The organism is Sulfitobacter aestuarii (assembly GCF_042685005.1).
GTDB lineage: Bacteria > Pseudomonadota > Alphaproteobacteria > Rhodobacterales > Rhodobacteraceae > Sulfitobacter > Sulfitobacter aestuarii.
Window position 1 is genome coordinate 55,667 of sequence record NZ_JBHUMP010000003.1, and the last position, 110,026, is coordinate 165,692.

The 110,026-nt window shown below is 63.7% G+C and carries 106 protein-coding genes, 4 tRNA genes, 2 pseudogenes and 1 riboswitch (2 of these 113 cut by a window edge); of the genes and pseudogenes, 53 read left to right on the top strand and 59 right to left on the bottom strand.

Annotation, left to right across the window (positions count from 1 at the left end; genetic code table 11):
• The 9 genes from rarD to ACFSUD_RS04760 form a co-directional block, all read right to left on the bottom strand.
• A protein-coding gene (rarD, locus tag ACFSUD_RS04720; RefSeq protein ID WP_386371980.1) for an EamA family transporter RarD crosses the window boundary here: on the bottom strand, positions 1-143 show its 5' end (the start). The gene continues 778 nt to the left of window position 1, outside the view; only the first 143 of its 921 coding nucleotides appear in the window; the start codon lies at positions 141-143; its stop codon lies beyond the left edge, outside the window.
• A gap of 62 nt (positions 144-205) precedes the next feature.
• Positions 206-661 (bottom strand): host attachment family protein, encoded by a 456-nt coding sequence (locus ACFSUD_RS04725; RefSeq protein ID WP_386371982.1) that lies wholly within the window; start codon positions 659-661, stop codon positions 206-208.
• Positions 658-867: a hypothetical protein gene (locus ACFSUD_RS04730; RefSeq protein WP_386371984.1), complete on the bottom strand. Its 210-nt coding sequence runs from the start codon at positions 865-867 to the stop codon at positions 658-660. Before ACFSUD_RS04730 ends, ACFSUD_RS04725 begins: the two co-directional genes overlap by 4 nt.
• 147 nt (positions 868-1,014) lie before the next feature.
• Positions 1,015-1,614, bottom strand: coding sequence for a superoxide dismutase (locus tag ACFSUD_RS04735; protein ID WP_386371986.1), 600 nt, complete (start codon positions 1,612-1,614; stop codon positions 1,015-1,017).
• A 222-nt stretch (positions 1,615-1,836) separates the two neighbouring features.
• Positions 1,837-2,412, bottom strand: coding sequence for a sarcosine oxidase subunit gamma (locus tag ACFSUD_RS04740; protein ID WP_386371988.1), 576 nt, complete (start codon positions 2,410-2,412; stop codon positions 1,837-1,839).
• The gene (locus ACFSUD_RS04745; RefSeq protein WP_386371989.1) at positions 2,405-5,422 is read right to left on the bottom strand and encodes a sarcosine oxidase subunit alpha family protein; all 3,018 of its coding nucleotides are present in this window, start codon (positions 5,420-5,422) and stop codon (positions 2,405-2,407) included. The genes ACFSUD_RS04740 and ACFSUD_RS04745 overlap by 8 nt, the downstream gene beginning before the upstream one ends.
• Positions 5,423-5,483: 61 nt before the next feature.
• Entirely contained in the window at positions 5,484-5,807 is a 324-nt protein-coding gene (locus ACFSUD_RS04750; protein WP_386371991.1) for a sarcosine oxidase subunit delta, read from the bottom strand.
• Positions 5,808-5,918: 111 nt separating this feature from the next.
• On the bottom strand, positions 5,919-6,245 hold the full coding sequence (locus ACFSUD_RS04755) for a hypothetical protein (protein ID WP_386371992.1): 327 nt from the start codon (positions 6,243-6,245) through the stop codon (positions 5,919-5,921).
• A 115-nt stretch (positions 6,246-6,360) separates the two neighbouring features.
• On the bottom strand, positions 6,361-7,605 hold the full coding sequence (locus ACFSUD_RS04760; protein WP_386371994.1) for a sarcosine oxidase subunit beta family protein: 1,245 nt from the start codon (positions 7,603-7,605) through the stop codon (positions 6,361-6,363).
• Positions 7,606-7,831: 226 nt separating this feature from the next.
• On the opposite strand from ACFSUD_RS04760, the gene ccmI reads away from it, so the two are divergent.
• The 3 genes from ccmI to ACFSUD_RS04775 are packed head-to-tail and all read left to right on the top strand — an operon-like array spanning position 7,832 to position 9,779.
• Complete coding sequence (gene ccmI / locus ACFSUD_RS04765; protein ID WP_386371995.1) at positions 7,832-9,064, top strand: c-type cytochrome biogenesis protein CcmI; 1,233 nt, start codon at positions 7,832-7,834, stop codon at positions 9,062-9,064.
• Positions 9,061-9,546 (top strand): Holliday junction resolvase RuvX, encoded by a 486-nt coding sequence (gene ruvX / locus ACFSUD_RS04770; protein WP_386371997.1) that lies wholly within the window; start codon positions 9,061-9,063, stop codon positions 9,544-9,546. The genes ccmI and ruvX overlap by 4 nt, the downstream gene beginning before the upstream one ends.
• A complete protein-coding gene (locus ACFSUD_RS04775; protein WP_386371999.1) occupies positions 9,543-9,779 on the top strand; it encodes a DUF1289 domain-containing protein in 237 nt (78 codons plus the stop codon). Before ruvX ends, ACFSUD_RS04775 begins: the two co-directional genes overlap by 4 nt.
• A gap of 75 nt (positions 9,780-9,854) precedes the next feature.
• Here ACFSUD_RS04775 and ACFSUD_RS04780 read toward each other — a convergent pair whose 3' ends face one another.
• The 9 genes from ACFSUD_RS04780 to ACFSUD_RS04820 all read right to left on the bottom strand — a co-directional run bounded on the left by ACFSUD_RS04780 (position 9,855) and on the right by ACFSUD_RS04820 (position 18,287).
• Positions 9,855-10,094: a hypothetical protein gene (locus tag ACFSUD_RS04780; RefSeq protein WP_386372001.1), complete on the bottom strand. Its 240-nt coding sequence runs from the start codon at positions 10,092-10,094 to the stop codon at positions 9,855-9,857.
• A 129-nt stretch (positions 10,095-10,223) separates the two neighbouring features.
• A complete protein-coding gene (locus ACFSUD_RS04785) occupies positions 10,224-10,823 on the bottom strand; it encodes a metallophosphoesterase family protein (protein ID WP_386372002.1) in 600 nt (199 codons plus the stop codon).
• Entirely contained in the window at positions 10,823-11,668 is an 846-nt protein-coding gene (locus tag ACFSUD_RS04790; protein ID WP_386372004.1) for an EamA family transporter, read from the bottom strand. Before ACFSUD_RS04790 ends, ACFSUD_RS04785 begins: the two co-directional genes overlap by 1 nt.
• A 65-nt stretch (positions 11,669-11,733) precedes the next feature.
• Positions 11,734-12,480 carry a hypothetical protein gene (locus ACFSUD_RS04795; protein WP_386372006.1) on the bottom strand — a complete coding sequence of 249 codons (747 nt, stop codon included), beginning with the start codon at positions 12,478-12,480 and terminating at the stop codon, positions 11,734-11,736.
• Positions 12,477-13,298, bottom strand: a complete 822-nt coding sequence (locus ACFSUD_RS04800; protein ID WP_386372007.1) for a sulfite exporter TauE/SafE family protein — start codon at positions 13,296-13,298, stop codon at positions 12,477-12,479. The genes ACFSUD_RS04795 and ACFSUD_RS04800 overlap by 4 nt, the downstream gene beginning before the upstream one ends.
• Positions 13,299-13,331: 33 nt before the next feature.
• On the bottom strand, positions 13,332-14,348 hold the full coding sequence (dusA, locus tag ACFSUD_RS04805; protein ID WP_386372008.1) for a tRNA dihydrouridine(20/20a) synthase DusA: 1,017 nt from the start codon (positions 14,346-14,348) through the stop codon (positions 13,332-13,334).
• A gap of 209 nt (positions 14,349-14,557) precedes the next feature.
• Positions 14,558-16,369: a glycoside hydrolase family 15 protein gene (locus tag ACFSUD_RS04810; RefSeq protein ID WP_386372010.1), complete on the bottom strand. Its 1,812-nt coding sequence runs from the start codon at positions 16,367-16,369 to the stop codon at positions 14,558-14,560.
• Positions 16,369-17,175, bottom strand: a complete 807-nt coding sequence (locus ACFSUD_RS04815) for a glucose 1-dehydrogenase (RefSeq protein ID WP_386372011.1) — start codon at positions 17,173-17,175, stop codon at positions 16,369-16,371. Before ACFSUD_RS04815 ends, ACFSUD_RS04810 begins: the two co-directional genes overlap by 1 nt.
• A 302-nt stretch (positions 17,176-17,477) precedes the next feature.
• The gene (locus ACFSUD_RS04820; protein WP_386372013.1) at positions 17,478-18,287 is read right to left on the bottom strand and encodes an IclR family transcriptional regulator; all 810 of its coding nucleotides are present in this window, start codon (positions 18,285-18,287) and stop codon (positions 17,478-17,480) included.
• Positions 18,288-18,413: 126 nt separating this feature from the next.
• Between ACFSUD_RS04820 and ACFSUD_RS04825 the strand changes: the two genes are divergently transcribed.
• The 9 genes from ACFSUD_RS04825 (at position 18,414) to ACFSUD_RS04865 (ending at position 29,711) form a co-directional block, all read left to right on the top strand.
• Positions 18,414-19,991: a M81 family metallopeptidase gene (locus ACFSUD_RS04825; protein WP_386372015.1), complete on the top strand. Its 1,578-nt coding sequence runs from the start codon at positions 18,414-18,416 to the stop codon at positions 19,989-19,991.
• Between the two features lie 25 nt (positions 19,992-20,016).
• Positions 20,017-21,627, top strand: a complete 1,611-nt coding sequence (locus tag ACFSUD_RS04830) for an ABC transporter substrate-binding protein (RefSeq protein WP_386372017.1) — start codon at positions 20,017-20,019, stop codon at positions 21,625-21,627.
• Between the two features lie 126 nt (positions 21,628-21,753).
• Positions 21,754-22,695, top strand: coding sequence for an ABC transporter permease (locus tag ACFSUD_RS04835; protein WP_386372019.1), 942 nt, complete (start codon positions 21,754-21,756; stop codon positions 22,693-22,695).
• A gap of 1 nt (position 22,696) precedes the next feature.
• Positions 22,697-23,584 carry an ABC transporter permease gene (locus ACFSUD_RS04840; RefSeq protein WP_386372021.1) on the top strand — a complete coding sequence of 296 codons (888 nt, stop codon included), beginning with the start codon at positions 22,697-22,699 and terminating at the stop codon, positions 23,582-23,584.
• A 3-nt stretch (positions 23,585-23,587) separates the two neighbouring features.
• The gene (locus ACFSUD_RS04845; protein WP_386372023.1) at positions 23,588-25,273 is read left to right on the top strand and encodes an ABC transporter ATP-binding protein; all 1,686 of its coding nucleotides are present in this window, start codon (positions 23,588-23,590) and stop codon (positions 25,271-25,273) included.
• Positions 25,270-26,445: a M20 aminoacylase family protein gene (locus ACFSUD_RS04850; protein WP_386372025.1), complete on the top strand. Its 1,176-nt coding sequence runs from the start codon at positions 25,270-25,272 to the stop codon at positions 26,443-26,445. The genes ACFSUD_RS04845 and ACFSUD_RS04850 overlap by 4 nt, the downstream gene beginning before the upstream one ends.
• Before the next feature lie 83 nt (positions 26,446-26,528).
• Complete coding sequence (locus ACFSUD_RS04855) at positions 26,529-27,668, top strand: M20/M25/M40 family metallo-hydrolase (protein WP_386372026.1); 1,140 nt, start codon at positions 26,529-26,531, stop codon at positions 27,666-27,668.
• Positions 27,668-29,233, top strand: coding sequence for a gamma-glutamyltransferase (locus tag ACFSUD_RS04860; protein WP_386372027.1), 1,566 nt, complete (start codon positions 27,668-27,670; stop codon positions 29,231-29,233). Before ACFSUD_RS04855 ends, ACFSUD_RS04860 begins: the two co-directional genes overlap by 1 nt.
• Before the next feature lie 91 nt (positions 29,234-29,324).
• Positions 29,325-29,711, top strand: coding sequence for a PRC-barrel domain-containing protein (locus tag ACFSUD_RS04865; RefSeq protein WP_386372029.1), 387 nt, complete (start codon positions 29,325-29,327; stop codon positions 29,709-29,711).
• Positions 29,712-30,019: 308 nt separating this feature from the next.
• Here the strand turns inward: ACFSUD_RS04865 and ACFSUD_RS04870 are convergent, their stop codons facing one another.
• Both ACFSUD_RS04870 and ACFSUD_RS04875 read right to left on the bottom strand, forming a co-directional pair.
• Positions 30,020-30,607, bottom strand: coding sequence for a L,D-transpeptidase (locus tag ACFSUD_RS04870; protein WP_386372031.1), 588 nt, complete (start codon positions 30,605-30,607; stop codon positions 30,020-30,022).
• A 135-nt stretch (positions 30,608-30,742) separates the two neighbouring features.
• Positions 30,743-31,138 carry a c-type cytochrome gene (locus ACFSUD_RS04875; RefSeq protein ID WP_386372575.1) on the bottom strand — a complete coding sequence of 132 codons (396 nt, stop codon included), beginning with the start codon at positions 31,136-31,138 and terminating at the stop codon, positions 30,743-30,745.
• A gap of 259 nt (positions 31,139-31,397) precedes the next feature.
• Here ACFSUD_RS04875 and ACFSUD_RS04880 point away from each other — a divergent pair, with 259 nt between their 5' ends.
• A complete protein-coding gene (locus ACFSUD_RS04880; protein WP_386372033.1) occupies positions 31,398-31,931 on the top strand; it encodes a cytochrome P460 family protein in 534 nt (177 codons plus the stop codon).
• A gap of 94 nt (positions 31,932-32,025) precedes the next feature.
• On the opposite strand, the gene ACFSUD_RS04885 is transcribed toward ACFSUD_RS04880, so the two are convergent.
• Positions 32,026-32,895 (bottom strand): MurR/RpiR family transcriptional regulator, encoded by an 870-nt coding sequence (locus ACFSUD_RS04885; RefSeq protein WP_386372035.1) that lies wholly within the window; start codon positions 32,893-32,895, stop codon positions 32,026-32,028.
• Positions 32,896-33,007: 112 nt separating this feature from the next.
• On the opposite strand from ACFSUD_RS04885, the gene ACFSUD_RS04890 reads away from it, so the two are divergent.
• On the top strand, positions 33,008-34,327 hold the full coding sequence (locus tag ACFSUD_RS04890; RefSeq protein ID WP_386372037.1) for an aspartate aminotransferase family protein: 1,320 nt from the start codon (positions 33,008-33,010) through the stop codon (positions 34,325-34,327).
• Complete coding sequence (locus ACFSUD_RS04895; protein ID WP_386372038.1) at positions 34,318-35,103, top strand: BKACE family enzyme; 786 nt, start codon at positions 34,318-34,320, stop codon at positions 35,101-35,103. The genes ACFSUD_RS04890 and ACFSUD_RS04895 overlap by 10 nt, the downstream gene beginning before the upstream one ends.
• On the opposite strand, the gene ACFSUD_RS04900 is transcribed toward ACFSUD_RS04895, so the two are convergent.
• The 3 genes from ACFSUD_RS04900 to ACFSUD_RS04910 are packed head-to-tail and all read right to left on the bottom strand — an operon-like array spanning position 35,096 to position 37,940.
• Entirely contained in the window at positions 35,096-35,863 is a 768-nt protein-coding gene (locus ACFSUD_RS04900) for an ABC transporter ATP-binding protein (protein ID WP_386372039.1), read from the bottom strand. The genes ACFSUD_RS04895 and ACFSUD_RS04900 overlap by 8 nt on opposite strands.
• Positions 35,860-36,924, bottom strand: coding sequence for a FecCD family ABC transporter permease (locus ACFSUD_RS04905; RefSeq protein WP_386372041.1), 1,065 nt, complete (start codon positions 36,922-36,924; stop codon positions 35,860-35,862). The genes ACFSUD_RS04900 and ACFSUD_RS04905 overlap by 4 nt, the downstream gene beginning before the upstream one ends.
• Complete coding sequence (locus tag ACFSUD_RS04910; protein WP_386372043.1) at positions 36,921-37,940, bottom strand: ABC transporter substrate-binding protein; 1,020 nt, start codon at positions 37,938-37,940, stop codon at positions 36,921-36,923. The genes ACFSUD_RS04905 and ACFSUD_RS04910 overlap by 4 nt, the downstream gene beginning before the upstream one ends.
• A gap of 149 nt (positions 37,941-38,089) precedes the next feature.
• A riboswitch (cobalamin riboswitch) is annotated at positions 38,090-38,283 on the bottom strand.
• A 226-nt stretch (positions 38,284-38,509) separates the two neighbouring features.
• Between ACFSUD_RS04910 and ACFSUD_RS04915 the strand changes: the two genes are divergently transcribed.
• The 5 genes and pseudogenes from ACFSUD_RS04915 (at position 38,510) to ACFSUD_RS04935 (ending at position 42,701) form a co-directional block, all read left to right on the top strand.
• Entirely contained in the window at positions 38,510-39,466 is a 957-nt protein-coding gene (locus ACFSUD_RS04915; protein ID WP_386372045.1) for an ABC transporter permease, read from the top strand.
• 4 nt (positions 39,467-39,470) lie between these two features.
• A complete protein-coding gene (locus tag ACFSUD_RS04920; protein ID WP_386372047.1) occupies positions 39,471-40,328 on the top strand; it encodes an ABC transporter permease in 858 nt (285 codons plus the stop codon).
• Positions 40,329-40,330: 2 nt separating this feature from the next.
• Positions 40,331-41,971, top strand: a complete 1,641-nt coding sequence (locus tag ACFSUD_RS04925; RefSeq protein ID WP_386372048.1) for an ABC transporter ATP-binding protein — start codon at positions 40,331-40,333, stop codon at positions 41,969-41,971.
• A 126-nt stretch (positions 41,972-42,097) separates the two neighbouring features.
• Positions 42,098-42,322: an AbrB/MazE/SpoVT family DNA-binding domain-containing protein gene (locus ACFSUD_RS04930; RefSeq protein ID WP_386372050.1), complete on the top strand. Its 225-nt coding sequence runs from the start codon at positions 42,098-42,100 to the stop codon at positions 42,320-42,322.
• Positions 42,319-42,701, top strand: a pseudogene (locus ACFSUD_RS04935) (type II toxin-antitoxin system death-on-curing family toxin). The gene ACFSUD_RS04930 and the pseudogene ACFSUD_RS04935 overlap by 4 nt, the downstream one beginning before the upstream one ends.
• Before the next feature lie 253 nt (positions 42,702-42,954).
• Here ACFSUD_RS04935 and ACFSUD_RS04940 read toward each other — a convergent pair.
• The 3 genes from ACFSUD_RS04940 to ACFSUD_RS04950 all read right to left on the bottom strand — a co-directional run bounded on the left by ACFSUD_RS04940 (position 42,955) and on the right by ACFSUD_RS04950 (position 46,194).
• Positions 42,955-44,139 carry a 2Fe-2S iron-sulfur cluster-binding protein gene (locus ACFSUD_RS04940; RefSeq protein ID WP_386372052.1) on the bottom strand — a complete coding sequence of 395 codons (1,185 nt, stop codon included), beginning with the start codon at positions 44,137-44,139 and terminating at the stop codon, positions 42,955-42,957.
• A gap of 1 nt (position 44,140) precedes the next feature.
• Positions 44,141-45,181, bottom strand: a complete 1,041-nt coding sequence (locus ACFSUD_RS04945) for an aromatic ring-hydroxylating dioxygenase subunit alpha (protein WP_386372054.1) — start codon at positions 45,179-45,181, stop codon at positions 44,141-44,143.
• A 101-nt stretch (positions 45,182-45,282) separates the two neighbouring features.
• The gene (locus tag ACFSUD_RS04950) at positions 45,283-46,194 is read right to left on the bottom strand and encodes a LysR substrate-binding domain-containing protein (RefSeq protein WP_386372056.1); all 912 of its coding nucleotides are present in this window, start codon (positions 46,192-46,194) and stop codon (positions 45,283-45,285) included.
• A gap of 241 nt (positions 46,195-46,435) precedes the next feature.
• Between ACFSUD_RS04950 and ACFSUD_RS04955 the strand changes: the two genes are divergently transcribed.
• Positions 46,436-47,995, top strand: coding sequence for an ABC transporter substrate-binding protein (locus ACFSUD_RS04955; protein ID WP_386372058.1), 1,560 nt, complete (start codon positions 46,436-46,438; stop codon positions 47,993-47,995).
• 97 nt (positions 47,996-48,092) lie between these two features.
• A complete protein-coding gene (gene hisC, locus ACFSUD_RS04960) occupies positions 48,093-49,205 on the top strand; it encodes a histidinol-phosphate transaminase (protein WP_386372060.1) in 1,113 nt (370 codons plus the stop codon).
• 26 nt (positions 49,206-49,231) lie between these two features.
• On the opposite strand, the gene ACFSUD_RS04965 is transcribed toward hisC, so the two are convergent.
• Positions 49,232-50,134, bottom strand: coding sequence for a LysR family transcriptional regulator (locus tag ACFSUD_RS04965; protein WP_386372062.1), 903 nt, complete (start codon positions 50,132-50,134; stop codon positions 49,232-49,234).
• Between the two features lie 107 nt (positions 50,135-50,241).
• On the opposite strand from ACFSUD_RS04965, the gene ACFSUD_RS04970 reads away from it, so the two are divergent.
• Positions 50,242-51,423 (top strand): CaiB/BaiF CoA transferase family protein, encoded by a 1,182-nt coding sequence (locus ACFSUD_RS04970; RefSeq protein WP_386372064.1) that lies wholly within the window; start codon positions 50,242-50,244, stop codon positions 51,421-51,423.
• 23 nt (positions 51,424-51,446) lie between these two features.
• Positions 51,447-52,580: an acyl-CoA dehydrogenase family protein gene (locus tag ACFSUD_RS04975; protein WP_386372065.1), complete on the top strand. Its 1,134-nt coding sequence runs from the start codon at positions 51,447-51,449 to the stop codon at positions 52,578-52,580.
• Between the two features lie 38 nt (positions 52,581-52,618).
• On the opposite strand, the gene ACFSUD_RS04980 is transcribed toward ACFSUD_RS04975, so the two are convergent.
• From ACFSUD_RS04980 to ACFSUD_RS04990, 3 genes are all read right to left on the bottom strand, one after another.
• Entirely contained in the window at positions 52,619-52,846 is a 228-nt protein-coding gene (locus ACFSUD_RS04980) for a hypothetical protein (protein WP_386372067.1), read from the bottom strand.
• Positions 52,847-53,075: 229 nt separating this feature from the next.
• Positions 53,076-53,537 (bottom strand): hypothetical protein, encoded by a 462-nt coding sequence (locus ACFSUD_RS04985; RefSeq protein ID WP_386372069.1) that lies wholly within the window; start codon positions 53,535-53,537, stop codon positions 53,076-53,078.
• A gap of 256 nt (positions 53,538-53,793) precedes the next feature.
• Positions 53,794-54,543 (bottom strand): sulfite exporter TauE/SafE family protein, encoded by a 750-nt coding sequence (locus tag ACFSUD_RS04990; protein ID WP_386372577.1) that lies wholly within the window; start codon positions 54,541-54,543, stop codon positions 53,794-53,796.
• Positions 54,544-54,634: 91 nt separating this feature from the next.
• Here ACFSUD_RS04990 and ACFSUD_RS04995 point away from each other — a divergent pair, with 91 nt between their 5' ends.
• Both ACFSUD_RS04995 and ACFSUD_RS05000 read left to right on the top strand, forming a co-directional pair.
• Positions 54,635-55,333 carry a FadR/GntR family transcriptional regulator gene (locus ACFSUD_RS04995; protein ID WP_386372071.1) on the top strand — a complete coding sequence of 233 codons (699 nt, stop codon included), beginning with the start codon at positions 54,635-54,637 and terminating at the stop codon, positions 55,331-55,333.
• Positions 55,334-55,383: 50 nt separating this feature from the next.
• Positions 55,384-55,968: a HutD/Ves family protein gene (locus tag ACFSUD_RS05000; protein WP_386372072.1), complete on the top strand. Its 585-nt coding sequence runs from the start codon at positions 55,384-55,386 to the stop codon at positions 55,966-55,968.
• Here the strand turns inward: ACFSUD_RS05000 and ACFSUD_RS05005 are convergent.
• Positions 55,929-57,293, bottom strand: coding sequence for a formimidoylglutamate deiminase (locus ACFSUD_RS05005; RefSeq protein WP_386372074.1), 1,365 nt, complete (start codon positions 57,291-57,293; stop codon positions 55,929-55,931). The two genes, ACFSUD_RS05000 and ACFSUD_RS05005, sit on opposite strands and share 40 nt — an antisense overlap.
• A gap of 86 nt (positions 57,294-57,379) precedes the next feature.
• On the opposite strand from ACFSUD_RS05005, the gene hutI reads away from it, so the two are divergent.
• The 6 genes from hutI (at position 57,380) to ACFSUD_RS05035 (ending at position 64,371) form a co-directional block, all read left to right on the top strand.
• The gene (gene hutI, locus ACFSUD_RS05010; protein WP_386372076.1) at positions 57,380-58,591 is read left to right on the top strand and encodes an imidazolonepropionase; all 1,212 of its coding nucleotides are present in this window, start codon (positions 57,380-57,382) and stop codon (positions 58,589-58,591) included.
• Positions 58,588-60,126 (top strand): histidine ammonia-lyase, encoded by a 1,539-nt coding sequence (gene hutH, locus ACFSUD_RS05015; RefSeq protein ID WP_386372078.1) that lies wholly within the window; start codon positions 58,588-58,590, stop codon positions 60,124-60,126. The genes hutI and hutH overlap by 4 nt, the downstream gene beginning before the upstream one ends.
• Positions 60,123-60,923, top strand: coding sequence for an N-formylglutamate deformylase (gene hutG, locus ACFSUD_RS05020; RefSeq protein ID WP_386372080.1), 801 nt, complete (start codon positions 60,123-60,125; stop codon positions 60,921-60,923). The genes hutH and hutG overlap by 4 nt, the downstream gene beginning before the upstream one ends.
• The gene (gene hutU / locus ACFSUD_RS05025) at positions 60,920-62,602 is read left to right on the top strand and encodes a urocanate hydratase (protein ID WP_386372082.1); all 1,683 of its coding nucleotides are present in this window, start codon (positions 60,920-60,922) and stop codon (positions 62,600-62,602) included. The genes hutG and hutU overlap by 4 nt, the downstream gene beginning before the upstream one ends.
• A gap of 250 nt (positions 62,603-62,852) precedes the next feature.
• Positions 62,853-63,848: a BMP family protein gene (locus ACFSUD_RS05030; protein ID WP_386372083.1), complete on the top strand. Its 996-nt coding sequence runs from the start codon at positions 62,853-62,855 to the stop codon at positions 63,846-63,848.
• A gap of 205 nt (positions 63,849-64,053) precedes the next feature.
• Complete coding sequence (locus tag ACFSUD_RS05035; protein ID WP_386372085.1) at positions 64,054-64,371, top strand: hypothetical protein; 318 nt, start codon at positions 64,054-64,056, stop codon at positions 64,369-64,371.
• A 33-nt stretch (positions 64,372-64,404) separates the two neighbouring features.
• On the opposite strand, the gene ACFSUD_RS05040 is transcribed toward ACFSUD_RS05035, so the two are convergent.
• The gene (locus ACFSUD_RS05040; RefSeq protein WP_386372087.1) at positions 64,405-65,094 is read right to left on the bottom strand and encodes a UTRA domain-containing protein; all 690 of its coding nucleotides are present in this window, start codon (positions 65,092-65,094) and stop codon (positions 64,405-64,407) included.
• Positions 65,095-65,381: 287 nt separating this feature from the next.
• On the opposite strand from ACFSUD_RS05040, the gene ACFSUD_RS05045 reads away from it, so the two are divergent.
• The gene (locus ACFSUD_RS05045) at positions 65,382-66,530 is read left to right on the top strand and encodes an AI-2E family transporter (protein WP_386372089.1); all 1,149 of its coding nucleotides are present in this window, start codon (positions 65,382-65,384) and stop codon (positions 66,528-66,530) included.
• Here ACFSUD_RS05045 and ACFSUD_RS05050 read toward each other — a convergent pair whose 3' ends face one another.
• The 3 genes from ACFSUD_RS05050 to ACFSUD_RS05060 form a co-directional block, all read right to left on the bottom strand.
• Positions 66,531-67,931, bottom strand: a complete 1,401-nt coding sequence (locus ACFSUD_RS05050) for a TRAP transporter large permease (RefSeq protein WP_386372579.1) — start codon at positions 67,929-67,931, stop codon at positions 66,531-66,533.
• Positions 67,931-68,560 carry a TRAP transporter small permease subunit gene (locus tag ACFSUD_RS05055; RefSeq protein WP_386372091.1) on the bottom strand — a complete coding sequence of 210 codons (630 nt, stop codon included), beginning with the start codon at positions 68,558-68,560 and terminating at the stop codon, positions 67,931-67,933. Before ACFSUD_RS05055 ends, ACFSUD_RS05050 begins: the two co-directional genes overlap by 1 nt.
• 72 nt (positions 68,561-68,632) lie before the next feature.
• Entirely contained in the window at positions 68,633-69,649 is a 1,017-nt protein-coding gene (locus ACFSUD_RS05060; protein WP_386372093.1) for a C4-dicarboxylate TRAP transporter substrate-binding protein, read from the bottom strand.
• 341 nt (positions 69,650-69,990) lie between these two features.
• On the opposite strand from ACFSUD_RS05060, the gene acs reads away from it, so the two are divergent.
• Entirely contained in the window at positions 69,991-71,946 is a 1,956-nt protein-coding gene (gene acs, locus ACFSUD_RS05065; protein ID WP_386372095.1) for an acetate--CoA ligase, read from the top strand.
• Between the two features lie 71 nt (positions 71,947-72,017).
• On the opposite strand, the gene ACFSUD_RS05070 is transcribed toward acs, so the two are convergent.
• Positions 72,018-72,533, bottom strand: coding sequence for a DUF992 domain-containing protein (locus ACFSUD_RS05070; protein WP_386372097.1), 516 nt, complete (start codon positions 72,531-72,533; stop codon positions 72,018-72,020).
• 209 nt (positions 72,534-72,742) lie between these two features.
• Here ACFSUD_RS05070 and ACFSUD_RS05075 point away from each other — a divergent pair, with 209 nt between their 5' ends.
• Positions 72,743-73,255: a flavin reductase family protein gene (locus ACFSUD_RS05075; RefSeq protein ID WP_386372099.1), complete on the top strand. Its 513-nt coding sequence runs from the start codon at positions 72,743-72,745 to the stop codon at positions 73,253-73,255.
• 55 nt (positions 73,256-73,310) lie between these two features.
• On the opposite strand, the gene ACFSUD_RS05080 is transcribed toward ACFSUD_RS05075, so the two are convergent.
• The 4 genes from ACFSUD_RS05080 to ACFSUD_RS05095 form a co-directional block, all read right to left on the bottom strand.
• Positions 73,311-77,291 (bottom strand): translocation/assembly module TamB domain-containing protein, encoded by a 3,981-nt coding sequence (locus ACFSUD_RS05080; protein WP_386372101.1) that lies wholly within the window; start codon positions 77,289-77,291, stop codon positions 73,311-73,313.
• Complete coding sequence (locus ACFSUD_RS05085; RefSeq protein ID WP_386372581.1) at positions 77,291-79,126, bottom strand: autotransporter assembly complex protein TamA; 1,836 nt, start codon at positions 79,124-79,126, stop codon at positions 77,291-77,293. The genes ACFSUD_RS05080 and ACFSUD_RS05085 overlap by 1 nt, the downstream gene beginning before the upstream one ends.
• 349 nt (positions 79,127-79,475) lie before the next feature.
• Positions 79,476-79,561 (bottom strand) — tRNA-Leu (locus ACFSUD_RS05090).
• A 112-nt stretch (positions 79,562-79,673) separates the two neighbouring features.
• Positions 79,674-81,062, bottom strand: coding sequence for a peptidoglycan-binding domain-containing protein (locus ACFSUD_RS05095; protein WP_386372103.1), 1,389 nt, complete (start codon positions 81,060-81,062; stop codon positions 79,674-79,676).
• A gap of 156 nt (positions 81,063-81,218) precedes the next feature.
• Here ACFSUD_RS05095 and ACFSUD_RS05100 point away from each other — a divergent pair, with 156 nt between their 5' ends.
• From ACFSUD_RS05100 to ACFSUD_RS05135, 8 genes are all read left to right on the top strand, one after another.
• A complete protein-coding gene (locus ACFSUD_RS05100; RefSeq protein ID WP_386372105.1) occupies positions 81,219-81,893 on the top strand; it encodes a DsbA family oxidoreductase in 675 nt (224 codons plus the stop codon).
• Positions 81,894-81,933: 40 nt separating this feature from the next.
• Complete coding sequence (gene lipB, locus ACFSUD_RS05105; protein WP_386372107.1) at positions 81,934-82,620, top strand: lipoyl(octanoyl) transferase LipB; 687 nt, start codon at positions 81,934-81,936, stop codon at positions 82,618-82,620.
• A gap of 230 nt (positions 82,621-82,850) precedes the next feature.
• Positions 82,851-84,524 (top strand): cytochrome c oxidase subunit I, encoded by a 1,674-nt coding sequence (gene ctaD, locus ACFSUD_RS05110; RefSeq protein ID WP_386372109.1) that lies wholly within the window; start codon positions 82,851-82,853, stop codon positions 84,522-84,524.
• Positions 84,525-84,732: 208 nt separating this feature from the next.
• Positions 84,733-84,807 (top strand) — tRNA-Gly (locus ACFSUD_RS05115).
• 27 nt (positions 84,808-84,834) lie between these two features.
• A tRNA-Gly gene (locus ACFSUD_RS05120) sits at positions 84,835-84,909 on the top strand.
• A gap of 220 nt (positions 84,910-85,129) precedes the next feature.
• Positions 85,130-86,089 carry a DNA cytosine methyltransferase gene (locus ACFSUD_RS05125; protein ID WP_386372111.1) on the top strand — a complete coding sequence of 320 codons (960 nt, stop codon included), beginning with the start codon at positions 85,130-85,132 and terminating at the stop codon, positions 86,087-86,089.
• A 7-nt stretch (positions 86,090-86,096) separates the two neighbouring features.
• Positions 86,097-87,026 (top strand): NaeI family type II restriction endonuclease, encoded by a 930-nt coding sequence (locus ACFSUD_RS05130; protein ID WP_386372112.1) that lies wholly within the window; start codon positions 86,097-86,099, stop codon positions 87,024-87,026.
• A gap of 165 nt (positions 87,027-87,191) precedes the next feature.
• The gene (locus tag ACFSUD_RS05135; RefSeq protein ID WP_386372114.1) at positions 87,192-88,169 is read left to right on the top strand and encodes a response regulator; all 978 of its coding nucleotides are present in this window, start codon (positions 87,192-87,194) and stop codon (positions 88,167-88,169) included.
• A 15-nt stretch (positions 88,170-88,184) separates the two neighbouring features.
• On the opposite strand, the gene ACFSUD_RS05140 is transcribed toward ACFSUD_RS05135, so the two are convergent.
• Positions 88,185-88,529 (bottom strand): hypothetical protein, encoded by a 345-nt coding sequence (locus ACFSUD_RS05140; RefSeq protein ID WP_386372116.1) that lies wholly within the window; start codon positions 88,527-88,529, stop codon positions 88,185-88,187.
• A 2-nt stretch (positions 88,530-88,531) separates the two neighbouring features.
• Positions 88,532-88,771: an Lrp/AsnC ligand binding domain-containing protein gene (locus tag ACFSUD_RS05145; RefSeq protein WP_386372118.1), complete on the bottom strand. Its 240-nt coding sequence runs from the start codon at positions 88,769-88,771 to the stop codon at positions 88,532-88,534.
• 139 nt (positions 88,772-88,910) lie between these two features.
• On the opposite strand from ACFSUD_RS05145, the gene hisB reads away from it, so the two are divergent.
• Together hisB and hisH are read left to right on the top strand one after the other, a co-directional pair.
• The gene (gene hisB / locus ACFSUD_RS05150; RefSeq protein ID WP_386372119.1) at positions 88,911-89,498 is read left to right on the top strand and encodes an imidazoleglycerol-phosphate dehydratase HisB; all 588 of its coding nucleotides are present in this window, start codon (positions 88,911-88,913) and stop codon (positions 89,496-89,498) included.
• Between the two features lie 3 nt (positions 89,499-89,501).
• Complete coding sequence (gene hisH / locus ACFSUD_RS05155; protein WP_386372121.1) at positions 89,502-90,140, top strand: imidazole glycerol phosphate synthase subunit HisH; 639 nt, start codon at positions 89,502-89,504, stop codon at positions 90,138-90,140.
• A gap of 37 nt (positions 90,141-90,177) precedes the next feature.
• Here the strand turns inward: hisH and ACFSUD_RS05160 are convergent, their stop codons facing one another.
• A complete protein-coding gene (locus ACFSUD_RS05160) occupies positions 90,178-90,576 on the bottom strand; it encodes a DUF2147 domain-containing protein (RefSeq protein ID WP_386372123.1) in 399 nt (132 codons plus the stop codon).
• Positions 90,577-90,707: 131 nt separating this feature from the next.
• On the bottom strand, positions 90,708-91,097 hold the full coding sequence (locus ACFSUD_RS05165) for a DUF2147 domain-containing protein (RefSeq protein WP_386372124.1): 390 nt from the start codon (positions 91,095-91,097) through the stop codon (positions 90,708-90,710).
• 164 nt (positions 91,098-91,261) lie between these two features.
• Here ACFSUD_RS05165 and hisA point away from each other — a divergent pair, with 164 nt between their 5' ends.
• Genes hisA through ACFSUD_RS05180 form a run of 3 tightly spaced genes read left to right on the top strand, consistent with a single transcriptional unit; the run spans position 91,262 to position 93,092 of the window.
• On the top strand, positions 91,262-91,981 hold the full coding sequence (gene hisA, locus ACFSUD_RS05170; protein ID WP_386372126.1) for a 1-(5-phosphoribosyl)-5-[(5-phosphoribosylamino)methylideneamino]imidazole-4-carboxamide isomerase: 720 nt from the start codon (positions 91,262-91,264) through the stop codon (positions 91,979-91,981).
• Positions 91,982-92,025: 44 nt separating this feature from the next.
• Complete coding sequence (gene hisF / locus ACFSUD_RS05175; protein ID WP_386372128.1) at positions 92,026-92,787, top strand: imidazole glycerol phosphate synthase subunit HisF; 762 nt, start codon at positions 92,026-92,028, stop codon at positions 92,785-92,787.
• Positions 92,784-93,092, top strand: coding sequence for a phosphoribosyl-ATP diphosphatase (locus ACFSUD_RS05180; RefSeq protein WP_386372130.1), 309 nt, complete (start codon positions 92,784-92,786; stop codon positions 93,090-93,092). Before hisF ends, ACFSUD_RS05180 begins: the two co-directional genes overlap by 4 nt.
• 73 nt (positions 93,093-93,165) lie before the next feature.
• Here the strand turns inward: ACFSUD_RS05180 and ACFSUD_RS05185 are convergent, their stop codons facing one another.
• From ACFSUD_RS05185 to rlmB, 3 genes are all read right to left on the bottom strand, one after another.
• Positions 93,166-93,633 carry a CoA-binding protein gene (locus ACFSUD_RS05185; protein ID WP_386372132.1) on the bottom strand — a complete coding sequence of 156 codons (468 nt, stop codon included), beginning with the start codon at positions 93,631-93,633 and terminating at the stop codon, positions 93,166-93,168.
• Positions 93,634-93,868: 235 nt separating this feature from the next.
• On the bottom strand, positions 93,869-94,180 hold the full coding sequence (locus ACFSUD_RS05190) for a hypothetical protein (RefSeq protein WP_386372134.1): 312 nt from the start codon (positions 94,178-94,180) through the stop codon (positions 93,869-93,871).
• Between the two features lie 10 nt (positions 94,181-94,190).
• Entirely contained in the window at positions 94,191-94,967 is a 777-nt protein-coding gene (gene rlmB / locus ACFSUD_RS05195) for a 23S rRNA (guanosine(2251)-2'-O)-methyltransferase RlmB (protein WP_386372136.1), read from the bottom strand.
• A gap of 113 nt (positions 94,968-95,080) precedes the next feature.
• Here rlmB and ACFSUD_RS05200 point away from each other — a divergent pair.
• Positions 95,081-95,164, top strand: a tRNA-Tyr gene (locus ACFSUD_RS05200).
• A 243-nt stretch (positions 95,165-95,407) separates the two neighbouring features.
• Positions 95,408-96,910, top strand: a complete 1,503-nt coding sequence (locus ACFSUD_RS05205) for a tyrosine-type recombinase/integrase (RefSeq protein ID WP_386372138.1) — start codon at positions 95,408-95,410, stop codon at positions 96,908-96,910.
• Positions 96,911-97,036: 126 nt separating this feature from the next.
• On the opposite strand, the gene ACFSUD_RS05210 is transcribed toward ACFSUD_RS05205, so the two are convergent.
• From ACFSUD_RS05210 to ACFSUD_RS05220, 3 genes are read right to left on the bottom strand one after another with little or no spacing between them, the layout of a single operon-like run.
• Entirely contained in the window at positions 97,037-97,519 is a 483-nt protein-coding gene (locus ACFSUD_RS05210) for a hypothetical protein (RefSeq protein WP_386372140.1), read from the bottom strand.
• A complete protein-coding gene (locus tag ACFSUD_RS05215) occupies positions 97,509-98,210 on the bottom strand; it encodes a hypothetical protein (protein WP_386372142.1) in 702 nt (233 codons plus the stop codon). Before ACFSUD_RS05215 ends, ACFSUD_RS05210 begins: the two co-directional genes overlap by 11 nt.
• 35 nt (positions 98,211-98,245) lie before the next feature.
• Entirely contained in the window at positions 98,246-99,940 is a 1,695-nt protein-coding gene (locus ACFSUD_RS05220; protein ID WP_386372144.1) for an NACHT domain-containing protein, read from the bottom strand.
• 590 nt (positions 99,941-100,530) lie between these two features.
• Here ACFSUD_RS05220 and ACFSUD_RS05225 point away from each other — a divergent pair.
• Positions 100,531-101,169, top strand: a complete 639-nt coding sequence (locus ACFSUD_RS05225; protein ID WP_386372145.1) for a recombinase family protein — start codon at positions 100,531-100,533, stop codon at positions 101,167-101,169.
• A gap of 100 nt (positions 101,170-101,269) precedes the next feature.
• On the top strand, positions 101,270-103,930 hold the full coding sequence (locus ACFSUD_RS05230) for an AlbA family DNA-binding domain-containing protein (RefSeq protein WP_386372147.1): 2,661 nt from the start codon (positions 101,270-101,272) through the stop codon (positions 103,928-103,930).
• A gap of 144 nt (positions 103,931-104,074) precedes the next feature.
• Here ACFSUD_RS05230 and ACFSUD_RS05235 read toward each other — a convergent pair whose 3' ends face one another.
• From ACFSUD_RS05235 to ACFSUD_RS05245, 3 genes are all read right to left on the bottom strand, one after another.
• Positions 104,075-104,383 (bottom strand): hypothetical protein, encoded by a 309-nt coding sequence (locus ACFSUD_RS05235; protein ID WP_386372149.1) that lies wholly within the window; start codon positions 104,381-104,383, stop codon positions 104,075-104,077.
• Positions 104,384-106,461: 2,078 nt separating this feature from the next.
• Positions 106,462-107,058 carry a hypothetical protein gene (locus ACFSUD_RS05240; RefSeq protein ID WP_386372607.1) on the bottom strand — a complete coding sequence of 199 codons (597 nt, stop codon included), beginning with the start codon at positions 107,056-107,058 and terminating at the stop codon, positions 106,462-106,464.
• A gap of 12 nt (positions 107,059-107,070) precedes the next feature.
• Positions 107,071-107,301 carry a hypothetical protein gene (locus ACFSUD_RS05245; protein ID WP_386372609.1) on the bottom strand — a complete coding sequence of 77 codons (231 nt, stop codon included), beginning with the start codon at positions 107,299-107,301 and terminating at the stop codon, positions 107,071-107,073.
• A 39-nt stretch (positions 107,302-107,340) separates the two neighbouring features.
• Between ACFSUD_RS05245 and ACFSUD_RS05250 the strand changes: the two are divergent.
• Positions 107,341-107,613 (top strand): annotated as a pseudogene (locus ACFSUD_RS05250) (glycosyltransferase); the annotation flags it as partial.
• Here the strand turns inward: ACFSUD_RS05250 and ACFSUD_RS05255 are convergent.
• From ACFSUD_RS05255 to ACFSUD_RS05275, 5 genes are all read right to left on the bottom strand, one after another.
• Positions 107,610-108,446: a glycosyltransferase family 2 protein gene (locus ACFSUD_RS05255; protein ID WP_386372151.1), complete on the bottom strand. Its 837-nt coding sequence runs from the start codon at positions 108,444-108,446 to the stop codon at positions 107,610-107,612. The pseudogene ACFSUD_RS05250 and the gene ACFSUD_RS05255 sit on opposite strands and share 4 nt — an antisense overlap.
• Positions 108,443-109,114 (bottom strand): 4'-phosphopantetheinyl transferase family protein, encoded by a 672-nt coding sequence (locus ACFSUD_RS05260; RefSeq protein ID WP_386372153.1) that lies wholly within the window; start codon positions 109,112-109,114, stop codon positions 108,443-108,445. The genes ACFSUD_RS05255 and ACFSUD_RS05260 overlap by 4 nt, the downstream gene beginning before the upstream one ends.
• Complete coding sequence (locus tag ACFSUD_RS05265) at positions 109,111-109,251, bottom strand: hypothetical protein (RefSeq protein ID WP_386372155.1); 141 nt, start codon at positions 109,249-109,251, stop codon at positions 109,111-109,113. Before ACFSUD_RS05265 ends, ACFSUD_RS05260 begins: the two co-directional genes overlap by 4 nt.
• 68 nt (positions 109,252-109,319) lie before the next feature.
• Positions 109,320-109,550: a glycosyltransferase family 2 protein gene (locus ACFSUD_RS05270; RefSeq protein WP_386372157.1), complete on the bottom strand. Its 231-nt coding sequence runs from the start codon at positions 109,548-109,550 to the stop codon at positions 109,320-109,322.
• 144 nt (positions 109,551-109,694) lie between these two features.
• On the bottom strand, positions 109,695-110,026 hold the 3' end of the coding sequence (locus tag ACFSUD_RS05275) for a GGDEF domain-containing protein (RefSeq protein ID WP_386372159.1). 700 nt of this gene lie beyond the right edge of the window; 332 of the gene's 1,032 nt are visible here — the last part of the coding sequence; its start codon lies off the right edge, out of view; it ends in the stop codon at positions 109,695-109,697.

Genomic DNA, 110,026 nt, shown 5'->3' on the forward strand with positions numbered 1-110,026 from the left:
AAGAAGACCAGCGACCAGATGGTGCGATGGGCCAACACCTCCAGCGGCGGGACATGGGAGAGGGATTTGTAGAAGATCGAGGACAGGCCCCAGATCGTGCAGGTCGCGATCATCGCGATCAGACCCTTGAAACTTTCCGACATTCTGCGCCCCTTGAACCTGCCGCGCCTCCCTTGTGACGGGAAGCGCGACCGGGGCCAAGGGGTCAGCCCTTGTTGAGTTCGTTCACGACGATCTTTTCGATATCGTCGATCGGGTGATTGGTCAGGGTCTTGGGCACTTCGCCAAGGATCTTGTCGCTGACCTCCTGGTGCAGCTCCTGGCGCAACTCGCCGAGCGTGCCGGGGTCCGCGACTAGGACGATCGAATCGAAATTGCCCTTATGCGCCTGTTTATAGAGGATATCGGCGAGTTCATGGGCGAAGCGATCCTTGGCGAGCTGGTGCCAGTCCGTGTCCTCGACCGCCGAGCGGTGCACCGAGGGGCCGTCGTTGAACCGCCCGCGCCGGTTGGCGGCCTGTTCGCGGTTCGGCGGGTTCTCCTGCTCTTCCTTGCGCACGACGTTGAGGAAAGGGTCCTCACCGTCGGTCTGGTTTTCCAGGAACAGCGCCTTCTCGCCATCGGCGATCAGCACCCAGGTGCCGTTTTTTAGTTTGCTCATTCGGATTCTCCATGGTTGCGCTTGTCGGCACCGGTGACACGGGTGCTGCCCGCCGGGCGTTCGGTGCTGCGCTTTTCCTCGTCCCTTGTCGCGACATCGCGCTGCAGATTGCCGCCTTCGCGGCCCTGTTGCTGGGTCTCGGTCTTGTCACCCAAGACTTTCTCGCTGTCCTTGCTGCCGTCCTTGGATCTGTGACGATCGGCCATCGGAACCTCCTTCGCTGCGTGTGACTTCACCGGATCAACGCCGGTGCTTCGGGTCTGTTCCAAGGCAAACGCCCCGCAGTGGGGCTGCGGGGCGTTCGGCCCTGTCGGGCGATGGGGAATGCGAGGGCGTAAGCCCCGGCGCGGGAGTTACATGCGCGAGGCGACGTTTTCCCAGTTCACCAGCTTGTCGAGGAAGTTGGTGAGGTAATCCGGACGGGCATTGCGGAAGTCGATGTAATAGGAATGTTCCCAGACATCGCAGCCGAGCAGCGCGGTCTGGCCGAAGCAGACCGGGTTGACGCCGTTTTCGGTCTTGGTGACCTTCAGGCCGCCATCGGTATCCTTGACCAGCCAGGCCCAGCCGGAGCCGAACTGACCGGCACCCGCCGCCTTGAACTCGTCCTTGAAATTGTCGACCGAGCCGAAGCTGTCGCTGATCGCCTTTTCCAGTTCGCCGGGCATCTTGCTGTCTTCGGGGCTCATCATCTCCCAGAACTGGTTGTGGTTCCAGAGCTGGCTGATGTTGTTGAAGATACCGTTCTGGGCCACGGCCTTGGGATCATAGGTGCCCTTGATGATCTCCTCGAGCGACTTGCCCTCCCATTCGGTGCCCTCGATGGCCTTGTTGCCATTGGTCACATAGGCGTTGTGGTGCTTGTCGTGGTGGTATTCCAGCGTTTCCTTCGACATGCCCTTGGATGCCAGCGCATCGTGAGCGTAAGGGAGATCGGGAAGTTGAAAAGCCATTGTTCGGCCTCCTCTTTTGGAATTGCGTCAGGGGCACATGACGGGGTCGGTGCCGCTTCGTCAAGTCCAACGCGAAGGTTTCGGCCTGTGTTCCAGACTTGCGACGGCTTGGCGCAGGGCGCGGTCGGGAGTGAGGGGCCGGCCCCTCACGCTCCCCGGAGTATTTTCGGCATAAAGAAGCCGGGCGCCGGCAGGGCGGCAGACGGGGCCGCCCCGGCCGGTTCATTTGGCGTAGAGGCCGACATCCGAGCCGGGCTGGGCGGCGATCTTCAGGAGGTCGAACATATATTGCGCCACCGAGCGGAAGCAGACGATCCGGAAGGTCTCGGGCTCCTGCAGCCAGAAGGCGGCCGGGACCTGGGCCATGCGGCTGCGGCGGAACATGCCCGGGGTGAAGGCGTAGGGGGAGAAATCCACCGGGGCGAGCTTGCCCATCACCTCGCGGGCATGGGGGCCGCCGAGCTCGAACACCGCGCGGGCGTCCGAGACATTTACCGCCAGGGCATGCAGCTGGGCGATGGCGCTGCGCAATGCGTCGAGCCTTTCGGCAACCTCGCCATAGGGGCAGAGGATCAGCAGCTCGTCGGGCGACATCCAGGCGATGCCGCCTTTCGCGTCGAAGCTGCATTGCCGCTGGCCGGGCAGATCGACGCCGCCCGCCTTGGCGGCGGCGCTGCGGATCGGGCTGGCGGCGAGATCGCCGCGCAGGGTGATCATGCCGAGCGGGCCGATCTCGTTGACCTCGGCGATGCCGGCGGCGTAGCCGGCGTTTCTCAGGGCGGTGACGGGCTCAGACATTCTGCTTTTCCCCTTCCTTGTCATAGAATACCGGGTCGACGATCCGGGCCTCGTAGGTCTTGCCATCGGTGCCCGGGAAGCGAAGCAGCTCGCCCATGCGGTCGGGACCGCGATGCACCAGCCCCATGGCGATGCCCTTGCCGAGGGTCGGCGAGTGATAGGTGGAGGTCACCCTGCCCTGGATGTTGCGCTGGCCGTTGGCGTTCTTGCCCTCGGCCACCGCATAGGCACCATCGGGCAGCGTGCTGCCGTCGGTGGTTTCGAGCCCGACCAGCTTCCAGCGCTCGGGATCGGCCATGTGGCTGCGGGCCTGGGCGCGTTTGCCCAAGTAATCTTCCTTCTTCTTGGAGATCGCCCAGTTCAGGCCGAGATCCTGCGGGATCACCGTGCCGTCGGTCTCGTCGCCGATCATGATGAAGCCCTTCTCGGCGCGCAGGATATGCAGGCATTCGGTGCCATAGGGCATCACACCGAGGTCGTGACCCGCCACCATCAGCGCGTCCCAGAAGGCCTGGCCATGGCTGGCATCGACGGCGATCTCGTAGGACAGCTCGCCCGAGAAGGAAATCCGGTAGACCCGGACCCTGAAGCCGCCGAGTTCCCCGTCGGCCCATTCCATGAAGCCGAGCGCGTCCCTGGAGACATCCATGCCGCCGAGCTTTTCGAGGCATTTGCGGGCGTTGGGGCCGACCACGGCGATCTGGGCATATTGCTCGGTGACATTGGCGACATAGACGTCCCAGTCCCACCATTCGGTCTGCAGCCATTCTTCCATATGACCGTGGATGCTTTCGGCGCCGCCGGTGGTGGTGTGGCAGAGGAAGGTGTCCTCGTCGATCCGCGCCACCACGCCGTCGTCGATCAGGAAGCCGTTTTCCGAGCACATCAGCCCGTAGCGGCATTTGCCCGGTTTCAGGGTGGACATCATGTTGGTGTAGAGCATGTCGAGGAACTTGCCCGCATCCGGGCCCTTGACGATGATCTTGCCCAGCGTCGAGGCATCGAGCATGCCCATTTTCTGGCGGGTGTTGACGACTTCGCGCATCACCGCGTCATGGGTGCTTTCCTCGCCGCGCAGATAGGCATAGGGGCGACGCCATTGGCCGACCGGCTCGAAGATCGCGCCATTGCGTTCGTGCCAAGGGTGCATCGGGGTGCGGCGGATCGGCTGGAACACCGGGCCGCGGGCCTCGCCCGCGATGGAGGCCATCGAGATCGGGTGATAGGGCGGGCGGAAGGTGGTGGTGCCGACGCTGGGGATCTCGGCGTTGAGCGCCCCGGCGAGGGTCGCCAACCCGTTGATGTTGCTGAGCTTGCCCTGATCGGTGGCCATGCCGAGCGTGGTGTAGCGCTTGGCATGTTCGACCGAGACGAAGCCTTCCTGGGCGGCGAGGCGCACGTCGGAGACCTTGACGTCGTTCTGATAATCGAGCCAGGCCTTCTCGCGCAGCTTGGCGCCCGCCCCCTGCGGCATCAGCCAGACCGGGGCCATCGGGGTTTCCTCGCGCCGTTCGGCGACCGGTGCGGTGCTGTCCTTGGGCAGTTTGAAGCCGAGGGTGGTGGCGACGCCTTCGGCGGCACCGTGGGCGTCGTGCAGCACGTCATCGAGGGCGAAGACCCCGGCGGCGGCCCCGGCGGCGGTGACGAAGCCGAGACCATCGGCGCCGATCGGCGGGTGGTTGGTGTCGGGGCTGAAACAGGCATGACCCGCGTCCCAGCGCAGCTTGCCGCCGCAATGGGACCACAGATGCACCACCGGCGACCAGCCGCCGGACATGGCGACGGCATCGCAGGCGATCTCTTCGAGCACCGCGCCCTCTCCGGCCTGCGAGCAGATCGCCACGCCGGTGACGCGTTTGCCGCCTTTGACCGAGGCGATGCCGTGGCCCATCAGCACCCGGATGCCGAGCGCCTTGGCTTCGCTCATCAGCGCGCTGTCCTGGGGCAGCACCCGCGCGTCGATCACCGCGGGCACGTCGAGACCGGCCTTTTTCAGCGCGATGGCCGTGAGATAGGCATTGTCGTTGTTGGTGACGACCACGGTGCGGTCGCCCGCGGAGACGCCGTAATTGACCAGGTAGTCGCGCAGCGAGGCGGCGAGCATGACGCCGGGGATGTCGTTGCCCGCAAAGCTGAGCGGCCGTTCCAGCGCGCCGGTGGCGGTGATCACGTGACCGGCGCGAATGCGCCAGAGCCGGTGGCGCGGGCCCGGTGCCTGCGGCGCGTGGTCAGTGAGGCGTTCATAGCCGAGCACGTAGCCGTGGTCATAGACCCCTGCCCCCATGGTGCGGCTTCGCAGCTCGACATTCTCCATGCCCTGCAGCTCGGCGAGGATCTCCTTGACGAAGGCCTCGGTGGATCTGCCGTCGATGCTGCCGCCATCGACCGGGGCGCGGCCGCCCCAATGGGCGCTCTGTTCGATCAACAACACCTTGGCGCCGCTGCGTCCGGCGGTGCGGGCGGCTTCGAGCCCGGCGACGCCGCCGCCGATCACCAGCACGTCGCAAAAGGCGTGGAAATGCTCGTAGGTATCGGCATCCGCGGTTTTCGGCGCCTTGCCGAGGCCCGCCGAATGGCGGATGATCGGCTCGTAGACATGTTTCCAGGCGGCGCGCGGATACATGAACATCTTGTAATAGAAGCCCGCGGGCAGAAAGCGGCTCAGGTGTTTGTTGATCGCGCCGACGTCGAATTCCAGGCTTGGCCAGTGGTTCTGGCTGCTGGCTTCGAGCCCGTCGAAAAGCTCGGTCGTGGTGCTGCGCTGGTTGGGCTCGAAACGGCCCTCGCGGCCGAGGTTGACCAGCGCGTTGGGCTCTTCGGGACCGGCGGCGACGATGCCGCGGGGGCGGTGATACTTGAACGAGCGGCCGACCAGCATCTGGTCGTTGGCCAGCAGCGCCGAGGCCAGCGTATCGCCTTCAAAGCCCTGCAGCTGCTTGCCGTTGAAGGAAAAGCTGACCGCTCTGGATTTGTTCAACAGGCGGCCACCTGTAGCAAGACGGGTGCTCATGAGAGGGGCTCCTTGGCTGGGCGAAGGTCGGGATATTGAGTATTTGCGGCAAGAAGAAACATCAGTCGGCCTGCGACCAGTCGGGGCGGCGTTCCTTGATGGCGCTGAGGATCTCGGCGGTCGGCTCGTAGGTCTGGGCCGCATAGCTGCCGAAGACTTCGAGGGTCACCGTGTCGCGGGCGACGTGGAACCACTTGCCGCAGCCGTTGTTGTGGCGCCAGCGCTCGAAATGCACGCCCTTGGGGTTGGCGCGCATGAACAGGTATTGTTCGAATTCATCGTCCGAGGACCCCGGGCCGTGGCGTTTCAGATGGGCCTCGCCACCGGCGTGGAATTCGGTCTCTTCGGCGGTCACACCGCAGGCGGGACAGGTCAGGATCAGCATGGGACACTCCTGTGATTGGGTCGGGTGTGAAGGGGGCGGGGAAACGCGAAGAGGCCAGCCCCCGGGCGGGAGCCAGCCTCTGTCGCGATCACGGGGATCGGATGGGTGGTGTCAGTCGACGACGGGTTCGTCGACAGCGTCGGCCGTGCCTTCGGCAGCGCCTTCGATGGCGTCGCCGGTGTCTTCGGCAGCTCCTTCGATCGCAGTGCCGGTATCTTCGGCAGTGCCTTCGATGGTGACATCGACGTCATCGGCGGTATCGACCGGTGCATCGGCGTCGCCGCCGACGAAGAGGAAATAGGCGATGATGGCGACAATGACCACGAGCGCACCGATGATGAAGCCCATGCTCGAGCCGCCGGTCGTGGTGGTTGTGGTCGTTGTGGTGTGGTCCGACGTGGTGTGGTCGGTGCGGTTGTCGCGGTCGGGTTGTACCATGATTGAGCTCCAGTATTCCAAGGTTCTGGATGCTCAACGCCGCTGCGCGCGGCAATGTTCCCCGCCCCTGCCCTTGTAATCGGCTGGAAATTGCTCATGAGGATCCGCGACATGATCAATGCGCCACGCCGGCGGCGACGCTTTCGTCGATGAAGCGGCCTTCCTGGAAGCGGTTGAGGCCGAAGGACTCGGTCAGCGGCGAATGGCCCTTGGCCATCAGCTCGGCGAAGCCCCAGCCCGAGCCGGGGATCGCCTTGAAACCGCCGGTGCCCCAGCCGCCGTTGATGAAAATCCCCTCGACCGGGGTTTTGGACAGGATCGGCGAGCGGTCGCCGGTGACATCGACGATGCCGCCCCATTGGCGCAGCATCTTGAGGCGCGAGACCATCGGGAAGGTTTCCACGAGGGCGCGCACGGTTTCCTCGATATGGTGGAAGGCGCCGCGCTGGGTGTAGTTGTTGTAACCGTCGGTGCCGCCGCCGATCACCATCTCGCCCTTGTCGGACTGGCTCATGTAGCCATGCACGGTATTGGCCATCACCACCACGTCCATACAGGGCTTGATCGGTTCGGAGACCAGCGCCTGCAGCGCCACGGATTCGATCGGCAGGCGGAAACCGGCCATGTCGGCGAGATGGCCGGAATGGCCCGCCACCACCATGCCGAGCTTGTCGCAATCGATGTCGCCGCGGTTGGTCGAGACGCCGACCACCTTGCCGCCCGCCTGGCGGATGCCGGTGACCTCGCATTTCTGGATGATGTCCATGCCCATGTCCGAACAGGCCCGCGCATAGCCCCAGGCCACCGCGTCATGGCGCGCGGTGCCGCCGCGCGATTGCCAGAGCCCGCCGAGCACCGGGTAGCGCGGGCCATCGAGATTGATGATCGGCACCAGTTTCTTGACCTTCTCGGGGCTGATGAACTCGGTCGGCACGCCTTGCAGCGCATTGGCATGGGCGGTGCGCTTGTAGCCGCGCACCTCGTGTTCGGTCTGGGCCAGCATGATCACGCCGCGCGGAGAGAACATGACGTTGTAGTTCAGATCCTGGCTCATCGTCTCGTAGAGGCTGCGCGATTTTTCGTAGATCGCCGCCGAGGGGTCCTGCAGGTAGTTGGAGCGGATGATCGTGGTATTGCGCCCGGTGTTGCCGCCGCCGAGCCAGCCCTTCTCCAGCACCGCGACATTGGTGATGCCGAAATTCTTGCCGAGGTAATAGGCGGTGGCCAGGCCATGACCACCGGCGCCGACGATGATCACGTCATAGCGTTTCTTGGGCTGGGCATCGCGCCAGGCGCGGTTCCAGCCGGTATGGTGGCGCATTGCCTCGCGGGCCACGGCAAAGACGGAATATTTCTTCATTGGGCGTTCCCCGGCGTCAGAAGCGATGGATTCGCACGGGAGTGTGCGTTGCTCTTGTTCTGGGTCGCGGGGGGAAATTGCAGGATACCCTTCGCGACGAGTTCGCGGCTTTTTGCGACAGGGCGCGAAATTGCGGCGCGTGCCGCTCGGCTGCATCAATTTGGCCTCTTTTGTCACCAGCGGCCAGCGGATAGACAGGCGCCATGACAGCTGACAGGCAGAGTACATGATCTTCTGGGCGATCACCCTTGCAATGGCGGTGCTGGTGGCGCTGCTGCTGGCCCGCGCGCTGCGCCGCGATACCGGAGCGCAGCCGGTCGAGGCCGCGGAATATGACCTGAAGGTCTATCGCGACCAGCTGGCGGAGGTCGAACGCGATCTGGCCCGCGGATTGCTTTCCCAGGAGGACGCGCAGCGCGCGCGGACCGAGATCTCGCGGCGGATCCTGGCGGCGGATGCGGCCGGGCAAGCGCGGATGACGGCGGGGGGCGGTCCGAACCGAATGTTGCTGGCGCTGCTGGTGCTGGTGCTGGTGGGCGGGTCGCTCGCGCTTTATTGGCAGCTCGGCCAGCCGGGCTACGGCGATCTGGCGCTGGCCGATCGCATCGAACGGGCCGAGCAAGCGCGGCGCAACCGGCCGGATCAGGCCACGGCCGAGGCCGGAATGCCCGCAACACCCGGCGTGTCCGAGGCCGAGGCGAGCGCGCAATATCTCGAACTGCTGGAGAAGCTGCGCAACACGGTTGCCGGGCGGCCCGATGATCTGGAAGGCCACCGCCTGCTGGCGCAGAGCGAGGCGGGGCTCGGCAATTTCGCCGCCGCGGCGCGCGCCCAGGCTTCGGTGCTCCGCATCCGCGGCGAGGAGGCCGGGGTGGCCGAGCTGGTGGATTATGCGGAGCTGCTGATCCAGGCGGCGGGAGGCTATGTCTCGCCCGAGGCCGAGGCGGTGCTGCAGGAGATCCTGACCCGTGAGCGGGACAATGGCGTGGCGCTCTATTACGCGGGGTTGATGATGTTGCAGACCGGGCGGCCCGACGTGACCCTGCGCTATTGGGACGGGCTGCTGCGCCGGGGGCCCGAGGAGGCGCCCTGGATCGCGCCGATCAAGGCGCAGATCGGCGGCGTCGCGGAGCTGGCCGGGGTGCGCTATGACCTGCCGAGCATCGGCAGCGGCGCGGCGCGCGGACCCTCCGCCGAGGATATCGCCAATGCCGCCGGGATGGATGCGACCGAGCGGATGGAGATGATCGGCGGCATGGTTGCCGGGCTTTCGGACCGGCTGGCCAGCGAGGGGGGGCCGCCGCAGGACTGGGCGCGGCTTATCACCTCGCTGGCGGTGATCGGCGACAGCGATCAGGCGCTGGCGGTCTATCAGAATGCGATGCAGGTCTTTGCCGGGGAGCCGGACGCGCTCGACGTGATCCGCGCCGCCGGGGACCGGGCGGGAGTGGCGGAATGATCCATGAGGATATCGGGGATTTCGCCGCGGCGCTGCCGCCGATGCAGGCGCTGATCGGGCTGGATCTCGGCGAGAAGACCATCGGCGTGGCGGTGAGCGACAATTTCCTCAGCGTGGCGACGCCGCTGGAGACGGTGCGGCGGCGCAAGTTCACGCTGGATGCGGCGCGGCTGCTGGAGATCATCGCGGCCCGGCGGATCGGCGGGCTGATCCTCGGGTTGCCGCGCAACATGGACGGCAGCGAGGGACCGCGCTGTCAATCGACCCGGGCCTTCGCGCGCAATCTGGAACGGCTGCACGAGCTGCCGATCTCCTTCTGGGACGAACGGCTCAGTACCGTGGCCGCCGAACGCGCCTTGCTGGAGGCGGATACCACCCGGAAACGTCGCGCCGAGGTGATCGATCATGTGGCGGCGGGGTATATCCTGCAGGGGGTGCTGGACCGGCTGGCGGTGCTGCGCCGCGAGGAGGAGAGCCGATGAGCGACGACATCTGGAAGCGCGACGAGATCGAGAGCCCCTGCGTCAACATCTGCGTGGTGCATCCCGAGGCGCGGCTCTGCACCGGCTGCCTGCGCAGCATCGACGAGATCACCGGCTGGTCGCGGATGAGCAGCGAGGAGCGGCGCGTGGTGATGGCGGAATTGCCGCAGCGCGCGGAGCAGCTGCGCAAACGCCGCGGCGGGCGCGCGGCGCGGCTGAAACGCGGATCGTGAGGCGGCGGTCTTTGGCTGACCCCGTGATCTATCGCTGCTGACCGCGGATCGGCCTGTGAACGGGCCGGATGCCCCTCACCCGCGCCGGGCAACGCGGTAGAGGAAATCGAGTGCCAGGTCACAGGTTGCAGCGCCTTCCTGGCCGGTCGGGGCGTGGTTGGCATTGTCGGGAAAGCCGGGGAAACGGGCGAAGCCGATCTGCGCGTCTCCGGGGAAACTTCCGGTCAGGCGGAAAGCCTGCTCGCTGCTGTGGCGGGCGCTGCGGGCGTTGCAATAGGCCAGTGTCCCTTCCGCGCCGGTCACGATGGTCGCCATCCTTCATTCTCCCCCTTTGTTTCTCTCCTCGCGTCAATGATGCTTATTATCGCCGGGGAAGGCAACAATGCGGCCAGGCTGCGGCGATTGTTCGGATGTTGCATCCCCGCAACGCCCGGGCGGCGCGGTTCAGAGGTCGAACCAATTGGCCGCCGGGCCGAGGTTGCGCAGCCGCGTTTTGCCGTGTTTTGCCTCCTGCCCGAAGGCGTCATGGACATGGCCGAAGAGATGCAGCCGCGGCTTTTGCCGCGTCAACGCCCTGCGCAATGCCTGCGCGCCGTAATGGCGGCCGTCCTTCTTGGTATCGCAAAAGCCATGCGGCGGGGAATGGCTGATCAGCGCCGCCCCGACCGGGCAGGCGGCGAGCATGGCATCGGCCTGTTGTTCGGTCACCGCGAAATTCCAGGGGGCTGCATGGACGGGCGGCGTCTCGCCGCCGAGACCGAAGAAATCCCGGCCCTGCAGGCGCAGCGTCTCGCCGTGCAGCAGATGCACCTTCGGGTTTCGGGCGCAGAAACCCTGCAGCGCCATGGGCGAATCGTGATTGCCCGCCACCAGCACGATGGGCCGCCCGGCCCTGCCGAGCAGCGTCAGGATCGAGGATGCACCCCTGCCCTCATCGCCAATGTCGCCCGCGAGCACGATCACATCGGCGGCCTCTGCCACGTCCAGCAGCGCGCGGGCGGCAGCGAGGTCGCCGTACAGGTCGGAGGCGGCGAGGAGGCGCATCAGCGGGCCATGCGCAGCAGCGCCGCCCCGGCCAGCGTGGCGAAGGTGGCGATCAGCTTGGCGAGGTTCATCCGCTCGCCGAAGAAGCACACGCCGATCAGCAGCGCGAAGACGATCGAGGTCTCGCGCAGCGCCGTGACCAAGGCGATGGGTGCCAGCGTGAAGGCCCAGACCACCATGGCATAGGCCCCGTAGGAGGCCGCCCCGCCGAAGATCATCACCGGGCGCGCGCGGGTGAAGGCGGCGCGCAGCGTGCCGGGCGCGCGCAGCCCCATGTAGAGCGCGAAGACCAGCGCGTTGAGCAGCGCCAGCCAGCCGAAGAAACCCCAGGGGCTGCCGGAAGCCCGCGCCCCGAGCCCGTCGATCAGGGAATAGCCGGCGATAAAACAGCCGGTGATCACGGCGAGCTGCGCGGCGGGCAGGTTGCGGCTACCGTCGGATTGGCGCACCAGCGCCATGCTGATCAGCCCGAGACCGATCACCGCGACGGCCAGCAATTCCAGCCGGGTCAGTTCCTCGCCCAGCACCAGCAGCGTCACCGCGGCGACAATCAGCGGCGCGGTGCCGCGCGCGATTGGGTAAACCTGGCTGAGATCGCCCTTGTCATAGGCGCTGAGCAGAAAGATCTGGTAGCCGAAATGGCAGATCATCCCGGCGCCGAGATAGGGCCAGCTCGCAGGGTCGGGGAGCGGCGCGAGCCAGATCACCAGGAGCGCCAACGGGGCGTGGCCGATGACCACGGCGGTCATGTTGACACGTTTGTCGGCGCCGCCCTTGACCAGCGCGTTCCAGCTCGCATGGAGCAGCGCGGCGAGAAGGACGGCGAGGAAGACGGGCATGCTCATGAAACGGCCTCAGCTTTGGCGCGATCATGGGGCAAGCGGTTGGGCTTGACCAGAGGGCGCGCGCTTCAGGGCAGATCGAGCCAGCCCTGCGGTCCCGCGTCGAGATGCGGGCGGAAATAGGCGACGATGCGCGGCGCGCTGTCGGCGGCCTCGATCTCTCCCCAGGGCGCGACGCCGTGCAGCAGGTGGCGGTGCAGCAGCATCGCCTGCCCCGGCAGCGCGCGCAGCGGCAGCGGCGCGATCGTCTCAAAGACCTCGCGCCGCGCCAAATGATAGGTCTCGGTCAGGTCAAGCTGGCTGACGTCCCTGCCCTGGGCCGCCGCGCGAAAGGCGCGTTGCAGGATCAGGTGACTGCCCGGCCAGACCATCAGCGGCGCCTTTTGCACACTGTTGAGCGGCAGGCCGAGGATGAACCCATGCGGCTCGCGCAGGAAGCGCCGCCGCTCCGGCCCGGTGGGCAGCAGCCCGTCGACATGCGCCGCGGCGCGTCTGATACGGTAACGATGGGCGCCGTCGCTTTCATCGACGTCCTGACGCGGATAGCCGGGATAGACCATGGAAAGCTGCGCGCGGTGCCAGTGGTCCGGCAGATCGACATCATCGCGCCACCCGCCGCCGAGCGGCACCCCCGAGACGCTGCCATCGGGCGCGTTGTGTAGCGCATCGACACCGGGATACCATGTCTCGCCATGGCGCAGCAGGGCGCGATCGACCGTAGTTTCCTCTGCAACGCGCAGGGCGGCGGCGGCCCAGTCCGAAAGGGCAGGATCGGCGGGATAGACCCGGTATCCCCCTGCGTCGAGCCCGCTCATCCGACCAGCGCCTTGCGCAGCATGTTGAGCGCCACCAGCACCAGAAACACCGCAAACACCCGTTTCAGCGGCTTGGGGTCCATCGCATGGGCAAGCTTCACCCCGAGCGGGGCGGTCAGCAGGGTCATGGCGATGGTGATGGTGAAAGCCACCAGATTGACCGCTCCGAGGGTCAGCGGCGGTCTTGCGCTCTCGATCTCGACGAACAGGAAGCCGATGACCGAGGGCACCGCGATCAGCATCCCGAAGCCCGCCGCCGTGGCCACGGCCCGGTGGATCGCGACGTTATGCAGCGACATCAGCGGCACCCCGAAAGAACCGCCGCCGATGCCCATCAGCACCGACAGGAAGCCGACCGCAGGTGACAGCACCGCGCGTTTGAGCCCGCCCGGCATCTGCGGCCCGAGCCGCCAATGGCTGCGCCCGAACCCCATGTAGAGCCCGACGATCAGCGCCAGAGAGCCGAAGATCGCCTGTAGCGTGGCGGTGCGCAACTGCGCCACCAGCAACATGCCGAGCACCGCCCCAATGACGATGCCGGGCGCCCAGCCGCGCAGGATTTGCCATTCCACCGCGCCCTTGCGGTTGTGGCTCAGCACCGATCGCAGCGAAGTGACGATGATCGTCGCCAGCGAGGTCGCCAGACAGATCTGCATCAGCTGCGGCCCGCCATAGCCGAGCGTCTGGAAGGCATAGAAGAAAGCCGGCACGAGGATGATCCCGCCGCCGACACCGAGCAGCCCGGCCAGCACCCCGGCGAAGGCGCCGATCGCCATCAGCAGCAGCGCCATCTGCAAAAGCAGCATTGTTTCCGGCATCTTGCTCTCCCCCGCGCCTGTTTTGCGAGACTGCTACACCGCTTCCTGCGCGGCTGCCAGCGCTTCGAGCTGTTCAAGCGCGGCTTGCACCAGTTCCGGCCCGGCACCCGGCTTTGCCGCGCCTTCGGAAAGCATCCGCCGCCACTGCCGCGCACCGGGACGCCCGGCAAAGAGCCCGAGCATGTGCCGCGTGACCTGGTTGAGCCGCCCGCCCGCCGCCAGATGCGTCTCGATATAGGGGAGCATCGCGTGCACCGCCGCTTCGGGGCTGCTGTCATGGCCCTTGCCATAGATGACCCGGTCGGCGGCGCACAGCAGGTCGGCAGGCGTATGATAGGCGGCGCGCCCGATCATCACCCCGTCAAGCCCGGCATCGAGAAAGGCCTGCGCCTGATCCAGCGAGGTGACGCCGCCGTTGACCGAAATATGAAGATTGGGAAACAGCCCCTTCAGGCGCTGCACGATGTCATAATCGAGCGGCGGAATGTCGCGGTTTTCCTTCGGGGACAGCCCCTGCAGCCAGGCCTTGCGGGCATGGATCGTCACCCGCTCGCACCCGGCGGCAACCATATGCGCGAGAAACTCCGGCAGCACTTCCTCGGGGTCCTGATCATCGACGCCGATGCGGCATTTGACCGTCACCTCGACATCCACTGCCGCGCGCATCGCCGCCACGCAGCGCGCCACCAGCGCGGGCCGTTCCATCAGCACCGCTCCGAAACATCCCGATTGCACCCGATCCGAAGGGCAGCCGACATTGAGGTTGATCTCGTCATACCCCGCCTGCGCCCCGAGCCGCGCCGCCTGGGCCAGCTCCGCCGGATCGGAACCGCCGAGCTGCAGGGCGACGGGATGTTCGGACATGTCATGCTGGAGCAGATGCAGAGCCCCGCCCCGCACCAGCGCGGGGGCGGTGACCATTTCGGTATAAAGCAGGGTTTCGCGACTGAGCAGCCGGTGGAGGTAACGGCAGTGGCGGTCGGTCCAGTCCATCATAGGCGCGACCGATAAGCGCGCGGCGCGTTTCACTCCAGAAAGGTCTGTTTTCATCTGACTATCCCTTTCCATCCCAACAGGTACCAGCGCATTTTCTGCAGATGCGCCGCGCTTTTGCGGCAGAGCCCTGCAGGATGCGGCTCCGGTGGCGGCGTTTAGCATTTTTTTGCCCGCAGATGCCAGCGCTGCCGTTCCGTGTCGGGACCGGTGTCTTTCTTTCCCCTCCCGGGCCATGGCGTCATGAAAGCGGCGGTGCCGACGAGTTAGCTCTGCGCGTCCGAAATGGCTCTTTCGATGCGGTCGGCATGGGTGCCGCGCAATGCCTGCGGTCCGTGCCGGGCGTGGAGGTCGAGGTTGATGGCGCTGTTGATCACCGCGAGATGGGTGAAAGCCTGCGGGAAATTGCCCAGGAATGACCGGTCATCGGGATTGATCTCCTCGGCGTAGAGGCCGACGTCGTTGGCGTGACCGAGCAGGCGTTCGAAGAGCGCGCGCGCCTCCTCTGCCCGTTCCATGCAAAGAAGCGCGTCCACCAGCCAGAAGGAGCAGATCAGGAAGGCGCCTTCCTGTCCCTGCAACCCGTCATCCGTGTCCTCGAGACGATATCGCATCACGTAATCGCCCTCCCGCAACCCGCGTTCGACGCCGCAGACCGTCCGGTCGAGAACGTCGTCCGGGACCGGCAGGTCGATCATCGGCAGCAGCAGCAGGGCCGCGTCCATGCCCCCGTCAGACAGGGTCTGGCGAAACCCGCCCTGCTGGCCGTCATCGCCGTGGGCGCGCAGGGTCTGGAGCACATCCTCGCGCGCGCGACACCAGCTTTCCCGTTCGCCAAGCAGCTGGATGGCGCGGTCGAGCGCGACCCAGGCCATGGCCTTGCCATGCACGTAATGGCGCGGCGCGCCGCGCATCTCCCAGATGCCCTGATCCGGGTCGTCCCAGACCTCGGCAACGTGATCGGCGATGTTTTCGAGCAACCCGGTCAGCGCCTCGTCGATCGGGCCGCCAAGCGCGCGATAGGCCAGCGCCCAATCGGCGACCTCGCCGTAGATATCGAGCTGCGCCTGTCCGATCGCGGCATTGCCGACACGCACGGGCCGGGACCCGGCATAGCCGTCAAGATGATCGAGCTCGCGTTCCTCGGTGATGCTTTCCTGCGCGATGCCATAGAGGATTTTCGGCCCCCTCACGCAGGAGCTGCCGAGAAATTCGCAGAAGCGCCCGGCCTCCGCATCATAGCCGAGCCCGCCGAGCGCCTGCAGGATGAAGGAGGAATCGCGCAGCCAGCTGTAGCGGTAATCCCAGTTGCGCTCGCCGCCGAGATCCTCGGGCAGCGAGGTCGTCGGCGCCGCGACGATGGCACCGGTCGGGGCATAGGTCAGCGCCTTGAGCGCCAGGGCGCTGCGGGAGACGGCCCTGCCATAGGGACCGCGATAGCACGAGGCATCCGACCAGCCGCGCCAGTATTCGGTCGTCTCCTCCAGCAGCGTTTCCGCCTGTTCCGCCGATCTGCGCGCCTCGGGTCCTGCGGGCGCGAGGACGAAGGCGCGCCGTTCGCCGTCGGTCAGGGAGATCGTGGATTTGAGCCGCGCCGCTTCGGGCGCGTCCTTCTGAAACAATCGCATGTCGGGGGCGGCACCGGCCTCGGGGTCAAAGGCGGTCTCGCCGGGGTCGAACAGAAGATCGAGATCGCAGGGCCCGTCGTGCGCTTCCACGATACGCACCAGCCAGCCCGGCGCTTCGAGATCGACGGAGGGCTCGGGCGCGTTCGGCGCGCTGCGCACCGGCAGGAAATCGGTGATCGTGATGCGCGCCTTGTCGGTGGTGAAGGTGGTGCTGAGGATATTGGTGCCGTCCAGATAGCGCCTTTCGCTCTCGAAGGGTTCTGACGGGGCAATCCGGAACACCGCCCCCTTGGCCGCGTCCAGCAGTGCCCAGCAGGCCGGTTGCGCATCGAAACGGCGCGGGCAGAACCAGTCCACGGCCCCGTCCCGGCCGACCAGCGCCGCGCCATGGCAATCGCCGAGAAGCGCATAATCCCGGATCGGCAGATATCCGTCCTTGCGCATAGACATCAGCCGTCCCCGCGGAAAGACGGGTAGAGCATCATGCCCCCGTCCACGAAGAGCGTCGTCCCGACCACGTAATCCGAGGCGTCCGAGGCGAGCCAGACCGCCGCCCCGGCGATATCTGCGGTCTCTCCGATCCGGCCATAGGGGATCAGTTTCAGCAATTGCTCGCGTGCCTCCTCATCGTCCCAGGCCTCGCGGTTGATGTCGGTCTTGATCGCGCCGGGCGCGACGGCGTTGACGCGGACCTTTTCGCAGGAGAGCTCCTGCGCCATGGATTGCATCAGCAGTTTCACCCCGCCCTTGGCGGTGGCGTAATTCGCATGGCCCGCCCAGGGAATGGCCTGGTGCACGGAGCTGGTGAAGATGATCCTGCCGAGCGCGGGAGAGCGGTCGGGATCGGGTCCCTGTCGGCGGAAGCGGCGCACGGCCTCCTGCGCGCAGAGGAACTGGCCTGTCAGGTTGACGTCGATGACCTGCTGCCAGTCTTTCAGACTGAGCTCGGTGAACGCGGCGTCGCGCTGGATGCCGGCATTGGCAACGAGGATATCGACGCCGCCGAAATGCGACTGCGCCGCGTCGAAAAGCGTGCCGACATCTTCGGGTTGCGAGACATCGGCGCCGATTGCTTCGGCCGTGCCGCCGCTGCCACGGATCTCCTCGACGATGCGCCGGGCCGCCTCCTCGTCGGAGTGAAAATTGACGATGACGGAGGCCCCTGCGGCGGCAAAGGCCTGCGCGATGCCCGCGCCGATGCCGGAACTCGCGCCGGTCACCACCGCCCGGGCATTTTCGAGTTGCATGTGCTGCATTGTGCTCCCCTTCGGATATTCAGGTGCGGCGCGCGCCGGTCTATTATGCTCGCGTCACCTCTGCGGCGATGCAGAGGCTCCCCGACAAGCTAAAGCCACGCCTGCAGTATTCAACGACCTGTCGTCACGGTTATCGGGATGGGAAGTGACGCGACGCGGAGAACCCATTCCCTTTCCGATCCGTTTCGGAGGCTGTTCTGGCCTGAGCTGACCGAAGCGGCACGAATAAGCTGACGCTGCTGACGTCTGAGGGAAGGGAGCAGGTTTTCGTCAAGTGACCCCCGCTGCCCCTTCCGGTCCGTTCAGAGACTGCCGTTGATCGCCCCGGCAGCCTCGATCGCCACGGGGGAGGCCTGGCGCGCGAATTCTTCCGGTGTCCATTCCGAGAGCGAGCCCGCTACGTGGATCGCGCCGAGCGGCCGACCGTCATGGCCGGTGACAGCGACGCCGATGGCGACCTCGCCCTGCACGAATTCATCCACGATAACCGCGAAACCGTCGCGGCGCGCCTGCCCGATCAGATCGAGCAGCGCCTCGGGGTCGGTTTCGGTCTGCGAAGTATAGGCGATCAGCGAGGAACGGGTCAGAAGCGCGCGGACCTCCGCTTCGGGCAGCGTGGCAAGCACGGCGCGGCCTCCGGCGGTGCAATAGCTCGGCACGCTGTGACCCACGAGGCTGGCATAGAAGGTCTCGCGCTTGCTCTGCATCCGCAACGCATAGACCAGCCGGGTCTCGTCATAGAGGCTGAAATCGACGCGCTCGCGGATGGTCTTGCGCAGTTCCAGCAGCACCGGCGTGGCCTTCTGCACCACCGGGTCGAGGCGCAGCAGATCGAGCGTGTGATCGAGCATGCGGAGCCCCGGCAGGTAGCCGCGGTCATCAGGACTGCGGCGCATGTAGCCCAGCGTCATCAGCGTATGCACCAGCCGCTGCGCCGCGGATCGGTCGACCTGCGCCAGCCGGGCGATCTCGGACAGGCTCAGCGGGCCGCTGGCCTTGTGAAAGGCGCTCAGTACCTGCATGGCGCGCCCGACCGCCCGCACGAAAAGCCGGTCGCCTTCTGCCAGAAAATCAGGCGATGCCGGCGGGTCGGCCCGGAGGATATTGGCCATCGAAACTCTCTTGTTGACGAATCTTGTAACGGATCACTACGCTCGCGGTGCAATATAGCCGTATCGCTGAACGATACACAACGGTGGATATCGGCGGCGCATGACGAATTGGGGGGAGGAATTGGTGTGACTGGTGGAACCGGGTTCAGGGTGGCCCTGGCGGGCTTTCTGCATGAGACCAATACCTTCGCCCCGACCCCGGCGACATACGAGGCGTTCTGTCAGGGTGGTGGCTATGTCCCGATGACCCGCGGTGCCGGAATGTTCGAGGCGTTCCGCAACGTTAATCTCGGCATGTCCGGGGCGCTGCGCATCGCCGCCGAATGCGGTTGGCAGGCGGTGCCGGTGCTCTGGGCCGGGGCGATCCCCTCGGCCCATGTCAGCCGCGATGCCTTCGAGCGGATCGCGTCGGAAATCATCGCCGGTATCCGCGACGCCGGTCCGCTTGACGGGGTTTTCCTCGACCTGCACGGCGCGATGGTGGCCGAGCATTTCGACGATGGCGAGGGCGAGCTGCTGCGTCGGGTGCGTACCGTTGTCGGGCCGGAGGTGCCGATTGCGGCGGCGCTCGATCTGCATGGCAATATCTCGGAAGAAAGCGTTGCGCTCTGCGACGTGATGGTCGGCTTTCGCACCTATCCGCATGTAGACATGGCGGCGACGGGGGCACGGGCGGCGCGGTTGCTGGACAGGATGATGCGCGCCCGCAAGCGTCCGGCGAAAGCGTTCCGCCGCCTGCCCTATCTGGTGCCGATCCCGTTTCAGTCAACCGATACGGCACCGGGCGACCGACTCTACCGGCAGCTTGACGATATCGAGACCACGGGCGTGGTTTCGGCCTCGCTCTTCATGGGGTTCCCCGCGGCGGATATTCCCGATTGCGGCCCCTGCGCCATCGCCTATGCCGACACGCAGGCCGAGGCCGATCAGGCGGTCGAACGGATCGCCGCCGCCTATGATGACGCCGAAGCGGCGTTCGACAATGTGAGCTACGCGGCCGATGAGGCCGTGGCGGAGGCGGCGCGGATCGCAAATCATGCAGGGACGGGGCCGGTGATCATCGCCGATACCCAGGACAATCCCGGCGCCGGCGGGGTCTCTGCCACGACCGGGATGCTGAGCGCCCTCGTCGCGGCACAGGTGCCGGGCTCGGCGCTCGGGCTGATCGTCGACCCGGCGGCAGCGGCGCGCGCCCATTCGCTCGGGGAAGGCGCGACGGCGGATTTCCGTCTTGGCGGCCATCCCGGACTGCCTGACGACGCGCCGCTGGAGATTGAGGCGCAGGTCGAGAAACTGGCCGAGGGCAAGGTCCATGCGACCGGCCCCTATTTCGGCGGCACGCGGCTCGATCTCGGGCCCTCGGCCTGCCTGCGCATCGGCGCGGTGCGCGTCGTCGTGACCAGCAATATCGCCCATATGGCGGATCGCGAGATGTTCCGTTTCGCCGGGATCGACCCTGAGGATCAGCGCCTGCTGGTCGTCAAGAGCTCCACCCATTTCCGGGCCGATTTCGCTCCGATCGCGCGTGCCATCCTGGTGGCCCGCGCCCCCGGCCCGATGCCTCTGAACCCGGCCGATCTGCCGTTCACGCGGCTGCGGCCCGGTCTGCGGCTTTCGCCGAACGGTCCCGCCTTCGGGGCCTCGCGTGCCGATCCGGCACGTCCCGACCCCGGCAGCGCGGCTGCCGCGGTCCAATATCGTTGACACAACAACCAACAAGGGAACGCAAATGCTGACTATGAGATCTGCCCTGACACAGACCCGCGGCCTGGCTGCCGCGCTCTTGACCGGTACCGCGCTCATGGCGCCCGGCGCGCTGGCCGCGCAGGAGAACGAGACCACCATCACCGCGGTCATGCATTCCGGCCTGCGGGTTCTGGACCCGGTGATCACCACCGCGCATATCACCCGCAACCACGGCTACATGATCTATGACGTGCTCACCGCCGTGGATGCCGACTTCAAGCCGCAGCCGCAGATGGCCGACTGGACCGCATCGGATGATGGGCTGACCTATACGTTCACCCTGCGTGACGGGCTGAAGTTCCATGACGATGCCCCGGTGACCGGCACGGATGCGGTTGCCTCGCTCAAGCGCTGGGGCGAGCGGGATTCAGGCGGCCAGATGATCTTCGATGTCACCGAGAGCCTTGAGGCACCGGATGACAAGACCATTGTCTGGACGCTCAGGGAGCCCTTCGCGCCGCTGCTCGACGTGATTTCCAAGCAATCCGCCGTGCCGCCCTTCATCATGCCCGCCCGCGTCGCCGAGACCTCGCCGGACGAGACCATCACCGAATATGTCGGCTCCGGTCCCTTCGTCTTCAACAGCGACGAATACGAACCCGGTGTCAGCGTCACCTACGAGAAGTTCGACGATTACGTGCCGCGCGAAGAGCCGGTTTCCTGGATGGCCGGAGGCAAGGTCGTGAACGTCGATCGGGTGGTCTGGACGACGATGCCGGATGCGCTGACCGCGATCAACGCGCTGTCGGCGGGGGAGATCGACTATATCGAACAGGTGCAGATCGACCTGCTGCCGATCCTGCAGAACAATCCCGATGTGGTCGTCGAGCGGCGCGACGAGCTTGGCTATGTCACCATCGGCCGCCCCAACCATCTGCATCCGCCCTTTGACAACAAGCTGGTGCGCCAGGCGGCGATGGCCGCGCTCGATCAGGAATCCATGCTCGCCACGATGCAGGGCGATCCCGAATATTACAAGGTCTGCGGCGCGATCTTCGGCTGTTCGACCCCGCTCGGTGACGAGGCCGGGTCCGAGATCCTGACCGGCGGTGCCGATCCGGAAAAGGCCAAGGCGCTGCTCGAAGAGGCGGGCTATGACGGGACGCCGGTCGTGCTGATGGCGCCGACCGATGTGATCAGCCTGACCAACCAGCCGGTGGTCGCGGCGCAGGCACTGCGCGAGGCGGGTTTCGAGGTCGACATGCAGTCGATGGACTGGCAATCCGTGGTCCAGCGACGCGCCCAGCAGAGCCCGGTTGCCGAGGGCGGCTGGAACATGTTCTTCACCAACTGGATGGTGCCGGAGATCTCCGATCCGCTGATCAACGTGATGGTCAACGGTCGCGGTGACGATGCCTGGTTCGGCTGGCCCACCGATCCCGAAATCGAGAAGCTGCGTGCCGATTTCGTCGCCGCCGAGGATGACGGTGCCCGCAAGGAGATCGCCCAGCGGATCCAGGGCCATGTGATGGACAACGTCAATTACATCATGATGGGCGAATACCTGATTCCGCAGGCGCGCCGGGACAATATCAAGGACATGATCCCCTCGCCGGTCCCGGTGTTCTGGAACATGACCAAAGACGCGGAATGATCCGCCCGAGGGAGGGCGCGCCGCGCGCCCTCCCGACCCACGCCCCTTCCTGACCCACGGGGCACCGCCCGGCTGACGCCCTACCCCGTCTTCCGCCCCCGTTTCGCGAAAAGGATTGTCCGGAACATGTTGCTCTACATCACGAAACGCGTGCTGGCCACGATCCCGGTCATGCTGATCGTCGCGATCTTCGTCTTCCTGCTGCTGCGCCTCACCCCCGGCGATCCCGCCGCCATTCTCGCGGGCGATGCCGCCACCCCGGCGCAGCTCGAACGGATCCGCGACCGGCTCGGGCTCAACGATCCGCTGCTGACGCAGTTCTTCACCTGGATGGGCCAGCTGCTGCGCGGTGATCTCGGCGTCTCGCTGCTTTCCAACACGTCCGTCGCGGGCATGGTCGCCGACCGGCTCGGCCCGACCATCAACATCGCGCTGATGACCATCGTGATCTCCGTCTCGCTGGCGGTACCGATGGGGGTGATCGCCGCCTGGCGTCACCGTACCTGGGTCGATTTCCTGGTCATGTCCTTCTCGGTGCTCGGTTTCTCGGTCCCGGTCTTCGTCATCGGCTATATCCTGATCCAGATCTTCGCAATCGAGCTGCGTTGGGTGCCGGTGCAGGGCTACAAGGACCCCTCCGAAGGGCTCGGCGCCTTCTTCAGCCGGGCGATCCTGCCCTCGCTGACGCTGGCCACGATCTATGTCGCGCTGATCGCGCGGATGACCCGCGCCTCGATGCTCGAAGTGCTGGGCGAGGATTACATCCGCACCGCGCGGGCCAAGGGCGTGCGCGAGAATGTGGTGCTGTTCCGTCACGCGCTGCGCAATGCCGCGGTGCCGATCCTGACCATCATCGGCACCGGTTTCGCGCTGCTGATCTCCGGCGTGGTGGTGACCGAGAGCGTCTTCAACATCCCCGGGATCGGGCGGCTCACCGTCGATGCGATCCTGGCGCGCGACTATCCGGTGATCCAGGCGATGATCCTGCTGACCGCGGGTATCTATGTCTTCGTCAACCTGCTCGTTGACGTCTCCTATTCCTTCTTCGACCCAAGGATCCGCTACTGACATGACAGAGTTTCCACAATCGCGACGCAGCGCATTCCAGGTATTGACCGGAATGTTCTCCCTGCCCGCCGGGGCGCGTGTCGGCATCGGTCCGATCATCGCGGCGGTGATCCTGGTGGCCATCGTGCTCGCCTCGGTTCTGGCGCCGTTCTACGTGCCATATGACCCGCTTTCGATGAACGCCATGGCGCGGCTGAAACCGCCTTCCGAGGAATTCCTGCTGGGCACCGATCCTTACGGCCGTGACACGTTCTCGCGGGTGATGACCGGCGGTCGCGTGTCGCTGCTGATCGGCGTCGGCGCCGCAGTGGTGAGCGTCGTTGTCGGGCTGATCATCGGGCTGGTCGCCGGTTTCTTCCGCACGGCGGACAGCATCATCATGCGCATCATGGACAGTCTCATGGCGATCCCCGCGATCCTGCTGGCCATCGCGCTGGTGGCGCTCAACGGTCCCAGCCTCGGCTCGGTGATCATCGCGATCACGGTGCCGGAGGTGCCGCGGGTCGTGCGGCTGGTGCGCTCCGTGGTGCTGTCGGCGCGCGAGGAACCCTATGTCGAGGCCGCCATCGCGCTCGGCTCATCGATGCCGAAGATCCTGGTCCAGCATCTGATGCCCAATACTTTCGCGCCGCTGATCGTGCAGGGCACCTATATCTGCGCCTCGGCGATCCTGATCGAGGCGATCCTCAGCTTCCTCGGCGCGGGGGTTTCGACCGAGATCCCCACCTGGGGCAACATCATGGCCGAGGGGCGGACCTATTTCCAGATCAAGCCGGGGCTGATCTTCTGGCCGGGGCTGCTGCTGTCCCTGTGCATCCTGGCGATCAACCTGCTCGGCGACACGGCCCGCGACCTGCTCGATCCGCGCATGAAGAAACGGGAGGGCTGAGCGGTGGAATTCAAGTCACAGGATTTTTCGTCCGCCACCCAGGTTCTCACGATCCGCGGTCTCAGGGTCGGCCTGAGCGGGCGGCCCAACGCGACGCCGGTGCTCGACGGGATCGACCTCGACATCCGCGCGGGAGAGACCCATTGCCTCGTCGGGGAATCCGGTTCGGGCAAATCGGTCACCTCGCTCGCGGTAATGGGGCTGCTGCCCCCCGATGCGCTGGAGCTGCAGGGCGGCTCGATCGACCTTGAGGGGTTCGAGATCAGCAAGGCGACGCCCACGCAGCTGCGCGAATTGCGCGCCCGGCGGATCGCGATGATCTTCCAGGAGCCGATGACCGCGCTCAACCCGGTGCTGCGGGTCGGCGAGCAGATCATGGAAGTGCTGAGCATGCACAGCGATCTGAGCCAGTCCGAGGCGAAGAAACGCACGCTCGACATGATGGAGCAGGTGCATCTGCCGGATGTGGCGCGCATATTCTCCGCCTTCCCGCATCAATTGTCGGGCGGGCAACGCCAGAGGATCATGATCGCCATGGCGCTGATCCTCGATCCCGATCTGCTGATCGCCGACGAGCCGACGACGGCGCTCGATGTCACCACGCAGCTGCAGATCCTAAAGCTGATCGCGGAGATGCAGGAGCGCCATGGCACGGCGGTGCTGTTCATCACCCATGACATGGGCGTCGTTGCCGAGATCGCCGATACCGTCAGCGTCATGCAGAAGGGCCGTATCGTCGAGCGTGCGCCGATCCGCGAGCTGCTGACCGCGCCGCAGGAACCCTATACGCGCAAATTGCTGACCGCGGTCCCCAACCTCGCCCCGCGCCCGGCGCGCGACGCGGCCGACCGGCAGGATCTGGTCAATGTGCGGGGGCTCGACATGACCTATGGCGGCGGCGGATTTTTTCGCAAGACCGAAGGGGTCAAGGCCGCGCGCGATGTAAATTTCACCATCGCGCCGGGCCGCACGCTGGGGATCGTGGGCGAATCCGGCTCCGGCAAATCGACCGTCGCGCGCTGCATCATGCGGCTGATCGACCCGACGGCGGGCGAGGTCACCATTGCGGGTACCGAAATTGCCCAGCTCTCGCGCCGCCAGTTGCAGCCGCACCGCAAGCATTTCCAGATCGTCTTTCAGGACCCCTACCGCTCGCTCAATCCCCGCTGGACCGTGGCGCGCAGCCTCTGCGAAGGGCCGATCAACTTCGGCACGCCGCGCGCGGAGGCGATGGCCAAGGCCGCCGAGCTGATGGAGCTTGTCGATCTGCCCCGCGACGCGCTCGACCGCTATCCGCACCAGTTTTCCGGCGGCCAGCGCCAGCGCATCGCCATTGCCCGCGCGGTGGCGATGAAACCGGATCTGCTGGTCGCCGACGAGGCGGTCTCGGCGCTCGATGTCAGCGTGCAGGCGCAGGTGCTCGACCTTCTTGATGACATCCAGGAGAAATTCGGTGTCGCCATGTTGTTCATCACCCATGACCTGCGCGTCGCGGCGCAGATCTGCGATGACGTGCTGGTGATGCAGAAGGGCGTCGTGGTCGAACATGGTCCCGCGCAGGCGGTCCTGTCCAACCCGACCGATACCTATACCCGCAACCTGATCGAGGCCGCACCGGGCCGCCATTGGGATTTCGCCAATTACCGCGCGCTCGACAGCGCGTCCGCATTCAAAGGAGCCACAGCATGAGCATCATTCCCCAGATCGAAGCCTTCGCCGAAGACCTGACCGCGATCCGCCAGGACATCCACGCCCATCCGGAGCTGGGTTTCGAGGAGACCCGCACTGCCGCCATCGTCGCGGAGAAACTGCGTGACTATGGCGTTGACGAGGTGGTCGAGGGGATCGGCGGCACCGGGGTTGTCGGGGTGATCAAGGGTCAGGGCGGCGGCAACCGCCGCGTCGGCCTGCGCGCCGACATGGACGCCCTGCCGATCGAGGAAGCCTCCGGCGTGGCCTATGCCTCGACCAACCCGGGACGGATGCATGCCTGCGGTCACGACGGGCATACGACGATGCTGCTCGGCGCGGCGCGCTATCTGGCGCAGACCCGGGATTTCGACGGCACGGTGGTGCTGATCTTCCAGCCTGCCGAGGAAGGTCTCGGCGGGGCGCGACGGATGATCGCGGAAGGGCTGTTCGAGAAATTCCCCTGCGACGAGATCTACGGGATGCACAACGACCCCAATTCGGAGCCCGGCGTGGTCAGCGTGACCCCCGGCCCGGCAATGGCGGGGGCGACGTTCTTTGACATCACCGTCAAGGGCACCGGCAGCCATGCCGCCATGCCGCACCAGTCGAAGGACCCGATCGTCATCGGCACCAGCCTCGTGCAGCAATTGCAGAGCGTCGTCAGCCGCAACGCCCCGCCGACCAAGCCGGTGGTGCTGTCGGTCACCCGGTTCAACGCCGGTTCGGCCTATAACGTTGTGCCCGAGAGCGCGACGATCGCCGGGACGATCCGCTATTTTCACGACGACGTCATCGAGATGGCCAACCGGCGTATCCGCGAGCTCTGCGCCGGGATGGCGCAGGCCTACGGGATCGAGATCAGCGTCGATCTGCGCAATGTCTTTGACGTGCTGATGAACGACCCCGAGCTGAGTGAGGCTTACGTCGCCGCGGCGGGCGATGTCGTGGGCAGCGGGAACGCGGTGATCTCAAGCGAACAGGCGACCGGCTCGGAGGATTTCGCCGACATGCTGAAAGTGGTGCCCGGCGCCTATTGCCGGGTCGGCCACGCGGGCAGCATCCCGCTGCACAACCCCGCTTTCGTGCTCGACGATGCGATCCTGCCGGTCGGTGCGTCGGTCTATGCCCGTCTGGTCGAACAGCGCCTGCCGAGGAACGCCGCCGGTTGAGCGTCCACGCGCCCTGACCGTGATCCTGAACAAATCCAGTAACCGGCGGGGCGCCCCGACCGGCCCGAAAGAGGAACAAGCCGATGACCAACCCGCTCGACCTGCCCTTTGACACCGATGAGATGCTCGCCGGGCTGAAGCCCTGGATCGAGACCGAGAGCCCCACGTTCGACAGGGCCGCGGTCAACCGGATGATGGACGTGGTGCAGCATGATCTCGCCGCGCTCGGCGCCCGGGTCGAGCGCATCCCGGGGCGCATGGGGCTCGGCGACAGCGTCCGCGCGAGCCTGCCCCACGCCCGCGCCGGTGAGGGCGGGATCCTGCTGCTCGGTCATCTCGATACCGTGCATCCGGTCGGCACGCTCGCGAAACTGCCCTACCGGCGCGAGGGGGATATCTGCTACGGGCCGGGGCTGATGGACATGAAGGGCGGCAATTACGTCTATCTCGACGCGCTGCGCAAGCTGCTCTCCGCCGGGGTCGAGACACCGCTGCCGGTGACCGTGCTGTTCACCCCCGACGAGGAGATCGGCACGCCCTCGACCCGCGAGCTGATCGAGACGGAGGCCAAGCGGCACAAGTACATCCTCGTGCCGGAACCGGCGCGCCCCGACGGCGGAGCGGTGATCGGGCGCTACGCGATCGCGCGTTTCAACCTGCAGACCCGCGGCAAGCCGAGCCATGCGGGCTGGGCGCTGTCGGAAGGACGCTCCGCGATTGCCGACATGGCCAGGGCGGTGGGCCGGATCGAGGCCATGACCAGCGAGGATTGCACCTTTTCGCTCGGCGTGTTCCACGCCGGACAATGGGTCAATTGCGTTTCCTCCGTCTGTGATGCCGAGGTCCTGTCGATGGCGAAGACCCAGGCGGATCTCGACGCGGGGATCGAGCGGATGATGGCGCTGAATTCCGAGGAGGGAGACGTGATCATGGAAGTGCGCCGCGGCGTCACCCGCCCGGTCTGGGAACCCGGCCAGCCCGGCACCATGGCGATGCTGTCACTGGCCCAGGAAATCGCCGGGGAGATCGGCTTCGAGCTGACCGGCAGTTCCGCCGGCGGCGGTTCGGATGGCAATTTCACCGGCTTTCTCGGCCTGCCGACGCTCGATTCCATCGGCGTGCGCGGCAAGGGGCTGCATACGCTCAACGAGCATATCCAGGTCGACAGCCTCGTCGAGCGGGCGAAACTGGCCGCGGCGCTCTTCTGCCGACTGGAGGCGTGATGTCCGACGCCCTGTCCCGCTCCATGGAGATCCGCAAACATGTGGTCGAGACCGATCGCGGCATCGTCGCCGCCCAGCACCGGCAGGCCGCCAAGGCCGGGGCCGAGGTGCTGCGCGCGGGCGGGGATGCCGTCGATGCGGCCGTGGCCTGCGGCTTTGTCTGTTCCGTGCTCGAACCCTGGATGTCCGGCCCGGCCGGGGGCGGCGCGGCGATGCATTGGCGCGCCGACAGCGGCGAGGCGCAGGCGCTGAACTTCGGGATGCGCGCCCCGGCAGGGCTGCGGCTCGAGGATTTCCCGCTCTCGGGCGATGGTCAGGCCGGTGACCTGTTTCCCTGGCAAAGGGTCGTCGAGGACCGCAATGCAAGCGGCGCGCGGGCTGTCGCGGTGCCCGCCATGGTCGATGGTCTGGAGGCCGCGCACCGGCGCTGGGGGCGGCTGCCCTGGGCCGAGCTGCTGGCCCCGGCCGTCGCACATGCCCGGCGCGGCATGGAGATCGACTGGTATGCGGCGCTGATCATCGCCAGCGCGACCCGTGAGCTTGCGCGCGATGCGGATGCCGCAGCGCTGTTCCTGAGCGAAGGGCATTATCCGCGTCCCTTCGCCTGGACCGCGCTGGCCGAGGACAGGCTCGATCAGTCGGCCATGGCCGACAGTCTCGACATCCTCGCGCGGGAGGGGGCCGCGGCGCTGCATGGTGGCGATCTCGGCGCGGCGCTCGCGCGGGACGTCCGGGACAAGGGCGGCTACCTGAGCCGCGAGGATCTGGCCGCCAACCGCGCGCGATTTCATGCGCCGCTGCCGGTGCCCTATCGCGACGCGCTGTTCCATGTCATGCCCGGGCTGACCGGCGGCCCGACCTTCGCTCGCGCCATGGGGCATCTGGCAGAGGGGTCGGTGCCGCGGCTCGATGACGCCTATCCGGCCTTCGCAAAAGCCCTCTTCGCCGCCTATGGCGAGCGGCTCTGCGGCATGGGACATGATGGCGAGAACCCCGCCACGCCCGGCTGCACCACGCATTTCTCGGTCGTGGACCGCAAGGGCAACATGGTGTCGCATACCCAGACGCTGCTGTCGCTCTTCGGGGCGAAGGTCGTTTCTCCAACAACCGGCTTTCTGCTCAACAACGGCATCATGTGGTTCGACCCGGAACAGGGCCGCGCCAATTCGCTCGCGCCGGGCAAGCCCTGCCTGATGAATGTCTGCCCGATCCTCGGCGAGACTCGGGGGCGGCGCTTCGCGCTCGGCGCGTCGGGCGGGCGCAAGATCGTCGGCGCAGTGACGCAGATCGCGGCCTTTCTCGCCGATCACGGGATGGATCTCGAAGCGGCGTTCCACCAGCCGCGGATCGACGTTTCGGGCGGCACGACGATCACCGCGGATGCGGCCCTGCCCGCGTCGGTGCACAAGGCGCTGGCGGCACTCGCGCCCACCCATGTGGCCCGCCGCTCGCTGCTGCCCTATCCCTTCGCCTGCCCCGCTGCCGTGCTCGACACGGGCAAGCGGCGCTATGGCGCTAGCGAGATCATGTCCGCCTGGGGCGATGCGGTGGCCGAGCCGGAATGAGGCGCCGCCTGCGCCGGTATCTGCACGTCAAGCGGGAACCGCGCGCGGGCTGCGGCGTTGATCGGGTGGAACGAACAAAGGAGATAACCTGATGAAGACCCGCAACGCCATCGCCGCCCTGACCGCCCTGCCGCTGCTGGCCCTGCCCGCCAGCCTGATGGCCCAGACCAGCACCGAAACGCTGGAAACCGACGATGCCGTCGTCGACACACAGCCGGTCACCGGTGCACAGGATTACATCCAGCTCGACGATGCCGCCGTTATCGGCTCCACCGGCGAGAAGATCGGCGAGATCGAGGACCTACTGGCCGATGCAACCGGCAAGCCGGTGGCCGTGGTCGTGGAAACCGAAGGCTTCATCGGGATCGGCGACAAGGACGTGATCGTCACATTCGACCAGCTGGAAATGCTCGACGGCCAATTCCACGTCAACATGACGGAAGACGAGCTGGAGGCCCTGCCGAAGTGGGACGACTGAGTTCCGCGCTTGCCGGAAGGTGAAGGATGGAATTTGGACGGGGGCCGGGAGGCTCCCGTTTTTTTGTTGGGGGGGGCGCGCAGTTAGGTCGGGTAGTGCAGTGAAGTGTCCACTTTAGTACTTCTACGATGCTGCGGCAGTTTGCCTCGCGGAATTGCAACCTGTGCCAAAAATGCTCGCCTCGCAAGCTTTTCAGCGAAGTGCTTCCCTTTCATATAGAGACGCCCGGCTTTAAGCCGGGCGTGACGCATATATGGCACGAGGCATCGGGGCATAGGGCTATGCGCGCTCGATTGCCCTTTACCCTCTCAAAGAACCGGTTCGTAGAGCACCACGCGGGTGTCCATCGGGACGCGGTCATAGAGATCGACCATCTGGTCGTTGAGCAGCCGGGCGCAGCCGTTCGATACCCGGCTCGCCAGGGTCTTGGGCTTGTTGGTGCCGTGGATGCGCAGGAACGTGTCGCCGCGGCCGGGCTGGAACAGGTAGAGCGCGCGCGAGCCGAGCGGGTTGTGCAGACCGCCTTCCATGCCGTCCTTGTGCTTGGCATAGATCTCCGGCTCGCGTTCGATCATCCCCGGTGTCGGCGTCCAGCTCGGCCATTCCTTCTTCGCCCCGACATAGAATTCCCCGGCTTCGTAAAGACCCGGACGTCCGACGCCGACGGTATAGCGCAGCGCCATGTCGTCGGGCAGCGTCCAGTAGAGGGCGAACATGTCGGGATCGACATGGACCTCATAGGGCGCGGCTCCGCCCTCGAGCGGCACGAGCTGCGGCATCATGAACTCGGGCAGCTCGTAATTCGGGATGGTCTTCGGGCCATGCGCCATGGCGCCGGTGGCGGCGAAAGCCGCGCCGGTGGCGGCGAGTCCGGTGAAGAATGTTCTGCGTTTCATATCATGTCCCCTTGCATTGGCGGTTCTTTGCTTAATGAACCTCGGCAAGGTGGCGCCGGTTCCGCATGGGCCTTCACGAGAGCGACAGCTGTTGCAGCGATGCCTGCCCGGAGCGGCAGGCGCGCCCTGCCCGGCCTATTGCTGCGCCTCGTCGGCCTGGCTGATCGCCGCCTGGCGTTCCCGGACATGATCGGGCCAGGTGCTCTTGATATAATCGAGAATGGCGGCGATCTCGGTATCGCTCAGCACCTCGGCATAGCCGGGCATGTCGCTTTCATAGCCATTTCCGACAATCGCGGCCGTGCCATGTTTCACTATGTCGGTCAGTATCCGGTCCGAATGGTGCCAGGTGTGGCCGGTCTCGTCATGCGGCGGCGCCGGGAGCCTGCCGTTGGGCAGCCGTACACGCCAGTCGGCCTGCCCTTCGAGATCGCTGCCGTGACAGGCGGCGCAATTCTCTTCGTAGAGCATCTTCCCCCGCTCCCCCGGCTCCTCTGCCATCACGGGCAGGGTCGCGAGGACGGCCGCCATCACCGCGGCGATTCGTGTCACATTTATCGGCATCGTCTCAACTCCAATCACTTTTTTGGCGCGGCGCATAGCTGCCCGGTTCGGAACAGCCCCGCGCGGCGATGCCCTTTCTGCAACCTTCCACCTGATGGAGGTCAAGCAGGATCGGAAGGTCGGTACTTAACCGTTCTCCTATCGCAGACGTGAAGAGAAATGATCCGTGCGGGTGCCGGAGTCAGCTACCCTAGGGGCAGGCGATAGATCAAAAGGGAGGACGAAAATGCTACGCTATTTTGCCGCAGGATGTACCGCGTTGATGCTTGGAGCCGGGGTGGTGGCTGCACAGGACGAGCCTTTTGGCACCCAGGCGGACGCGGATTATGCCCAGCAGCTCTGGGAGGCGATGAAAGCGTCGAACCTTGCCGGGGAAAACGCCATCCGCACCATTCCCTATGAGGGGACGGAGCCGCACGGGATGCTGCTCGAGACGTTCTTCGCTGACGCGGAGATCGAGGGGCATATCGGCGCGCTGGTGATCAAGCGCAACTACGGGCCCGAAGGGGTCACCCCCGAGGAGGTGCAGGCCGATCCCGACAAGCATCTGGCCGCGGTCACGATCATGTACCGGCGCGAGGAAGGCTATGACGCGGATAACGGCAACTGGTTCTGGGTCAAGTATCTGCCCGACGGCTCGCTCGACAAGAACCCGGCCGGGATGCAGCTCGCGGGCCGTGTCGCCAAGGGGGCGGATGCCGGGTGTATCGCCTGTCACGCAGGGGCGCCGGGCGAGGATTATCTCTTCACCACCGATTGATGCCGCCGGTTCCGGCACCCGGCGCGACCCGGGCGCCGGGAGACGTGTCGCTTGATACGGGCAGCGCAGCGGGTTAGCGCGAGGAGCCGCGTGTTCAGCCCGATTGAGACCAGACCTCGCCCAGCTGCCGATTGCGCGTTTCCACCGCCGCGATCCGCTCCAATGCGCCACTGCCCGCGCGTTTCGCGAGCATCCCGGTCAGCACCTCGGCCAGCGCCAGCGTGGCGGCGTAGGAGGAAAAGAAATGCGGGCTTTCCGAGGGCAGGATGAAACTCTCGCTGGCGTATTTCAGCGCCGGGCAGGAATGGCTGTCGGTCAGTACGATGACACAGGCACCTGCGGCCTGCGCCGCTTCGGCCGCGAGGATCGAGCTGGTGGCGAAGGGCGGGTTGGTGATCACCAGCAGCACGTCGTCGGCCCCGAGTCCTTCCAGCCCGCTGCCGAGCGAGGCGCCCATGCGCAAGCCCATCGACCAATTGTCCGCGACGAAACCGGCCATATAGGCGATATATTCGGCGATCCCGGTGGAGCCGAGCCCGCCGAGCACCAGCACCTTGCGCGCCTGGTGCAGATGTTCGACGCAGCGCTCGAGCGTGGTGACGTCGAGCGCGGCGGCAAGCTGGTGCAGATTCCGCGTCATCGCCTGCAGATGTTGCGCGTGAAAGCCGTGATCCCCGGTGCCATGCTGCTCCTGCAGCGCCGCAGCGCGGGTCGAGAAGCTGTTGGCGCGTTCTGCCATGGATTGGCGCAGCACCTCGCGCAAAGCTTCGTAATTCTCATACCCGAGGGCCGTTGCCATGCGTGAGAAGGTCGCCGGGGTGAGCCGCGCCTCCTGCGCCACGCTGCGCAGGGTGCGGGTGGCGACGTCGATGGGATGGGCCAGGACGAAATCTGCCGCCTCGCGCAGGCGCGGGCTGAGGCCGGGATATTTTCCGGCCAGTTTCTGCTCGAATGTCGCGGCCATGGGCACCTCCTGCAATGTAACTGATGAAACAAATGTTTCATATATTGCGCGAATAGGAAACACCTGTATCTACTTCCGGCGCAGGTAGCCGCGCCGCAGAAGGAATCGCGTCATGTCCCATATCTTCCCCCGCCACTGCAAAGCCAACCCGCCGGTGATCGCCCGTGGTGAGGGCGTCTATCTCTACGACCAATCGGGCAAGCAATATCTCGACGGCTCCGGGGGGGCGGCGGTTTCCTGTCTCGGGCATGGCGATGCGCAGGTCACCGCCGCGATCAAGGCGCAGCTCGACAGGGTGGCCTTTGCCCATACCGGCTTCTTCACCTCCGAACCGGCGGAGCAGCTCGCCGATGCGTTGATCGCGCGGGCGCCCGAGGGGATCGAGCGGGTCTATCTGGTCTCCGGCGGCTCCGAGGCGATGGAGGCGGCGCTGAAACTGGCGCGGCAGTATTTCGTCGAGCGCGGCGAGGGTCAGCGCCGCCATGTGATTGCACGGCGGCAGAGCTATCACGGCAATACGCTCGGCGCGTTGGCCACCGGCGGCAATGAGTGGCGCCGCGCGCCCTTCGCGCCGCTGATGGTGGAGACCAGCCATATCGCCCCGTGTTACGCCTATCGCGGCCAGCAGGACGGCGAGAGCCCTGAGACCTATGGGCTGCGCGTCGCCGATGAGCTGGAGACAGAGATCAAGCGACTTGGCGAGGACAGTGTCTTTGCCTTCGTGGCCGAACCGGTGGTCGGCGCGACATTGGGCGCGGTGGCGCCGGTGCCGGGCTATTTCAAGCGCATCCGCGAGATCTGCGACCGTTATGGCGTGTTGCTGATCCTCGACGAGGTGATGTGCGGCATGGGGCGGACCGGTACGCTGTTCGCCTGTGAGCAGGACGGCGTGCGCCCCGATATCATCGCCGTGGCCAAGGGGCTCGGTGCCGGGTATCAGCCGATCGGGGCGATGCTCTGTTCCGGGGCGATCTATGACACGATCGCCAGTGGCTCGGGGTTCTTTCAGCACGGGCATACCTATGTCGGGCATCCGACCACCGCAGCTGCCGCGCTGGCAGTGCTCCAGCGGCTTACTGACGATGGGTTGGTGAACCGTGCCGCCGAGATGGGCGACCGGCTGAAAACCGCGCTCATCGAGGCCTTTGGCGATCATCCGCATGTCGGTGACATTCGCGGGCGCGGGTTGTTCCTCGGGCTTGAGATCGTCCAGGACCCCGACAGCAAAGCCCCCTTCGCGCCCGAGCTGGCCAAGAACAAGGCGCTGAAGAAAGCGGCCTTTGAGGCCGGGTTGATCTGCTATCCGATGGGCGGCACGATCGACGGGCGGCGCGGCGATCACATCCTGCTCGCACCGCCGTTTATTCTGGAGGATCAGCATATCGACGAGATCGTCGGCAAGCTGCAGATCGCGTTCGACCAATGTCTCTGACCCCGCTGCCGCGGCTGATGGTGGCGCCAAACGGGGCGCGCAAGGGCAAGGCGGATCACCCGGCCCTGCCGATCACCCTGCCCGAGATCATCGAGACCGCCCACGCCTGTCACAGGGCCAGGGCCGACGGGCTGCACCTGCATCTGCGCGACGCGGGCGGTGTTCATATCCTTGATTCCGGGCTCTACCGCGAGGCGCTGGCGGCGCTGGGTGAGGCGGTGCCGGATCTGGCGGTGCAGGTCACGACCGAGGCGGTGGGGCTCTATACTCCCGCCGAACAGCGGCAATTGGTGCGTGACCTGCGCCCGGCGCTGGTCTCGGTCTCGCTGGCGGAGATGCTGGCGGAGGGCGAGTTCGACGCCGGCGAAGAGTTCTACAAAGAATGTGCCGAAGCCGGGACAGCCGTGCAGCATATCCTTTACGGGGTGGACGATCTGGCGTTGTTTGACCGGATGGAGACCGAAGGCCGCCTGCCCGCAGGTCCGTCGCAGATGCTGTTCGTGCTCGGCCGCCGTGCCAAAGACCAGCAGAGCGACCCTGCCGATCTGGCGCCCTTCATCCGCTGGCTGGCGCAGCGCGGGGATCAGCCCGATTGGGCGATCTGCGCCTTCGGGCGGGGCGAGACTCGCTGTCTGCAGGAAGCCGCGGAGGCGGGGGGCAAGCTGCGGGTCGGGTTCGAGAATTCGTTCCGGAATGGGGACGGGACGCTTGCAAAGGACAACGCCGAACGCGTTGCCGAGGTCTTCGCGACCTGCCGCCCGGCGTCGGTCAGATGAACTCGGTGTGAAAGCGGATCACCCGGTGCCGGTCGCTGGGATCGGTGAGGAAATGGCCGCAGACCCCGAAAACCTCGCGCAGCAGCGCATCGCTCAGCACCGCTCCGGGCGCGCCGCAGGCGACCATGCGGCCCTGTTGCAGCACGCAGATCCTGTCGCAAAGCAGCGCCTGATTGAGGTCATGCAGCGCGATCACCGAGGTCACCGGCAGTGCCCGCACGAGGTGCAGGATCGACAGCTGGTGGCGAATGTCGAGATGGTTGGTCGGTTCATCGAGCAACAGCACCTGCGGGCGCTGCGCCAGCGCGCGGGCGATATGCACGCGCTGGCGCTCGCCGCCTGACAGCGTGTGCAGGGGTTCGGCCTCGAACCCGATCAGATCGGCATCAGTCAGCGCGCGCCGGACCGCCGCTTCATCCGCAGTGCTCCAGCGGCGCAGCGCCGAGAGCCAGGGCGTGCGCCCCAGTTCGACCGCCTCGCGCACGCTGATCCGCTCGCGCGCCTCTGCATGTTGTTCCACCAGCGCGAGGTTCTGCGCGATCTCGCGGCGGCGCAGCTTTGCCATCGGCTGGCCATTGAGCAGCACCGCGCCCGCGCTTGGCGCGCGGATCCCGGCCAGCATCCGCAGCAGCGTCGATTTGCCCGATCCGTTCGGCCCGATCAGCCCCAGGGTTTCACCGGGGCGCAAGGTCAAGTCGATGCCCTGCACGATTTGCTTGCGGCGGGCCTGCCAGCCAAGGTTTTCGCAGGACAGGATCATCGCCCGGTCCGCCCGCCGATCAGGATCAGCGCGAATACCGGCGCGCCGATCAATGCGGTGACCACCCCGATCGGCAGCACCTGCCCCGGCACCAGCGTGCGCGAAATCACATCCGCCGCGATTAGGAACACCGCCCCCCCCAGCGCCGAGGCGGGCACCAGCCGCCCGTGCCTCGTGCCGACAAGGATGCGCATCGCATGGGGGATCACCAATCCGACAAAGCCGATCGAGCCGACGATCGAAACGATGACCGCAGTCATCAGCGCGGCGATGCCGATGAGGCCGAACTGCACCCGCCGCACCGCGATGCCGAGCGCAGCGGCGCTGTCGCTGCCGAAGGTGAAGGCGTCAAGCGCGCGGGTGTTGAACAGGCAGGCGAGCGTGCCGAGCAGCGCGGCGGGCACCACCAGCGCCACGTCGGGCCAGCGCACCCCCGAGAGGTTACCCATGATCCAGAACATGATGCCGCGTGCCTGATCGGCATTGGCGCTCTTGGCGATCATGAAAGCGGTGAGCGCGTTGAAGAGCTGCGACCCGGCGATCCCGGCGAGGATGATCACCCCGGCGATCTGCGTCCCGCTGCCGATGTTGCCGTCGCCGCCCGCCGCATGGGCCAGCAAGGCGACGAAGACGAAAGCCAGCAGCGCCCCGCCAAAGGCGCCGAGCGAGAGCGATATTGCCCCCCCGCCGAGGCCCAGCACCGTGACCGCGACCGCGCCCGAGGAGGCCCCTGCCGAGATGCCGAGCAGATAGGGATCGGCCAGCGCGTTGCGCAGCAGCGCCTGCAGCACCAGCCCCGACAGCGCCAGCCCGGCCCCGCAGCAGGCCGCCACGATGGCCCGCGCCAGCCGGTAGTTCCAGATGATACCCTCGTCGATCCGATCCACCGGAAACCCGGCACCGAGCAGCTTGTTGGCGATCACCTGCAACACCACGCCGAGCGGTATCGGCGTCTCGCCAAGCGCCGCGCCCGTCGCCAGCGCCAGCAACAGCACCGGCGGCACGATCAGGCTCCAGTGCCAGGTACGCCGACGCGGCAGGGGCAGGCTCGCCAGGCTCATTGGGTGAGATCGAACCCGGCCAGATCATCGGCCAGTTTCTCGAGCGCGTAGATCGCACGGATCGACGGGTCCATGGCATGAGCCTGCATGGCCAGGATCCGCCCTTCGCGCACCGCTGTCATCTCGCGGGTGACGGGGTCGGTCTCAAGGAACTGCCGCTTGGCTTCAAGCGAATCCGCCGGGAAGCGGCGCCGCTCCATTTCGGCGAGGATGATGAAATCGGGATCGGCCTTGGCGAGGGTTTCCCATCCGACGCTGGGCCATTCCTCGCGCGACTGCACGACATTGTCGAGGCCGAGCTGCGCCATCATATAGGCGGGCACGCCCTGCTGTCCGGCGACATAGGGATCGCTGGCGATCTCCGGCGAGGAGAACCAGAACAGCGCCGTGCTGTCGGAGGGCAGATCGAGGCTCTCGGCCTTTGCAATCGCCGCCGCCTCGCGCGTTCTGAGGTCGTTGAGCAGCGCCGCGCCCTGCGCCTGCGCATCATGGATCAGCGCCAGTTCGGTAATGCCGCGGTAAAGCTGCGCGGTATCGAAAAGCTCCGACCGGGTACCGTCGAGCCCGACGCTGTTGTCCTTGCTCGCGCAGTCGCTGGGCATCACGTAGGTCGCCACGCCGAGGTCATGGAACATTTCGCGGCTGGCGACGATCCCTTCGGGGCCGACATGCCATTCATACATCGCCGTGACCAGTTCGGGGCGTTTGGCGACGACGCTTTCAAAGCTCGGGTCATTATCGGCAAGCCGCTCGACCTGCGCATTCACCGCCTCGAATTCCGGCAGCACCGGGTTGAACCAGACCGAGGTGCCGACCACCTGCTCGCCCAGCCCCAGCGCATAGAGAATTTCGGTGGTGGATTGGCCGATGGTCACGGCGCGGGCCGGGGCCGCCTCGAAACGCAGCTCATGACCGCAATTCTCGAGCTGCAGGGGATATTGCGTCTGATCTGCCGCTGCAGGTGGCACGAACAGGGCATGCATGGCAGAGGCGAGGAGGAACGGTTTCAGCTTCATGTCAGGTAGGCTCCGGGTTGGCGGGTCGAAGCGGGGACGTGGAACGAGACGCCGCGACCGGTCCTGCCGCCAGCTGCGGTGAAGGGGCCCTTCCGGGGGGGAGAGGAGAAACCGGTCCATGACATGCCTTTCCCGGACACCCCGTCCGGATTGAGGGTTGCGCGTCGGCAGGTCTCCTGACTGACGGATCGACACCTTCTCCACCTTCCCGGGCAACGCGCCCAGTGGCATCATGGTGAAGGCTCACCGCCTACAGTTGCGGGGGCAGTCGCGCTTGCCGAAAAGAGTTCCGGTGCGCATTCCCTATTCATTCCCGAAGGAAACCGACGCGGCAGCAATGCGTTCTCGGCCCGGTTCTGTCAAGCCATTCCGACGGCGATGCCCACGCCGGGCAGGATACGGCAGGCCGTTCATTCACGGTCGGCGACGAAAGATCGCTCTTGCGGCCAGAGCCAGGTTACCTAAACAACGTCGCAGGAACGCTAAAGCGTCTCGCCCTATACAGGCTTTCGGCGCACCTCTATAAATCTAGACATAATAGCGTTCAACCAGACAAAAGGGAGGGTCCGGTGAACCCCATTCTGAGCATCATCCTGTCGCGGCTGGCGATGGGGATGGTTACCCTGCTGGTGGTGACGCTGGTGATCTTCTCCGCCGTCGAGCTGCTACCCGGAGACATCGCCACCGAAACGCTGGGCCAGTCGGCCACCCCCGAGACCCTCGCGGCCTTTCGCGCCAAGCTGAACCTCGATGAGCCGGTCTATGTCCGCTACGGCACCTGGCTCTGGCAGGCATTGCAGGGCGATTTCGGGGTCTCGCTGTCCAACCGGCGCCCGATTGCCGAGCTGATCGCGACGCGGGCGGGCAATACCTTCTTCCTCGCGGCCTATGCTGCCGCCATCGCAGTGCCGATCGCGGTGCTGCTGGGGATGCTGGCGGCGCTCTATCGCAATTCGATCTTCGACCGGATGATCTCCGGCTCGACGCTGGTGGCGATCTCCTTCCCGGAATTCTTCATCGCCTATATCCTGATCCTGGCCTTTTCGGTCTGGCTCGGCTGGTTTCCGAGCCTGGCCAGTGTCGATGCCGCCACCGCCTTCTCCGAGCGGCTCTACCGGACCTTTCTGCCCGCGCTGACCCTGACGCTGATCGTGATGGCGCATATGATGCGGATGACCCGCGCGGCGATCATCAACCTGCTGGCCCTGCCCTATATCGAGATGGCCGGGCTCAAGGGCATGAAACGCTGGCGGGTGATCGCGGTACATGCGCTGCCCAATGCGCTGGCGCCGATCATCAACGTCGTGGCGCTGAACCTCGCCTATCTGATCGTCGGGGTGGTGCTGGCCGAGGTGGTCTTCGTCTATCCCGGCCTCGGGCAGCTGCTGGTCGATTCCGTGGCGAACCGCGACGTGACCGTGGTGCAGGCGGCCTGCCTGATCTTCGCAGCCACCTATATCCTGCTCAACATGGCGGCCGACATCCTGTCGATCATCGCCAATCCGCAATTGCTGCATCCGAGGTAGAGACATGCATTACTGGCTCAGCCAATTGCGCGAGGCGCCGCTGTCGGCCTGGATCGGCATCCTGCTGGTCACCGGCTTCGCGATACTGGCGCTCTTCGCGCCGCTCATCGCGCCTTTCCCCGAGACCGCGGTTGTCGGGCCGCAATATCACCCCTGGAGCGCAACGCATTACCTCGGCACCGATGCTCTGGGGCGTGATGTGATGTCGCGGCTGATCTATGGCGCGCGCAACACGGTCGGCATCGCGCTGGTCACGACCGCGCTGGCCTTCCTGCTCGGGGCTTCGCTGGGCCTGCTGGCGGCCACCACCGGCGGCTGGTTCGACGCGATCGGATCGCGCGTTGTCGATATCCTGATGGCGATCCCCTCGCTGATCTTCGCGCTGCTGATCCTGACCATCACCGGCACCTCGGTCATCTCGCTGATCCTGGTGATTGCGGTACTTGATTCCACCCGCGTCTACCGGCTGTCGCGCGCCGTGGCGCAGGGCATCCTGACCATGGATTACATCGAGGTCGCCCGGATGCGCGGCGAGGGCCTGCCCTGGCTCATCCGCCGCGAAGTGCTGCCCAATGCCGCCGCACCGTTGATCGCCGAATTCGGGCTGCGCTTCTGTTTCGTGTTCCTGTTCATCTCGGCGCTTTCCTTTCTGGGTCTCGGGCTGCAACCGCCGACCGCCGACTGGGGCTCGATGGTGCGCGAGAGCGCCAAGCTGATCTCGTTCGCCAATTTCGCCAGCTGGCAGAGCGCGACCTTCGGGCTGGCGCCGCTGCTGCCCGCCGGGGCGATCGCGCTGCTGACAGTGGCGGTCAACCTGATCGTCGATTGGGTGCTGCATGTCTCGAGCGGACTGAAGGAATGACCATGAAAGACACCTCGCATTCCACCGACCTGCTGCTGCAGATCAGCGATCTGCGCATCGAGGGCCGCTCCGGCGGCGCCTGGCAGGAGATCGTCAAGGGTGTGGATCTCAGCCTCAACCGCGGCGAGATCCTCGGGCTGATCGGCGAGAGCGGCGCCGGGAAATCGACGCTGGGTCTCGCGGCGATGGGCTATACCAAGGGCGGCTGCCGGATCAGCTCCGGCTCGGTGCGCTTTGACGGGCAGGAGCTGGTCGGCGCCCCTGCCGAGCAGCTGCGCAGCCTGCGCGGGGCGCGCATCGCCTATGTGGCGCAATCGGCCGCCGCCGCCTTCAACCCGGCCTACCGGCTGATCCGCCAATATGCCGAGGCCCCGGTGCGCCACGGGCTGATGTCGCGCCAGCAGGCCGAAGCGGATGCCGTCGATCTCTACCGCGCCATGCAACTGCCCGATCCCGCGCAGATCGGCTTTCGCTATCCGCATCAGGTCTCCGGCGGGCAGTTGCAGCGCGCCATGACCGCGATGGCGATGGCCTGTCGCCCCGACCTGATCATCTTTGACGAGCCGACCACGGCGCTCGACGTGACCACCCAGATCGAGGTGCTGAGCGCGATCCGCAAGGTGGTGCGCGAGCATCATACCGCAGCGATCTACATCACCCATGACCTCGCGGTGGTGGCGCAGATGGCCGACAGGGTGAAGGTGCTGCTGAAGGGCGAGGAGGTCGAGGAGGCCGAGACCCGCCAGATGCTGAGCCATCCGCGCGAAGCCTATACCAAGTCGCTCTGGGCGGTGCGCGATTTCCGCCGTGCGCCGATGCCGAAGCTGGCCGAAGACGCGGCACCCTTGCTGGAGATCGAGAACGTGAGCGCCGCCTATGGCGCGGTGAAGGTGCTCGATGACATCTCGCTCAAGGTACATCGCGGCCGTACTGTCGCGGTTGTGGGCGAAAGCGGTTCGGGCAAGTCCACCACCGCGCGGGTGATCATGGGTCTGCTGCCGCCGAGTGCCGGGTCGGTGCGTTTCGAGGGTCAGGAACTGCCGCCGCGCAGCCGGGCCCGTGCCCCTGCCCTGCAGCGCCGGGTGCAGATGATCCATCAGATGGCCGATACCGCGCTGAACCCCAAGCACCGGATCCGCGAGATCCTCGGGCGGCCGCTGACGTTCTTCCTCGGGCTGAAGGGCAAGGCGAAAGACGCCCGCATCCGCGAGCTGCTTAGCCTGATCGAGCTTGACCCCGACCAGTTCATCGACCGCCTGCCCGCCGAGCTGTCGGGCGGGCAGAAACAACGGCTCTGCATCGCCCGCGCGCTTGCCGCCGAGCCCGAGTTCATCATCTGCGACGAAATTACCTCGGCGCTCGACCAGCTTGTCGCCGAGGGTATCCTGCGGCTGCTCGACCGGCTGCAGCGCGAGATGGAGCTGACCTACCTGTTCATCACACATGACCTCGCCACGGTGCGTTCGATCGCCGATGAGGTGGTGGTGATGAAGGAGGGCCGTATCGTCGAACAAGGCCCGAAGGACGCGATCTTCTCGCCGCCACACCCGCCCTATACCGAATTGCTGCTGTCCTCGGTGCCGGAGATGGACCCAGACTGGCTGGACAACGTGCTGGAAGAGCGGCGGTTGAATCCGGTGTGATACGCTTTGGGCTGTGCTGACCCGCGAAAAAGGTCGGCGGCTCCTATCGGCAAGTCTCGCCGTGCTGGCCACTTGATCCCTGTGAGGGGTCGCGTATATACATCCATATATCTAGGGAGTGGCGCGATGATCGAAACCAAGATCCGGAAGGTCGGCAACTCGGCCGTCATGACCCTGACGACCGAAATGCTGACGATCCTCGACGCCAAGGAAGGTGACACGCTTTTCGTTATCCGGGGCGATGACGGCAGCCTGAAGATCACGCCACATGATCCTGCGGTCGCATCCGCATTGGCTGCCGCCGAGATCGTCATGGATGAGAACCGAGATCTGCTGCAAGCTCTTGCATGACAGGGCCGATCTGGGTGCCGCTTGCCGCTGTTCTTGCGATCCATGATCGTCAGATAAGCCGCCATGGCGGGGCTCCCGGCATACGTGACCGGGCGCTTCTGGAGACTGCGCCCGTTCGATAAACCTCGCCGCCTATACCCATGCCGACTTCGACGAGATTGCGGCGGCCTATGCCTTCGGCATTGCCAAGGCTCATGCTTTCGTGGACGGAAACAAGCGCACCGCCTTCGTGACTGCGCTCACGTTTCTGCGGCTCAACGGCTATTCTTTCCGTCCGGCGCCGGTTGAAGGCGTCGGGATGATGGAGGACCTTGCCTCAGGGCAAACCAGCGAGGCGGAGTTTGCCAGGTGGATCTCGCGGGATATGAGCCCGATCTGAAACCTAGGAGATTTCTTTGATAGGCGCGACCATTCGAATGGGGCGCTTTAATGGCTGTCCAGCGAGGCTCTCGGCATTAGCTTACCGCTTTCCAGAGGCAAGAAGTTGGCTCAGTCGTTCTGGAACACTGCCTTCTGTGCCTGCGCAATAACGCTATCGGGTCGAAGCAGCCATCGCCACCCCGAGCCGCTTCATTCGCCAACCCACATCACCAGGCGCCAAAGGGGCGACCCGCGAGCCGCCCCTTCTGCTGTCAGATATCGAGCACCACGCGGCCTTCTGGCCGGGCGCAGCAGAGCAGCACTTCGCCCGGTCCCGGCGGGTCGAGCGGCTCTTCGAAATAGCGCACTTCTCCCTCCTTGAGGCCGCAGCGGCAGGTGTTGCAGATCCCGGCGCGGCAGCTGAAAGCGGGGGTGAGCCCGGCCTCTTCGGCCAGTTCCAGCAGGGAATTGGCGCTGTCGTTCCAGGCGGCGCTGACACCGGATCTGGCGAAGACCACGTCATTCCCCTGCCCCGTGTCATTCGCCGCCTTCACCGGGCCGCGGGCGACCGGTAGATCCTCGGGCATCGCACGGGCGTCCGGGTTGGTCAGGAATGCCAGCCCGGCGATGGCGGCGGGCGCCTTCGAGGCGGTCTGCGGGGCGATCTGCGGCTGCTCGGCCAGCACTTCGAGCGAAGCGGCCTTGCCGAAAAATTCATAGGCAATCCGCGCCTTTGTGACGCCAAGCTCACGCAGCAGCCGGTACATGGCCACCATGAAAGGGGTCGGGCCGCAGAGATAGACATCATAATCATCAAGCGGCAGCAGCGATTGCAGCAGCGCCTTGTCGATCATCCCGACACTATGGCCGGGCCCGGAGGCGCGGTCCGCATCGCTCGGATTGCGGTAGATCACATGGTTGCGGATCCGGCCCTGCGAGGCTTCGGCGAGCTCTCGCAGCTCATCGCCCAGCGCCTGCACCGCGCCGTTTTCGCAGGCCTGCAGGAACCAGACCCTGCGTTCCGTCTCGGCCAGCCGATGCGCCATCGCGACCAGCGGCGTCAGCCCGACACCGCCGCCGAGCAGCAGGACCGGGCGCTCGCTGTCCTCATCGAGCACGAAGCTGCCGCGGGGTGCTGCCACCTCGAGCTCCATGCCGGGGCTGACCGCGTCATGCAGCCAGCAGGAGCCGACACCCTCGGGCAGATGCGCGGCATCGACCGGGCGGCCCCCGCGCTTGACGGTGATCCGGTGGCTGCCGGGCGCGGTCACGTCACCGGAAAGCGAATAGGTCTTCAGCACGCTGCCTTCGGGGGTCGGCAGTTTCAGCGTCAGATATTGGCCGGGGCGCGCGGCGAAGAGCGGCGCGCCATCGGCGGGTTCCAGGTGGAACGAGGTGATGATCTCGCTTTCGCGGATCTTGTCGGTCACGCGGAAGCGCCGGAAACCGCTGCTCATGTCAGGCGTCCATCTTGGCGTCGACCATCCGCTCCTCGGCGATCATCGCCTCGAGCTGGCGGCGGAAACGCAGCTGGCCCGCATCGATGCTGAGGTCGATATGCGGCGAGGTCTTGCTGTCCAACCCTTTCTGTACCTCGTTGAGCACCGCGCGGTCCTCTTCAAAGGCATTGCGCACATCCTCGCTCATCATCTTGGAAAGCTCCGCGTCATCGGGACGGATGTTGCGCAGCTGGAACCAGTAATAGCGGGTTTCCTTGTCAGTGGTCGGGGTCATGAAGTTGTAGCTGTCCATGACAAAGGTCTTCTCGTCGAGCGTGCCTTCCGGTCCGCCGGTGCCCGCCGGGGTGAAGACCGCCCGGATCAGCGCGTGCGACGGGTAGCGGACCTCGTAATGTTGCAGCCGGTCGCAATTGCCCTCGAACTCGACGATCTTCTTGTAGAAGGGCGCGGGCGCGTGATCCATCATCCAGCGGTGCACGATGACGCCGTTCTCGGTCTTGGTCACCCGCAGCGGTGCATCCTTGGTGGCCTCGGAAGCGAAGGAGCTCTCATGCACCCAGGCCACATGGGTCGGATCGAGCAGGTTGTCGCACATCAGCAGGTAGTTGCATTGCAACTCCATCGCCGCGCCCTTGTTCATGCCCCAGTCGGGGCTGTCGAAATTCGGGATGTCGATGATCTCCTCGGGGTCGGCAATCGCCGCATTGCCCATCCAGATCCACACCAGACCGTATTTCTCATGCACCGGATAGGGCCGGACCCGCGCCGCCGAGGGGATACGCCCGCCGCCCGGCGCCCAGACGCATTGACCGGCGCAGTCGAAGGTCAGCCCGTGATAGCCGCATTCGACGTTGTTCCCCTTGATCCGGCCCTTGGAGAGCGGCAGCTTGCGATGCGGACAGGCATCCTCCATCGCGATGACCTCGCCATCCGCGTTGCGGAAGATGCAGATCTTCTCGCCCAGCACGAGGATTTGCTGCAATTCATGCTCGATCTCGCTGCTCCAGGCGGCGACGTACCAGGCGTTCTTGAGAAACATGGCTCTTCCCTTCAATCTTTCTTGGCTTTGTCCATGTCTATGCAGGATCGCGCCGGGATTCAGCCGAAATGTTTTTGCGAATAGTTAGGAAAACTAAAGCGTCAGACCGGCAGCGCCCGGGCCGCGTTGATCAGCCAGTTCAGAAAGGCGCGGGCGTTGGGCTGGTCCAGCGTGCTGTTGCCCCAGCAGACGTAATAGGGTTCAGGCATCCGCAAGGCGTCCTCCGAGAGCCGCACAAGGCGGCCGAGCTGCAGATCGAAAGAAGCGAAGGAAAGCTGCGCCAGCGTCACCCCCTGCCCGCCCGCCGCCGCCTCGAGCGCGAGGCTAGACAGCGAATGCACGGCGATCGGCTTGATCGGACCCGGATCGACGCCCCGCGCGGCGAACCAATCGCGCCAGCGCGGCACGCCGGTATAGGCCGGACCCCAGTCGATCTCGATCAGCGGCAACCCTGCGAGCCCCTCGGCACTGCGCGCCTCTGGATGACGCTCAAGGAACTCCGGCGCGCAGACCGGGAAGCAGATATCGGTGAAAAGCGGGCGCGAATGCGGCAATCGGCTCGCTACCGCGCCATAGGTCAGGCGGAACATCTGGCCAAGCATCTGCGGATCGGGCTCGGCATGGGCCGCCTCGAGCCTGATCGGCACATCCGCTGCCATGGCCTGGAAATGATGCAACTGCGGGTTCAGCCATTTCAACAGCAGCGTCGGCACGCCGGAGACCTTCAGATCGACCCCGGATTGCTGCTGCATCCAGACATCCTGCGCCGCGCGCAGCCGGTCAAAGCCAATCGCGATCATCTCGTGATAGCTGCGCGCCTCGGGGGTCAGCGCGGCGCGGCGGCCGTCCTTGAACACCACCTGCGCCCCGAGATGCTCCTCGAGCACTTTCAGTTGCTGGCTGATCGCCCCGGACGTGACCCCAAGCTCCTGCGCGGCACTGCTCACGGAGCCGAGCCGCCCGAAAGCCTCGAACGCCTGCAAAGCACGCAGCGGCGGTAGGAAGGATTTCATCGACGGGGTCCTCGGATTCGGAAGGTCTCGTTCATGGTTTAGCACAGCTGTCCGATGGTCCAGCAAATCTGATTTGCCTCTTTCGAACGGCGGACATTAGCATGATAAGATCAGACATAATGACAAGGGGCGGGTCGCTGCAAGGTGCAAGCGCCGCGCGGCCCTGCCATTTATCCGAGACCGGGCATCGTGAGCGCACGGGGCCACAACAGAAAAAACATGATAGAACGGGGAATGTGACATGACGATCAAGACCAACAGACGCTCCTTGCTGCTCGGCGCCGGGGCGCTCGGCGCCACCGGATTGCTCGGCCTCTCGGGCCAGCCGCTGCGCGCCCAGAACGCGCCGCAGAAGGGCGGCACCTTCCGCATGGCGATTGCCGATTTCGACAGCGGCGAGACGCTCGATCCGCAGGTTCATGAAACCAAGTTCATGACGCTGCTGCAATGGCAGCTGCGTAACAACCTGATCGAGGTCGGGCCCGGCGGCGTGCTGGTGCCGGAGCTGGCCACGAGCTGGGAAGGCAGCGAGGATTCCCTGACCTGGGTATTCAAGCTGCGCGAAGGTGTCGAATTCCACAACGGCAAGTCCATGAGCGCCGATGACGTGGTGTTCTCGCTGAACCTGCACCGCGGCGACGACACCGTTTCGCAGGTCAAGGCGCTGACCCAGCAGATCGCCGACGTGAAGGCCAGCGCGCCGCATGAGGTGACCGTCACCCTGCACGCCCCGAACGCGACCTTCCCCTCGCTGATGACCGTGATCAACCTGTTGGTCGTCCCCGCCGATGACATGAACTTCGACGCCGGGATCGGCACGGGCGGCTACATTCTCGAAAGCTATGAGCCCGGCGTGAAGGCGCGCGTCACCCGCAACCCGAATTACTGGAAAGAAGGCCGCGGCCATTTCGAGGCGGTCGAGACGCTGGCGATCCGCGACGTCAACGCCCGCACCACAGCTTTGCAGACCGGCCAGGTCGATGCGATGAATTTCGTCGATCCGACCACCGCGCGGCTGATGCAGATGATGCCCGGTGTCGATCTGGTACAGACGCAGGGCAAGGTGCATTACGCCTTCAGCATAGACACCACCGCCGGTGTCTATACCGACAACGACGTGCGCCGCGCGATGAAGCTGGCGATCAACCGGCAGGAGATCGTCGACAAGGTGCTTGGCGGCTTCGGCTCGATCGCCAATGACCAGTCGATCTCCTCGGCCTATCCGAATTACAACCCCAACCTGCCGCAGCATGAATACGACCCCGACGAGGCCCGTGCGCTGATGAAGAAGGCCGGTGCCGAGAACGAGGTGCACAGGCTGCATGTCTCCGAGACCCCGTTTGCGGGGGCGGTCGATGCGGCACAGCTCTACAGCGAACATGCCGCCGCTGCCGGGATCACCATCGAGGTCGCGCGCGAGCCCGAGGATGGCTATTGGTCCAAGGTCTGGGGCAAGGTCCCGTTCTTCGCCGAACGCTGGTCGGGCCGCGCCAATGAGGACCTGATGCTGTCGCTGGCCTATTCGCGCGAGAGCATCGGCAGCTGGAACTCCACCCATTGGGACAACGACGCCTTCAACAAGGCGCTCACCGCCGCGCGCAGCGAGCGTGACGATGCCAAGCGCCGTGAATTGCTTTGGGAGTGCCAGGCGCTGCTGTCGGCAAAGGGCGGTGTGGTTGCGCCGGTCTGGGCCGATTACCTCGACGCCAAGTCCGAGAAGGTCTCGACCCCCGAACAGGTCGCCGGTGACTGGGACATGGACGGCTGCCGCGCCTCCGAGCGTTGGTGGTTCAACGCCTGAGACTGACCTTTCTTCAGGCCGCAGGAGATGCGGCCTGAAGGATCCTAACGCATTGACAAGATTGCAGCCCGCCTGGACTGCCCCAAAGGAACACCCGATGTCATCGAGCCTGCCCGCCGAGCTGATCCGCAAGGAGATCGCCGCCCTGCCGACCTATAACGCCGGTCTGGCGATGGACCGCTTCCGCGAAATCTATGGGCTCGACTGTCTGGCCAAGCTCGACAGCAACGAAAGCCCGCTTGGTGCCTCGCCCGCCGCGATTGCGGCGATGCAGGCGCAGGCCCCGGGCATCGCGCGCTATCCCGATGCCGGGAACGCCGCGCTGCGCGCGCAGATCGCCGAGTCCTGCGACACCACGCCCGCCAAGGTGATCATCGGCAACGGTTCAGAAGACCTGATCGGCGCGCTGTTCCGCGCCACCCTGCGGGACGGCGATCACGTGGTGACCATCTGCCCGAGCTTCGGGCTGCATGAATTCGGCGCGCTGGCCTGCGGGGCGCGCGTTACCAAGGTGCCGTTCGCGGCAGATTGGCGCTTTCCGCTTTCGGGGCTTCGCGACGCGATGAAGGAACCGACCCGCATCCTGATCTTTGCCTCGCCGAGCAACCCTGCCGGTCCGGCGATCTGCGAAAAAGATTTCCGCGCGCTGCTCGATTTCACCCCCCAAGACACGTTCATCGCCTTTGACGAGGCCTATCTGGAATATGTTGCGCAGGAGCAGCGCTTTGACGCGATGGCGATCCTTGCCCGAAGCGGCCATGCCTGGATCGTGCTGCGCACCTTTTCCAAGGCCTATGGGCTGGCGGGAATCCGCGTCGGCTATGGCATCGCTTCGGACGAAGAACTGATCAAGGCGCTGATGAAGACCCGCAACCCCTTTGGCGTCAACGCGCTGGCGGTGGCGGCGGCGCGCGAGGCCTTTGACGATCGGGCGCATCTGGCCGAGGTGATCGCGCTGGCCGCATCCGAGCGCCAGCGCGTCGGCACGGCCTTGCGAAAAATGGGCTATGACTGCGCCCCGAGCCAGACCAATTTCATCTTCTTCGACACCGGCGCCCTGGCAGTGGATTTTGCCGAAGCCTTGCGCGGCAAGGGCATTCTGATCAAAGCGTGGCTGGAAGAACCGTTCGGCCATTGGGCGCGGGTCACCATTGGCACACCAGCCGAGAATGACGCCTTCCTTGCCGCCGTGCCTGAGCGCGAGAGCTGAGGCACTGACCGGCGCCTCCCTGCCGGTCACCTCACGGCTGCATGATGCTGCTGGGCAATCTCCATCAGCGCCGTGCGAAACGCGGGCGCACTGCCCGAGGCGGGCGGGAACAGCGCGATGATGTCCTGGGTGAGCGGGCGGCCTGACAGCGCCAGATAGCGCAGGGACGCGCCGTCCTCGCTCAGCTCATGGGCGGGCCTGGTAGTCAGGATCGAGACGCCCTCGCCATTGGCCACCAATGCGCGCACCATCCCGGCCGAACGCACCTCATGCACGACACGCGGCTGCAGCCCCTCGGCGGCGAAGAGGCCAAGGAAATAGTCGCGGCTGAGCGGCAGGCCGATCAGGATGAACCGCTCCTGCGCCAACTCGGCTAGGCTCACCTGCGACGCGGCGGCCAGCGGGTGATCCTGCGCCACCAGCGCCTGCGGAGTCAGCCGGGCGAGGATCTCGACATCGTCGGGGCGCGCATCGAGGCTCTGCACGTCATAGAGGATCGCCCCGTCGAGCGATCCGCGCGCCACGCCCTGACGCAGGCTGTTGAGATCGCCCTCCACCAGCGACAGCGCCACCTCCGGATGATGCCGACGAAACCGCGCCACCAGCGCCGCGACATGGCGCGGCCCGAGTGTCGCCAGATAACCGAGCACATAGCGCGCGCCCAGGGTCTGCGCATCGCCGCTCAGCCGCTCTGCCTGCCCCAGCAGGCGCTCGGCCTCACTCAGCCGCGCGCGGCCCTCGCTGGTCAGCTGCAACCCCTGCGAGGGCTGGCGCACGAACAGCCGCACGCCCCAGAGCCCCTCAAGATCCGAAACCGCCCGGCTTACCGCCGACTGCGAGACGTTAAGCCGTTCCGCCGCCCCCTTGGTGCCGCCCGCCCGCGCCACGCCGACGAAATATTCGAGCTGGCGAAAGGTGAAACGCAGCATTTTTCTCATACTCCAGAATGCGAAGACGGCATTTGTCGCGCGCGGCCATCGGCGGCTATGCCTCGGGAAACGCCATCACATTCTGTCACGAGCAGCAAGGAAAGCCCATGACCCAGAGCCTCACCGGAATCCGCGTGATCGATTTCACCCGCGTCCTCGCCGGACCGTTCTGCAGCGCGCTGCTGGCCGATCTCGGTGCCGAGGTGATCAAGGTGGAGCCGCCCCAGGGCGACGATTACCGCGCCATCGGCCCGATGAAGGACGGTGAATCCGCATTGTTCAACGTGATGAACCGTTCCAAGCAGAGCGTCGTGCTCGACCTTAAGACCGACGAGGGCCGCGCGCTGGCGCAGGAGCTGGCGGCGGGGGCCGATGTGGTGCTGGAGAATTTCCGTCCCGGCGTCGCCGAGCGGCTCGGCATCGGTTATCAGACCCTGTCGGCGCGCAATGAGCAACTGATCTATGTCTCGATCTCCGGTTTCGGGCAAAGCGGACCGCTGGCGGATCGCCCGGCCTATGACATCATCCTGCAGGCGATGAGCGGACTGATGGAGGCCACCGGCGAACCCGATGGCGCACCGACGCTGGTGGGCGAGGCGGTGTCGGACATGGTGGCGGGCATCTTTGCATCCTGGGGCACGCTGGCGGCGCTTCTGGGCCGGGAGCGCGGCGGCAAGGGGCAGCATCTGGATGTGGCGATGTTCAACGCGACGCTATCCTTCCTTGCGACCTCCGTCTCGCGCTTCCTGTTCACTGGCGAACCGGCCAAGCGTGTCGGCAACCGGCATCCGCTGTCGGCGCCCTTCGGCGTCTATGAGGCAGGCGAGGGATATTTCGCGGTGGCAGTGCTCAATTCCAAGCTCTTCGCCGCCTTCGCCGAGGCCATCGAGCGCCCTGCCCTTGCGGATGATCCGCGCTTTGCCAGCGACGAGGCCCGCTCGACCAATGAACCCGCCCTGCGCGCCGAGATCGAGGCCTGGGCCAGCAACATGTCCGCCGAACAGGCGATCGAGAAGATCGCCGCCGCCCATGTGCCGGTCGCGCCGATCAGCAGCATCGCCGATGCGCTCAACAGCGAGCACGCCGCCGCCCGCCGGGTGCTGATGCCGAGCCCGGACGCGCCGGTATCCTCATTGCCGGTGCAGCCGGTTCTGTTCTCCGGTGAAGAACAACCCGCGCCGCGCCGTGCGCCGAAGCTCGGCGAGCATACCGGCGACGTACTGACCCGATTGCTCGGCCATTCCGCCGAAAAGATTGCCGAGCTGCGCGCCCTTGGCGCCCTCGGCTGAACCAGAGACAGGAAGGACAGATCATGCGTCTTGGAACAACCGAAGAAGACATCGCCGTCGCCGACATGGTGGCGCGTTTCGCCCCCGAACAGCTCGGCCCGAAGGCCGCCGAGCTGGACGAGAGCGAGGCGAGCTGCACCTGCCACCTGCCCGGCCTGGCCGAGCTCGGAGTGATGGGCATGAACCTTCCCGAGGCCTGGGGCGGCCCCGGGGTGAGCCCGGTGGCGATGATCCTGTCGCTGGTCGAGATCGCCAAGCATTGCGCCTCGACCGCCTCGATGATCGGCGCGCAATATCTGGCAACCGATTCAATCCTGATCGGCGGCGATGACGCGCAGCGCGCGCGCTGGCTGCCCGATGCGGCGGCGGGCAGGACCCTCGGCGGTTTCGCCCTGACCGAGCCGCGCGGCGGCTCCAACCCGGCCGACATCACCACCAAAGCGGTGCGCGAGGGCGAGGGCTACCGGATCACCGGGGCCAAGCAATTCATCTCCAACGCCGGGGAAGCGGATTTCCTCGTGGTCTATGCCAAGACCGATCCGGACGCCGGGCACCGGGGCATTTCCGCCTTCGTGGTCGAGACGAAACAGGGCGGCGTAACGGTGGACAAGCCCGAGAAGCTGATGGGGATCCGCGCCGCTCATGCCTTTGCGGTGACGCTCGATGTCTGGGTGCCGCTGGACAGTCGGCTCGGGGAAGAAGGCACCGGCTTCAAGACCGCGATGAAGGTGCTCGACAACAGCCGTCTGGATGTCGCGGGCACCTGCCTCGGTCTCAGCGAGGCAGCCTTTGCCGCCGCCGCCGAACATATGGGCGCGCGGCAGGTCGGCGGTCATCCGATCGGGGATTTTCAGGGTCTGCAATTCATGCTGGCCGACATGAAGCTCCGGCTCGAGGCAAGCTGGGGGCTGACCATGCAGGCGCTGGCCAACCGCATGGCCGGGGAACGCTATACGCTCGAGGCCTCGCTGGCCAAGCTGCATGCCTCTGAGACAGCGGCCTTCGTCACCGACCGGGCGCTGCAGATCCATGGCGGCTATGGCTTCACCCGTGAATTGCCGCTGGAACGCTACGCGCGCGATGCCCGGATCATGCGGATCTACGAAGGCTCCTCGGAGATCCAGCGCAGCATCATCGCGCGCCAGGCGATGCGCTGAGACGAAACGGGCGGGCGCCATGTCGGCGCCCGCTGTGCTCAGGCGATCCTGCGCGCTTCGAAAACCGAGGGACGCAGGCTGCGGCAGGACGGGCATTTCAGCGCCGCGCTGGCCGGGATCGGCTCGTAGCAGCGGCGGCAGGTCACCCGGATCGCCGGGGTGACGCGCTGGATGGCGCTGCGGCAATGCGGGCAACGCAGCGCGGCGGCGCGCGGCAGGCGGGACCGGCAGGACGAACAGATGTTGGGACGCAGGGCGACGTTCATGGGAACACTCCGGATAGGTCAGACAGGTTGAGGGCGCTTATGCGCGTGACCCGGACGGAGCGGCGGCGTTTCAGCGCCTGATCGAGCTCCGGCCGGGCGGCACATGGGCCTCGCGCAGACCCGATCTCGTTTCTGTCATGGATAGACCTCCATCATTGCGCCGACGGTTCCCGGAATTCCCCGCGACCATCGACGTTGCAATTCACTCCCGACGCGTCTCGCGCAGGACCTAGCGGCGGATTGCCGCCGCTTCCTCGACCTTGAGAACCACCATGGTGATCACGTCGCCATCCGCCCGCAGCAGCGGCGCGCGCTGCAGGGGGCGCATACCGATCAGCGTCGCGCCGAGCAGCGAGGCAAGCGGGATGTCGGCGGCGCTGCAGGGCCCGGCGCCCAGCACGCCGCTGCGCGCCCCGCTCCCGGCGAGCATATAGGTGACCCGGCGCCCCGTCGTGACTAGATCGTCAGGCACCGCCCCCGGCAGGATCTCGGCCTGTGCCAGCTTGCGGGCGAGCAGATGGGCAAGCAGCAGCTCGCTGCTGATGACCGAATTCTCGAGCCGCTCGAGCTGCGCGGTGATCAGGCGCCGGTCGGCGGCGCTCAGCGATATGCGTGCGCTTTGCTTATGCGTCGGAACTGGGCGGGGCATGGTAAGGAGGGTCGGATCGGTGGAATTCTGCAGGCTGGCCATTTGTCTCTCCGGGCGCGTCACGCGCCATTTGCTCATTTCAGGGAAGTGAGGAAGAGCCCCGGGGGAGGTGCCAACGCCGCTGCGCTGCACCGCCCGGGGTCAACGGCGGTTCAGGAGGAGATATCGCGTGCTGTCTATCCGGTTCAACATGACCTGAAGCTAGGAACCCCCCTTCGGAGAGTCAATCGCGCGGGGTGCGCATGCGGCCCAATGTCGCCATTGCGACACGTTTTCCGGCAATTGTTCGCAGCGGCGCTCAGGTCAGGAAGAAGAGCACGCTCATCACCGCGCCGACGGCGATCACGAAGAGCCGCAAATAATAGGTGTTGGTGATCCTGCGGCTGTAATGCGCGCCGATGAAACCGCCCAGGGCAGAGGCCAGCGCCAGCGGCAGCGCCGCCTGCCAGGCGATCAGCCCGGCCACCACGAAAGTCACCGCCGAGACCAGCGACAGCAGCGCCGAGAGAACGTTTTTCAACCCGTTCATGTTGTGCAGATCGACATAGCCGAGCAGCCCGAAAGCGGCGAGCAGCATGATCCCGAGCCCGCCGTTGAAATAGCCGCCGTAGATCGACACCGCGAGGATCACCAGCGCCGAGAGCAAGGGTCCGGCATCGGGCAGCCCCTTCTTGCGGATCATCGCGATGAACGCCGGGCCAAGTGCAAAGAGCGCCGTGGCCAGGACCAGCAGCCAGGGCACCAGTCCGCTGAACACCGTGTCGGAGGTGACGAGCAGCAGCCCGGCCCCGGCGAGACTGCCGAGGGCCGCCATCTGCATGACCGCGCGCAGGCCCAGCCGTCCCTCGGCGCGCAGGTCATGGCGGAAGGCCCAACCGCTGCCGACATAGCCGGGCAGCGCGCTCAGCGTTGCCGTCGCATTGGCCGCGACCGGCGGCACACCGACATAGATCAGCGCGGGCAGCGACAGGAAGGTGCCGCCCCCGGCCACCGCGTTGAGCGCTCCGGCGGCAAAACCGGCGGTGCAGAGCAGCAAGATTTCCCAGATCACGATCGACCTCCTCAAAGATAGGCTTGCGCCCTGTTGCATCAGGGCTGATTGGTCTGCAAATTGGTCTGAATATGAAAGCTGTGTCCGGATGAAGATCGACGAGGCCCATTGCCGTCTGAACGACGCCCTGCCCCGGCTGGCCCCCGCCCTCTCGGACCGCCTGCCGCCCGAACGGACGCTGGCCCGCGAGATCGGCTGCAGCCGCGCCACCCTGCGTGCCGCGCTCGACCGGCTGGAGCAGGCGGGCGAGATATGGCGGCATGTCGGGCAAGGCACCTTCCGCGGTCCGCGCCCGCGTCATCTGCCGCTGCGCGAGGCGCTGCGCATCGAGGGCGCGACGCCGGGCGATCTCATGCAGGCGCGGCTGTCTTTCGAGCCGTCGATCGCGGCATTGGCGGCGCGCAATGCCGGGACGGAGGATCTGCGCTATCTGCAGACCAAGGTCGAGGCAGGACGGCGCGCCGGGGATCGCCGGGCCTGCGAACAGGCCGACGACGCCTTTCACCGCGCCATTGCCCAGGTCGGCGGCAATCCGGTGATGATCGGCGTGATGGAATACCTTTCCGGCGCACGGCGGCGCATGGCCTGGCAGCGGCAATGGGATCAGGCCTATCGCCGTCTCGCGGTGGACGAGTTCCAGACCCTCCACAGCGATCAGCACGCCGAGATCGTCGCGGCCATTGCAGCGCATGCGCCGGAGGCCGCAGCGGCGCGGATGCGAGATCACCTCCAGGCCATCGCGCGCGCCATGGGCGTCGGTGCGCCAGCGGCGTGCGAAGGTCTTTAAAAGGGCGCGCAATCGGTTTAGTGCAGACATAATCAATCTGGAGAAATCACTTGCGCATCATCAGAATGTCGGAGCTCGTCGAGATACCGTGGAAGAACGGCGGCGGCATCACCCGCAATATTGCAGCGGACATGCAGGGCGATCGGGTGTCCTGGCGGCTCAGCATGGCCGATGTGAGCGTCGAGGGGCCGTTCTCGGAGTTTGCCGGGCTGACCCGCGTGCTGACCGTGATCGAGGGCACCGGCATGGTGCTCGAAACGCCCGAGGGCGCTCTGGCCGCGGATTATGCGCAGCCGGTGACCTTTGACGGGGCCACGCCGGTCAATGCACGGCTCACCGCGGGGCCACTGCGCGATTTCAACCTGATGTATGACACGCAAGGCTGGCAGGGCGAGGTGACGGTGCTTCACGGACCGGGCGAGAGAGAAAGTGCCGGTGCCGATCTGCTGGTCCTGCATTGCATCGCCGGACAGGTGGGGTTGCCCGGTGGCGAGACCCTTGGCAAAGGGGACACGGCAATCCTCGAAGATGCCCCGACCCAGGCCAGGCTGGATCAGGGCGATATCATGTTGCGCATTGCGCTGCAGCGGCGCGGTCAGACCGAGGCAAGCAATTCTGCGATGGCGCCGCGATAGGCGGTGGTGATCCGCTCACGCTCGACGTGACGGCCATCCTTCACCGCGTGACGCCCGGCGGACCACAGATCCGTCACAACGTGATCCTTGGCGGCAAAGACCAGCCCGTCGAGGATCTGCGCGCGCGACAGCGCACATAGGGCCGGATCATTGCTGTCGATCGCCACGAGATCGGCAAGCCTGCCTTCGGCAATCTCGCCCGCATTGCGGCCAAGTGCCTGCGCACCGCCCTGCGCCGCACCCTTGTAGAGCGTCTCGCCCACCGAGCCCTCACTGACGACCAGCACATTGCGCGCCAGATCGCGCAGACGTTGCGAATATTCCAGCGTGCGCAGCTCTTCGGTCAGCGAGATGTTGATGTTGCTGTCCGAGCCGACCCCAAAGGCGCCGCCCGCCTCCAGATAGCACGGCCCGTTGAACGGCCCGTCGCCGAGGTTTGCCTCGGTAATCGGGCAGAGCCCCGCAACCGCACCGGTGGCGGCCATGGCGCGGGTTTCATCATCGGTCATGTGGGTCGCGTGGATCAGGCACCAGTCGCGGTTCACCTCGGCATTGGCAAGCAGCCAGTCAACCGGACGCGCGCCCAGCCAGGCCTCGATGTCCTGCACCTCCTTGGGCTGTTCGGAGATATGGATATGCACCGGCCCGCCCCCGTGCTGCGCCAGGGCCGTCTGCAGATCCTCCGGCGACGTTGCGCGCAGCGAATGCGGCGCGATCCCGACCCGCGCATCGCCGGGCAGGTCCTGCAACCCGGCGCGCGCCGTCTCCACCAGTCGAGCGAAGCGCGCCACGTCATTGCCAAAGCGCAGCTGGCCCTCGTTCAGCGCCAGCTTGCCCGCGCCGCCATAGGTATAGAGCACCGGCAGATGGGTCAGGCCGATACCGGTGCCTGCGGCGGCGGCGAAGATGCGCTCTGACAATTCGGCGAGGTTGTCATAGGCCGCGCCGCCCTTCTGGTGATGCACATAGTGGAATTCGCCCACCGCGGCATAGCCCGCCTCCTGCATCTCCATGAAGACCAGCGCCGCGATCGCCTCGATCTGCTCGGGCGTCAGCTGGTCCATGAAGCGATACATCAGTTCGCGCCAGGTCCAGAACGAATCGCGCCCGGCCTTGCGCACTTCGGTCATCCCGGCCATCGCGCGCTGGAAGGCATGGCTGTGCAGGTTCCCGAGCGCGGGCAGCAGCGTATCGACGCGGGTGTCCTGAGCGTCTGCGGCCTGATTGGTTTCGATTTTCTCGATCGCGCCGTCCCTGACGGACAGGCGGACGTCCTGAGCCCAGCCGGAGGCGAGCAAAGCGTGTTTGGCGTGAATCACCGACAAATTCCCATGCTTAACGTTTTTATGTCTAGACATATTTCATGAAACCAATTTAGAAGAAAGACGAATCTTGGGAAAGGTGCATCGAAATGGCGAAAACCGAAGAATTGCTCACCGATCTGCGCGCTGCCACGCTGGCCGACGGGAACGTGCCCTACGGGATGATCGAGGATGCCGCGATTGCCCTGCGCGACGGGCGGATCGCCTGGGTCGGCGCGGCGGCGGAGCTGCCGGAAGAATACCGGGGCTTCGAGAAAACCGCGCTCGGCGGACGACTGGTCACGCCGGGGCTGATCGATTGTCACTCCCATATCGTGCATGGTGGTGACCGGGCGGTAGAATTCGAGATGCGACTCAACGGGGCGAGCTATGAAGAGGTGGCGCGCGCCGGGGGCGGCATCGTCTCCACCGTCACCGCGACCCGTCAGGCCGACGAGGCCGAGCTGCTGGAAGATGCACTCAAGCGCGTCGATGTGCTGATTGCCGAAGGCGTCACCACGTTGGAGATCAAATCGGGCTATGGGCTCGACGTGGAAACCGAATTGCGGATGCTGCGGGTGGCGCGGCGCATCGGCGAAGTGCGCCCGATCCGCGTGCGCACCAGCTTCCTCGGCGCCCATGCCACCCCGGCGGAATACAAGGACCGCGATGACGCCTATATCGACCAGGTCTGCATCCCCGCCCTGCGGGCCGCCCATGCGGAGGGGCTTGTCGATGCGGTGGACGGGTTCTGCGAGGGCATCGCCTTCTCGACCGCTCAGATCGCGCGTGTCTTTTACGTGGCCAAGGAACTCGGCCTGCCGGTAAAACTTCACGCCGAACAGCTCTCCAACCTCGGTGGGGCCAAGCTGGCGGCGAGCTATGGTGCGTTGTCGGCCGATCACATCGAATATCTCGACGAGCCGGGGGTCGAGGCGATGGCCGCGGCCGGTACCGTCGCGGTGATCCTGCCCGGCGCTTTCTATACCCTGCGCGAAACTCAGGCGCCGCCGATCGCGGCGCTGCGCGAACACGGCGTGCCGATGGCGCTGGCCACTGACGTGAACCCCGGTTCCTCGCCGCTGACTTCGCTGCTGCTGACCATGAACATGGGCTGCACCCTGTTCCGCATGACCCCGGAAGAGGCATTGCGCGGCGTCACCCAGCACGCGGCCCGTGCCCTCGGCCTGACGGATCAGGGCAGGATCGCCCCCGGGCAGGTCGCCGATCTGGCGGTCTGGGACGTCAAACACCCTGCCGAGCTGGCCTACCGCATCGGCTTCAACCCCCTGCACAAACGTATCTTCGGAGCATCGACATGAGCGTACTTACCCTGACCCCCGGTGCCGTCACCCTTGCCGATCTGGCGCGGATTTACTGGGACGATGCCGCCGTCAAGCTCGATCCCTCCTGTCACGGTGCGATCGAGGAAGCCCAGGCGCGGATTGATGCCGCAGCCAATGGCAATGCCGCCGTTTATGGCGTCAACACGGGCTTTGGCAAGCTTGCCTCGGTCAAGATCGAGGCCAAGGATACCGCGACGCTGCAGCGCAACCTGATCCTGTCCCATTGCTGCGGCGTCGGCGCCCCGATCGCGCGGCGCCATGCCCGGCTGATGATGGCGCTGAAGCTGCTCAGCCTCGGGCGCGGCGCCTCCGGCGTGCGGCTTGAGCTGGTGGCGCTGATCGAAGGAATGCTCGAAAGAGGCGTGACCCCGCTGATCCCGGTGCAGGGTTCCGTCGGCGCCTCGGGCGATCTGGCGCCGCTGGCGCATATGGCCGCGGTGATGATGGGCCATGCCGAGGCTGAGTTCGAAGGCGAGGTGCTGCCCGGCGCCGAGGCCCTGAAGCGCGCCGGTCTGACCCCGGTGGTGCTGGGCGCCAAGGAAGGTCTGGCGCTGATCAACGGCACCCAATTCTCCACCGCCTTCGCCCTGTCCGGCCTGTTCGGCACCTGGCGCGCAATGCAGAACGCGCTGGTCACCTCGGCCCTCTCCACCGACGCGATCATGGGCTCTACCGCACCGCTGCAACCGGAGATTCATGCTCTGCGCGGCCATGCCGGGCAGATCGACGCCGCCGCCACCATGCGCGCCCTGCTCGACGGGTCGCAGATCCGCGAAAGCCATCGCGAAGATGACGCGCGCGTGCAGGACCCCTATTGCATCCGCTGCCAGCCGCAGGTCACCGGCGCCGCGATGGACGTGCTGCGCCAGGCTGCCCGCACGCTCGAGATCGAGGCCAATGCCGCCACCGACAACCCGCTGGTGCTGGTCGGTGCCGACCTGATCGTCTCGGGCGGCAATTTCCACGCCGAGCCGGTCGGCTTTGCCGCCGACATGATCGCGCTGGCCGCCGCCGAGATCGGCGCCATCGCGCAGCGCCGCATCGCGCTGATCGTGGACCCGGTGCTGAGCCATGACCTGCCGCCCTTCCTGACCCCGAACCCGGGGCTCAATTCGGGCTACATGATCGCCGAAGTGACCACCGCGGCGCTGATGAGCGAGAACAAGCATCTCGCCAACCCCTGCGTTACCGACAGCACCCCGACCTCGGCCAACCAGGAAGACCACGTCAGCATGGCCGCCCATGGCGCCGTGCGTCTGGGCCGGATGATCGAGAACCTCAACCGCATCCTCGGCGTCGAACTGCTCTGCGCCGCGCAGGGTATCGATTTCCGCGCCCCGCTGACTACTTCCGAACCGCTGAGCCGCGTGATGGGTGAACTGCGCGACAGCGTCGAGACCCTCGGCGATGACCGCTACCTCGCTCCCGATCTCGAGACAGCGGCAAAGCTGATCGAGAGCGGTGCCATGGTCACCGCGGCGGGCGTTGCCATGCCGGAGCTCTGCGCATGAACCCGGTAGAGATCAACCGCGGGGACAGCCCCATCGTGCTCGGCCTGCCCCATACCGGCACCCATGTACCGGAGGATATCGCCGCAAAGCTCAACACCCGCGGCAAGGGACTCGATGACACCGACTGGCATATCCACCGGCTCTATGAGGGGTTGCTGCCCGGTGCCACCAGCGTGCGCGCCACGTTTCACCGCTACGTGGTGGATGCCAACCGCGACCCTTCGGGCGTCAGCCTCTATCCGGGGCAGAACACCACCGGCCTCGTGCCGCTGACAGATTTCGACGGTGAAGAGATCTGGGACGACGCGCCCGACGCCGACGAGATCGAAGCCCGGCGGCTGGCGTTCCACGCCCCCTATCACGCGGCGCTGCAGGCCGAGCTTGAGCGGGTGCGCGATATTCACGGCGTGGCGATCCTCTATGATTGCCACTCGATCCGCAGCGAGATCGCGTTTCTGTTTGACGGCGTCCTGCCCGATTTCAGCATCGGCACCAACCTCGGCACCACCTGCGATCCGCGCATCGAAACGGTGACGCAGCAGATCTGCGCCGAGGCGGAAGGCTATACCCACGTGCTCAACGGTCGCTTCAAGGGTGGTTGGACCACCCGGCACTACGGCCAGCCGCAGACCGGCATCCACGCCATCCAGATGGAACTGGCCCAATCCACCTACCTGAGCGCCGAGGCGGCGCCCTGGAGCTACGACACCGGCAAGGCCGCACGCCTGCGCCCCCACCTCTCCGAAATCCTGACCCAACTGGCCGATCTGGCCCCGCAGCTGAAAGGCACATCATGAGCGATCCCCGCAAGAACACCCGCGACATCTTCCCCGCGACCGGTACAGAGATCACCGCGAAGAGCTGGCTGACCGAAGCGCCGATGCGCATGCTGATGAACAACCTGCACCCCGACGTGGCCGAAAACCCGCATGAGCTGGTGGTCTATGGCGGCATCGGCCGCGCCGCGCGGACCTGGAAGGATTTCGACAAGATCGTCGAGAGCCTGAAAGAGCTTGAGGAAGACCAGACCCTGCTGGTGCAATCGGGCAAGCCCGTCGGCGTGTTCCAGACTCACAAGGATGCGCCGCGCGTGCTGATCGCCAATTCCAACCTGGTGCCGCATTGGGCCAATTGGGACCATTTCAACGAGCTCGATAAGAAGGGCCTGGCCATGTATGGCCAGATGACCGCGGGCTCCTGGATCTACATCGGCAGCCAGGGCATCGTGCAGGGCACCTACGAGACCTTCGTCGAAGCGGGCCGCCAGCATTACGACGGCGACCTCAAGGGCAAATGGATCCTCACCGGCGGTCTTGGCGGCATGGGCGGTGCCCAGCCCCTCGCGGCGGTGATGGCGGGTGCCTGCTGCCTCGCGGTCGAATGCAACCCCGACAGCATCGACTTCCGCCTGCGCACCAAATACGTCGATGAAAAGGCCGAGACGCTGGACGAGGCCCTCGAGATGATCGAACGCTGGACCGCCGCCGGTGAGGCGAAATCCGTCGCGCTCCTCGGGAATGCCGCCGATGTCTTCCCCGAACTGGTCAAGCGCATGAACGACGGCGGCATCCGCCCCGATATCGTCACCGACCAGACCTCCGCCCATGACCCGATCAACGGCTACCTGCCGCAGGGCTGGACCATGGCGCAGTGGAAGGAAAAGCGCGAGAGCGATCCGAAATCGGTCGAGAAAGCCGCCCGCGCCTCGATGCGCACCCATGTCGCCGCGATGGTCGATTTCCACGAAGCGGGCGTGCCGACCGTGGATTACGGCAACAACATCCGCCAGGTGGCGCTGGAGGAAGGGCTCGACAATGCCTTCGCCTTCCCCGGCTTCGTCCCGGCCTATATCCGCCCGCTGTTCTGCCGCGGCATCGGCCCGTTCCGCTGGGCGGCACTTTCGGGTGATCCGGAGGATATCTACAAGACCGACGCCAAGGTGAAGGAGATCCTCTCCGAGGACGCGCATCTGCACAATTGGCTCGACATGGCCCGCGAGCGGATCTCCTTCCAGGGCCTGCCGGCGCGGATCTGCTGGGTCGGCCTCGGCGTGCGCCACAAGCTCGGCCTCGCGTTCAACGAGATGGTACGCAACGGTGAGCTGAAAGCCCCGATCGTGATCGGCCGCGACCACCTCGATTCCGGCTCCGTCGCCTCGCCGAACCGCGAGACCGAAGCGATGATGGACGGTTCCGACGCGGTCTCCGACTGGCCGCTGCTCAACGCGCTGCTCAACACCGCCTCGGGCGCCACATGGGTGTCGCTGCATCACGGCGGCGGCGTCGGCATGGGCTTCTCGCAGCATTCCGGCATGGTGATCTGCTGTGACGGCAGCGAAGACGCCGACCGCCGCATCGCGCGGGTGCTCTGGAACGACCCGGCCACCGGCGTGATGCGCCACGCCGATGCGGGCTATGACATCGCCAAGGATTGCGCCCGGGAAAACGGCCTCGACCTGCCCGGCATCCTCGACTGACAAGGCAAGGGGGACCGGCCTGCCCGGCCCCCCTTCCCCCGTCGGCGCAAAGACAAGCACCGGCCCCCTTCACCCTTTCGCAAATACTCAAATTCCCCGACCGGAGCGCGCAAAATGCATTGCGTGTCCCGAGCCGCCTGCGCCAAAGTCTTCTTGGCAAATTTGAAGCTGTTTCAAATCCTATCGCAGTTCTGCCCGCCGCCCATGCGGTTACCCTTACCCAAGGTCAATCAGGGAAGGGATATGAATTATGACCACGAGACGCTGGATCATGAAGGCCACGCTGGCAACGCTGGCTTTCGCCCCGACATTTGCCGCAGCCGCCGACGACCCGCTGCGGGTCTCCATGCTGCTGGCCGGGCAGATCGACGACAAGGGTTTCATGGAAGCGGGCTATAACGGGCTGATGGCGATCGAGGAGCAGCTCGGCGCCGAGGTCTCCTATATCGACGGCGTCGCGCCCGAGCCCGACCAGCTTGCCGTGGCGCTGCGCAAGCTGGCGGCGGAAGGGCCGGACATGGTGATCGCCCATGGCGGGCAGAACAACGCTGCGGCCGAGATCGTGGCGGCGGAATTTCCCGAGGTGAAATTCACCGTCGTGCAGGGCGCCGTCACCGGACCGAACCTGGCAAGCTACGAAGTGTTGCAGGAAGAAAGCGCCTGGCTTGCCGGGGCGGCGGCGGGTCTGCTGACCGAGAGCGGCGTGGTGGGCCATATCTCCGGCATCCGCGTCACGCCTGGGCTGAAGGGCCGCGGGGGGTTCTTCAACGGTTTGCAACATACCAATCCGGATGCCGAGTTCCTGACCATCTTTGCCGGCGATCAGGACGACAACGAGCTTTCCTATCGCGTCGCCTCCGAGCAGATCGACAAGGGCGCGGATATCGTCTTCACCATGCTCAACGCCGGGCGCACGGGCGCGATCGATGCGATGCGCGAAAAGGGGGCGCGCCAGATCGGCAATGTGCGCGACTGGACCGCTGACGACCCGGAGGTCTTCGTCGCCTCGGCCATCGCCAATGTCAGCATCGCCGGGCTGCAGGCGGCGCGGGATCTGAAGCAAGGCAAATGGCAGGGCGGCCAGATCGTGCAGATCGGCCTCGACAATCCCGATGCCGTGTCGCTCAGCCTGTCGTCGGACGTTCCCCAAGAGGTGCGCGCGAAGGTCGATGCCCTGCGCGAACAGATCATCGGCGGCGGGATCGAGGTCTCCACCGAGTATGACGGGCCGGAAATGCAGCCCTGAAGCAGGCCCGGCGCGGTTCCGGCCGTCCTGCCGGGCGTCGCGCCAACACCGCACGCCGCCCCCGGCGGCGCGCGTCTCCCTGCTGCGAAATGCCCCTCACCTTTGCGGCAACGCGCAGGCGCTTGCCCGCTGTCATATTGACCGACTCGGGCGCCTGCAGCTAAACTGCAGCATGTCCCGAGATCTTTCGCGGAGATGAGGCGCCATGCACCCTGAACTGGAAATCCGTCGTCGGCTGGTGTTCCATGCCAGCCAGACCTATGCCCGCAGCGATGCCGAATGGCACAAGGGGCTGGAACATGCCGCGGAAATGGTGCCCGATGTGGCCGGTCACGGCTATTGGCAGATCGGCAACCCGGGATCCGAGATCCGCAGGCTCTATGAACGGCGCGCCGCGGCGCTGAGCCGTTTCGATGCCGCCCGCCAGAAATTGCAGGTGGCCAAGGACAGGCTGCATGAGCGCGATGTCGCGGCCCATCCCTTCGGCCCCGCCCGGCTGACCCATCACGACAACCTGCTCTGACAGGGGCTCCGACCGGCCCGCGCTGTCAGCGCGTCAATATTGCGTCGTCAGCCGATGTCCGCGCCGGAAGGTCAGCCGCACGAAGGTGATGGCGCGGTTTTCCCACCATGTCGAGCGTTCGATCTGGAACAGCGCGTCGTTCCGCTCGCAGCCGAGATATTCCGCCAGCGTCGCGTCGGCCTGCACCGCCAGGAAGCTGATCTCGGCGTCCGAGAAAGGCACTTCGCTGACCAGCCATTCGTTGGGCCCGCTCTGGGTGAAATCGGCCTTGGCCGCCTTGGGCAGCATTTCCAGATTCACCCAGCGGTCCTCGAATTGATAGGGTGACCCATCGGCGTAATGCATGCAGATGAGATGCAGCGCCGCTTCGCCCTCCTTCAGCCTGAGCCGGGCGCGCAGCCAGTCCGGCGCCACCTGCTGCTCGGAACGCACCAGCGTGTAGCGATAGACCGCGCCCTGATCCTCGATCTCCTGACGCACCAGCGGAATCCCGAACCGCGCCTGGCGCACCGGGGCCATGCGCACCCGGGTGCCGGCCTTGCGGCGCCTTTCGATGATCCCGTCCTCGGCCAGCTCGCGCATCGCCCGGTTGACCGTGGCGCGGGCGCAATCATAGGTCTCCGCCAATTCGACCTCGTTGGGCATCAGGCTGCCCGGTTTCCAGACCCCCTGAATGATCTTGTTCAGGATGTCGGCCTTGACCTCCCGGAAAGTGGTGCTCATGGCTGGCGTCCAGAAGCGATCGCCCGAGGGCCGGAAAGAAGCAGGCTGATCTGTTGCAGATGCAATCGGTGATGGGTCATGGCGCTTCCTGTTCGGCTTTGGCGGGCGTGGATATAACTATAGACATAACGCTAAATATCCAGACAAAATAGCCCGCAGCCCCTCTCCAATGTCGTCCGTCGCTGCCCGGTGACAGCGGTGTGGCGGGTTTTGCCAAGATTGCGATGAACCTTTCATGGTCTCGCGGGGTTGGGTATCATTGCCCTATCACTTCCCGGAGACTGCCGTTGGACGACCTGCCCTCAATTCGCCGTTCGTTGCAGTTCCTTGTAATGATCGCCCTTTTCGTCACGGCCTATTTCGCCAAGGATTTCGTACTGCCGATCCTGCTCGGGTTCCTGCTCGCGCTGACCCTTTCGCCGGTCTCGCGCGCTCTGCACCGCGCCGGCGTGCCGCATGTCGCCTCCGCCTTCCTTCTGGTCAGCGCCACGGCCCTGGTGATCATGATCATCATCGGCGCTTCCGCCGGGACCGTGGCCTTGTGGAGCGACGAGATCCCGCGCATGGGCGCGGAGATACAACAGAAGCTGCGTTCGATGGCCGATACGGTCGAGAATGTCCGCGCCGTCACGAGCGAGGTCGAGAAGATCAGCGGCGAGGCATCTGCCGCGCAGGAAGTCGTGGTCAAGCAGCCGAGCCTGCTCGACAATGCTTTCGACACGATCACCACCGTCGGCGCGACATTGGCGGTGACGCTGATCCTGGCGCTGTTCCTGCTGTCCTCGGGGCAGCTCTTCTATCTCAAGCTGGTACAGGCGTTTCCGACATTCGAAGGCAAAAAACGCGCGCTGACCACCGTCTATGATGTCGAGAAACGGGTGTCGCGCTATCTGCTGACGATCACCATAATCAATGCCGCGCTCGGCTTCTGCGTCGGTGTCTATCTGACGCTGATCGGCATGCCCTCGGGCTATGTCTGGGGGATCGCGGCGTTCCTGCTGAACTTCCTGCCCTATCTTGGCGGTTTCATCGGCTCGGCGCTGGTCGGTGCCTTCGCCGTGGTGCATTTCGACACGCTCGGCTATGCGCTGCTGGCGCCGCTGGGCTATCAGGTGCTGACCGGGGTCGAGGGGCAGCTCGTCACGCCCTATCTGGTCGGGCGGCGGCTGGCCATGAACACGGTTGCGGTATTCCTCACCGTCGTGTTCTGGGGATGGCTCTGGGGCATTGCCGGGGCGCTGGTTGCCGTACCTTTTCTCGTGGTCTTCAAGGTCATCTGCGAGAACTTTGAGCCGCTCAAGACCATCGGCATCTTCCTGTCTGGCGAGGAAGTCGTCATCGAGGAAGAACGCGAAAACGGTAGTGAAAAGACCGAGAAGACGTCGCGCGATACTTCCGGGGAAAGACCGAAGGAAGCCGCGAAGGAAACCGCCTGATCACCCGGCCAGCGACGGCAGCCAGAGCACGATGGACGGAAACGCAACCAGCAGCGCGATGGTGATCGCATCCGCGATGAAGAAGGGCATGACCCCGCGAAACACGTCCTGCACCGAAAGATCCGGCCGCACCCCGGCCACGACGAAACAATTGAGCCCGATGGGCGGGGTGATCAGGCAGAATTCGGCCATTTTCACCACCAGGATCCCAAACCAGATCGCGCACATCGGGCCGGACATGCCGAAGGTACTCTCGGCAGCGGAAACGAACTCGCCACCGTTCAGCGCCATCACCGCGGGATAGACCACCGGCAGCGTCAGCAGGAGCATGCCGATGGCGTCCATGAACATGCCGAGCACCGCATAGGCCAGCAGGATGCAGATCAGGATCAGCATCGGCGAGACGGCGAGCGAGGAAATCCAGTCGGCGAAGGCGCCGGGCAGATCGGCGAAGCCGAGGAAGCGCACATAGATCAGCACGCCCCAGATGATCGTGAAGATCATCACGGTGAGCTTGGCGGTCTCCAGCAGCGCATCCTTGAGCTCGGGCCATCGCATGCCACGGATCAGCGCCATGCAGAACACGATGAAGGCACCGACGGCGCCGCCCTCGGTCGGCGTGCCCCAGGCATCGCCAAAGGGATTGTAGACGAAGAAGATGATGATCACGACCACCGCGACGATCGGCAGCGCCGCAGGCAGCGCGGCGAAGCGCTGTCCCCAGGTGAAGCCGCGCACCGGGGGGCCGACGTTCTTCCAGATCATCGCGATGCCGACGATGAGCAGCCCGTAGATCAGCGCAGAGAAAGCGCCGGGGATGAATCCGGCCAGCAGCAGCTTGCCGACATCCTGCTCGACGATGATGGCATAGATCACCAATATCGCCGAAGGCGGGATCAGCGAGGCCAGCGTGCCGCCCGCAGCGACCACCCCGGCGGCGAATTGCTTGTTGTAGCCGATCTTCAGCATTTCCGGGATCGCGATCCGCGCGAACACCGCCGCCGTGGCGACCGAAGCGCCGGAAACGGCGGCAAATCCGGCGGTCGCAAAGACGGTAGAGACCGCAAGCCCGCCCGGCACCCAGGCGAACCAGCGTTTGGCCGCCTCGAACAGCGCCCGGGTCAGCCCGGCGTAATAGGCAAGGAATCCGATCAGGATAAAGGTGGGGATCAGGCTCAGCGTCTGGCTGGAAACCTTGGAATGGGGCACCTGCCCGGCGGTCTTGATCGCCACGGTAAGCGCCCAGCCTAACTGGTCCCATTCCATGCCGCGCTTGGCCCAGAAGATCCAGATCAGCCCGACCAGCCCGGCCATGCCCGCTGCGAAGGCCACGCGCATCCCGAGCACCACCATCAGCAGCATGCCGCCCGAGACCCAGAGTCCGATCTCAATCGGGTCCATCATTCGCGCCCTTCCAGATGCTCGGCCTCGGCCATAGCCTGTTGCGCCGCCGATTGCACCAGCGGCACAGCGACGGGATGTTCGAGCCCCAGCACCAGCGCCCTGCCATAGCCCCAGATCTGCAGCAGCAGCCGCAGAGCCATGACCGAGAAGGCCAGCGGCACGACCAGTTTCGACGGCCAGATCGGCAGGCCGATGTCGATGGAGGAATCGCGGCTCCACATCGGCACGGAGAAATCGAAGGAGCGGTCGAAATGCGCCCAGGAGCCCCAGATCAGCGCCAGCATCAACGCCAGGATCAGCACCACCGACAGCAGCTCGGCCGCCCAGAGCGCGCGGCCCCTCAGCTGACCGATCAGGATGTCCATGCGTACATGTCCGCCCTGACGCTGGGTATAGGCGATGCCCATGATCGCGATGAAGGGCATCGCCGCCTCGATCCAGTCGACATAGCCCGCCAGCGGCGAGGAGAAGAACTTGCGCCCTCCGACCGACCAGACCGCCAGCACCATCAGCAGGAACACGGCGATGCCCGAGATCATCGCGAAGAACGTCTCGAGCCGCAGCAATACCCGGTCGAGACGGCTGAGCAGGCTGTCATCGGTAAGCACGGCGGAAGATCCGGCCATCAGGGCTCCTTTCGGGAATGGGTCGGGCCGCGCGCATGATCCGGCGCGACCCGCAAGCGCGGCCCTTCGCGCCTAGTTGCCGGCGCGATGCTTCTCGAGCGTCTCCTGCACCAGATCATAGAGCTCCTGACCCGGTATGCCCTGCGCTTCCATGTCCTTGATCCAGGATTCGCGCGCCGGATCGGCGGCCTTGGCCTTGAAGGCCTCGATGGTCTCGGGGCTGTACTCGACCTTCTGCACGCTCTTCTCTTCGAGGATCGTGTCCCATTTCTTCAGCAGCTCGGCATAATTGGCGAGGTAATGGTCGATCGCCTCCTCGACGGAGGAATCCAGCGCCTCCTTCTCCTCCGGGCTCAGCGCCTCATAGGCATCGGTATTGACCACGACGGGGCAGTTCACCGTCCCGGGGTTGAGATTTGCGGTCCACCAATCGGCCTTGTTGATGGTGCCGAAGCTCAGATGCGCGTGCTGGGCAAAGGCGACGGTATCGACCACGCCGGATTCCATCGCGTTATAGGCCTCCGTCGCGGTCACCGAGGTCGGCACCGCGCCGACCGCCTCGAAGGCCTCTCCGAGCCCGCCGGTGGCGCGCACCCGCATGCCTTCGAAATCGCCGAGCTCCTGGCGCGGTTCGCCGGTGCCGACGAGGTTGTATTGCGGCATCGGCGAGGTCATCAGCATCCGCGCGTTCCACTGCGCCATTTCTTCCTGCACCGCGGGATGGTCATAGACCGCCCTGCTCACCGCGACTTCCTCGTCAAGGTTGCTGACCCCCAGGAAGGGCAGTTCCAGCACCGTGATCGCGCGGTTCTTGTCCGGGTGATAACCGGCACAGAACTGCGCCATCTCGAATGCGCCGATCGAGATCCCGTCGAGATTCTCGCGGTTCTTCGACAGGCCGCCATAGCTGATGTTCATGGTGAATTCGCCGTCGGTCTTCTCGCTGACCAGCTCGGCAAGCTTTTCGATATGTTCGGTGAAGGCGCGGCGCTTGCCCCAAACCGAGACATTCCATTCAGTGGCCGCGGCCTCGCTGACAAAGGCGAGGCTCAGGGCAGCCAAGGCTGCGCCGCTCAACATTTTATTCATGACTTTCTCCCTGTTTGCGCGCCTTCAGGCACGCTTGGTTTCAGGCTAGCGCGGGGATTCTCACCTGCCAAGCCTTTCCGCAGGGGCAGCGCCGGAGCGGTGCCGGGCCGAGTGACCTTGACAGAAAGGCACTTGCAATAACTACGAAAACACGTTGGATTTGCCGCGAGTTTACATCTATTCCGGAGCGACAGTAAAAATTTTACATCGAAACCGTTTGATATCCGTTGTTTATTCCCTTCTTTTCAGATCGCGTTATGATCGCAAGTGAGGGGGAAACGCGGGAGCGGACGAGGTCCGTTCCTGCTCCAGTGCAGAGCAATACCCGGGAGGAACCGATCATGTCCGATGCATCCAGCAAGACCTATCCGCCGTCCGCCGACATGGCCGCGAACGCCCATGTCTCGGCCGAGAAATACGAAGAGATGTATGCCGCCTCAATCGCCGATCCCGAAGGTTTCTGGCGCCGGGAGGCGCAGCGGATCGACTGGATCAAGCCGTTCAGCGAGGTGAAGGACATTGATTTCACCCTGGGTCAGGTCAAGATCAACTGGTTTGCCGACGGCGCGCTCAATGTCTCGGCCAATTGCATCGACCGCCATCTCGACAAGCGCGGCGATCAGACCGCGATCATCTGGGAGCCGGACAATCCGGACGAGGGAGCGCGGCACATCTCCTACCGCGAGTTGCATGACGAGACCTGTCGCATGGCCAACATCCTGCGCGATCTCGGTGTCGCCAAGGGCGACCGGGTGGTGATCTACATGCCGATGATCCCGGAGGCCGCCTATGCGATGCTGGCCTGCGCGCGGATCGGGGCGATCCATTCGATCGTTTTCGCCGGCTTCTCGCCCGATGCGCTGGCCGCCCGGGTCAACGGCTGCGAGGCCAAGGTGGTCGTCACCGCCGATTTCGCCCCGCGCGGCGGCAAGGCGACCCCGCTCAAGGCCAATGCCGACAAGGCGCTGGCGCAATGCGATGCCTCGGTGCAATGTCTGGTGGTGCGCCGTACCGGCGATGACGTCGCCTGGGACGACAGCCGCGACCGCGATTACAACGTTCTTGCCAAGGATGCCGCGACCAGCTGTGATCCCGTGACGATGAATGCCGAAGATCCGCTGTTCATTCTCTATACCTCCGGCTCCACCGGCCAGCCCAAGGGCGTGGTGCACAGTTCGGGCGGCTATCTCGTCTATGCGGCGATGACCCATGAGATCACCTTCGATTACCATGATGGCGACATCTACTGGTGTACCGCCGATGTCGGCTGGGTGACGGGGCACAGCTATATCGTCTATGGTCCGCTGGCCAACGGCGCCACCACGCTGATGTTCGAGGGTGTGCCGACCTACCCGGATGCCAGCCGGTTCTGGCAGGTCTGCGAGAAACACAAGGTCAACCAGTTCTACACCGCCCCCACCGCGATCCGCGCGCTGATGGGCCAGGGCGATCACTTCGTCGAGACATGCGATCTCAGCAGCCTCAAACTGCTCGGCACGGTCGGCGAGCCGATCAATCCCGAGGCCTGGAACTGGTATCACGAGGTCGTCGGCAAGGGGAATTGCCCGGTGGTCGATACCTGGTGGCAGACCGAGACCGGCGGTCACATGATGACCCCCCTGCCCGGAGCCCATGCGATGAAGCCCGGCGCGGCGATGAAACCTTTCTTCGGCGTGCAGCCGCTGGTGCTCGACCCGACGAGCGGCGCGGAGATCGAGGGCAATCCGGCAGACGGGGTTCTCTGCATCGGGGAAAGCTGGCCCGGGCAGATGCGCACGATCTGGGGCGATCACGCGCGTTTCGAGAAGACCTATTTCTCCGATTACGAAGGCTATTATTTCACCGGAGACGGCTGCAAGCGCGACGGTGATGGCGATTACTGGATCACCGGACGGGTCGATGACGTGATCAATGTCTCGGGCCACCGCATGGGAACGGCGGAGGTCGAGAGCGCGCTTGTCGCCCATGACAAGGTCGCCGAAGCGGCAGTCGTCGGCTATCCCCACGACATCAAGGGTCAGGGGATCTATTGCTACGTCACGCTGATGAGCGGCGAGGAACCGAGCGAGGAGCTGCGCAAGGAGCTGCGCGACTGGGTCCGTAACGAGATCGGTCCGATCGCCTCGCCCGATCTGATCCAATGGGCACCGGGCCTGCCCAAGACCCGCTCGGGCAAGATCATGCGCCGTATCCTGCGCAAGATCGCCGAGGATGATTACGGCACGCTGGGAGATACGTCAACGCTGGCGGATCCTTCGGTGGTGGATGACCTGATCGGCAACCGGATGAACAAATAGGTTTCATCTGCCTTCGGAACGAGAAAGGGGCGCCCGAAAGGACGCCCCTCATTCGTCTGCGATGCTTAGGTTCAGCCCTCGACGCGCTGCAGGTTGATCTCACCCACGCCAACGGCAAAGTTCACGCCGGTCTGGGTGTTCACGCTCAGCGGCTGCAAGGCCAGTGTATTTTCCGAACCGCCGGTCATCAGGTTCGCCCCGGCGCCCACGCCGACGGTCGCCTCGGCGGAGAGGCCCTTGTAGCTGCCGTTCAGCCCGCCCTCTTCATACTCAGACTCGGTCGGCGCTAAGACGAGCCAGGACATCTGGCCGTTCTGTGTCTTGCCGATATCGACGCCCCAGCGGTTGATCTCGCCGACATAGGTCTCGTCGGGAAGGCCTTCCTCGACCGGGTTGAAGGTGCAGGTCAGTTCACGAGTCGAGCCGAAGATGAAACCGGTGCCATCGCCCACGTCGCAGCTCAGCGAGCCGATTTCGGTGTGATCGACGGTTTCACCGTCACCAACTGCCATTGCTGCGCTGCCGAACACTGTTCCGGCCATCAGGGTGGCTGCGGTCAGGGTAATCTTGGTATTGCGTTTCGTCATGTCATTCACTTTCCGGCGTCACAGGTCGACGCGCTTGTCACAATCATTCATTGATATCGTCTGCAGGGACAACGGCTGGAGGCGCTCGGGGTTCCAGTCGTTGTCCGAGACCCGGCGGAACGCCGCCCGCAGGCAAGCATGCCGCAAAAACAGGGAGATCCCCGCGTCGGTGCTGGACAAAAGCGGGCGAGCGTGGCACCGCTCCTGCCATGTCTGGTCGTATGCAATCCTTCGTTCCCGATCCCGACGCCGCCGACGAGCTGCGCCGCGCCTTCGGGCGTTTCGGCACCGGCGTCACGGTCATCACCGTGCAGTCGCCGCAGGGGCCTCTCGGGATGACGGCGAATTCCTTCTCCTCGGTCTCGCTCGATCCGCCGCTGGTGCTGTGGTCTCCCGCGACCCGCTCCAAACGGCACGATGCCTTCGCGACGGCCGCACAATTCTGCGTGCATGTGCTGCGCGCCGACCAGCTCGACCTTGCCAATCATTTCGCCAGTGACGGGCTGAACTTCGACCGCTTCGCCTGGACCCCGGGCCCCAATGGCGCGCCGACGCTGACGCAGTGTCTGGCGAGCTTTCATTGTGACACCTACGCGGTGCATCCGGCGGGCGACCATTCGTTGATCCTCGGTCATGTGCGGCACGCCGCGGTGCAGGACGGCGACGCGCCGGGGCTGATGTTCGACCGTGGCCGCTACGGGACCTTCGCGCCCGAGGATTGAACGGTAAGCCGCGCCCGGCGAGGGCACGGCCGGGACCGCACCCCATGTCGCGCGATCAGTAATCCCGCTCGAAGAAGATCCCGATACCGCTGTCCCCGTCCGAGCCGAGCGTGCCCTTTGCAGTCAGGCTCGGAGTGATATCGAGGTTCAGCGAGACCTCGCCGGTGCCGTCCGAAGCGGCCGTCACATCGGAATAGACATTCTCCGAAATGTACTTCCCGGCCCGCACGGCGGTGGCGCCATCATCGGTCGTGGTCACGTCGAGGTCATCGAGCCCGAAGCCGTCGCGCAGATTGGAGATGATCCCGCCGCCGCCGCGCCCGGCGAGAGTTGCCACGGCCGAGGCCAGCTGCAGCGCCTGGAAGGCCGAGATCTCGCTGATGTTGCGCCCGAAGAGCAACTGCGCGAGCACCTCGTCCTGCGGCGCATCGGGTGTGGCCTCAAACGACACCTCGGGTTCATCCGCGGGCCCTTCCACGATCACCCGCACCTCGCCGGACCGGCTTTCCGTTGCCGTGACGAAGCGGATATAGGGCACCAGATCGCCCTGGAACTGGATCGATCCCTCGATGAGGTCGAACCGCTTGCCGAGAATGTCGAGCCGTCCGCGGATGAGCTCGAAACGCCCGGCAGAGATGATCCGGTTGGTCGTCCCGGTCAGGGTCAGCGCCCCGCCGAGCTCTGCATCCAGACCCCGGCCGCGGACGAAGATCCGGTTCGGCGCGCTGATCCGCAGATCGAGACCGAAGCCGGGGCCGTCGCCGCCCGCCGCCGCGTCATCACCCGGTTCTTCGCCGTTCAGCCCGGCCTTGCGCCGGGTCTGTGCGACCGCCGCGCTGTCGTTGACATGGGTGATCGGCGGGATGTCCCCGATCGCGGTCAGCCCGGTCGAAGGCACGGTGATATCGGTCTCGCCGACATCGACCTGTCCGCTGATCACCGCACCGCCGGTCAGCGGGCCCGCAAGACGCAGGTTCCCGTTGACGCTGGTCCGGTAGAGTCGCGGATCACTGATCACCAGACCCTGCACCGCGATGTTGAGGTCAGCGGGCAGCGACGGGGTCAGCACCACCGAGCCGCCGACCCGCAGCCGCCCGCCTTCGAGCGCGCTGCCGCTGATGTCGATCTCGGCGCGGTTGTTGCCAAGCCGGATGTCGGCGGAAATGCCTTCGAGCGCCAGCCGCAGGTTCGGCGCGGTCAGCCGCGCATCGCGGGTGCTGATCGTGCCGGAGACCGAACTGAGCCGCGGCGGACCGTTGACCGACAGGTCGAAATCGGCGCGCCCCTGCAGATCGCGCGGCGCGAGAAACGGCTTAGTCAGCCCCAGCGGCGCGGAGCCGTTGATATCGAGTGCAAGGCTGCCGTCGGGATTGACCAGCCCGCGAACCTCGGCATTGGTGCCCGAGGGACCGTCGGCGCTGGTATCGATCCGCCAGGCCTCACCTTCCTTGCGGGCCGACCCGGTCACGCTGAGCGGGCCGTTCACCTTTTCCACCAGCACGCCGATATTGGGCATCGACAGGCTGAACTCGACCGCCGCATCCGGGCCGGTCACCACGCCCTGCACCGATGCATTGGCGCTGTAGGGGCCGCTTGCCTTGGTATCGATGGCGATTCCCTGAGGCGTCTGGCGCAGGCTGCCGCTGGCCTGCAGCGGGCCGGAGATGCCGGGCGCCAGCGGCTGCACATTCGGCACCGAGACGTCGAAGGTCAGCGACATGTCCGGCCCGGTGGCCAGCCCCTCGACAGCGGCGCGGCTGCCATAGGGGCCAGAGGCCTGCGTGTCGATGAAGAACCCGGCCTCGGTCTGGCGCAACGTGCCGCTGGCCTGCAGCGGGCCGTTGACCTGCGGCACCACCGGATTGAGATCGGGCAGCGAGACGTCGAAGCTGAGGTCGAGCATCGGTGTCACCAGCCCTTCAAGCGCTGCCTGCGCACCGTAGGGACCGCTGGCCGTGGTGTCGATGACATAGCCCTGCGGCGACTGGCTGAGCGTGCCCTCGGCATTGAGCGCGCCACTGACCTCCGGGGTGAAACGCGACAATTCCGGCACCTTCGCGGTGAAACGCAGGGAGGCATCCGGTCCGGTGGCCAGCCCCGCGGCGGTGATCTCGGCCCCGTAGGGGCCGTCGCTGCGCGCGTCGATGGTCCAGCCGCGCGTATCTTGCAGGGCAGTCGCCTCGATCCTGATCGGCCCTTCATATTGCGGCAGCACCAGCGAGACATCGGCAAGCTGCGCGTCGATTTCGACGGCGCTGTCCTCGCTCCTGAGTTCGGCGGCGCCGGTCAAACTGACCGCGTCGTTCTTCAGGCTGAGGTCGCGGACAAAGGTGCCGGTCTCGTTGCGCCGGGCCTGCAGGCTGAGTTCGGTCAACCCGGCCAGCACCGCGTCGGCCTGTTCGATGCCGATCTGGAGGTTGTTGGTACTGCCGGCGATGTTGAGATCGAACAGGCCGCCCAGCGGCGTCACCTCGCCTTCGAGTGCCAGCACCGATTGTCCGGACAATTCCCGTCCTGCAAGGGCGGAAAAGCGGCCGAGGTCGCTGGCCTTGAGCGTGGTCTGCAGCTTGGTCAGGAAGCCGGTGTCGAAACCGCTGATCTGCGCCTGCCCGGTCAGCCCGTAATCGGCGCCCGACAGGTCGAGATCGCTGATCCGCACCGGCTCGCCCTCGATATATTCGATATGGGCCTTCCCGGAAATGTCGCTGCCGAGTGCCTGCGCCGAGGCCGGGTCGCTCAGTTCGAGCCCGTTGGCATCGAATGTTAGATCCCCGAGGAACTGACCGACCGAGCCGAGATTGCCCTGCAGGCTGCCGTCCATCTCCAGCCGTGTCTCGGCGATCTTGAGCCCTTCGGTTTCCAGCGCTTCGAGATCGAAGATACCGCTGAACGCATCCCCGTCGGCAACGTCGTAATCGACGCTGAGCCCGACCCGCGCGACGGAGGTGCCCGCGCCGGAGACCGGCAGCAGCACCCGCGTCCCGTCGGGGTTGGAGACGGAACCGGTAATGTCCACGAAGGTCGGCCAGTTCTCCTGATTGAGATTGACCCGGCCCGCCAGCTCCGCGGCGCGGGCTTTCAGGGTGAAGTCGCTGACTTCGAGCGCACCGTTGCCCTCGCGCAGCGCGTCGATGGTCAGGCGCACGTCCTCGCCGAAAAACTCCCGGTAGCGCGGGGCCAGCAAGGCCGTGATATCGCCGCCGATATCGGCACGGATGCGCCGGTCGGGGCTGTCGGAGGCGCGGCGCGGGGTCTCCGTGCCAAGGCTGACCTCCCCGGCCAGCCGTTCGGCACCGTCAGTGGCGATGGTCACGTCCGTGGTGAAATCATCCAGCGGCCCCTGCCCGGCGATGCGCATCTCGACCGAGGGCTGATCCGGCAGGTTCAGCAGCTTGGCGGCGATCCCGCCCTCCTCTTCGACAAGATGCAGCAGCAGGTCGAGCACGTTGTCGCCGCGCTGGAAATCCGCCTGGATATCGAATTCGCCGCGCCTGCCGTCGATGCGGCGGGCCTGGAAATCGAGGATGGCGGCCGCGTCGTTGTAGCGGGCATTGGCATTGACGCTGAGCCGCGCCGCTTCCCCGAGGATAGGCTTGCCGAGAGCGATCTCCTCCACCGCGAATTCGGCGATCTCGATGGAGACCGGCAGGTCCGGCAGGCTGAAGGGCGTCGCCTCCGCCTCGGGCAACGAGTCTTCCTCGCTCACCGGCAGACGCGGCAGATCGAGCCGACCGGCGGTGAGCTTTTCAACTTCGAGCCGCCCGCGCAGCAGAGCCGAACGGTTCCAGTCGAGCACCACGTCCTCGAGCGTCAGCCAGATCCCGTCTTCATCCGCGATGGTCATGCGGTCGAACGAGGCTTCCGAGCTCAGCACGCCACGAAACCCGTCGATCGACACGTCGCGCCCGGACCCGCTCAGCGCCTCCTGGATCTTGCGGGTGAGGAAGCCCTTGCCATCGTCCTGCGCCACGGCGGGGGCGGTCAAGGTCAGGCAGGCGAGCAGGAATGCGAGAAGGGAACGGAAGAAGATTTGCATCAGAATGCCTGCCCTATGCCGATATAGACCTGGAAATTCTCGTCGGTTTCCGGCCCCGAGACCGGCACCGCGAGATCGAGACGGATCGGCCCGATCCCGGTGCCATAGCGCAGGCCGAGACCGGCGCCGGAATGCCATTCGCCGGAACCGTCGTAGAATTCCTCCGAGCCGATATAGCCGCCATCGGCAAACCCGACGAGGCCGATCCGCTCGCTGACCTTGAAGCGGGCCTCGGCCGAGACACCGACGAAACTGCGCCCGCCCACCACGTTGCCACCGCCAAGATCGACGCCGAGCACCTGATAGGGCTGGCCCCGCACGGTGCCGCCGCCGCCGGAATAGAAGAGGTAATCCGCCGGCGCCTGCGCGAGCGAGGGGCCAACGACCGAGCCGAGCTGACCGCGCAGCGCGAAGGTCAGCGGCCGCTCGGTGCCGAAGCTGCGATAGGCGCGCAGATCGACATAGCTGCGCAGGCCGTTGTCGGAACCCGATACCGCCAGGAAGGGGGTCAGGCTCGCCTTGGCGTAATAGCCGTTCATCGCGTCGAGCTTGTCGTCGCGGTAATCGAATTCGGCGCCCAGCGGCAGGGTCAGCAGGGTGTAGCGGTTGGTGCCGAAGGCATCGCGCGTCTCGGCGGCGCGCAGACCGACGCCGAGCGTATAGGTGCGCTCCTCGCTGGCGATGCGGGTGATCCCGGCCTCAAGATCGATCTGGCGGGAGAAGAAATTGACCTCGTCGAGCTGCTCGATCTGGGCCAGCGCATAGAAATCGGTATCGGCGTTGAAGGTCGCCGGACGTTCGAACCGCGCCGAAACCCGGTAATCCTCGCCGCCCGAATTGCCGCCGATGCCCTTGACCTCGGCTTCGAGCCGCAGCCGTTCGGCCCCGCCGAACAGATTGCGGTGCAGCCAGAAAGTGCTGAGCGTGACACCTTCGAGCGAGGAAAGCTCGGCCCCGAAACCGAACCGGCGCTTGGGCGCCTCGGTCACCTGGGCGGTGATCGGCAAGGTGTCGCCGGGGCCGATGTTGTCAGCCTCGATCAGCGCGACGGAGCTGAAGGCGCCGGAGCGACGCAGGCGTTGGCTTGCCAGGCGCAATTCCTCCGGCGAATAGACCTCGCCCACCGGCAGGCCCGCGATCTCGAGAATGCGGTCGGTGCGCACGTCCTCGTTGCCGGTGACGCTGAGCCCGCCGAAGCGCAGCCGCGGTCCGGGGGCGAGGCGCAGCTGCGCATGGATCGTGCGATCCTCGTGCCGGGCGGTCAGCTCCTGGCTTTCCAGCGCCGCCTTGGCATGGCCGACCCCGCGCCAGCCGTCGATCCCGGCGCCGACCGTCTCCTTCAGCACGCCGAGCCGGGCGGTCTCGCCGCGGGCGAATTCCTCGGGCAGCTCGGTCCCGGGCGCGACCGGCGCGATGTCGGTTTGGCCAAAGCGGAATTTCGGACCCGGATCGATCGCGATCACCGCCCGGTCGATCCGCGCGGGCGGCTGCACCGGGGGGATATTGGCGGCATCGATCCCGTCGAGGGTGATCTTCACCACCGGGCCGTAATATCCATTGTCATAGAGAACCGCGAGCAGCCGCGCGTAATCGGCCTGGGCGGCGGCAAGCAATTCCTGAGTCGAGGAATTCGCATCCTCCGCCGTCTCCTCGGCCAGAAGCGAGCCGCCGGAAATTTCCTCGTATAGATCGCTGTCTTCGGCGATGCCGGTGATCCGCAGATCCGCCGCGGCGAGCGGCCCCCATGGCAGCATTGTGCCACCAGCCGCCAAGATCACGCTTACCACCGCCCGCGGCACCCAATGCCGCGCTTCGCTTACCGACCTGTCCTGCATCACGCGATGCCCCCTGCCCCCGCGGTCTCTGTCGGGGGAAATCCCCCTGATGTCCGCGTCTTTGGTTAACCTGTTGCTGGCCAGCCTAAAGGAAAGCGATCCGGGGCTGCAATCAATCTTGCGTCAGGAAATGTCCTGAAGGCGCGGGAAATGCAGACTTATGTGTAATATGACATGCCTGCAGGGCTCGAGGCGGCAGCGTTGGCGGCCTCGATCGTCCGGTGGGGAGAACGGAGAATGCGGGATGGGGGTTTCACACCCCCATACCCCCGTGAGGTATTTCTGTCAGAAGAAACGCCTGAATATCAGGGGCCGCGCCGCGGCGGGCCATAGATCTATCGGGGGAAATTGGTGCGGCTGAGAAGACTCGAACTTCCACGGGTGTTACCCCACAGCGACCTCAACGCTGCGCGTCTACCATTCCGCCACAGCCGCACGCCATGGTTGGTAGGCGGGGGTTTAGCCAAAGTCTTCGGGCTTGTGAAGAGCAAAATGGCCCCCCCGGCGCAGAAATACGCCGGGGGGGTAAATTGCTTCGCTGAGCGGCCTATTCGCTGATTGCGAAGCTCGGCAATCCAGTCTCGGCGGCGGGCTGCACAAGGGGCAGACCGGCGCTGTCATCGGTGGCACCGCCGATCCGGCGGGCGGCGGCGCGGATGAGCTCGGTCCGTTCCGGCTGTCCGGGAACGAAGACCGCTGCGGCGCCGTTGTCGGCCGCGGCGAGACCGGCCTGGTACCAACCCGTGGCCATGTCCACGCGGCGCGCGGTGCCGAAGCCCTGGGACAGGTGATGGCCCATCAACTCGCCATAGACCCCCTCGCCCATCGCAAAGAGCAGCAGCGCCGAGCCGAGCGCCACATCCATGTTGTCGGTGCGATAGCCCACGCCCATGCAGATCTTGGCGGTGCCGGACAATTGCGCCGGGGACATGCCGGTGCCGAGAATGAAGCCCGAGACATCCGAGACCACCGCCTCGCGCGGCTTCAGCGACAGGGCGGCGACATGATCCTTCATCGCTGGGCCGAAACCGTCGCATTGGCTGGCGATCTGCGCCGGGGTGAAACCGCCGACCTTGCTGATCAGATCCTCAGATTCGGCGATCGCATAGGTCCGCGCCAGGCAGAATTGTTCGTTCAGCGCGACATTGGGGTCGCCCATGCTGGCCAGGGTGGTGAAACCGCCGTTGGTATTGGTGATCAGCGACACCGTGTTGCAATGAGAGGCCAGCGAGGCCTGCGCCCCGGAACCGAGGAAGGTCGGCAGCGCGGCGGAGTCGACTTCCGGTTCGGGAATCGGCTCCAGCGCCGGTTTCGGCGCCGGGGCCGCGGGCACTGCCGCGGCAAGTGCTGCGGCACCGGCGATGGTCGTGGTGGTCGTCGTCGTTGTGCCGAGCGGCAGCGGCTGCGGTGCCATGGCGGCCATGCTGGGCGCGCTGTGACCGGCCATCTCGGCGCGATAGGTCTTGAGCAGGCCGCGGGTGCCGTCCGGCGTGGCGGCGATCTGCTGCTGCACCGCATAGCCTCCGGCCTGGGCCCGGTTGTAGCTCGAGGTCAACAGGTTCTGTTCATAGGCGGTCAGGTTCCCGGTGACCGGATAGCCGAGATAGGCCTGGTATTGGGACACCGCATTGCGGGTCTTGCTGCCGAGCTGCCCGTCCACCGCCCCTGCGTTGAAGCCGAAATAATTCAGCGAAGCCTGGATGTTGCGGCCTTCCTGGGTGGCGGGAATCTTCGAGCGATAGGTCTTCTTCGGCGCGGCGCGGCGATAGGTGCGTTTGGTGGTGCTGCGCGAGCGTTGCTTGTTGGCATTGGCGCCGACGATGCCGCCGATGATGGCCCCGGCGATGAAGTCTCCGGCATCCGCTTCGACACGGTCCGCCGGGATCAGCGCGACGGAGGCCGCAAGGACGCTTCCGGTGATAAGCTTGGTTAACATGAGTTTTCTCCAAAGTGATTCACATAATTTTTCGCCGAGTGTATCACGGAAACGTGTTCTCCATAACGGGGGATTTCCCCCGCGCCACGGCAAGTCCCTTGAATTCGCCGGGGAGCGGACAAATCTTGGGAGGAATGGCCGCACAAGGAGCGACAGATGAGCGAACACCCCGTGGACAAAGACCAGCCGATCCTGCAGGTCGACATAGTCTCGGACGTGATGTGCCCCTGGTGCATCATCGGGTTTCGCCAACTCGAGCAGGCTCTCGCCGAGATCGGTGTTGGGGCCTTCGTGCGGTGGCATCCGTTCGAGCTCAATCCGCAGATGCCGCCCGGGGGACAGAGCCTTGGCGAGCATATCGCCGAGAAATACGGCAGCACGCCGGAACAGAGTGCGGAGAACCGCGCGCATCTGGTGGCGCTTGGCCGCGAGCTGGGGTTCGAGTTCAATTTCACTCCGGAGAGCCGCATCGTGAATACCTTTGCGGCCCATCAATTGCTCGGCTGGGCCGAGGACCAGAAATTGCAGCATCCGCTGATGATGGCGTTGTTTGCTGTGCATTTCACGCAGGGCCGTGATGTGTCGGATCATGATGTGCTGCTCGATGTCGCCGCATCAGTCGGGCTCGATCGGGGCGCGGCGGCAGAGGTGCTCGCCACGGGCAGTCACGCCCAGGCGACCCGCGAACGCGAGACCTTCTGGACCTTGCGGGGCATTTCCGGCGTGCCCTCCATGGTGTTCGACGGGCGCTATCTGCTGACCGGGGCGCAGGGCGCGGCGACCTATGCGCAGATGTTGCGCAAGGTGCTGGCGGAAACGGCGGCGGCCTGACCCTCTTCCACAAGGTCAGCTTCCGGGCTAGACCAGCCATATGGTGGAATGGATCACGACCGAAGGGCTGACCGGCTTTGCCGAGGCCGAGGCTTTCATGGAAGCGCGCGCCACGGCGATTGCGGCGGGCGCGGCGGAGGAATGTATCTGGCTGGTGGAGCATCCGCCGCTTTATACCGCCGGCACTTCCGCGCGGATCGAAGATCTGGTCGATCCGGACCGGTTTCCGGTCCATGTCACCAAGCGCGGCGGTCAATATACCTATCACGGGCCCGGACAGCGTATCGCCTATGTCATGCTCGACGTCGGCGCGCGCGGCCGCGATGTGCGCTGTTTCGTGCGCCAGCTCGAACAATGGGTGATCGCGACCCTGGGCGAATTCAACTTGCGCGGCGAGATTCGCCCCAAGCGCGTCGGCGTCTGGGTGCAGCGCCCCGAGAAACCGCGTCAGGCGGATGGCGGCGTCGCGGAGGACAAGATCGCCGCCATCGGCATCCGGCTGCGGCGCTGGGTGAGCTTTCACGGCATCAGCATCAATGTCGAGCCGGATCTGAGCCATTTTTCCGGCATCGTGCCCTGTGGCATTTCCGAACACGGGGTGACCTCGCTGGTCGATCTCGGGCTGCCGGTGAGCATGGACGATGTCGATCTGGCACTGCGGCGCGGTTTCGAGACGGTGTTTTCGAGCGCTGCCCCCCTCTGTCCGGACGGGGCCGCCGGGCGCTGACCCCGGGGTCCGCCTATTGCCGCGACAGAGTTACGATCCGGCACAGGCGCGGCGCCTCCCGCCGCATCTGGCCGTGGTTGCGATATAACCCACTACATGCGGCAAATTATACCGCCCTGCGACCATCGCACCCATTGCCCCCCGCGAGGACTCGCCCTAAAACGGCGCAGATTACGCACCCTTGGTGGCAACACCCGGGGTGCGTCCAATTATAACCCAGGAGGGACCGCATGGCAGACGCAGCCATTCACGGCCATGACCATCACGACGAGCGCGGCTTCTTCACCCGCTGGTTCATGTCCACCAACCATAAAGACATCGGTATCCTGTACCTGATCGTCTCCGCCTTTGTCGGCTTCATTTCGGTGGCCTTCACCGTGTACATGCGCCTCGAGCTGATGGACCCCGGCGTCCAGTACATGTGTATGGAAGGCGCGCGTTTCATCGCGGATAGTTCCGCAGCCTGTACGCCCAACGGTCACCTCTGGAACGTATTGATCACCGGCCACGGCATCCTGATGATGTTCTTCGTGGTGATCCCGGCGCTGTTTGGCGGTTTTGGCAACTATTTCATGCCCCTGCAGATCGGCGCGCCGGATATGGCGTTCCCGCGGATGAACAACCTCTCCTTCTGGCTCTATGTCGCCGGCACCTCGCTGGCGGTCTGCTCGCTGCTGACCCCCGGGGGCGGCGGTCAGCCGGGTTCGGGCGTGGGCTGGGTGCTCTATCCGCCGCTCTCGGTCAAGGAAGCGGGCATGTCGATGGATTTCGCGATCTTCGCGGTGCACGTCTCCGGTGCCTCCTCGATCCTCGGCGCGATCAACATGATTACCACCTTCCTGAACATGCGTGCCCCCGGCATGACCCTGTTCAAGGTACCGCTGTTCTCTTGGTCGATCTTCGTCACCTCCTGGCTGATCCTGCTGTCCCTGCCCGTCCTGGCCGGTGCCATCACCATGCTGCTGATGGACCGCAACTTCGGCTTCGCCTTCTTCGATCCCGCAGGCGGCGGCGACCCGGTGCTTTACCAGCACATCCTGTGGTTCTTCGGCCATCCTGAAGTCTATATCATCATCCTGCCGGGCTTCGGCATCATCAGCCACGTGATCGCGACCTTCTCGCGCAAGCCGATCTTCGGCTATCTGCCGATGGTCTGGGCAATCATCGCGATCGGTGGCCTCGGCTTCGTGGTCTGGGCGCACCACATGTATACCGTGGGTCTGACCCTCAACCAGCAGGCCTATTTCATGCTGGCGACGATGGTCATCGCGGTGCCGACGGGCGTGAAGGTGTTCAGCTGGATCGCCACGATGTGGGGCGGCTCGGTGGAGTTCAAGACGCCGATGCTCTGGGCCTTCGGCTTCCTGTTCCTGTTCACCGTCGGTGGCGTGACAGGGATCGTGCTCAGCCAGGCCGCCGTGGACCGCTATTACCACGATACCTATTACGTGGTGGCGCATTTCCACTATGTGATGAGTCTCGGTGCGGTCTTCGCGATCTTCGCAGGGATCTACTTCTACCTGCCGAAGATGACCGGGCGCATGTATCCCGAATGGGCCGGCAAGCTGCACTTCTGGGCGATGTTCATCGGTGCGAACCTGACCTTCTTCCCGCAGCACTTCCTCGGCCGTCAGGGCATGCCGCGCCGCTATATCGACTACCCGGATGCCTTCGCGCTCTGGAACCAGTGGTCGTCGATCGGTGCCTTCCTGTCCTTCGCGTCCTTCCTGTTCTTCATCGGGGTGATGGTCTACACGCTGACCCGCGGCGTGCGCAGCACCGCCAACAACCCCTGGAACGAATACGCCGACACGCTGGAATGGACCCTGCCCAGCCCGCCGCCGGAGCACACGTTCGAGATCCTGCCCAAGCGGGAAGACTGGGACAAGGTGCACAACCACTAGCCTCCCCGGCATGACATGACATGAAAGGCTCCAACGGCGGTTGGGGCCTTTTTTCTTGGTGCCGAAGCCCCCGGCGCCCTGGCGGCTTGGGACCGGCGTACCGGCACCGAACGCCCCCGGTGTGACCCGTAGATTTTTTTGCCCGAATACGGTTTTCCCTCTTGCAGCGCCGCCCCCCTATCGGTAGATCGTGCTTCACCAACCGGTTGCGGGCGTAGCTCAGGGGTAGAGCATAACCTTGCCAAGGTTAGGGTCGGGCGTTCGAATCGCCTCGCCCGCTCCAGTTGGTCAAATACCTCACCAGCCGGTTGCGGGCGTAGCTCAGGGGTAGAGCATAACCTTGCCAAGGTTAGGGTCGGGCGTTCGAATCGCCTCGCCCGCTCCAGTTGGTTTCCTGCTCACCCGGCAGGGTTACAGGGCCGCCTTATGGCGGCCTTTGTGTTTTCCGGGTGCGGATCTTCTCAGGGACATCATTCGGCATGGCCGGACTTGCCGTGCCACGCCGCAGCCTCTAAGAACGAAAAAGGAACGTCTCCACCGCTGTCGATGGCGAGTTGATCTTGGCCCCGGGGCCGGGTTCTATGGGGAAAACGAGGGCGGGCAAGATGCTGACATCCGTGGAATTATGCGCCGGCGCGGGAGGCCAGGCGCTGGGGCTGGAGACGGCCGGATTCGCCCATACGGCGCTGGTGGAAATCGACAAGCACTGCTGTAACACCCTGCGCCACAACCGCCCGCAGTGGAACGTGCTGGAAGAGGACATGCGCCACTTCAAGGAACGTGCAGGCGCCTACAGGGGCATGGACCTGCTCGCCGGTGGCCTTCCCTGCCCGCCCTTCTCCGTGGCGGGCAAGCAGCTCGGTGAACAGGACGAGCGCAACCTTTTCAACGATGCGATCGAGATCGTCGATGCGGCGCGCCCGCGCGCCGTGATGATCGAGAACGTCCGCGGTTTCCTCGATGCCGTGTTCCACGATTACCGCGAGCGGCTGAAGCGGCAGCTCGACAAGCTCGGCTACAAGACCGACTGGCGGCTGCTCAACGCGTCGGATTATGGCGTACCGCAGCTGCGCCCGCGGGTGGTGATCGTCGCGGTGCAGAAACAGCGCGCGGATTTCTTCGACTGGCCCGAGCCCAATCCGCATAATCCGCCCACGGTCGGGGAGACCCTTGTCGATCTGATGTCCGCGGGTGGCTGGCCCGGCGCTGCCGACTGGGCCGCGCGGGCCGACGAGATCGCCCCGACAATCGTCGGCGGCTCGAAGAAACATGGCGGACCGGATCTCGGACCAACCCGCGCGCGCGCCGCCTGGGCTACGCTCGGGGTCGAGGGGCGTACCATCGCGCCCGAGGCGCCGGAGGCCGGGCATATCGGCATGCCGCGGCTTACCGTGCCGATGGTGGCGAGGATCCAGGGGTTCCCTGACACCTGGCATTTCACCGGGGCCAAGACCAATGCCTATCGTCAAGTCGGCAATGCCTTTCCGCCGCCGGTGGCGGCTGCGGTGGGCCGGCAGATCGCCAAGGCTTTGCGCAAGCGGATCCTGCGCGCCGTGAGCGCCTGACGCGCCGATGAAGCGGAGCCTCCCCGATAGCCTGCTGCGCGAGGGTCATCCGGACCACGCGCTGCTCGCCCTGCTGGCGGCCGAGATCACCCGGCGCAGCGGCGGGCCAGCGGCGCTGGCACAGCGCTTTCCGGCGATGCTGCGGCAATGTATCGACGACGTGATCATGACGCCGAAGACCGGGCGCCGCGCCTATGAAGAGCTCGAGAAGACCGAGAAGACCTATATCGGCACCCGTGTGGAGATCGAGCTGCGCGCGATGCTCGACCTGCCGAAGGGGCGGCTCGACACGCTGATCCTCGGTCGCGACGTCGATATCAAGAACACCATGGGCAACAACTGGATGATCCCGACCGAAGCGGTGGATCAGCCCTGCATCCTCGTTGCCGCAGACGAGGCGCGTGCCTGCTGCTATCTCGGGCTGATCGTGGCGCGGCCAGAATACCTCACCGCCGGGCAGAACAAGGATGCCAAGAAGAGCCTCGCCGCCGGGGGCTTCGCGCATATCCTCTGGCTGCTCAGGGATCACCCCTACCCGGCCAATTTCTGGCGTAATCTGGCTCCCGAGGTCGTGGCGCGGATCTTTGCCGGAAAATCGGGCAACCAGCGCATGGCCAACCTGTTTCGCGAGGTGCAGGACCGGCGCGTCACCCGCGATGTGGTGGCGGCGGTGGCGCGGCAGCAGGATTTCATGCGCCGCATCCGCTCCGACCAGGGCCGAGGCAGCCGCGATCTGCTCGCGCGGGAAGGTATCCTGTTGCTTTGCGGACATTATGACGCAGACCTGATCAAGTCGCTCGGCCTGCCGCACTGCGGCCCGAGCGACTTCATCTCGCATCGCCCCCGTGCCGGAAACGCGGTTGAACTGGCTGCCGAACACGGGTTCCTGCTCGGCTCTGCTGAGCGCGAAGAGGCGCCCAATCTGCCGGGTTTCTGAGCGTTCCTTGACTGGGCAAAAATTCGCTGATCCCTTGAGCCGAGCGGCGGATTTCAACCGCAAAGTGCGGGGCCGACATAATTTGGCCCGTTTCGGATGGTGAAACCGTCCAAGAAGGTTAACACACTCCCTTAACGGAGCGTGGCGGCGAAGAAGGAACAAGTTATGCGTATTCTGGCGGTCGATGATGACCCATTCATCCGGGACCTGCTCCCCGTCGTGTTCGAACAGGCCAAGTTCCCGGATGTGACGATCGCCGAATCCGGTGCCGCTGCCCTGTCGCTGCTTGATACGTCCGACGAAGCTTTCGACTGCCTGGTCCTCGATATCCAGATGCCGAGGATGGATGGTATCACCCTGTGTTCGCATATCCGCGCTCTCAACGGCTACCGCGAGACGCCGATCATCATGCTGACCGCCAACACCGATCTCACCTCGATCGAAAAGGCCTTCGTCGCGGGGGCCAATGACTACGTGACCAAACCCTTCGACGTGAAGGAGATTTCCAACCGGGTCAGGATCGCCGAACGCCTGCTGAATGCGGCGGATGGTTTCCCGGAGCTCGACCCGACCCTGGCCGGTCCAGCGCAGGCCACGCCGGGCGCGCATGACTTCGCGCTCACCGATCCGATCCGGCTGACCAACGTGGCGCAGGTGGTTCTGCCCTTCTCGCTCGGCAATTACCTCTCGCAATTGTCCCGCAAGCATCTCGACGCCTGCCAGGTCTTTGCCGTGCGGATCGACCATCTCGAACCGCTGTTCGAAAGCACGACCACCGCCGAATTCGCCCGCGCCCTCGCCGCCTCTGCCGAGGCGATCGTGCAGGTGGTGGAATGTGCCGAAATGCTGATGGCCTATGACGGCAACGGCATTTTCATGTGCATCGCCCCGACCGACAGCCTTCCCGCCTGGCCGCAGATGGAGGACCAGATCAACGCGCTCCTCGCCGAGTCCGGGCTCGCGTTCGACGATGGCCGTGCGATGAAAATCTGTGTTTCCGCGGGCGGGCCGATGCAGCCCAACGCCAGCCGTACCCAGCGGGTCCGCAAGACCTTCGACCGGGCGCTGGCGCGGGTCTCGATGCGTCAGCGCGTCAAATACCCCGAAGCCGACAACGAGAAGAACCGCCCGCGTCTTGAGTGACGCGGGCCGCGCGGGTCAGTTGATCGGGAACTGGGTCAGGCAGCGCGCCGCATTGCGGCGGTAATCCTCCAGCGTATCCTCGATGCTGCGTCGGTCGCGCATGATCGCCAGCGCCGCCTTCTTCTGCCGCCAGCTGCCGCTGACATGACGCTCGAGGATCAGCAGGGTCACCCCGAGCATGATTTCCTTCTGCGCCTCGCCGATCATCTCGGCCTCGTAGAGCGCCACCGCGGTCAGCGCCACCGTATTGGAACAGCGCAGCGCCGCCGCCTCCTCGCCCGCATAGACGCGCTGCGTCTGCGCCGCGGCGGTGAGAGGAAGCATTGTGAGGAAGGCGAGCCCCGCAGCGCGCAGCAGCACGCTCAGAATACCTTGAACGTCATGGTCGTCAGCGACCGTTCGATCCCCTCGATATCCAACAGGTTGTCATTGATGAACACGCCGACATCCTCGCCGGTCGGGATGTAGAGCTTCATCAAGAGGTCGAAATTGCCGGAGGTTGAATAGAGCTCGGAATGGATCTCGCGCAGCGCAATTTCCTCGGCGACACGATAGGTGGTGCCGGGCTTGCAGCGGATCTGGATAAAAACGCAGGTGCTCATCGGGGGGATGCCTCTTATTCTTTGCGCTCAAGGCTGACACATGGGCATCAGCGCCGCAATCCCCGATCTGTGCAAGCTGTTAGGCTTGGCCCGGGCGCAGCCGCTGCTATAAGGGCAGCAGTTCAACCGGAGACCCTTCATGCGCAGCGCCAGCCTGACCCGCAAGACCGCCGAGACCGAAGTGCGCGTCGAGATCGACCTCGACGGCACCGGCCAGTATCAGAACCGGACCGGCGTCGGGTTTTTCGACCACATGCTCGATCAGCTCGCGCGGCATTCGCTGATCGACATCAAGATCGACGCCGAAGGCGATCTGCATATCGACGATCACCACACGGTCGAGGATGTGGGCATCACCCTCGGTCAGGCGCTGGCCCAGGCGCTCGGTGACAAGCGCGGCATCCGCCGCTACGGCAGCTGCCTGCTGGCCATGGATGACGCGCTGCTGCGCTGCGCGCTCGATCTGTCCGCCCGACCCTTCCTGGTCTGGAACGTCGCCCTGCCGACTGCGCAGATCGGCCGGTTCGACACCGAGCTGGTGCGCGAATTCTTCCAGGCGGTGAGCACCCATGGCGGCATCACCCTGCACATGGACGCGCTGCACGGGATCAACAGCCATCACATCGCCGAAGCCGCGTTCAAATCCTTCGCCCGGGCCCTGCGCGAGGCGGTCGAGCTCGACCCGCGCAAGTCCGAGGACATCCCTTCGACCAAAGGCGCGCTCTGACCCATGCTGACCGCGATCATCGATTACGAATCCGGCAATCTCCATTCCGCGCACAAGGCGTTTCAGCGCATGGCGCGAGAGAGTGACGCAGGCGAAGTGCTGGTGACGGCCGATGCCGATGTGGTGGCGCGCGCCGACCGTATCGTGCTGCCCGGAGACGGAGCCTTCCCCGCCTGCATGGCCGCCCTGCGCGGCGCCGGGGGCCTGCATGACGCGATGATCGAGGCGGTGGAGAGCCGCGGCCGCCCGTTCCTGGGGATATGCGTCGGCATGCAGCTGATGGCCGGCATGGGCCGCGAATACGAAGACACGCCGGGGCTCGGCTGGATCGGCGGCGAGGTGGTCAAGATCACCCCCGAGGACAAGCGTCTGAAGGTGCCGCATATGGGCTGGAACGATCTGGTGATCGACCATCCGCATCCGGTTTTCGAGGGGATCTCCACCGGGGATCACGCCTATTTCGTGCACAGCTATCACATGCAGGTGGCCGACCCCGCCGAGCGGCTCGCGCATGTCGAATACGGCGGTCCGGTCACGGCGATCATCGGCACCGGCACCATGCTCGGGATGCAGTTCCACCCCGAGAAGAGCCAGAGTACCGGATTGAAGCTGATCGCAAATTTCCTGAAATGGGCACCCTGACCGGCCCCCGTTCCCAGGGCGATATGGGCACGCGGCCCTAGCGCAGCCTGGTCCAGATCACGTCCTTGCAGCCATTGTCATCGCATTGCTGCAGGCGCAGCGCATTGCCCTCGACACTCAGGCGCGCGTCCAGCGTCCGGTTGCGATCCCGCTCCCAGAGCTTGCCGCGATAGACACCGTCCGAAGCAGGCTTCATGTCCCAGATGATCTTGCGCCCCACCGCAGAGGAGCGTTTGTCATAGCCGCGCCTGTCCTTGGCGCGTTCCACCGTACCGCAGAGCGCGGCCCCGCAGGGCTTGGTGCGCACATGCACGACCAAGCCGTTGCGATCCGGTGTCGATTTCCAGACACCATGCGCCATGGCCTCCTGCGCTGTTGCCGAAATGGGCAGCGCCGTGATGAAGGCGAGTCCGATCAATATCCTCAACAAATGCATCCGCACCACTCCCCCAAGCGATACAAACGCGCCCTTGCGCGGGCCGGGTCCAGCCACCGACAGGACGCAGGCCATGATACACCCGCGCCCCGATTCGTTCAAATTATGGGCTGTTCAGCCGCGTTTCCGCCTTATTTGACGCGGCGCCAGCCCTGTTTGGAGCAGATCAGCCCGCCCGCGACGCAGCCCGACAATTTCAGGCTGTCCCCGCTGACCTGCATCTTGCCGATATAGATCTTGTCGTTGGACGGTCGCCAGACCTTGCCGGCATATTTGCCCGCGCCCTGCGGCGCCATGCCGATCACCAGCTGCTTGCCGATATTGGGCGAGGCATATTCACCGGTGGCGTTGAAGGTCCGGGCGATGACACCGCAGATGGCGGTGCCGCAGGGCTGCATCGTGACATGGGCATAGGCACCGTCATCCGGCTCGGTCTGCCAGGTGCCGAGCGCCGGATCGCCCGCCATTGCCGCAGTGCCGAGCCCGATGCCGGTGATCAGGGCCGCCAAGAACATTCTCATACTCATTCCTCCCGTTGAACGCCCCATCCTCGCCGCAAGCGGCGCCTTCGGGCAAGCCGGACCTCGCGTCGCGTTGCAAAATGCGTTCCAGCATGCATAAAGCCTGCAAGCGCCCGGCAAGGCGCTCCACCCGGCGCTGTCCAATGCATGAAAAGGCAGGAACGATGATTCTCTATCCCGCGATCGACCTTAAGGACGGACAGGCCGTGCGCCTCGTGCATGGCGACATGGACCGTTCCACCGTGTTCAACGACGACCCGGCGGCACAGGCGCAGGAATTCGTCGCCGCGGGTTGCGAATGGCTGCATCTAGTGGATCTCAACGGCGCCTTCGCGGGCAGCCCGGTGAACGCCGCCCCGGTAGAGGCGATCCTGAAATCCTGCAAGGTGCCCGCCCAGCTCGGCGGCGGCATCCGCGACATGCAGACGATCGAGACCTGGCTCGACAAGGGCCTGGCCCGGGTGATCCTCGGTACCGTCGCGGTGGAAAACCCGGATCTGGTCCGCGAAGCGGCCCGCGCCTTCCCCGGTCAGGTCGCGGTCGGCATCGACGCGCGCAATGGCTTCGTCGCCACCAAGGGCTGGGCCACCGAAACCAACGTTCAGGCAGGTGACCTGGCCAGATCCTTCGAGGATGCCGGGGTCGCGGCGATCATCTATACCGACATCAACCGCGACGGCGCCATGGGCGGGCCCAATATCGAGGCGACCGCGGCGCTGGCCAGGGCCGTCTCCATCCCGGTGATCGCCTCGGGCGGCGTCTCCTCGCTCGACGATCTGATTGCCCTGGGCGACACCGGCGTGATCGAGGGCGCGATCTCGGGCCGCGCGCTCTATGACGGCGCCATCGACCTCGCCGCGGCGCTCACCGCCCTGCGCGGCTGAGCCTGCCGCTTGCCCCGCCCGACCCGGCCCGCTAGAGATCAGTCATGCTGAAAACCCGCATCATCCCCTGTCTCGACGTGGCCGACGGGCGCGTGGTCAAGGGCGTCAATTTCGTCGGCCTGCGCGATGCCGGAGATCCGGTCGATGCCGCCATCGCCTATGACGCGGCCGGTGCCGACGAGCTCTGCTTTCTCGACATTCATGCCACCCATGAAAACCGCGGCACGATGTTCGACCTGGTCACCCGCACGGCCGAACATTGCTACATCCCGCTGACCGTCGGCGGCGGCGTACGCAGCAGCGCCGATGTGCGCGCCCTGCTGCTCGCGGGTGCTGACAAGGTCAGCTTCAATTCCGCCGCCGTGGCCAGCCCGGATGTGGTGGCCGAGGCCGCCGATCATTTCGGCAGCCAATGCATCGTGGTGGCCATCGATGCCAAGACCGTCGCGCCGGGCCGCTGGGAGATATTCACCCATGGCGGGCGCAAACCCACCGGCATCGACGCGGTCGAATTCGCCCGCCTGGTCACCGAGAAGGGCGCCGGGGAGATCCTGCTCACCTCGATGGACCGTGACGGCACCAAATCGGGCTTCAACCTGCCGCTGACCCGCGCCATCTCGGACGCCGTGAGCGTGCCGGTGATCGCCTCGGGCGGCGTCGGCAATCTCGATCACCTCGTGGAAGGCGTCACCGAAGGCGGCGCCTCGGCGGTGCTGGCCGCCTCGATCTTCCATTTCGGCGAATACACGATTCACGAGGCCAAGCAGCATATGGCGCAGGCCGGTATCCCGATGAGGCTGACATGACACTCGACGACCTCGCCAAGCTGATCGACACTCGCAAATCCGCCGACCCGGACAGCAGCTGGACCGCACAGCTGCTCGCCAAGGGCCCGGAGAAATGTGCCGAAAAATTCGGCGAAGAAGCGATCGAGGCGATCATCGAAGCAGTCAAGGGAGACCCCGTCGGCCTGACGTCGGAGGCCGCTGACGTGCTGTACCACCTGCTGGTCATGCTCGCGGCCCGCGACGTGCCGCTGCAGGACGTGCTCGACGAACTGGCCCGCCGCCAGCAGCAATCCGGCCTCGCCGAAAAGGCCGCCCGCCGCTGATCCGCTTCCCTGGGTCAGAAAGACCTTCGGGGGGAGACTGCCGTAGGCACGCGGGGGGCAGACAGCCCCCTTCTCACAGCTTGCTGGAAATCACCCCGGTCGCGAACCCGCCCATGCGCAGTTCACCGAACAGCCGCTGATACTCGATCTTCGGACAACGGTTCTGGATCACCGTCACCCCACGCGCCTCGGCCAGCGCCGCCGCCTGTGCATGTTCCACGCCGATCTGCATCCAGATCACCCGCAGCTCGGGAAAGGCCGCCAGAGCGTCCTCGACCACCTCCGGCACTGCTTCGGATCGGCGGAAGATGTCGACCATATCGACCCCGCCGTCGATCTCGCTCAAGGAGGCAACGACCGGCACGCCAAACAGGTTCTGCCCGGCATGGGCCGAGTTGACCGGCAAGACCTCGAATCCCTTCAGCTTCAGATAGCGCGCCACGAAATAGCTTGGCCGCATCGGATTGGCCGACACCCCGACGACGGCGATGCGGCGGGTCTCGCGGAGGATTTTTGTCAACAGCGTATCGGAATAGGTCATGCCGCCAACATAGCCCCGCCGCGCCGCATAAAAAAGCGCCCCGGTGGGAAAACCACGGGGGCGCAGAGGTACGGAACGAGGGACAGTAAGGTGGCATCGAAGCGTTCCGGGCTCCGTGCCATGCCTATGAGTTAGTCAATGCGCGGCGGATTCAAAGGGGGATTGGACGATTCAGCGTCAATCGCGATGATCTGCGCAAGAAACTGCCGATTTTACCGTCACTTGGCCGGTGCCGCTAATCCAGAATATCCTCGACCACGTCAAAGGCTTCCTCCGCCAGATGCCGCAGCCAGGACTTTCGCTTCTTCGGCTTGCGCTTGGACGGTTTGACCTGCCTGACCTTTTGTCTCTGCTGGGGCGCCTGGGGAATCGTTGCGGCGACCCGTTTCGGCGCGGCAGGCTTTTGCGGCGCGCGCGGCAGCATCTTCAGCTGGCGCAACGGCGCCCCGCAGCTCGTGCAGGACAGCTCGTGCCGCCCCTTGTTGAGCGTCAGCAGGGTCCTCGCGCCGCAATAGCAGCAGGTCGCGATCTTGCTCGGATGCGCCATGCCTTCCCTTTCAGCCGTGTTCACGGCTCGCATATAGGGCGATCGCCGCGGCATTTGAGACGTTGAGCGAACCGAATCCGCCGCTTGCGTCAATTCGTACCAGCGCATCGACGGTCTCCCGAGTCTTCTCGCGCAGTCCCGGCCCCTCGGCCCCGAGCACCAGCGCCACCGGCCGGTCGCGCCGTCCCGCGACGGCACTCTCGATACTGGCCTCGGCCTCGCCATCCAGCCCGAGCACCAGATAGCCCATCTCCTGCAACGCTCTGATTGCGTCGGCGAGGTTGCGCACGCGCAGATAGGGCTGGCGTTCCAGCGCGCCCGAGGCGGTCTTGGCCAGCGCGCCGGTCTCCGGCGCTGAATGATGCCGCGTGCCGATCACCGCGCTGGCGCCCAGCACTTCCGCCGAGCGCAGGATCGCGCCCACGTTATGCGGATCGGTCACCCGGTCGAGCAGCAGCACCCGCGGTGCGTGATCCCCGATACAGACATCCTCAAGCCGCCCCCAGTCGAGCGGCCTGACCTCCAGCACCGCACCCTGATGCACCGAGCCCGGATCGATCGGCGGGCGAAACTTGCGCGGGTCCACCACCTCGGGGGCGATCCCGGCGCCAGCGATCGCTTCTTCCAGCTTGGCCTGGGCATTCGGCGTGACCATCAGGCGCAGCTTCTCGCGCCGGGGATTGTTCAGCGCGTCGCGCACCGCATGCAGCCCGAACAGCCAGATCGTGGCATTGGCCTCGGCCTTCTTGTCCTGCTCCTTCTGCACCACCCATTTCGGTTTTTTCATGTTTTTGCCTTTGCTTGTGATTTGCCTGCCGATAGGTGGAATTTCGCCTTGACGGCTCTCAGGGTCGCTTGTAATCACGCCCCCACGTTCAGCGCAATGCGAAGGACGAAAGTGGGCGACAGGCCGCAAGGTGTGGCAGGGGACTGTAACTCCCTCGCGGAGACGCACGCCTGGTTCGATTCCAGGGTCGCCCACCACTACCCCTAAAGCTTTGAAAGCATGGAGTAGTGGTGGTATCATATCGGTATTGCTCAACCGGTTTCGATACAAATTAGGCACATTTCGATACAATGGCTCCCCAGGAAAAGGTTCGATACCTCAAGATCGACCGCGGACGATTCTTCTATCAGAGACGGGTTCCGCAGAAACTTCACGACTTGCTTGACCAAAAAATTTGGCAGAGGCCTTGTGGCGACGTGTCCTACTCTAAGGCAATCCAAATGGTTGTGACTTGGGCTGAAGAGCATGATGAATTTATTGCCCAAATGACTTCTTTAGAAGCTAGGCAAGACTACGTAAGAAAACAGAAGCTTAAGAGCCAGGAAGCATTTGTGAGTGCCTCGGAAACTGAGCTTCCGGGAACTCCTATGTATGCCCTCCCTCTATCATTCGAAGACCTGCGGCCTACCGAAGGCAATGATGTGGCCCCAGATTGGCGATGGGCGAAATTATCCCTTCGGGAGTTGGACGCTGAACGAGACGGAGATCGGCCGACACAGCTCATGCGTACCCAGCTGCTTGCGCGCATCTACAAAGAGACGGCCTCCGATGAACCATCCATTCCGATAGAGTTCCCGCCCTTTCGAGCCCTCAAAGATATCTTGCACCAATATCGCGACCACCCCAACATCGACAGCGTGTCACTTAGCCAGAAGCTCCCTGACCCAATAGGCACAGAAGAATATGTCGAAGGTATGCGCGAAATCTACAAGACTGCCTTCGGTAAAGATTCCCCTGCTCCGCCAACTGATCCTGATCAGCGGGATGAATACGATGTTATGAAACTGAAACTAGAAAGAAAAATTTCGGAGCACACTCCAGACCCCCACACACTCACCGCAGTCTCACAGGCATACTTTAGGTTTAACAGTATCAAACCCGCTACACGAGCGAAGTACACGAGAGACATCGGCCGACTGGTTGCCCTGGTGGGCGACATACCAGTCAAAAGGGTCGAAACAGCGCATCTGAAGCAGCTTAGAGACGAGCTAGCGCCAACGATGAAGGCGGCCTCACTGCATGCCGTATTCACCCCCATAAAAGGCCTTCTCAAGTATGCTGGACAAGAAGAACTATTAGACTTTGACCCTAGTTCAGCGGTTGCGCTTCCTCGCGATAAAAGACCAATCGAAGAACGCAAATGGAAGAAGTTCGACCCAGACGAGGCTCTCAGAATTGACAAGGCAATCACTGAGTTCTGGGGAAGGCGCCTACCAGGGCTATCTGATCAACGGAGAGAAGCCCTGCGCCAGGTCGTTCGTGCACTCATGTTCACTGGCATGCGGCCAATCGAGGTACTCAGGCTACAGCCTGCCGATGTAACTTCTGAACTAATCCGGATAACTAGCAGCAAGTCTGAAAGCTCGACCCGCGTCATCCCCTTACATCCTGAGCTAAAGAGCTTTCCAAAATGGATAAATGAAGGCGGCTTAGCTACCTTCAATACTATCAGGTCGGACAGCGTAGGCGCAGTTCGCCATAATTTTAGCCGCCTGATTCGAACAAAAATGTCGCCGCCGATCTTAGACAATCGTAAGGCCCTATACTCCCTTAGAACCACTTTTGTAAATGCTATGAGGAGAGCTGGAGCGGACATTCAAATGCAACGTGCGATACTTGGACATAAAGAAGCCGGAGCCATAAGACACTACGATGATGGACCAGAATTTATGGCGAAATATGAACTCGTGTGTGCGACTGACCCCCGCCGTCACGATAACTGAAATGAATAATACCACCCTGAGGCAAACGAAAGATTCATCCGCTGGGTTTCTATCTAATCAGTCCCACTGACGTTTCTGACTGGCGTGACGTGTAAAGCTAAGAAGGTGGGAGGGTACCGCTCCGTCCTATCTGAAGTTCCTGACTGTCGGGGCCTGGCATTTCGAGGTAGCTATGCTGATCGCTTCTAACTGCTGCAGTGCACTATAGTTTTCAGCTAACGCCTTCTTATAGAAGAAAGTACTGCGGCCATTGTAGGCACGCGCCACGCTAATTAAAGATCGACCTTCCACCTGCTGGACGAATTTGCAACATATCCTTAGGTTGTGCTCAGCGGATAAAGATAGCTTTAGCGCCATAAGCTGACTGGCGTTTTCCAGCGTGGCGTAATGCCGAATAGATACTTGGGATATACCAATGCTGACGTGACCTGCGTCTCGACCTAACAAGATTAGAACCGTTGCGTAAAGATATTCTGCGAGGCGGTGCGGCAAACTCCTGAAACTCATCTCAGTAGCCGTAACGGCTGCTGCCATCATACGCACTTCGTGAGGAAAGCGAGTTTGCTTTTCGACCAGATGATAGAGCTGCTGAATTCTTCTAATCTTCACTACTGTAAGTTCCCTTTACGGGTTGACCAGTGCCCTTTGTAAGGCGCCACGGGAGAAGAAAGCCGATAATACCGACAAAAAGAATTCCGACACCAATATCATAAAGAAAGAAATCTAGTAAATCATTGGCGATCAGGGCCACCCCACCAGAGGCATCACGTTCAGCAATCCACTTTAAGCCACGATCGTAGAAGGTGAGAATAGCGATGAGATATAGAATATAGATTCCGCCAATATACATGGGCGGGATAATATCGGTAACCCGATGGTGCCAACGTAGATCGTATAGAGACATCCCCAGCATCACTACTTTTACTACTGCCAAAGTGATGAAGAACTGAGCTTGTTGTTCTAACGTCAAGAAGTAGTAGCTAAACATCGCTGCAACGAAAGGGCTAATGGCCATCGTTAACGCTAAAGAGAGAACGGATACCCAAATAATCCTAAGCCGAGCGTTGTCAATCTCCGTCTCGCTAAACCCTCCACCCAAGACACCGAATGTATCTTCGTCAAAGTACCTTGCATATAGTTCATCCGAATAGCCGTAGGGAAAGAAGGCAAAGTAGATTGGCACGTAAAGTTTACGCGTAATACGCCGATAAATGATAGGAAGATCAAACAATAAGTAAGCGAGTAAGCATGGCACAACAGCATACTCAAAACTCCAGATTTGACTAATTAAATCCCGCATCAGATGTACCCCGCAAATTAAACTCCATACTCAGGTTAAATACCTAAAATATCATCAATTGATTTTTCTTTCGTTTGCCGCTCTTTTTCCAGCGAGACGATCATGTCGCGAGCACAGCGGTAGTACTCGTTGACTAATTTTCTATTACGCTTAAGATTATCAGAAAGTGCAGAGACTATCTTGGGGCGAAATTTTTTTGTCTCAGTTGTCGGGAACTTCAACTCACCCGAGTTGCGTACACTCAGTTTGTGGCCCCCGCCCACAAAGCTTAGTTTAATCCTCAGCGAAGCTCCGTCTAATTGAGAAAGAATGCCATCTTTAGAAACGGCCTTAACGCTTTGAAATACTGAATGTAATGCCAAGTCAGCTGGGTCTAGAAGATTAGTATCACGGACCCGTCCGCATAAGGATATAACTTGCAATGCTTCCCGTCTCTCATCATCTATTTCAACCCTGATGTCAGTTACGAGCAAGTCTCCCTTAAGATGCCTGCATTCAGCGGTTATAGAACTACATATCCATGGGTTTTCTTGCCGCATTCCCCCCTTCACGTCGTTAAGAAAGTCAACGTCTCTGATCCAGTCAAACCTTTCCGAGAAGTACTTGTCGAAAACCAGTTCTGGGTGGAGCTCATAGCACATTGCAAAAACGGTATCGCGAAGTCGTTTAGCAAAAACTTTAAGGAATTCGCTAGCTTTGCCTGACACAACCTGCATAGCACATTCTGCCGCAAAATATTCTTGGAAGGACCTGTGAACAAAGAGGTACTTCAGCCCGTCCTTTTGCAATAGGTTCGCAGACTCGCAGACATCATTGATTACGTCATCTAGGTTAGCTTCTATTCCATGGTAATCTAATGACTTTTGCATATACCTTCTGAACGTTTCATCATCAAATTCAAAAGCTTGATCGTAATATGAAACTAGACAAAATGTCGAAAATACCCTGCGGAACTCGTCCACTGAGAGTGACCTATCACGTTCAAACGAGTCTTTTGTCGCATCATGCCAGGTAAGCAAAGTCTGGAATGCGCTTTTGTAAAACTCGGTGAGTTTACTAGGGATCGTGGCGTTCTCGTTGAAGGTCATCAACATCATACACGCAAGCAGCGGGCTTGATAAAAAGCTTTTGTGCTGACGGTAGAAGTCTTCCTTTAAAGTTTCCAGGAACTTTTTCTTGACCTTCCGGTCGAAGGGAATTTTCTCGATCAACTCTCGAACATCTTCAAGGGAGAGTGGTGAAACCGAATATATTTCAAACTCACCCCAAGATGAGAACCGGTCATCTTCGCGCCCGGATATCAGGAAACAACATTTTCTATACTTTTCTGATATCGAGATAAGTTGTCGCTCTACTGTCTTTCGGCTTTCCCTGTTTACTTCATCGAAGCCATCAAATATGAACTCAAACTTGCCCGCCTCGCAGAGCTTTTCAAAAACCCCCTTCCCGAAAGACATGTCTGACTGCAGTTCGTTTCTGCAGAAAGCCAATATGTCTATGCTCTTCAGATCGTTAAGTCGTCTTAACTCTACAAAGATGGGTATGCGCCCTTCAGGTTGCTGGAAGCGGGAAAGCCAAAGGTGTTTGAGAAAAATGGTTTTCCCTGAGCCACCATTTCCTTTCACGACTACACGCTGACCGGCAGCGAATTTAGCAGTCAACTGAACGTCTGTAAGCACCTCCGCGCCTTGGCTGAACCTTGTCTTTACGTAGACTTCATCCAGCGGCATCGGTTTGTTCTTTGAGTACAGAGTTCGGACAAGACTGCTTCTTCCATAAACTAGCTTGCAGTACGCTGAAAAATTCTCAAAGAACTGAGCTCGTTTAACTGTTACAAACTGCGATATCGGCCCGTAGAGCCCGGACAATGAATCTTTGATCAATTGGGTCGCTACTTGCGCGGCGATTTCTGCATTTTCTTCGTTCAAGTTATTGCTCGCATCGTAAAATGAAGTTTCGTGCAACACTATGCTCCGCGGGAGCATAGTGTGCAACACTCCATCTAAGCGTGCACTGTCGTGCTCCATTTCGTCGTCGGTTTATGTCTCCGCCCCCACAGGCCCCGAAGCGCTATGAGGATGTTAGTAAAACCTCATTTTCCTTTTGAAGGAGATAGGGGTTGAAGCGCCTAGCGCATCAACCCCTATCAACGCGAACTCGCATTCCCGCCTCAAACCGCCGCATCGCATAGTTCGCTCTGTCCCCTGGGCTATACCCTGACGGACAGACCCAAACGATCACCCATCCCCGTCCGCAGGAGTTGGTTTAATTCAATGGACATGTTACCTTATGGACATCACCTCAAGGGACGATTCTTTATATGTATCAAACCGTTTTATACGCGAGAGTGTCTACCGCCGGTCAAACTGCCGAACATCAGTTTTCGCACGCAGAGAAAGCTGGTTTCGCGATTGACCGTGTTATCACAGATGATGGCGTTAGTGGAATTTCCATACCCTTCCGCCAGAGGCCTGGGGCCAAACGGCTCTTCGACATTCTGCGAGCCGGGGACGTACTTGTGGTGCGTTGGGTAGACCGACTTGGTCGGGATTATGACGATGTAACCACAACCATACGCTCACTCATGCGAAAGGGAGTCGTTATCCGAACCGTTATCAATGACTTCACATTTGACGGCTCGACCACGGACCCGGTACTGAAAGCTATTAGGGATGCACTCATTGCTTTCATGGCAGCTACAGCCCAGGCCCAGGCGGAAGCAACCAAGGAAACTCAGAAAGCCGGTATCCTTCATGCTAAGACGGACAAAACTAAGTACCGGGGAAAGAGGCCAAGCTTCGACCGGGCAACTCTCACTCAGGCAGAGGACCTGTTGGCTCTAGGAACTCAATCCATTAGCGCAATCTCCCGACAATGTGGCCTTTCACGGCAGACAGTTCTAAGGATCCGTGACGACCCCGCACACGCGCACGCCGTTGTCGCGAAGTGGGAAGAATAAAACGCTCCACAGGTTCATTGCCAAACTGTTGCGCGGCCGACGAGAGATCCCACTGCGGATACATCGCCATGACTGTCGATCGCGCCCTGGTTGACCTTAGGTGGCACCAGCCATCGAGAACCGCATTTATGACTGGGCAAGGCTTGCACAGCACACACTTTACTGCAAAGCTCTCCTAAATAATTTAGCGGAAAATAGTATGACAATTGAAGATTCTACAGATTCCAACCAGGTAGTGCACACGGAATCAATACAGCAGCTTGCAGCCAGCCTCATTGCAGCTCCGACAGATCACCTTAAAGCTGAGAAGTTTTTGAATAGCCTACAGGACGCCAAAGGCATATTTCGAGCTCAAGAAGACGATATCTTTGACTTCAAACGTGAGTTCCCTCATTCCTTCACCGATTCATATTTTGCCGCGATCTGTAGGCTCATTTTTGGGTTTCACAATACTTTTGGAGGCATAGTTGTCCTAGGCGTAGACGACGAGAAACGAACTGCAGGGCATAACAAAAAAATTGTAAACATTGAACGGCTCAATACAAGACTCCGAGAGCTGTCAGGTCAATCAATCAACGTAAGACACCTGCACCTAGAGGATGAAGATGAAGAGCGCGACGACAGCACCTCGGTGGACCTTTTAGTTGTACCTAAACGACCAACCTCGCAACCACCGATCGTTCTACTTTCTAAGATCGACAAGTACCCAGAGGGAACTCTTTGGCTAAGACGCGGCCATGAAGTACTAGAAGCTGGTAGCGGCGAGACCAGTTTTCTCTTTGGTCCTAGGAACATAGACCAATCTGAAAGCTTCGAAAGAATTGAAGGCTATTTACCCTCACGCCCGTCGAGAGTAAATAAGTTTGTCGGGCGAATTGACGTTTTATCTAAGCTTTTGTCTTGGATATCGTCAGAAGACGAACCGCGTAAATTTCTTTGGGGAAGAGGCGGTTGCGGGAAAAGCACGGTGGCGTTCGAATTTGCTTCACTGGTTAGGGCGCATGGGAAAAGTCTCCAAACTGCAGACGGGAATATTTTTGACAGAGTCATTTACCTGACCGCAAAGGAAAAGGAACTAAATACTACTGCGGTTAAAATTCAGGATACCGAATTCAGAGATTTTTCGAACTTTGATGAACTGCTAAAGGCCATCTTGATCGCATCAGACTATTCAGAGGAAGAAGACTACAGTCCACTTTCTCGAGAAGAACTTACGGCTCGCGTCAAAGAGCTCTTCACCTATGAAAGCATTCTAATCGTTATAGACGATATCGATACTTTAACGACGAAAGGTGAAGACGCTGGCTTTGATCGTCTTTTCAGGCTCTCGTTGCAGTCCTCTAATACCGTTCGACTACTGTACACCCAACGAAACCAACCAATCTCGTCCGAAAATGCAATTGAGGTGACTGGCTTTCAACGAGAAGAGAACTATAGAGAGTTTGTCGAAAGTTGCTGTGCGCAGTTTAAGGTTCCGCTCCCGGATGAAAAATATTTCAAAAACGGCTTGAAGACGTCAACAGAGTGCATTCCGCTCATTATCGAGACTATCGTTGGCCTACGCAAGACCTGTGGCAGCTACGAGAAAGCGAACCAAATCTTTTTAGAGAGACGAGGCGCGGAAGCGAGACGTTACCTTTTTGAAAGAGAGTATGAAGCGCTACACCGAGACAATAACGCGCGGCATGTGCTTGCAACCATCGCAGAGTTCGGCCGCCCGGCAAGCAATGACGAGATTGGGGCCATCATCCGAATAGGGGGTGACCTAATATCTGAGTCTATTGGGGAAGTTATTGATTTCTTCTTATCGACCACTATTTCCGAAGAAGGCGAGACTAAGTATTTCGTCAATCCAGTAACTCGAAACTTCCTTAAAGACAAAACAAACCGCCTGGACTTTGGCGCGGCAATTGTTGAGGCGGTTCGTAGCTTTAGGACCTCTGGGCGAAAAAAACCGAATGAAGTGGTTATTCTAGAAAGTAAAGTAGATAGAGCGCTTTCGCGATCAGATTTGGCAGAAGCAAAGAGCTTGGTTAGTGGCAGCTTCCCACCAAAGGTTTCAGAAAACGCTTCTTTCCGGATGCTTAGAGCTCGGGTATTCGCGAAGTGCTTTCCCCAACTAGTCGCCGAAGCTCGAGATGATTTCCGATTTTGCATTGATCACGGTCATGAGAACGCAGCGGGGATGCGCGACTGGTTTACACTAGAGCGGAAAAGTACATCACTCAAAACCCAAGAGGAAATTTGCAATTTCGTCATTTCTGGAAAGGGATACGCAGACACAGTTAAACACGAATTTATAGCGAGAAAAGCAACTGTCCAATACTTCCTAGGAAAGGACATGGGGCCTGGATCGACGGACGCCCTACCACTTCTCTCAGAGGCGTTGAAGCTGCACACCCAAGCATACAACTTTTTCTACGCACAAGGCGCACAGACGATCGAGAATTTCCGTTACGTAAGAAGTACTGCATTTTCCTTCCTCAACCTGAGCATTTCATTGAATATGGAGAAAGAGTTCCTAAGAGTGATAAAGTCCATACAAAAGCAGGAAGGCTTTCTACCAGAGCCCCTTCTAGACCCCCTGGTTGAATTTTCCGAGTTCGTACACCAAGGCTTAGTGGGAAAAGGTGATATTGCTCGTAGGCGCGAGGGGCTATTTCGCTCTATCAAATCAGATGCAGCGAGCGGCAGTCTGCGTTTTGAACGAAAAGAGTTGTCCCGAAAATTCGAAGCTAAAATACTTCGTCTTTCATCCTGAAAGGGGTCGCCAGCGACAGCATCAGGTCGTCACGCTCTCTCGATCAGAAGCGCAAAAAATAGGTGCGACTCGTATTAGAAAAGATCCTGCCTTTCCCGCCCGAACTCATTCTCTGTGCAGGAACTGAATGAGCGAGCGTTCTCTTTACTGATATCCGAACGCTTCCATCATCTGGTGCTCCGCGTATACGCATGCAGCCTCTATCCGACTCCCAAATGCGTCACGAAAGGCGCCAGATAGATACAACCTGAGCTCTACTCTCGCATTATCAACTTCTTGAAAGGTTAGAAACTGATAGGCGCAAACGGCATGATACTCGATCGCAGTTTGATCAATCGACCAAGGCACCGCTCTACCTTCGGCTAGCCGCGACATGCTCTCATCCATTGATCTTGGCATGGGCAAACGCTCGTCAATCCACTGCTTCAATGCGCGTTCATCAAGCGCTGCCATTTCGTCTAAACCTCCATCAACCGTTTGCAGACAATGTATGCCGCGCGAGACTCTAGAAATCCCCATAGTGTGCTCGCCCCGAGGTCCCCGCCCATATCCCCCCATCTCTCACTCCTGATGATATAGTGAAAGAGCTCTCTCAACTCCCGTAGAGACAAATTTTCACTGACTTCCGGCTCTTGGCAAAGGAAGTGGAACAGCTTTGAGCCTTCAATGCCATCCAAATCACTGCAAACGAAGCCACACACATATCCCGCCGACAAGAAAAGCCTCCACTCCGACCAATCTACTGGTCGCCCACGCTGTCCAACAGCATTGTACTTTACAAGCAGCCAGGATAGCGCTTCTCCCATATGCGCAACTTGCTCTCTGTTGAGTTTGACGTTGATACTCGTTGTTAGATTGTTAGGGTGAATGTCTGGATCAACGGAGAGCGCTGCTCTCGATTTTTTCATTTGTTCCTCAACTGCGCATTTGGAAAATTTTCTAGATACTCTTATAGCCTCACTTATCTGCAAGTGAATGAAAGAAAAATATCATACTTTCAAAAAGTTATCAGATTCTTCAAAATTTACAGGTTTTATAAAAATTTACAGGTTTTATAAATGACACCTTCGGTGTTTCCATGCTGCGCATGTAATTAATTTAAATCGATTTATTGATATTGCAATTTTACAGCATCAATATAATAATTTATATTATTCTCATGAATAAGTATTTCATATTCTAAAAATTTTAATAGTTGAAAATTATTTTCAATGAAGTTTGGACACACTTCACCTTCCGCAAGGTGAGGTGTGTTTCGTCTCTTCAATGACGTCTCGGTACACAGTTAATCAAAGAAACCTGTATTTCAACAGGAAAGGGCGGTCAGCCGGTCGCCTTTTACTCTTCACTTCTTCTGGCGGTTACTCCTGAATGCTGATCAACTGGCAGGACAGGAGTAGGAGAGTTGCAGTGCAGCAGCGCCCTCGTCGCAGTAGAAATTTTTATTCAGCCAGTCTACCTTTGCTGATCGTCTAAATGAAACTGGCCAGATAAGTGATCCATGGCAAGTATCAATTTCGGGCCCTAACTGCACTCCGCCCCTAGCATTCAATCAAGTCTGCCAGTCGCTCCTCAGGTTTAGCTCCTATTGTGGCCGCCCGAAGCACCGAATAGCTTCAGTCGTTACGCTTATTTAGTAAAATAAAATCACGAATTTGCCGCTTGTAACAATAAACTAGGTATTATCACTCGATTGTGATAATTGTTACATCTTAGGGCCCTTAACGCCTTCAAGGCGGTATTAAAAAAATTTGGTTCACTGCCTTTGATTAACAACGTGGAGCTCTGGAACGTTTGGGCGTTATCACATGACTAGGCATCGAAGTCGTGCAGATCGATCAGGATCTGCACTCTCCCCCTATCACATCCCTGCGACTGGCATCAGTTCATCAGGTTAATTTCGATACATTTTCGACGAGTTTCGATACAAACCGATGATACCGTCCCCAGTCAAGCGTTTAACTATCTGTTAATAAGATAGTTTAAATGCACCACGAACGCACGCCTGGTTCGATTCCAGGGTCGCCCACCACTTTCCCTTGATCATCGAAGATATCAGCTCCGATCCGGGCGGCTGTTTCTGTTCGAGACTACGGCTGTCCTTCCAAAGACCGGCCCGGCCCCACTATCGCCTGATCACAGGCGCCACATTGGAACGGCAGCCGGGAACAACCCCGCAGCCGCCCGTTAGTATCTGAGCAACATCAGATACTTGCGAGGGACCTCCGCATCGCGCGAAACAATCTGTTTCGCAGATACAATTGTGGCAAGAAGCTGTTACGGATGGGGGCCGGATATTGCCGATATTGTCATCACCTCGGATCAAATGCCGCGGCAAGGCACCGTTTTGATCCGTCTGCCCGGCGACAAGACGGATTCTCCTGGATGGTTTCCGGTTCGCTGCTGAGCCTGTGCCACCGCCGCATGGCGCTGTCGGTAGCGTGACCAAGACCCGGTCGCGATGTGTTCTAGTAACGATTGACCCTGGGGGGCGTGATGAACAGCCCCGGATCGCCAGCGATCTCGCCCCTTCAACCGTTGAAGGCTCCTCGGCGCGACGGCTGCAATTGATCGAACAGCAATTGCTGTCGCGGGGCACCCTTTACGAGATGATCGACAAGCTTGGACGCCTTGCCAATGCCACGGCGCTGCGGTGCGACGAGAAGGTACAGCTGCTGCGCCAATCGGTTTCGATCAGTGGTGTCGCCGCGCCGCGCGAAGGCTATGGCGATGACGGCACGATTTCCGTGCTGACCATCACCTCCCGGTCGTCTCGATCCCCGAAGTGGAACCCCATAGCAGGGCGCGTCGCCGCGGCTGAGCACGGTCATCCCGTACCGATCGGCGCCATCGTCACGATCGCCTCCCCAATGCAGCGCCAGCACCCCGGCCGCCGCGCCAAGCAGCGCGAAGATCAGGTCATGCATCGGATCCCAGACGCCATGTGCGCGGGCCAGCCAGACCAGCACCAGATGCGCCAGCAACAGCAACAGCGCCAGCCCCAGCCCGAGCAAGGCTCCGAAAAGCCTGCCGAGCAGCAGCAGACCGACCTGCTGGCAGGCAGGACCGGGCGGCGGATTAGAGGAAGAAGCGGCGCGAATCCCCGGCCGCCAGCGCGACCTGATCATAGGTCATACCGATCACCTGCGAAATCCGGGCCACCGCGAGCAGCACGAGGATCGCGCCGCTGGTGGCGTAGCGGAGCCATAAAGCAGCGCGACCAGCGCCGGTCCGGCGAACGCCATCACGGCCAGCAGACAGACCACCGCCCCCGTCAGACCGTAGCGCATCCGTATCAGCCGCGCATCGCCGCCGCCGCGTTCGCGGTAGATCGGGATCATCACCCGCCCGTTCAAATTCAGCCCCAGCATCAGCGGAAAGCTGGCGAGGAAATAGCCGATATTTTAGATCTGCCGATGGTGGTGATGGAGGCGATGGCGGCGGCCCGCCCGGTAATCGCCACCCAGATCGCCGGCATCCCTGGCTTGGAGCGCCCCGACGAGACCGGCTGGCTGGTCCCGGCCGGGGACGAGGCGGCGCTCAGCGCGGCGCTGCAAGAGCTGAAGACGACGCCGCTTGCAACGCTCACCGCCATGGGACAGGCCGGACGCGCGCGTGTCCTGAAGCGCCATGACGCGGCGGTCGAGGCCGCGCGGCTGGCGGCGCAAATCGCCGCGCCCTAGCGTCCCCGCACCCAGCGGTTCGAACTGCGCAGCACCGGCAGGTGGATCGCGGCGCGCACCGCGGCGAAGACCAGTGCCGCGCGCGGATCGCGCAGGGCGCGGCGCCAGATCGGCCGTGTCCGGTCCTTGATATCATCATTGGCCAGCAATTCAGGATAGCGCGCCTCGATCTCCGCCACCCCCACATCCTGCCGCCGCCGCACCCGCACCAGCGGCGCGAAACCTTCGATCATCGGCCAGTCATAGCCCGCCGCGACACGATGGCGTTCCTCGGGGCGAAAATGCAGCCGCGCAAAGGTATCGTCGGAGATGATATCGGGCCATTCCCCCCAGCGCGCGCGCCCTGCCCGGTTCATCGCGAAGATCCCGAAACCCTGCACGCCGTGGGTCATGAAGGGTGTGGTCTGCCAGAACCGCGTGTAATGACGCGTCACCCAATTTCCTGCCGTGGTGACATTGGCGCTGCCGCTGGCATAGCGCGGCACCTGCGTATCAAGCACCCTCGCCAGCGCACCGATCAGCGCCGGTGAGACCTGCACATCAGCGTCGAGATAGATCAGCACCGCGCATCGCGCCTCCGCCTCACCGCGGTTCCAGGCCCGGAGCTTGTTGCCCTCGGCAAGCTCCAGCACCCGCAACTTCCAGCCTCTTGCGGCGAAGGCCGCCGCATGCGCGCGCGCCACCGACGCCGTGTCATCGCAACAGCCATTGGCGATCACGATCACCTCGATCGCCCCCGCCAGCGGCTCCGAATGCAACAGCGCGTCGAGACATCCGGGCAGGTAGCGCGCCTCGTCATGGGCCGGGATCAGGATCGAGACATCATGCGTCATTGCGCCTCCAGAAGCGCATTCCAGCGCGCATTGCTGTCATCGAGATGCCGCAGCGCCCCCCAGCTGCCCCATTTCGTCGGGGCATGGACATCGGCATAGGCGGCGAACAGGCCGCCACGCAGCGCCTGCCAATGATCGAGCAATTCGCCATGGCGAGCGCTGCGCTGCCACAGGGCGCCGCCGAAGCTCAGCGCGGCCAGCGCCGCGAGGGCGAAACGACAGGTGACGGATGGCATGGTGAAAGGCTCCCTTTTGGCCGCAGATTGGCCAATCGTGACGGCGGTGACAAGGTGGCGACCGGCATGGCCGAACCGCCCGTGCAACTGCGTTCTGGCCGCGAAGATTCCGGCTGGCTGGCATAACAGGGCGACAAAGCGCTGATTGGCGATGTCGAGGCACAGATCGAGGTGATCGAAACCGAAGAGCGCCCCGCTCAGCATGTATTGCGCATTGTAGGCGGCCTCCTCGGCACTGAAGATCACCCGCGCGAGACGCGGCGCGTCGGGCCCGGCGATCCGGCGCTGTTCCGCGCCGCTGCAGATTGTCCCGATCAGCTGGGCGTCGAGCGGTTCGTCCGGCTCAATATCCACCCCGATCGCCGCGAACCTGCCGAGGCGCGCCACTGCTGCCCCGACGAAGACATGGTCATGGGCGATGGAGCCGATCATGCCCGCGGGCCAGCATGGCGCACGGTCATCTTCAGCATCAGCGCGACCATTGCCGTGTCGCCCCGGTCTTCGAGATAGGCAGCGAGCCCCTCGATCCCGATCCGCTCGCGCCCTTCGAAATCGAAGAGCTCGTCCATGTCCACATAAAGACACCAGCGGTTTTGCCCGAAGGTCCGCGCCGGATATTGCCGGATCGATCGTCATACTACGCCAAAGGCCCGGGGGCTCGGTCGATCACGGCGCCTTCCTGCGTCTTGATCTTCGCGATCGTGTCATCTTGTGAGCCATTATCCACGCACACGAAATGCCACACGCCCATGACGCGGTAATAGCGATAGAAGGCGTCAAGATAATAGCTGCCGTCCCGCACAAGAGCGATCAGCACCACCTCCCCCGGCCCGACATCGAGCCGACGCGGCCCGTGCAGATGCCGCAACGACGCCCTGAAGCCTATCCGGCGCCGGATAGGCGCCAGCCTGCAGCCAATTCGAACGATCATCGTGCCCAGACACCATTCACCACATTGCACCGGTGATATGCCAGCCGGTTCGGCAAATCCACGGTGATGCTTAAAGGTGCTTCAAGGTGTGCGGCCCGGCCCGGTGTCGCGGCAGGTTTCTCCGGCGCGCAGCCCCGGGTGATAGAAGGTCTGACGCGCGCGTCCGGCATGTTTGGATGCGTAGAGCGCCACATCCACGTCGGAGAGCAATTGCTCCGCCGAGCGGCGCTGCTGTTCCTTGATCCGCACCGTGCCGATGCTGGCGGAGATCCGGCAGATCGCGGCATTATAGGCGATCGGTTCCTCGAGCCGGACGATGATCCGCTGCCCGACGGATCGCAGGATCGCATCGCTGCGGACATCCGGCAGGATCACCACGAATTCGTCGCCCCCGACCCGCGCCACCGTGTCGC

What these genes read in the sequence shown, in the direction of transcription:
- ACFSUD_RS04725 (WP_386371982.1), bottom strand. Translation starts at nt 661, where the DNA reads ATGAGCAAACTAAAAAACGGCACCTGGGTGCTGATCGCCGATGGCGAG.
- ACFSUD_RS04730 (WP_386371984.1), bottom strand. Translation starts at nt 867, where the DNA reads ATGGCCGATCGTCACAGATCCAAGGACGGCAGCAAGGACAGCGAGAAA.
- ACFSUD_RS04735 (WP_386371986.1), bottom strand. Translation starts at nt 1,614, where the DNA reads ATGGCTTTTCAACTTCCCGATCTCCCTTACGCTCACGATGCGCTGGCA.
- ACFSUD_RS04740 (WP_386371988.1), bottom strand. Translation starts at nt 2,412, where the DNA reads ATGTCTGAGCCCGTCACCGCCCTGAGAAACGCCGGCTACGCCGCCGGC.
- ACFSUD_RS04745 (WP_386371989.1), bottom strand. Translation starts at nt 5,422, where the DNA reads ATGAGCACCCGTCTTGCTACAGGTGGCCGCCTGTTGAACAAATCCAGA.
- ACFSUD_RS04750 (WP_386371991.1), bottom strand. Translation starts at nt 5,807, where the DNA reads ATGCTGATCCTGACCTGTCCCGCCTGCGGTGTGACCGCCGAAGAGACC.
- ACFSUD_RS04755 (WP_386371992.1), bottom strand. Translation starts at nt 6,245, where the DNA reads ATGGTACAACCCGACCGCGACAACCGCACCGACCACACCACGTCGGAC.
- ACFSUD_RS04760 (WP_386371994.1), bottom strand. Translation starts at nt 7,605, where the DNA reads ATGAAGAAATATTCCGTCTTTGCCGTGGCCCGCGAGGCAATGCGCCAC.
- ccmI (WP_386371995.1), top strand. Translation starts at nt 7,832, where the DNA reads ATGATCTTCTGGGCGATCACCCTTGCAATGGCGGTGCTGGTGGCGCTG.
- ruvX (WP_386371997.1), top strand. Translation starts at nt 9,061, where the DNA reads ATGATCCATGAGGATATCGGGGATTTCGCCGCGGCGCTGCCGCCGATG.
- ACFSUD_RS04775 (WP_386371999.1), top strand. Translation starts at nt 9,543, where the DNA reads ATGAGCGACGACATCTGGAAGCGCGACGAGATCGAGAGCCCCTGCGTC.
- ACFSUD_RS04780 (WP_386372001.1), bottom strand. Translation starts at nt 10,094, where the DNA reads ATGGCGACCATCGTGACCGGCGCGGAAGGGACACTGGCCTATTGCAAC.
- ACFSUD_RS04785 (WP_386372002.1), bottom strand. Translation starts at nt 10,823, where the DNA reads ATGCGCCTCCTCGCCGCCTCCGACCTGTACGGCGACCTCGCTGCCGCC.
- ACFSUD_RS04790 (WP_386372004.1), bottom strand. Translation starts at nt 11,668, where the DNA reads ATGAGCATGCCCGTCTTCCTCGCCGTCCTTCTCGCCGCGCTGCTCCAT.
- ACFSUD_RS04795 (WP_386372006.1), bottom strand. Translation starts at nt 12,480, where the DNA reads ATGAGCGGGCTCGACGCAGGGGGATACCGGGTCTATCCCGCCGATCCT.
- ACFSUD_RS04800 (WP_386372007.1), bottom strand. Translation starts at nt 13,298, where the DNA reads ATGCCGGAAACAATGCTGCTTTTGCAGATGGCGCTGCTGCTGATGGCG.
- dusA (WP_386372008.1), bottom strand. Translation starts at nt 14,348, where the DNA reads ATGAAAACAGACCTTTCTGGAGTGAAACGCGCCGCGCGCTTATCGGTC.
- ACFSUD_RS04810 (WP_386372010.1), bottom strand. Translation starts at nt 16,369, where the DNA reads ATGTCTATGCGCAAGGACGGATATCTGCCGATCCGGGATTATGCGCTT.
- ACFSUD_RS04815 (WP_386372011.1), bottom strand. Translation starts at nt 17,175, where the DNA reads ATGCAGCACATGCAACTCGAAAATGCCCGGGCGGTGGTGACCGGCGCG.
- ACFSUD_RS04820 (WP_386372013.1), bottom strand. Translation starts at nt 18,287, where the DNA reads ATGGCCAATATCCTCCGGGCCGACCCGCCGGCATCGCCTGATTTTCTG.
- ACFSUD_RS04830 (WP_386372017.1), top strand. Translation starts at nt 20,017, where the DNA reads ATGCTGACTATGAGATCTGCCCTGACACAGACCCGCGGCCTGGCTGCC.
- ACFSUD_RS04835 (WP_386372019.1), top strand. Translation starts at nt 21,754, where the DNA reads ATGTTGCTCTACATCACGAAACGCGTGCTGGCCACGATCCCGGTCATG.
- ACFSUD_RS04840 (WP_386372021.1), top strand. Translation starts at nt 22,697, where the DNA reads ATGACAGAGTTTCCACAATCGCGACGCAGCGCATTCCAGGTATTGACC.
- ACFSUD_RS04850 (WP_386372025.1), top strand. Translation starts at nt 25,270, where the DNA reads ATGAGCATCATTCCCCAGATCGAAGCCTTCGCCGAAGACCTGACCGCG.
- ACFSUD_RS04855 (WP_386372026.1), top strand. Translation starts at nt 26,529, where the DNA reads ATGACCAACCCGCTCGACCTGCCCTTTGACACCGATGAGATGCTCGCC.
- ACFSUD_RS04860 (WP_386372027.1), top strand. Translation starts at nt 27,668, where the DNA reads ATGTCCGACGCCCTGTCCCGCTCCATGGAGATCCGCAAACATGTGGTC.
- ACFSUD_RS04865 (WP_386372029.1), top strand. Translation starts at nt 29,325, where the DNA reads ATGAAGACCCGCAACGCCATCGCCGCCCTGACCGCCCTGCCGCTGCTG.
- ACFSUD_RS04870 (WP_386372031.1), bottom strand. Translation starts at nt 30,607, where the DNA reads ATGAAACGCAGAACATTCTTCACCGGACTCGCCGCCACCGGCGCGGCT.
- ACFSUD_RS04875 (WP_386372575.1), bottom strand. Translation starts at nt 31,138, where the DNA reads ATGGCGGCCGTCCTCGCGACCCTGCCCGTGATGGCAGAGGAGCCGGGG.
- ACFSUD_RS04880 (WP_386372033.1), top strand. Translation starts at nt 31,398, where the DNA reads ATGCTACGCTATTTTGCCGCAGGATGTACCGCGTTGATGCTTGGAGCC.
- ACFSUD_RS04885 (WP_386372035.1), bottom strand. Translation starts at nt 32,895, where the DNA reads ATGGCCGCGACATTCGAGCAGAAACTGGCCGGAAAATATCCCGGCCTC.
- ACFSUD_RS04890 (WP_386372037.1), top strand. Translation starts at nt 33,008, where the DNA reads ATGTCCCATATCTTCCCCCGCCACTGCAAAGCCAACCCGCCGGTGATC.
- ACFSUD_RS04895 (WP_386372038.1), top strand. Translation starts at nt 34,318, where the DNA reads ATGTCTCTGACCCCGCTGCCGCGGCTGATGGTGGCGCCAAACGGGGCG.
- ACFSUD_RS04900 (WP_386372039.1), bottom strand. Translation starts at nt 35,863, where the DNA reads ATGATCCTGTCCTGCGAAAACCTTGGCTGGCAGGCCCGCCGCAAGCAA.
- ACFSUD_RS04905 (WP_386372041.1), bottom strand. Translation starts at nt 36,924, where the DNA reads ATGAGCCTGGCGAGCCTGCCCCTGCCGCGTCGGCGTACCTGGCACTGG.
- ACFSUD_RS04910 (WP_386372043.1), bottom strand. Translation starts at nt 37,940, where the DNA reads ATGAAGCTGAAACCGTTCCTCCTCGCCTCTGCCATGCATGCCCTGTTC.
- ACFSUD_RS04920 (WP_386372047.1), top strand. Translation starts at nt 39,471, where the DNA reads ATGCATTACTGGCTCAGCCAATTGCGCGAGGCGCCGCTGTCGGCCTGG.
- ACFSUD_RS04925 (WP_386372048.1), top strand. Translation starts at nt 40,331, where the DNA reads ATGAAAGACACCTCGCATTCCACCGACCTGCTGCTGCAGATCAGCGAT.
- ACFSUD_RS04930 (WP_386372050.1), top strand. Translation starts at nt 42,098, where the DNA reads ATGATCGAAACCAAGATCCGGAAGGTCGGCAACTCGGCCGTCATGACC.
- ACFSUD_RS04940 (WP_386372052.1), bottom strand. Translation starts at nt 44,139, where the DNA reads ATGAGCAGCGGTTTCCGGCGCTTCCGCGTGACCGACAAGATCCGCGAA.
- ACFSUD_RS04945 (WP_386372054.1), bottom strand. Translation starts at nt 45,181, where the DNA reads ATGTTTCTCAAGAACGCCTGGTACGTCGCCGCCTGGAGCAGCGAGATC.
- ACFSUD_RS04950 (WP_386372056.1), bottom strand. Translation starts at nt 46,194, where the DNA reads ATGAAATCCTTCCTACCGCCGCTGCGTGCTTTGCAGGCGTTCGAGGCT.
- ACFSUD_RS04955 (WP_386372058.1), top strand. Translation starts at nt 46,436, where the DNA reads ATGACGATCAAGACCAACAGACGCTCCTTGCTGCTCGGCGCCGGGGCG.
- hisC (WP_386372060.1), top strand. Translation starts at nt 48,093, where the DNA reads ATGTCATCGAGCCTGCCCGCCGAGCTGATCCGCAAGGAGATCGCCGCC.
- ACFSUD_RS04965 (WP_386372062.1), bottom strand. Translation starts at nt 50,134, where the DNA reads ATGCTGCGTTTCACCTTTCGCCAGCTCGAATATTTCGTCGGCGTGGCG.
- ACFSUD_RS04970 (WP_386372064.1), top strand. Translation starts at nt 50,242, where the DNA reads ATGACCCAGAGCCTCACCGGAATCCGCGTGATCGATTTCACCCGCGTC.
- ACFSUD_RS04975 (WP_386372065.1), top strand. Translation starts at nt 51,447, where the DNA reads ATGCGTCTTGGAACAACCGAAGAAGACATCGCCGTCGCCGACATGGTG.
- ACFSUD_RS04980 (WP_386372067.1), bottom strand. Translation starts at nt 52,846, where the DNA reads ATGAACGTCGCCCTGCGTCCCAACATCTGTTCGTCCTGCCGGTCCCGC.
- ACFSUD_RS04985 (WP_386372069.1), bottom strand. Translation starts at nt 53,537, where the DNA reads ATGGCCAGCCTGCAGAATTCCACCGATCCGACCCTCCTTACCATGCCC.
- ACFSUD_RS04995 (WP_386372071.1), top strand. Translation starts at nt 54,635, where the DNA reads ATGAAGATCGACGAGGCCCATTGCCGTCTGAACGACGCCCTGCCCCGG.
- hutI (WP_386372076.1), top strand. Translation starts at nt 57,380, where the DNA reads ATGGCGAAAACCGAAGAATTGCTCACCGATCTGCGCGCTGCCACGCTG.
- hutH (WP_386372078.1), top strand. Translation starts at nt 58,588, where the DNA reads ATGAGCGTACTTACCCTGACCCCCGGTGCCGTCACCCTTGCCGATCTG.
- hutG (WP_386372080.1), top strand. Translation starts at nt 60,123, where the DNA reads ATGAACCCGGTAGAGATCAACCGCGGGGACAGCCCCATCGTGCTCGGC.
- hutU (WP_386372082.1), top strand. Translation starts at nt 60,920, where the DNA reads ATGAGCGATCCCCGCAAGAACACCCGCGACATCTTCCCCGCGACCGGT.
- ACFSUD_RS05030 (WP_386372083.1), top strand. Translation starts at nt 62,853, where the DNA reads ATGACCACGAGACGCTGGATCATGAAGGCCACGCTGGCAACGCTGGCT.
- ACFSUD_RS05035 (WP_386372085.1), top strand. Translation starts at nt 64,054, where the DNA reads ATGCACCCTGAACTGGAAATCCGTCGTCGGCTGGTGTTCCATGCCAGC.
- ACFSUD_RS05040 (WP_386372087.1), bottom strand. Translation starts at nt 65,094, where the DNA reads ATGAGCACCACTTTCCGGGAGGTCAAGGCCGACATCCTGAACAAGATC.
- ACFSUD_RS05050 (WP_386372579.1), bottom strand. Translation starts at nt 67,931, where the DNA reads ATGGACCCGATTGAGATCGGACTCTGGGTCTCGGGCGGCATGCTGCTG.
- ACFSUD_RS05055 (WP_386372091.1), bottom strand. Translation starts at nt 68,560, where the DNA reads ATGGCCGGATCTTCCGCCGTGCTTACCGATGACAGCCTGCTCAGCCGT.
- ACFSUD_RS05060 (WP_386372093.1), bottom strand. Translation starts at nt 69,649, where the DNA reads ATGAATAAAATGTTGAGCGGCGCAGCCTTGGCTGCCCTGAGCCTCGCC.
- acs (WP_386372095.1), top strand. Translation starts at nt 69,991, where the DNA reads ATGTCCGATGCATCCAGCAAGACCTATCCGCCGTCCGCCGACATGGCC.
- ACFSUD_RS05070 (WP_386372097.1), bottom strand. Translation starts at nt 72,533, where the DNA reads ATGACGAAACGCAATACCAAGATTACCCTGACCGCAGCCACCCTGATG.
- ACFSUD_RS05075 (WP_386372099.1), top strand. Translation starts at nt 72,743, where the DNA reads ATGTCTGGTCGTATGCAATCCTTCGTTCCCGATCCCGACGCCGCCGAC.
- ACFSUD_RS05080 (WP_386372101.1), bottom strand. Translation starts at nt 77,291, where the DNA reads ATGCAAATCTTCTTCCGTTCCCTTCTCGCATTCCTGCTCGCCTGCCTG.
- ACFSUD_RS05085 (WP_386372581.1), bottom strand. Translation starts at nt 79,126, where the DNA reads ATGCAGGACAGGTCGGTAAGCGAAGCGCGGCATTGGGTGCCGCGGGCG.
- ACFSUD_RS05095 (WP_386372103.1), bottom strand. Translation starts at nt 81,062, where the DNA reads ATGTTAACCAAGCTTATCACCGGAAGCGTCCTTGCGGCCTCCGTCGCG.
- ACFSUD_RS05100 (WP_386372105.1), top strand. Translation starts at nt 81,219, where the DNA reads ATGAGCGAACACCCCGTGGACAAAGACCAGCCGATCCTGCAGGTCGAC.
- lipB (WP_386372107.1), top strand. Translation starts at nt 81,934, where the DNA reads ATGGTGGAATGGATCACGACCGAAGGGCTGACCGGCTTTGCCGAGGCC.
- ctaD (WP_386372109.1), top strand. Translation starts at nt 82,851, where the DNA reads ATGGCAGACGCAGCCATTCACGGCCATGACCATCACGACGAGCGCGGC.
- ACFSUD_RS05125 (WP_386372111.1), top strand. Translation starts at nt 85,130, where the DNA reads ATGCTGACATCCGTGGAATTATGCGCCGGCGCGGGAGGCCAGGCGCTG.
- ACFSUD_RS05130 (WP_386372112.1), top strand. Translation starts at nt 86,097, where the DNA reads ATGAAGCGGAGCCTCCCCGATAGCCTGCTGCGCGAGGGTCATCCGGAC.
- ACFSUD_RS05135 (WP_386372114.1), top strand. Translation starts at nt 87,192, where the DNA reads ATGCGTATTCTGGCGGTCGATGATGACCCATTCATCCGGGACCTGCTC.
- ACFSUD_RS05145 (WP_386372118.1), bottom strand. Translation starts at nt 88,771, where the DNA reads ATGAGCACCTGCGTTTTTATCCAGATCCGCTGCAAGCCCGGCACCACC.
- hisB (WP_386372119.1), top strand. Translation starts at nt 88,911, where the DNA reads ATGCGCAGCGCCAGCCTGACCCGCAAGACCGCCGAGACCGAAGTGCGC.
- hisH (WP_386372121.1), top strand. Translation starts at nt 89,502, where the DNA reads ATGCTGACCGCGATCATCGATTACGAATCCGGCAATCTCCATTCCGCG.
- ACFSUD_RS05160 (WP_386372123.1), bottom strand. Translation starts at nt 90,576, where the DNA reads ATGCATTTGTTGAGGATATTGATCGGACTCGCCTTCATCACGGCGCTG.
- ACFSUD_RS05165 (WP_386372124.1), bottom strand. Translation starts at nt 91,097, where the DNA reads ATGAGAATGTTCTTGGCGGCCCTGATCACCGGCATCGGGCTCGGCACT.
- hisA (WP_386372126.1), top strand. Translation starts at nt 91,262, where the DNA reads ATGATTCTCTATCCCGCGATCGACCTTAAGGACGGACAGGCCGTGCGC.
- hisF (WP_386372128.1), top strand. Translation starts at nt 92,026, where the DNA reads ATGCTGAAAACCCGCATCATCCCCTGTCTCGACGTGGCCGACGGGCGC.
- ACFSUD_RS05180 (WP_386372130.1), top strand. Translation starts at nt 92,784, where the DNA reads ATGACACTCGACGACCTCGCCAAGCTGATCGACACTCGCAAATCCGCC.
- ACFSUD_RS05185 (WP_386372132.1), bottom strand. Translation starts at nt 93,633, where the DNA reads ATGACCTATTCCGATACGCTGTTGACAAAAATCCTCCGCGAGACCCGC.
- ACFSUD_RS05190 (WP_386372134.1), bottom strand. Translation starts at nt 94,180, where the DNA reads ATGGCGCATCCGAGCAAGATCGCGACCTGCTGCTATTGCGGCGCGAGG.
- rlmB (WP_386372136.1), bottom strand. Translation starts at nt 94,967, where the DNA reads ATGAAAAAACCGAAATGGGTGGTGCAGAAGGAGCAGGACAAGAAGGCC.
- ACFSUD_RS05205 (WP_386372138.1), top strand. Translation starts at nt 95,408, where the DNA reads ATGGTTGTGACTTGGGCTGAAGAGCATGATGAATTTATTGCCCAAATG.
- ACFSUD_RS05215 (WP_386372142.1), bottom strand. Translation starts at nt 98,210, where the DNA reads ATGCGGGATTTAATTAGTCAAATCTGGAGTTTTGAGTATGCTGTTGTG.
- ACFSUD_RS05220 (WP_386372144.1), bottom strand. Translation starts at nt 99,940, where the DNA reads ATGCCGCTGGATGAAGTCTACGTAAAGACAAGGTTCAGCCAAGGCGCG.
- ACFSUD_RS05225 (WP_386372145.1), top strand. Translation starts at nt 100,531, where the DNA reads ATGTATCAAACCGTTTTATACGCGAGAGTGTCTACCGCCGGTCAAACT.
- ACFSUD_RS05235 (WP_386372149.1), bottom strand. Translation starts at nt 104,383, where the DNA reads ATGGCAGCGCTTGATGAACGCGCATTGAAGCAGTGGATTGACGAGCGT.
- ACFSUD_RS05240 (WP_386372607.1), bottom strand. Translation starts at nt 107,058, where the DNA reads ATGATCAGGTCGCGCTGGCGGCCGGGGATTCGCGCCGCTTCTTCCTCT.
- ACFSUD_RS05245 (WP_386372609.1), bottom strand. Translation starts at nt 107,301, where the DNA reads ATGCTGGGGCTGAATTTGAACGGGCGGGTGATGATCCCGATCTACCGC.
- ACFSUD_RS05255 (WP_386372151.1), bottom strand. Translation starts at nt 108,446, where the DNA reads ATGACGCATGATGTCTCGATCCTGATCCCGGCCCATGACGAGGCGCGC.
- ACFSUD_RS05260 (WP_386372153.1), bottom strand. Translation starts at nt 109,114, where the DNA reads ATGATCGGCTCCATCGCCCATGACCATGTCTTCGTCGGGGCAGCAGTG.
- ACFSUD_RS05265 (WP_386372155.1), bottom strand. Translation starts at nt 109,251, where the DNA reads ATGGACGAGCTCTTCGATTTCGAAGGGCGCGAGCGGATCGGGATCGAG.